Source organism: Aceticella sp. 75b-Ac (genome assembly GCF_056032965.2).
On sequence record NZ_CM190971.1, the window covers coordinates 922,501 to 1,037,843 of the forward strand.

Annotated in this window: 117 protein-coding genes, 3 tRNA genes, 2 pseudogenes and 4 riboswitches (2 of these 126 only partly in view); of the genes and pseudogenes, 11 read left to right on the plus strand and 111 right to left on the minus strand. The window is 37.3% G+C overall.

All coding sequences use genetic code 11. The features are described from left to right. From AC0LWJ_RS04905 to AC0LWJ_RS04975, 15 genes are all read right to left on the minus strand, one after another. Positions 1 to 370: the start of a heavy metal translocating P-type ATPase gene (locus AC0LWJ_RS04905; protein ID WP_474237465.1), read on the minus strand. The gene continues 1,991 nt to the left of window position 1, outside the view; the window shows 370 of its 2,361 coding nt (coding positions 1-370); its start codon is at positions 368 to 370; its stop codon lies off the left edge, out of view. Between the two features lie 13 nt (positions 371 to 383). After that, positions 384 to 758 (minus strand): ArsR/SmtB family transcription factor, encoded by a 375-nt coding sequence (locus AC0LWJ_RS04910; protein WP_005584884.1) that lies wholly within the window; start codon positions 756 to 758, stop codon positions 384 to 386. A gap of 312 nt (positions 759 to 1,070) precedes the next feature. Further along, entirely contained in the window at positions 1,071 to 2,117 is a 1,047-nt protein-coding gene (locus AC0LWJ_RS04915; RefSeq protein ID WP_474237466.1) for an IS30 family transposase, read from the minus strand. 128 nt (positions 2,118 to 2,245) lie between these two features. After that, on the minus strand, positions 2,246 to 2,392 hold the full coding sequence (locus tag AC0LWJ_RS04920) for a hypothetical protein (RefSeq protein WP_028306869.1): 147 nt from the start codon (positions 2,390 to 2,392) through the stop codon (positions 2,246 to 2,248). Positions 2,393 to 2,545: 153 nt separating this feature from the next. Then, positions 2,546 to 4,114, minus strand: a complete 1,569-nt coding sequence (locus AC0LWJ_RS04925) for a recombinase family protein (protein WP_474237467.1) — start codon at positions 4,112 to 4,114, stop codon at positions 2,546 to 2,548. After that, the gene (locus AC0LWJ_RS04930) at positions 4,077 to 4,568 is read right to left on the minus strand and encodes a recombinase family protein (protein WP_474237468.1); all 492 of its coding nucleotides are present in this window, start codon (positions 4,566 to 4,568) and stop codon (positions 4,077 to 4,079) included. The genes AC0LWJ_RS04925 and AC0LWJ_RS04930 overlap by 38 nt, the downstream gene beginning before the upstream one ends. Continuing rightward, on the minus strand, positions 4,532 to 6,100 hold the full coding sequence (locus tag AC0LWJ_RS04935) for a recombinase family protein (RefSeq protein WP_474237469.1): 1,569 nt from the start codon (positions 6,098 to 6,100) through the stop codon (positions 4,532 to 4,534). The genes AC0LWJ_RS04930 and AC0LWJ_RS04935 overlap by 37 nt, the downstream gene beginning before the upstream one ends. 61 nt (positions 6,101 to 6,161) lie before the next feature. Then, entirely contained in the window at positions 6,162 to 6,380 is a 219-nt protein-coding gene (locus tag AC0LWJ_RS04940) for an SHOCT domain-containing protein (RefSeq protein ID WP_059031384.1), read from the minus strand. Positions 6,381 to 6,433: 53 nt separating this feature from the next. Further along, complete coding sequence (locus AC0LWJ_RS04945) at positions 6,434 to 7,438, minus strand: N-acetylmuramoyl-L-alanine amidase (protein WP_474237470.1); 1,005 nt, start codon at positions 7,436 to 7,438, stop codon at positions 6,434 to 6,436. Further along, on the minus strand, positions 7,435 to 7,854 hold the full coding sequence (locus AC0LWJ_RS04950) for a phage holin family protein (protein ID WP_028306864.1): 420 nt from the start codon (positions 7,852 to 7,854) through the stop codon (positions 7,435 to 7,437). The genes AC0LWJ_RS04945 and AC0LWJ_RS04950 overlap by 4 nt, the downstream gene beginning before the upstream one ends. A gap of 87 nt (positions 7,855 to 7,941) precedes the next feature. Then, positions 7,942 to 10,410, minus strand: coding sequence for a glycosyl hydrolase family 18 protein (locus tag AC0LWJ_RS04955; protein WP_474237471.1), 2,469 nt, complete (start codon positions 10,408 to 10,410; stop codon positions 7,942 to 7,944). Then, positions 10,407 to 10,982 (minus strand): hypothetical protein, encoded by a 576-nt coding sequence (locus AC0LWJ_RS04960; RefSeq protein WP_474237472.1) that lies wholly within the window; start codon positions 10,980 to 10,982, stop codon positions 10,407 to 10,409. The genes AC0LWJ_RS04955 and AC0LWJ_RS04960 overlap by 4 nt, the downstream gene beginning before the upstream one ends. Before the next feature lie 214 nt (positions 10,983 to 11,196). Then, positions 11,197 to 13,719: a phage tail spike protein gene (locus AC0LWJ_RS04965; protein WP_474237473.1), complete on the minus strand. Its 2,523-nt coding sequence runs from the start codon at positions 13,717 to 13,719 to the stop codon at positions 11,197 to 11,199. Positions 13,720 to 13,723: 4 nt separating this feature from the next. Then, positions 13,724 to 14,497: a distal tail protein Dit gene (locus AC0LWJ_RS04970; protein WP_474237474.1), complete on the minus strand. Its 774-nt coding sequence runs from the start codon at positions 14,495 to 14,497 to the stop codon at positions 13,724 to 13,726. A 13-nt stretch (positions 14,498 to 14,510) separates the two neighbouring features. Then, positions 14,511 to 16,697 (minus strand): phage tail protein, encoded by a 2,187-nt coding sequence (locus AC0LWJ_RS04975; protein ID WP_028306859.1) that lies wholly within the window; start codon positions 16,695 to 16,697, stop codon positions 14,511 to 14,513. Positions 16,698 to 16,830: 133 nt separating this feature from the next. On the opposite strand from AC0LWJ_RS04975, the gene AC0LWJ_RS04980 reads away from it, so the two are divergent. Together AC0LWJ_RS04980 and AC0LWJ_RS04985 are read left to right on the plus strand one after the other, a co-directional pair. Then, entirely contained in the window at positions 16,831 to 17,103 is a 273-nt protein-coding gene (locus tag AC0LWJ_RS04980) for an AbrB/MazE/SpoVT family DNA-binding domain-containing protein (protein ID WP_004463997.1), read from the plus strand. Further along, positions 17,100 to 17,504: a putative toxin-antitoxin system toxin component, PIN family gene (locus AC0LWJ_RS04985; RefSeq protein ID WP_004463999.1), complete on the plus strand. Its 405-nt coding sequence runs from the start codon at positions 17,100 to 17,102 to the stop codon at positions 17,502 to 17,504. The genes AC0LWJ_RS04980 and AC0LWJ_RS04985 overlap by 4 nt, the downstream gene beginning before the upstream one ends. A 236-nt stretch (positions 17,505 to 17,740) precedes the next feature. Here AC0LWJ_RS04985 and AC0LWJ_RS04990 read toward each other — a convergent pair whose 3' ends face one another. The 32 genes from AC0LWJ_RS04990 to AC0LWJ_RS05145 form a co-directional block, all read right to left on the minus strand. Continuing rightward, the gene (locus AC0LWJ_RS04990; RefSeq protein WP_023062535.1) at positions 17,741 to 18,124 is read right to left on the minus strand and encodes a hypothetical protein; all 384 of its coding nucleotides are present in this window, start codon (positions 18,122 to 18,124) and stop codon (positions 17,741 to 17,743) included. After that, positions 18,124 to 18,723 (minus strand): major tail protein, encoded by a 600-nt coding sequence (locus AC0LWJ_RS04995; protein WP_028306857.1) that lies wholly within the window; start codon positions 18,721 to 18,723, stop codon positions 18,124 to 18,126. Before AC0LWJ_RS04995 ends, AC0LWJ_RS04990 begins: the two co-directional genes overlap by 1 nt. Positions 18,724 to 18,728: 5 nt before the next feature. Further along, the gene (locus AC0LWJ_RS05000) at positions 18,729 to 19,073 is read right to left on the minus strand and encodes a hypothetical protein (protein ID WP_003516028.1); all 345 of its coding nucleotides are present in this window, start codon (positions 19,071 to 19,073) and stop codon (positions 18,729 to 18,731) included. Beyond that, a complete protein-coding gene (locus AC0LWJ_RS05005; RefSeq protein WP_014256681.1) occupies positions 19,070 to 19,501 on the minus strand; it encodes an HK97 gp10 family phage protein in 432 nt (143 codons plus the stop codon). Before AC0LWJ_RS05005 ends, AC0LWJ_RS05000 begins: the two co-directional genes overlap by 4 nt. A 17-nt stretch (positions 19,502 to 19,518) precedes the next feature. Beyond that, complete coding sequence (locus tag AC0LWJ_RS05010; RefSeq protein ID WP_028306856.1) at positions 19,519 to 19,854, minus strand: head-tail adaptor protein; 336 nt, start codon at positions 19,852 to 19,854, stop codon at positions 19,519 to 19,521. Between the two features lie 2 nt (positions 19,855 to 19,856). Further along, positions 19,857 to 20,165 (minus strand): head-tail connector protein, encoded by a 309-nt coding sequence (locus AC0LWJ_RS05015; protein ID WP_028306855.1) that lies wholly within the window; start codon positions 20,163 to 20,165, stop codon positions 19,857 to 19,859. A gap of 21 nt (positions 20,166 to 20,186) precedes the next feature. Further along, complete coding sequence (locus AC0LWJ_RS05020; RefSeq protein ID WP_028306854.1) at positions 20,187 to 21,383, minus strand: phage major capsid protein; 1,197 nt, start codon at positions 21,381 to 21,383, stop codon at positions 20,187 to 20,189. A gap of 14 nt (positions 21,384 to 21,397) precedes the next feature. After that, positions 21,398 to 22,162, minus strand: a complete 765-nt coding sequence (locus AC0LWJ_RS05025) for a head maturation protease, ClpP-related (RefSeq protein ID WP_474237475.1) — start codon at positions 22,160 to 22,162, stop codon at positions 21,398 to 21,400. Then, positions 22,137 to 23,408, minus strand: coding sequence for a phage portal protein (locus tag AC0LWJ_RS05030; RefSeq protein ID WP_028306852.1), 1,272 nt, complete (start codon positions 23,406 to 23,408; stop codon positions 22,137 to 22,139). Before AC0LWJ_RS05030 ends, AC0LWJ_RS05025 begins: the two co-directional genes overlap by 26 nt. After that, positions 23,405 to 24,973 carry a terminase large subunit gene (locus AC0LWJ_RS05035; protein WP_277995536.1) on the minus strand — a complete coding sequence of 523 codons (1,569 nt, stop codon included), beginning with the start codon at positions 24,971 to 24,973 and terminating at the stop codon, positions 23,405 to 23,407. Before AC0LWJ_RS05035 ends, AC0LWJ_RS05030 begins: the two co-directional genes overlap by 4 nt. Before the next feature lie 112 nt (positions 24,974 to 25,085). Then, a complete protein-coding gene (locus AC0LWJ_RS05040) occupies positions 25,086 to 25,580 on the minus strand; it encodes a gamma-glutamylcyclotransferase family protein (RefSeq protein WP_028306850.1) in 495 nt (164 codons plus the stop codon). 61 nt (positions 25,581 to 25,641) lie between these two features. Next, entirely contained in the window at positions 25,642 to 26,541 is a 900-nt protein-coding gene (locus tag AC0LWJ_RS05045; protein WP_084295471.1) for an amidoligase family protein, read from the minus strand. Between the two features lie 142 nt (positions 26,542 to 26,683). Beyond that, a complete protein-coding gene (locus AC0LWJ_RS05050; protein WP_013297311.1) occupies positions 26,684 to 26,914 on the minus strand; it encodes a DUF4314 domain-containing protein in 231 nt (76 codons plus the stop codon). A 3-nt stretch (positions 26,915 to 26,917) separates the two neighbouring features. Next, positions 26,918 to 27,247, minus strand: coding sequence for a hypothetical protein (locus AC0LWJ_RS05055; RefSeq protein ID WP_028306848.1), 330 nt, complete (start codon positions 27,245 to 27,247; stop codon positions 26,918 to 26,920). After that, the gene (locus tag AC0LWJ_RS05060; protein ID WP_028306847.1) at positions 27,240 to 27,914 is read right to left on the minus strand and encodes a virulence factor; all 675 of its coding nucleotides are present in this window, start codon (positions 27,912 to 27,914) and stop codon (positions 27,240 to 27,242) included. The genes AC0LWJ_RS05055 and AC0LWJ_RS05060 overlap by 8 nt, the downstream gene beginning before the upstream one ends. 116 nt (positions 27,915 to 28,030) lie before the next feature. After that, positions 28,031 to 29,284, minus strand: a complete 1,254-nt coding sequence (locus AC0LWJ_RS05065) for a site-specific DNA-methyltransferase (protein WP_474237477.1) — start codon at positions 29,282 to 29,284, stop codon at positions 28,031 to 28,033. A 5-nt stretch (positions 29,285 to 29,289) separates the two neighbouring features. Beyond that, positions 29,290 to 30,588 (minus strand): site-specific DNA-methyltransferase, encoded by a 1,299-nt coding sequence (locus AC0LWJ_RS05070; RefSeq protein WP_474237478.1) that lies wholly within the window; start codon positions 30,586 to 30,588, stop codon positions 29,290 to 29,292. Then, the gene (locus tag AC0LWJ_RS05075) at positions 30,563 to 30,745 is read right to left on the minus strand and encodes a hypothetical protein (protein WP_474237479.1); all 183 of its coding nucleotides are present in this window, start codon (positions 30,743 to 30,745) and stop codon (positions 30,563 to 30,565) included. The genes AC0LWJ_RS05070 and AC0LWJ_RS05075 overlap by 26 nt, the downstream gene beginning before the upstream one ends. Next, entirely contained in the window at positions 30,745 to 31,296 is a 552-nt protein-coding gene (locus AC0LWJ_RS05080; RefSeq protein ID WP_003515999.1) for a P27 family phage terminase small subunit, read from the minus strand. Before AC0LWJ_RS05080 ends, AC0LWJ_RS05075 begins: the two co-directional genes overlap by 1 nt. Positions 31,297 to 31,416: 120 nt before the next feature. Beyond that, entirely contained in the window at positions 31,417 to 31,776 is a 360-nt protein-coding gene (locus AC0LWJ_RS05085) for an HNH endonuclease (protein ID WP_474237480.1), read from the minus strand. Positions 31,777 to 31,910: 134 nt separating this feature from the next. Next, positions 31,911 to 32,141 carry a hypothetical protein gene (locus tag AC0LWJ_RS05090; protein ID WP_474237481.1) on the minus strand — a complete coding sequence of 77 codons (231 nt, stop codon included), beginning with the start codon at positions 32,139 to 32,141 and terminating at the stop codon, positions 31,911 to 31,913. 125 nt (positions 32,142 to 32,266) lie between these two features. Next, positions 32,267 to 32,722: a hypothetical protein gene (locus AC0LWJ_RS05095; protein WP_004400053.1), complete on the minus strand. Its 456-nt coding sequence runs from the start codon at positions 32,720 to 32,722 to the stop codon at positions 32,267 to 32,269. A 91-nt stretch (positions 32,723 to 32,813) separates the two neighbouring features. Continuing rightward, positions 32,814 to 33,116, minus strand: coding sequence for a VRR-NUC domain-containing protein (locus tag AC0LWJ_RS05100; protein WP_503031483.1), 303 nt, complete (start codon positions 33,114 to 33,116; stop codon positions 32,814 to 32,816). A gap of 298 nt (positions 33,117 to 33,414) precedes the next feature. Then, positions 33,415 to 35,970 carry a phage NrS-1 polymerase family protein gene (locus tag AC0LWJ_RS05105; RefSeq protein ID WP_474237483.1) on the minus strand — a complete coding sequence of 852 codons (2,556 nt, stop codon included), beginning with the start codon at positions 35,968 to 35,970 and terminating at the stop codon, positions 33,415 to 33,417. After that, complete coding sequence (locus tag AC0LWJ_RS05110; protein WP_474237484.1) at positions 35,967 to 36,392, minus strand: DUF7768 domain-containing protein; 426 nt, start codon at positions 36,390 to 36,392, stop codon at positions 35,967 to 35,969. Before AC0LWJ_RS05110 ends, AC0LWJ_RS05105 begins: the two co-directional genes overlap by 4 nt. A 15-nt stretch (positions 36,393 to 36,407) precedes the next feature. Beyond that, the gene (locus AC0LWJ_RS05115) at positions 36,408 to 37,229 is read right to left on the minus strand and encodes a phage antirepressor (protein WP_474237486.1); all 822 of its coding nucleotides are present in this window, start codon (positions 37,227 to 37,229) and stop codon (positions 36,408 to 36,410) included. A 4-nt stretch (positions 37,230 to 37,233) separates the two neighbouring features. After that, complete coding sequence (locus AC0LWJ_RS05120; protein WP_474237487.1) at positions 37,234 to 39,156, minus strand: bifunctional 3'-5' exonuclease/DNA polymerase; 1,923 nt, start codon at positions 39,154 to 39,156, stop codon at positions 37,234 to 37,236. 57 nt (positions 39,157 to 39,213) lie between these two features. Continuing rightward, complete coding sequence (locus tag AC0LWJ_RS05125) at positions 39,214 to 39,966, minus strand: hypothetical protein (RefSeq protein ID WP_474237488.1); 753 nt, start codon at positions 39,964 to 39,966, stop codon at positions 39,214 to 39,216. A 108-nt stretch (positions 39,967 to 40,074) separates the two neighbouring features. Then, positions 40,075 to 40,491, minus strand: a complete 417-nt coding sequence (locus tag AC0LWJ_RS05130) for a gp33 family protein (RefSeq protein WP_474237489.1) — start codon at positions 40,489 to 40,491, stop codon at positions 40,075 to 40,077. Further along, positions 40,481 to 41,839: a DEAD/DEAH box helicase gene (locus AC0LWJ_RS05135; RefSeq protein WP_474237490.1), complete on the minus strand. Its 1,359-nt coding sequence runs from the start codon at positions 41,837 to 41,839 to the stop codon at positions 40,481 to 40,483. Before AC0LWJ_RS05135 ends, AC0LWJ_RS05130 begins: the two co-directional genes overlap by 11 nt. Further along, positions 41,806 to 41,988 (minus strand): hypothetical protein, encoded by a 183-nt coding sequence (locus AC0LWJ_RS05140; protein WP_474237491.1) that lies wholly within the window; start codon positions 41,986 to 41,988, stop codon positions 41,806 to 41,808. The genes AC0LWJ_RS05135 and AC0LWJ_RS05140 overlap by 34 nt, the downstream gene beginning before the upstream one ends. Positions 41,989 to 42,016: 28 nt before the next feature. After that, complete coding sequence (locus AC0LWJ_RS05145) at positions 42,017 to 42,466, minus strand: helix-turn-helix domain-containing protein (RefSeq protein ID WP_474237492.1); 450 nt, start codon at positions 42,464 to 42,466, stop codon at positions 42,017 to 42,019. A gap of 189 nt (positions 42,467 to 42,655) precedes the next feature. Here AC0LWJ_RS05145 and AC0LWJ_RS05150 point away from each other — a divergent pair, with 189 nt between their 5' ends. Then, a complete protein-coding gene (locus tag AC0LWJ_RS05150) occupies positions 42,656 to 43,312 on the plus strand; it encodes a helix-turn-helix domain-containing protein (RefSeq protein ID WP_474237493.1) in 657 nt (218 codons plus the stop codon). On the opposite strand, the gene AC0LWJ_RS05155 is transcribed toward AC0LWJ_RS05150, so the two are convergent. Beyond that, positions 43,299 to 43,496: a hypothetical protein gene (locus AC0LWJ_RS05155; protein ID WP_474237494.1), complete on the minus strand. Its 198-nt coding sequence runs from the start codon at positions 43,494 to 43,496 to the stop codon at positions 43,299 to 43,301. The two genes, AC0LWJ_RS05150 and AC0LWJ_RS05155, sit on opposite strands and share 14 nt — an antisense overlap. Here AC0LWJ_RS05155 and AC0LWJ_RS05160 point away from each other — a divergent pair. Then, positions 43,486 to 44,589 (plus strand): ImmA/IrrE family metallo-endopeptidase, encoded by a 1,104-nt coding sequence (locus tag AC0LWJ_RS05160; protein WP_474237496.1) that lies wholly within the window; start codon positions 43,486 to 43,488, stop codon positions 44,587 to 44,589. The two genes, AC0LWJ_RS05155 and AC0LWJ_RS05160, sit on opposite strands and share 11 nt — an antisense overlap. Before the next feature lie 11 nt (positions 44,590 to 44,600). Beyond that, complete coding sequence (locus AC0LWJ_RS05165; protein WP_474237497.1) at positions 44,601 to 47,453, plus strand: AlwI family type II restriction endonuclease; 2,853 nt, start codon at positions 44,601 to 44,603, stop codon at positions 47,451 to 47,453. Positions 47,454 to 47,498: 45 nt separating this feature from the next. Here AC0LWJ_RS05165 and AC0LWJ_RS05170 read toward each other — a convergent pair whose 3' ends face one another. The 4 genes from AC0LWJ_RS05170 to rlmD form a co-directional block, all read right to left on the minus strand. After that, entirely contained in the window at positions 47,499 to 48,836 is a 1,338-nt protein-coding gene (locus tag AC0LWJ_RS05170) for a DNA methyltransferase (protein WP_474237498.1), read from the minus strand. Between the two features lie 3 nt (positions 48,837 to 48,839). After that, a complete protein-coding gene (locus AC0LWJ_RS05175) occupies positions 48,840 to 50,708 on the minus strand; it encodes a DNA methyltransferase (RefSeq protein WP_474237499.1) in 1,869 nt (622 codons plus the stop codon). After that, positions 50,695 to 51,036 (minus strand): helix-turn-helix domain-containing protein, encoded by a 342-nt coding sequence (locus tag AC0LWJ_RS05180; protein ID WP_474237500.1) that lies wholly within the window; start codon positions 51,034 to 51,036, stop codon positions 50,695 to 50,697. The genes AC0LWJ_RS05175 and AC0LWJ_RS05180 overlap by 14 nt, the downstream gene beginning before the upstream one ends. Positions 51,037 to 51,354: 318 nt before the next feature. Beyond that, positions 51,355 to 52,710: a 23S rRNA (uracil(1939)-C(5))-methyltransferase RlmD gene (gene rlmD / locus AC0LWJ_RS05185; protein ID WP_474237501.1), complete on the minus strand. Its 1,356-nt coding sequence runs from the start codon at positions 52,708 to 52,710 to the stop codon at positions 51,355 to 51,357. Between the two features lie 181 nt (positions 52,711 to 52,891). On the opposite strand from rlmD, the gene AC0LWJ_RS05190 reads away from it, so the two are divergent. Continuing rightward, positions 52,892 to 53,455: a TMEM165/GDT1 family protein gene (locus tag AC0LWJ_RS05190; RefSeq protein WP_474237502.1), complete on the plus strand. Its 564-nt coding sequence runs from the start codon at positions 52,892 to 52,894 to the stop codon at positions 53,453 to 53,455. Between the two features lie 85 nt (positions 53,456 to 53,540). Here the strand turns inward: AC0LWJ_RS05190 and AC0LWJ_RS05195 are convergent, their stop codons facing one another. From AC0LWJ_RS05195 to AC0LWJ_RS05300, 22 genes and pseudogenes are all read right to left on the minus strand, one after another. Continuing rightward, the gene (locus tag AC0LWJ_RS05195; RefSeq protein ID WP_474237503.1) at positions 53,541 to 54,350 is read right to left on the minus strand and encodes a cell wall hydrolase; all 810 of its coding nucleotides are present in this window, start codon (positions 54,348 to 54,350) and stop codon (positions 53,541 to 53,543) included. Further along, positions 54,351 to 54,480, minus strand: a riboswitch (cyclic di-AMP (ydaO/yuaA leader). Positions 54,481 to 54,562: 82 nt separating this feature from the next. Continuing rightward, complete coding sequence (locus AC0LWJ_RS05200; RefSeq protein WP_474237504.1) at positions 54,563 to 55,927, minus strand: sensor histidine kinase; 1,365 nt, start codon at positions 55,925 to 55,927, stop codon at positions 54,563 to 54,565. Beyond that, entirely contained in the window at positions 55,917 to 56,603 is a 687-nt protein-coding gene (locus tag AC0LWJ_RS05205; protein WP_474237505.1) for a response regulator transcription factor, read from the minus strand. The genes AC0LWJ_RS05200 and AC0LWJ_RS05205 overlap by 11 nt, the downstream gene beginning before the upstream one ends. A gap of 17 nt (positions 56,604 to 56,620) precedes the next feature. Further along, on the minus strand, positions 56,621 to 57,892 hold the full coding sequence (gene aroA, locus AC0LWJ_RS05210; protein WP_474237506.1) for a 3-phosphoshikimate 1-carboxyvinyltransferase: 1,272 nt from the start codon (positions 57,890 to 57,892) through the stop codon (positions 56,621 to 56,623). A gap of 33 nt (positions 57,893 to 57,925) precedes the next feature. Further along, positions 57,926 to 58,768, minus strand: coding sequence for a prephenate dehydrogenase (locus AC0LWJ_RS05215; RefSeq protein ID WP_474237507.1), 843 nt, complete (start codon positions 58,766 to 58,768; stop codon positions 57,926 to 57,928). After that, positions 58,765 to 59,781 (minus strand): 3-deoxy-7-phosphoheptulonate synthase, encoded by a 1,017-nt coding sequence (gene aroF, locus AC0LWJ_RS05220; protein WP_284680712.1) that lies wholly within the window; start codon positions 59,779 to 59,781, stop codon positions 58,765 to 58,767. The genes AC0LWJ_RS05215 and aroF overlap by 4 nt, the downstream gene beginning before the upstream one ends. Positions 59,782 to 59,805: 24 nt before the next feature. Further along, positions 59,806 to 60,630, minus strand: coding sequence for a prephenate dehydratase (gene pheA / locus AC0LWJ_RS05225; RefSeq protein ID WP_474237508.1), 825 nt, complete (start codon positions 60,628 to 60,630; stop codon positions 59,806 to 59,808). A gap of 361 nt (positions 60,631 to 60,991) precedes the next feature. Next, entirely contained in the window at positions 60,992 to 62,731 is a 1,740-nt protein-coding gene (locus tag AC0LWJ_RS05230) for a nuclease/transposase family protein (RefSeq protein ID WP_474237509.1), read from the minus strand. Between the two features lie 137 nt (positions 62,732 to 62,868). Continuing rightward, a complete protein-coding gene (locus AC0LWJ_RS05235) occupies positions 62,869 to 63,537 on the minus strand; it encodes an ATP-binding cassette domain-containing protein (RefSeq protein ID WP_474237510.1) in 669 nt (222 codons plus the stop codon). Further along, positions 63,524 to 64,306 (minus strand): ABC transporter permease, encoded by a 783-nt coding sequence (locus tag AC0LWJ_RS05240; RefSeq protein WP_474237511.1) that lies wholly within the window; start codon positions 64,304 to 64,306, stop codon positions 63,524 to 63,526. Before AC0LWJ_RS05240 ends, AC0LWJ_RS05235 begins: the two co-directional genes overlap by 14 nt. Beyond that, the gene (gene modA / locus AC0LWJ_RS05245; protein WP_474237512.1) at positions 64,296 to 65,153 is read right to left on the minus strand and encodes a molybdate ABC transporter substrate-binding protein; all 858 of its coding nucleotides are present in this window, start codon (positions 65,151 to 65,153) and stop codon (positions 64,296 to 64,298) included. Before modA ends, AC0LWJ_RS05240 begins: the two co-directional genes overlap by 11 nt. A 196-nt stretch (positions 65,154 to 65,349) precedes the next feature. Further along, positions 65,350 to 65,472, minus strand: a riboswitch (molybdenum cofactor riboswitch). A gap of 83 nt (positions 65,473 to 65,555) precedes the next feature. Next, positions 65,556 to 66,311: a Rossmann-like domain-containing protein gene (locus tag AC0LWJ_RS05250; RefSeq protein WP_474237513.1), complete on the minus strand. Its 756-nt coding sequence runs from the start codon at positions 66,309 to 66,311 to the stop codon at positions 65,556 to 65,558. Between the two features lie 113 nt (positions 66,312 to 66,424). Beyond that, positions 66,425 to 67,579, minus strand: a complete 1,155-nt coding sequence (locus AC0LWJ_RS05255; protein WP_474237514.1) for a hypothetical protein — start codon at positions 67,577 to 67,579, stop codon at positions 66,425 to 66,427. A gap of 1 nt (position 67,580) precedes the next feature. Further along, positions 67,581 to 68,579, minus strand: a complete 999-nt coding sequence (locus AC0LWJ_RS05260) for a radical SAM protein (RefSeq protein ID WP_474237515.1) — start codon at positions 68,577 to 68,579, stop codon at positions 67,581 to 67,583. Positions 68,580 to 68,596: 17 nt separating this feature from the next. Continuing rightward, positions 68,597 to 69,385, minus strand: a complete 789-nt coding sequence (locus AC0LWJ_RS05265) for an ABC transporter ATP-binding protein (protein ID WP_474237516.1) — start codon at positions 69,383 to 69,385, stop codon at positions 68,597 to 68,599. Continuing rightward, positions 69,372 to 70,325 carry a FecCD family ABC transporter permease gene (locus AC0LWJ_RS05270; RefSeq protein WP_474237517.1) on the minus strand — a complete coding sequence of 318 codons (954 nt, stop codon included), beginning with the start codon at positions 70,323 to 70,325 and terminating at the stop codon, positions 69,372 to 69,374. The genes AC0LWJ_RS05265 and AC0LWJ_RS05270 overlap by 14 nt, the downstream gene beginning before the upstream one ends. 33 nt (positions 70,326 to 70,358) lie before the next feature. Then, on the minus strand, positions 70,359 to 71,426 hold the full coding sequence (locus AC0LWJ_RS05275; RefSeq protein WP_474237518.1) for an ABC transporter substrate-binding protein: 1,068 nt from the start codon (positions 71,424 to 71,426) through the stop codon (positions 70,359 to 70,361). A 123-nt stretch (positions 71,427 to 71,549) separates the two neighbouring features. Next, a riboswitch (molybdenum cofactor riboswitch) is annotated at positions 71,550 to 71,692 on the minus strand. A 109-nt stretch (positions 71,693 to 71,801) separates the two neighbouring features. Further along, the gene (gene aroB / locus AC0LWJ_RS05280; RefSeq protein ID WP_474237519.1) at positions 71,802 to 72,872 is read right to left on the minus strand and encodes a 3-dehydroquinate synthase; all 1,071 of its coding nucleotides are present in this window, start codon (positions 72,870 to 72,872) and stop codon (positions 71,802 to 71,804) included. 42 nt (positions 72,873 to 72,914) lie between these two features. Beyond that, positions 72,915 to 74,707: pseudogene (gene pepF, locus AC0LWJ_RS05285) on the minus strand (oligoendopeptidase F). 53 nt (positions 74,708 to 74,760) lie between these two features. After that, positions 74,761 to 74,982, minus strand: a complete 222-nt coding sequence (locus AC0LWJ_RS05290; RefSeq protein ID WP_474237520.1) for a hypothetical protein — start codon at positions 74,980 to 74,982, stop codon at positions 74,761 to 74,763. Between the two features lie 98 nt (positions 74,983 to 75,080). Further along, complete coding sequence (locus AC0LWJ_RS05295) at positions 75,081 to 76,106, minus strand: hypothetical protein (RefSeq protein ID WP_474237521.1); 1,026 nt, start codon at positions 76,104 to 76,106, stop codon at positions 75,081 to 75,083. Positions 76,107 to 76,119: 13 nt separating this feature from the next. Continuing rightward, on the minus strand, positions 76,120 to 77,082 hold the full coding sequence (locus tag AC0LWJ_RS05300; protein ID WP_474237522.1) for a phosphodiester glycosidase family protein: 963 nt from the start codon (positions 77,080 to 77,082) through the stop codon (positions 76,120 to 76,122). A gap of 120 nt (positions 77,083 to 77,202) precedes the next feature. Between AC0LWJ_RS05300 and AC0LWJ_RS05305 the strand changes: the two genes are divergently transcribed. Beyond that, positions 77,203 to 78,564: a hypothetical protein gene (locus tag AC0LWJ_RS05305; protein ID WP_474237523.1), complete on the plus strand. Its 1,362-nt coding sequence runs from the start codon at positions 77,203 to 77,205 to the stop codon at positions 78,562 to 78,564. 11 nt (positions 78,565 to 78,575) lie between these two features. Here AC0LWJ_RS05305 and AC0LWJ_RS05310 read toward each other — a convergent pair whose 3' ends face one another. The 5 genes from AC0LWJ_RS05310 to AC0LWJ_RS05330 all read right to left on the minus strand — a co-directional run bounded on the left by AC0LWJ_RS05310 (position 78,576) and on the right by AC0LWJ_RS05330 (position 87,660). Beyond that, a complete protein-coding gene (locus AC0LWJ_RS05310) occupies positions 78,576 to 80,036 on the minus strand; it encodes a glycosyltransferase (protein ID WP_474237524.1) in 1,461 nt (486 codons plus the stop codon). Positions 80,037 to 80,326: 290 nt separating this feature from the next. Next, on the minus strand, positions 80,327 to 81,100 hold the full coding sequence (locus tag AC0LWJ_RS05315) for a TRM11 family SAM-dependent methyltransferase (RefSeq protein WP_474237525.1): 774 nt from the start codon (positions 81,098 to 81,100) through the stop codon (positions 80,327 to 80,329). Beyond that, positions 81,088 to 82,011 (minus strand): type II restriction endonuclease, encoded by a 924-nt coding sequence (locus AC0LWJ_RS05320; protein ID WP_474237526.1) that lies wholly within the window; start codon positions 82,009 to 82,011, stop codon positions 81,088 to 81,090. Before AC0LWJ_RS05320 ends, AC0LWJ_RS05315 begins: the two co-directional genes overlap by 13 nt. A 14-nt stretch (positions 82,012 to 82,025) precedes the next feature. Continuing rightward, entirely contained in the window at positions 82,026 to 82,937 is a 912-nt protein-coding gene (locus AC0LWJ_RS05325) for a DNA adenine methylase (RefSeq protein ID WP_474237552.1), read from the minus strand. 298 nt (positions 82,938 to 83,235) lie between these two features. Continuing rightward, the gene (locus tag AC0LWJ_RS05330) at positions 83,236 to 87,660 is read right to left on the minus strand and encodes a glycosyltransferase (RefSeq protein ID WP_474237527.1); all 4,425 of its coding nucleotides are present in this window, start codon (positions 87,658 to 87,660) and stop codon (positions 83,236 to 83,238) included. Between the two features lie 473 nt (positions 87,661 to 88,133). On the opposite strand from AC0LWJ_RS05330, the gene AC0LWJ_RS05335 reads away from it, so the two are divergent. Further along, positions 88,134 to 88,373 (plus strand): hypothetical protein, encoded by a 240-nt coding sequence (locus AC0LWJ_RS05335; protein ID WP_474237528.1) that lies wholly within the window; start codon positions 88,134 to 88,136, stop codon positions 88,371 to 88,373. A 24-nt stretch (positions 88,374 to 88,397) separates the two neighbouring features. Here AC0LWJ_RS05335 and hag read toward each other — a convergent pair whose 3' ends face one another. The 18 genes from hag to AC0LWJ_RS05425 form a co-directional block, all read right to left on the minus strand. Next, positions 88,398 to 89,252: a flagellin Hag gene (gene hag, locus AC0LWJ_RS05340; protein WP_474237529.1), complete on the minus strand. Its 855-nt coding sequence runs from the start codon at positions 89,250 to 89,252 to the stop codon at positions 88,398 to 88,400. A gap of 121 nt (positions 89,253 to 89,373) precedes the next feature. Then, on the minus strand, positions 89,374 to 89,601 hold the full coding sequence (csrA, locus tag AC0LWJ_RS05345) for a carbon storage regulator CsrA (RefSeq protein WP_474237530.1): 228 nt from the start codon (positions 89,599 to 89,601) through the stop codon (positions 89,374 to 89,376). Continuing rightward, on the minus strand, positions 89,582 to 90,034 hold the full coding sequence (gene fliW, locus AC0LWJ_RS05350; protein WP_474237531.1) for a flagellar assembly protein FliW: 453 nt from the start codon (positions 90,032 to 90,034) through the stop codon (positions 89,582 to 89,584). The genes csrA and fliW overlap by 20 nt, the downstream gene beginning before the upstream one ends. A gap of 3 nt (positions 90,035 to 90,037) precedes the next feature. Beyond that, positions 90,038 to 90,595, minus strand: coding sequence for a DUF6470 family protein (locus AC0LWJ_RS05355; RefSeq protein ID WP_474237532.1), 558 nt, complete (start codon positions 90,593 to 90,595; stop codon positions 90,038 to 90,040). A gap of 4 nt (positions 90,596 to 90,599) precedes the next feature. After that, positions 90,600 to 91,490 (minus strand): flagellar hook-associated protein FlgL, encoded by an 891-nt coding sequence (flgL, locus tag AC0LWJ_RS05360; protein WP_474237533.1) that lies wholly within the window; start codon positions 91,488 to 91,490, stop codon positions 90,600 to 90,602. Between the two features lie 9 nt (positions 91,491 to 91,499). Beyond that, positions 91,500 to 92,936 (minus strand): flagellar hook-associated protein FlgK, encoded by a 1,437-nt coding sequence (flgK, locus tag AC0LWJ_RS05365; RefSeq protein ID WP_474237534.1) that lies wholly within the window; start codon positions 92,934 to 92,936, stop codon positions 91,500 to 91,502. A 10-nt stretch (positions 92,937 to 92,946) separates the two neighbouring features. Then, the gene (locus tag AC0LWJ_RS05370) at positions 92,947 to 93,426 is read right to left on the minus strand and encodes a flagellar protein FlgN (RefSeq protein ID WP_474237535.1); all 480 of its coding nucleotides are present in this window, start codon (positions 93,424 to 93,426) and stop codon (positions 92,947 to 92,949) included. A 10-nt stretch (positions 93,427 to 93,436) separates the two neighbouring features. Further along, complete coding sequence (flgM, locus tag AC0LWJ_RS05375; RefSeq protein ID WP_474237536.1) at positions 93,437 to 93,712, minus strand: flagellar biosynthesis anti-sigma factor FlgM; 276 nt, start codon at positions 93,710 to 93,712, stop codon at positions 93,437 to 93,439. A gap of 36 nt (positions 93,713 to 93,748) precedes the next feature. Beyond that, entirely contained in the window at positions 93,749 to 94,171 is a 423-nt protein-coding gene (locus tag AC0LWJ_RS05380) for a TIGR03826 family flagellar region protein (RefSeq protein WP_474237537.1), read from the minus strand. Positions 94,172 to 94,181: 10 nt separating this feature from the next. Then, the gene (locus tag AC0LWJ_RS05385; protein ID WP_474237538.1) at positions 94,182 to 94,874 is read right to left on the minus strand and encodes a ComF family protein; all 693 of its coding nucleotides are present in this window, start codon (positions 94,872 to 94,874) and stop codon (positions 94,182 to 94,184) included. Positions 94,875 to 94,973: 99 nt separating this feature from the next. Further along, positions 94,974 to 97,187 (minus strand): SF1B family DNA helicase RecD2, encoded by a 2,214-nt coding sequence (gene recD2 / locus AC0LWJ_RS05390; RefSeq protein WP_474237539.1) that lies wholly within the window; start codon positions 97,185 to 97,187, stop codon positions 94,974 to 94,976. Between the two features lie 94 nt (positions 97,188 to 97,281). Beyond that, a complete protein-coding gene (locus AC0LWJ_RS05395; RefSeq protein ID WP_474237540.1) occupies positions 97,282 to 97,851 on the minus strand; it encodes a hypothetical protein in 570 nt (189 codons plus the stop codon). A gap of 249 nt (positions 97,852 to 98,100) precedes the next feature. Continuing rightward, positions 98,101 to 99,291: a methionine adenosyltransferase gene (gene metK / locus AC0LWJ_RS05400; RefSeq protein WP_474237541.1), complete on the minus strand. Its 1,191-nt coding sequence runs from the start codon at positions 99,289 to 99,291 to the stop codon at positions 98,101 to 98,103. 60 nt (positions 99,292 to 99,351) lie between these two features. Further along, positions 99,352 to 99,455, minus strand: a riboswitch (SAM riboswitch). Positions 99,456 to 99,562: 107 nt separating this feature from the next. After that, positions 99,563 to 100,225, minus strand: a complete 663-nt coding sequence (locus AC0LWJ_RS05405; protein WP_474237542.1) for a peroxiredoxin — start codon at positions 100,223 to 100,225, stop codon at positions 99,563 to 99,565. Positions 100,226 to 100,266: 41 nt separating this feature from the next. Continuing rightward, the gene (locus AC0LWJ_RS05410) at positions 100,267 to 100,770 is read right to left on the minus strand and encodes a rubrerythrin family protein (protein WP_474237543.1); all 504 of its coding nucleotides are present in this window, start codon (positions 100,768 to 100,770) and stop codon (positions 100,267 to 100,269) included. Between the two features lie 237 nt (positions 100,771 to 101,007). Then, positions 101,008 to 101,092, minus strand: a tRNA-Tyr gene (locus AC0LWJ_RS05415). 26 nt (positions 101,093 to 101,118) lie between these two features. Next, positions 101,119 to 101,194, minus strand: a tRNA-Val gene (locus AC0LWJ_RS05420). A 6-nt stretch (positions 101,195 to 101,200) separates the two neighbouring features. After that, positions 101,201 to 101,276: transfer RNA gene (locus AC0LWJ_RS05425), tRNA-Pro, on the minus strand. A 287-nt stretch (positions 101,277 to 101,563) separates the two neighbouring features. Between AC0LWJ_RS05425 and AC0LWJ_RS05430 the strand changes: the two genes are divergently transcribed. Then, a complete protein-coding gene (locus AC0LWJ_RS05430; RefSeq protein WP_474237544.1) occupies positions 101,564 to 102,802 on the plus strand; it encodes a M48 family metallopeptidase in 1,239 nt (412 codons plus the stop codon). A gap of 421 nt (positions 102,803 to 103,223) precedes the next feature. Here the strand turns inward: AC0LWJ_RS05430 and AC0LWJ_RS05435 are convergent, their stop codons facing one another. From AC0LWJ_RS05435 to AC0LWJ_RS05470, 8 genes and pseudogenes are all read right to left on the minus strand, one after another. Next, entirely contained in the window at positions 103,224 to 104,012 is a 789-nt protein-coding gene (locus tag AC0LWJ_RS05435) for a DeoR/GlpR family DNA-binding transcription regulator (protein WP_474237545.1), read from the minus strand. 25 nt (positions 104,013 to 104,037) lie between these two features. Next, positions 104,038 to 105,069, minus strand: coding sequence for an ABC transporter ATP-binding protein (locus AC0LWJ_RS05440; protein ID WP_474237546.1), 1,032 nt, complete (start codon positions 105,067 to 105,069; stop codon positions 104,038 to 104,040). A gap of 11 nt (positions 105,070 to 105,080) precedes the next feature. Further along, complete coding sequence (locus tag AC0LWJ_RS05445) at positions 105,081 to 105,875, minus strand: ABC transporter permease (RefSeq protein WP_474237547.1); 795 nt, start codon at positions 105,873 to 105,875, stop codon at positions 105,081 to 105,083. Continuing rightward, complete coding sequence (locus tag AC0LWJ_RS05450) at positions 105,872 to 106,717, minus strand: ABC transporter permease (RefSeq protein ID WP_474237548.1); 846 nt, start codon at positions 106,715 to 106,717, stop codon at positions 105,872 to 105,874. The genes AC0LWJ_RS05445 and AC0LWJ_RS05450 overlap by 4 nt, the downstream gene beginning before the upstream one ends. 2 nt (positions 106,718 to 106,719) lie before the next feature. Beyond that, on the minus strand, positions 106,720 to 107,538 hold the full coding sequence (locus AC0LWJ_RS05455) for an alkaline phosphatase family protein (protein ID WP_474237549.1): 819 nt from the start codon (positions 107,536 to 107,538) through the stop codon (positions 106,720 to 106,722). Between the two features lie 8 nt (positions 107,539 to 107,546). Further along, positions 107,547 to 108,665: an ABC transporter substrate-binding protein gene (locus tag AC0LWJ_RS05460; protein WP_474237550.1), complete on the minus strand. Its 1,119-nt coding sequence runs from the start codon at positions 108,663 to 108,665 to the stop codon at positions 107,547 to 107,549. 537 nt (positions 108,666 to 109,202) lie between these two features. Continuing rightward, positions 109,203 to 109,868, minus strand: coding sequence for a peroxiredoxin (locus AC0LWJ_RS05465; protein WP_474237551.1), 666 nt, complete (start codon positions 109,866 to 109,868; stop codon positions 109,203 to 109,205). Positions 109,869 to 109,933: 65 nt separating this feature from the next. After that, positions 109,934 to 110,044 (minus strand): annotated as a pseudogene (locus tag AC0LWJ_RS05470) (sporulation membrane protein YtaF); the annotation flags it as partial. Between the two features lie 160 nt (positions 110,045 to 110,204). On the opposite strand from AC0LWJ_RS05470, the gene AC0LWJ_RS05475 reads away from it, so the two are divergent. Continuing rightward, positions 110,205 to 111,788: an IS1182 family transposase gene (locus tag AC0LWJ_RS05475; RefSeq protein ID WP_503031410.1), complete on the plus strand. Its 1,584-nt coding sequence runs from the start codon at positions 110,205 to 110,207 to the stop codon at positions 111,786 to 111,788. 192 nt (positions 111,789 to 111,980) lie between these two features. On the opposite strand, the gene AC0LWJ_RS05480 is transcribed toward AC0LWJ_RS05475, so the two are convergent. The 6 genes from AC0LWJ_RS05480 to sigY are packed head-to-tail and all read right to left on the minus strand — an operon-like array spanning position 111,981 to position 115,165. Next, positions 111,981 to 112,736, minus strand: a complete 756-nt coding sequence (locus AC0LWJ_RS05480) for an ABC transporter permease (protein ID WP_474240083.1) — start codon at positions 112,734 to 112,736, stop codon at positions 111,981 to 111,983. Continuing rightward, positions 112,723 to 113,649: an ABC transporter ATP-binding protein gene (locus tag AC0LWJ_RS05485; RefSeq protein WP_474240081.1), complete on the minus strand. Its 927-nt coding sequence runs from the start codon at positions 113,647 to 113,649 to the stop codon at positions 112,723 to 112,725. The genes AC0LWJ_RS05480 and AC0LWJ_RS05485 overlap by 14 nt, the downstream gene beginning before the upstream one ends. A 1-nt stretch (position 113,650) precedes the next feature. Next, positions 113,651 to 113,857, minus strand: coding sequence for a PLDc N-terminal domain-containing protein (locus AC0LWJ_RS05490; protein ID WP_474240079.1), 207 nt, complete (start codon positions 113,855 to 113,857; stop codon positions 113,651 to 113,653). A gap of 18 nt (positions 113,858 to 113,875) precedes the next feature. Continuing rightward, positions 113,876 to 114,217 (minus strand): zinc ribbon domain-containing protein, encoded by a 342-nt coding sequence (locus AC0LWJ_RS05495; RefSeq protein WP_474240077.1) that lies wholly within the window; start codon positions 114,215 to 114,217, stop codon positions 113,876 to 113,878. A 4-nt stretch (positions 114,218 to 114,221) separates the two neighbouring features. Next, a complete protein-coding gene (locus tag AC0LWJ_RS05500) occupies positions 114,222 to 114,638 on the minus strand; it encodes a zf-HC2 domain-containing protein (RefSeq protein WP_474240075.1) in 417 nt (138 codons plus the stop codon). Beyond that, a complete protein-coding gene (gene sigY / locus AC0LWJ_RS05505) occupies positions 114,635 to 115,165 on the minus strand; it encodes an RNA polymerase sigma factor SigY (protein ID WP_474240073.1) in 531 nt (176 codons plus the stop codon). The genes AC0LWJ_RS05500 and sigY overlap by 4 nt, the downstream gene beginning before the upstream one ends. 150 nt (positions 115,166 to 115,315) lie before the next feature. Between sigY and AC0LWJ_RS05510 the strand changes: the two genes are divergently transcribed. Then, positions 115,316 to 115,343 carry the 5' portion of a YdcF family protein gene (locus tag AC0LWJ_RS05510; RefSeq protein ID WP_474240071.1) on the plus strand. 551 nt of this gene lie beyond the right edge of the window, so 28 of the gene's 579 nt are visible here — the first part of the coding sequence; the start codon lies at positions 115,316 to 115,318; its stop codon lies off the right edge, out of view.

Sequence of the window (115,343 nt, forward strand, 5' to 3'; positions counted from 1 at the left end):
TTTCCAGTGTTAGTTTCTTCGAAACAAAATCTACTGCAGCAAATTCAACTCCTTCTAGACCGCTTATTTCTTTTTCCATTTTAGCTGCACAATTCGCGCAGCCAAGTCCTTCAAGTATTAATACTATTTTATTGCTCTTGTTAACGGATTTTTCTTTCACTACCACATCCGGTTCGTGCTTGTGCACTATGGTTTTAACTTGCTGTAATATATTCTTATACTCTTGCTCTGATTCAATTTCTAAAGTCAATGTCTTGTTCATGAAGTTCATATAGGCTTTGACTCCATTTAATTTATTAACCTCATCTTCAATTTTAGCTGCACAATTTGCGCAATCTAAACCTTCTAAAATTACTTCCTTCTTTAACATTACTGACCCTCCTTTACTTACTTTCTTCTGAAATATGAATTAATCCCTGGTCAAATATTTGCTTTACATGTTCATCTTCAAGAGAGTAGAATACAATCTTTCCTTCTCTTCTGCTCTTTACTAGTTCAGCCTGCTTTAAGACTCTTAGCTGATGTGAAATTGCTGATTGGGTCATATTTAATAAGAATGCAATATCGCAAACGCACATCTCTGATTCATCTAATGCCCAGAGTATCTTAATTCTTGTTGAATCTCCAAAAACTTTAAATAGTTCTGCTAGATCATATAGAGTTTCTTCTTGAGGCATTTTTTCTCGCACTTTATTTACAATTTCCTCATGTATTACATCACAGTCGCATCTTTCAATTGGTTGAATTTTTTTTGCCATATTTATATCACCTCCTTATCATTCAATTGAACACTTGAATAAGCTTTCATATATATTATAAACCTCAATTCTCCGTTTGTCAATAAAAACATATGAGTAATTGTTCAATCTAAATTGCAATATTAAATGCAACACCTCTAGTGAAAATCATCATGATTTTAGGTTTTAAAGGGTGAGAACAGTTTTAAGCCCCTTCTTGGCTATTTTATTGAGCGAATGCAAAGGGTTGTCAAGGGTTGCCGATAGGCAAGATGAAGTCTTTACCCTTGACAACCCTCAAATGAGCTCTATAATTCCCAAGAAGAAGGGGGCTTAAGCTATTTTATATAGCTCCTCAAGGAAACATTCTTCTGGCGTTTTATAACCTAATATTTTACGTGGAAGCTTATTTAGCCAGTTTTGTATGCGTTCTATTGTTGCTGCCGAAAGATCCTTAATGGCTTTTCCTTTAGGTATAAAACGGCGTAGAAGTCCGTTATGGCGTTCGTTAGTTCCTCTTTCCCAAGAGGAATAAGGATGGGAAAAGTAAACTTGAATTCCTAATGGTTTTAAGGTTTCGGATAGCTCACTAAATTCGGAACCGTTGTCTGCTGTAATAGAACGAAATACCTTGGCTATTTGTTCACCGTAGCGATTCTTAAGCGCTAAAAGTGCCTTATTAACAGCATTACTGTCTTTTGCATCCAAAAGAAATAACAGCTCATGACGGGTTTTTCGTTCAGTTAGGGTTAAAATAACTGCATCATTTGCTCGTTTACCTACTACAGTATCAATTTCCCAATGGCCAAAAGTTTGGCGTTGTTGTACTTCTTCTGGTCTTTGGTCAATGCTTGTTCCCATCATGCGTTTGTTTTGACGAACCCTTTTACTTTTAGGCTTTAATCTAAGTTTAAGACTTAAATCAATATTTCGGACTTTTAGCAACCCTCGGTCTATATAACTATACAAACTTTTAGTAGAGACAATGGCAGCTTCCTGCCACTTAGGATCTCTTTTGCATGAACCAACAACTGCATCTGGTGACCATTTTTCGTGCAGTATCTTATCTTCTGCAAATTTTAGAAAATCTTCAACCTGAGCCACCTTGCACTTCGCTCCACAGTTCATGCGATTTTTTTCGTAAACCGCCTGCCCGGTTTCAGGGAAATATTCTTCATAAGTTGATAAATCCGAACGCATTTGAATTGTGGTTCCTCTTTTAATTTCGCGACTAATTGTACTTGGTGAGCGTCCTAACTTGTTAGCAATATAACGTAGAGTTTTACCTTCCTTTAAGAGAGCGGCAATTTGGCCCCGTTCATAAACATTTAGGTGTTTAAAAGAACGTGCAGTTGTGGTAGACTTAGATTGAACAGCCATAGTAGAGACCTCCTGTATGTTTGGAGTTGACACCTAAATCATACATGATTTCTCACTATGGTTGTTTGTTTTTTGCTGCATTTTACCTGTTGCATTTAATTTTACAACGAACCGCGGTCAGGTTCATTTTAAATTAATACATCAATCTCTACTCCAGACTTAAACTCAACGGTCAGCTTATTATCAAATACCGTAACTTTTTCAATAAGCCGCCTTACCAGTTGCTCATCATATTCCTCCAGCTCATAGGACTGTTCATTCAAGAAGTCTGTCATTTCAGCTATTCGCTGCTTCTTCCTTCACGCTCTGCATTTTTAACCAGCGCATTTTGCTTCTGCTCCCGCAATCGGTAATCCAATTATGTCTCCTGTAGTTATTTATAATAGTATAAGTACTCTTCCCCTACTGGCGGCTATCTTAATACGAGCTTATAGGTTTACTTCTATTTCTAACCCTGACTTAAACTCTACCACTAGCCTGTCATTATATACAGTTGCCTTTTCAATTAGTTTTCTAACCAGTTTATCATCAAATTCCGTAATACCACCGGTTTGCATATTAAGGAAGTCCGTCATCTCAGCGATCCGATCCCGCTTATCTTGACGGAGAGCGTTTCTTGAAAGGGTTTCTTGCCTTAAGTCCCGTAAGCGGTAAATCTCATTGACAATATTATCATATGCTTCCTTTGAATTTGCCAATTGGATCAACTCGGCTTGAAGCTTTTCCAGCCTTTTATCAATATCTGCCGTACTCTCGTCCAAATCCTCGTTTAATACGGTTTCAATATTCTTTTTCAGTATGGCCAGGAAAGAGTTTTTCCCGCTGACGGCTATATTGATAGCTTCTACAATCTTCTCTTTGAGAGTATCTTCAAGTATAGTGGAAGCGGTACAAAACAAACCGGTGTTTTCCAATCTGCTGACGCATCTCCAAACGATGGATTTTTTCCCTCGGTTATTCCAATGAACCCTGCGGAATACTTCATGACACTTGCCGCAGAACACCATTTGGGATAAGGGATGATTATTGCTGTAGTTTCTCTTCTTTCCGTTCTTACTTATATGCACACATCTTCTGCGGACAAGCTCTTCCTGAACCTGCATATAAATTTCACGCGGGATTATGGGCTCATGGCTGTTTTCTACATAGTATTGAGGAACTATGCCGTTATTGGCCACCCTTTTCTTCGATAAAAAATCTACTGTATAGGTTTTCTGCAACAGCGCATCACCGATATATTTTTCATTCCTCAAAATCTTATTGATGGTGCTGGTATGCCATCTGTGATTGCCTGCACCTGTCAGAATTCCGTCAGCTTCCAGACCTCTTGCTATCTGTAGCATACTGGAACCTTCAAGGTATTCTCTGTAAATGCGTTTAACGATCTCTGCTTCTTCAGGTACGATAACTAAATTGCCATCCTTATCCTTTGTATAGCCAAGAAACCGGTTATGATTGATATGGATTTTTCCTTGCTGATATCGGTACTGAATACCCAGTTTTACATTCTGGCTTAACGATTGGCTTTCTTGCTGTGCCAAAGACGCCATAATGGTCAACAGGATTTCCCCTTTGGAATCCAATGTGTTTATATTTTCCTTTTCAAAGTAAACCGGAATATTTTTTTCTTTAAGCTGCCTTATGTACTTTAGGCAATCCAGGGTATTTCTGGCAAACCGGCTGATAGATTTCGTAATTATCATATCGATTTTGCCCTGCATGCATTCTTCTATCATCCGGTTAAACTCTTCACGCTTTTTTGTGTTGGTTCCGGTAATGCCTTCATCTGCAAATATGCCGGCTAACTCCCATTCGGGATTGCTTTTGATGTAGTTTGTGTAGTGCTCAATTTGCGCTTCATAACTAGTTGCCTGCTCCTCGCTGTCCGTAGAAACACGACAGTAAGCTGCTACCCGAAGCTTGGGCAATTCTTCGGCCTTTGCACTATTCCCAATTCGCTTACGGGCGGGAATTACCGTAACATTCCTGGTTGTCATCTAAAATCACCTCGCTCTTAATAAGACTATAAGCATACTCTGCCTGCTGAAATGGATCATCGTATAGATTATCTGGCATTGAAGCATGAAACCTAAAATTCATGCATTTCTTTTCATTTCCATTATGTTCATAAATCCTGCCAAGCGCCTTTGCTCGCCTGCGTCTTTCCAGTTGTGCTTTTTCGAATGTGTCCCTGCTGATAATTGGCGGATAGAATTTGTCTTCAACATACCGTTTATCTGAAAGCATTCTTACAACAGATGTGTGGTAACGCTTAATGCCCGCTTTTTGAGCCGCATCGGTTAAAGAAAGCCCGGAAAGATAAGCCTCAAATAGTTTCTCAATCTTAACTGCTTCCTCTTCATTAACGACAGCCCTGCCGTTTTGAATGGTATATCCAAAAGGTATATGGCTCATCATTTCACCAACCTTTCCCTTAAGTTCAACCCGCATTTCATTTTGAAACTTATTTCTTCTTGTGAAAACACAATGATTTCTTCAATAAAATCCTCAAATATTTTGCTATCGAATGCATCAATCTGCTTTTCAGCTTTCGTTGCAAATTTAAGAAGCTTCTCAACCTCAACAAGGATAGTCTGACTCCCATCGATTGCTCGTTTTATGGCTTCTTTTTGTTCTTTTAATATGGCTGCTTCTTTGAGCAGCTCATTTTTCTGTGTATTAAAAAGAGCGGGTTCCAGGTATCCTTTGGCCATAAGTCCCATAATCACCTGAACTCGCTCTGTATTTTCTTTGATTTTTGCTTCCATCTCCTGAATCTTTGTTATGTTATCTGAGTAATTTGTCTTCTTTAAGCTTTGCAACAATGGCCTTAGAATGAACTTATGACCGAAAATAAGCTTATTGATCATTACAACGAAGGCCTGATGGATCGCATCCTCTCTGACAAACTTCATGGAACAGCTTGATGCGTCCTTTATGTGCTTTGTGCAGCACCATGCAATATATTTACGGTCACCGCTGCCATGAATTCGACGCTTAAAATTGCTGCCACATTCTGCGCATTTGATTTTTCCTGAGAAAGGGTAGCGTTTTTGATACTTACTGCTTCCCTTAATTACACCTTTTTCTTTTCCTCTTTGCTTTAATATCTCTTGGGCGGCTTCAAATTCCTCATGGGATATAATGGCTTCATGATGATCTTTTATCATGTATTGATCTTTTTCCCCATGATTATAATGCCGCTTAAAATTCTCATCTGTATAGGTTTTTTGCAGAAGGACATCCCCAGTATATTTTTCATTGCTTAAAATGCCGCGGATAGTTGTCGCTGTCCAGTGTGAACCTCTCTTTGTTGGGATTTTATCGGAATTTAGCCCATCTGCAATTTTCTGTGTGCCTTTACCGTCCAAAGCCTCGGAAAAAATCCGCTTTATGATTTCAGCCTGTTCTTTATTGATAAATAGCTTTCCATCCACATAATCGTAACCATAGGGAGGATACGAAATTTTGTATGTTCCGTTTTGGAACCTACGTCTGATAGACCACTTACTATTTTCTGCAATGGATAATGACTCGTTTTCTGCAAGGCTGCTCAAAATTGTCAGCACCAATTCGCCTTCCATGCGCTGTGTGTTTATATTCTCTTTCTCGAAATAGATGAAAACACCGAGAACGGTAAGTTTTCGCACCATTTCAATGCAGTCGGTTGTGTTTCTGGCAAATCTGCTGACTGACTTGGTTATAATAAAGTCAATTTTTTTGTTTTCGCAATCTGCAAGCAGTCTCAAAAGTCCAGTTCGGTTTTCCTTTTTTGTGCCTGATATGCCTTCATCATAATAAATCCCTGCAAATTCCCAATCAGGATTTGCTTTTATATAGGATTCATAATGGTCCTTTTGTGCTTCCAGGCTTGCCATTTGCTCATCACTGTCTGTTGAAACCCTGCAATAAGCCGCTACCCTCACCTTTGGCTTGAAAGCTTGGAGAGCATTGTTTCCATCAATCCTTGTTACCTTTCTCACTGTTTTCACCTCCTTTGGGCATGTGACATGTTACCTCTGTGTGCCGCTAATAGCAAGCTAATTAGGCCATAAGCTGTGCATACATCGGCGAGAAAGTTTTGCGGTTCAACTTGTCGATTTTGTTGAATTCTTCTTCTGAAATCAGTCCCGCCTTAAGCATCTTTTGCAGGATTTTATATGCCCGCCAGTAATCAACCTCTCTTTGAATTTCCTCCTGTGTTATCTTTGAATAGTTCGTTTCCTGCGGGTTATATGGTAAATGATTAGCCGCCTCTATCATTCAAGCACCTCCTATAAAAACTTAGGACAGCCGCGATTGGCTGTCCTTTATCGTTATTCCGGCAATTTCAGAACTTGTCCGGGGTAAATAGTATCTGAAGTCAGACCATTGAGTTTCTTAATCTCCGGATATCTTGTTCCTCTACCGAGTTCTTTTTCCGCTATTCTCCATAAGGTATCGCCTTTTTGCACTGTATAGGTTCTATTGCACTTGTTATCAGGAATGCTGTTTACAATTACAAGGTTTTCTTTTGCTACCCAAGTGTTTATGCCTGCAATCTCTTGACCGCCGGATTTCTTAACCTTTTTGCCAAGCAATACACATTCTTTGCCGCCTTTTATGACCGGCTTGCCTTTGTATAAAGTCTGTGTGACCCTGTGGTAATAGTCATTTTTGACCCACGTTGGAACTTCCACACTGCCGGGGTAGTAATTCTTTACACTGACCTTAAACTCCACCATATCTCCAATTCCAATATCAGTATTGATATCTGTACTGTTCTCCAGCGCTTTTTTTACTGCTTTACGGAAAGTGTCCATATTCTCCCCATGCTTGGGAAACCAGTGCATCACATCAGCATGGTTGCTGGCAATACCGAGCTTATATCCTTCGGAGTGGCAGATGATGTCATTCTCATTAAGACCGTACTTCTTGCAGAGCATAACGCAGAGTTCAACAGCATTCTGCCACGCTTTACGGAAATAATCTTCCTGCTTTGCTGCATCATAACCCACCATTACCGACCCGGATTTATACGAAAACCCAGCAGGCTCACAGATTTCAAAGCCAATATGTGTATTGTTTGCTGCTCCTCCCGCATGCCACCCGCGATGATCCCAAGGCAGGTATTGCCAAACCTCTTTATCGTCTACAAAAGCGTGAACACATACCTGCCTATTTATTTCGCCGGCCTTGTAAGATTTGTTCCAACGGGAAAACCACTCAGCCGCCATTACACCCGGCACAGCCGTCGAATGTACCATGATTCCTTTAGGCGTGATTTTGCGGCCTGCTGTATAGCAATCGTTTCGCGTCATGTATTTAGTAAAAAGCTTCATTTCTTTTCATCCTCCTCATTTGAGCGATCATGCAGTTGTTCCAATGCGTTCTTCAGCTTTTCAGGAATGGGCAGTCCTATATGTGCTGCATTCTCAAGAATTGAAATTCCCTCGTTACTCAGGTAAAAGAAAATCACCGCTGTCCGGATTGCCCCGCCATTGCCGAGCACCTGGCTGTCGATGATGTGTCCTACTCCTACAAGTACAAAAATAAGCACTTTCTTAAAGATGCCCTTGGCCCCGACTTCACTCGAAAGCTTTCTGTCTACAACGGCACACATCACTCCGGTCACATAGTCAATGGCTACAAAAGCGATGAGTGCATATAAAAATCCATCCAGCCCTCCAAGAAACCAGCCAAGAAATCCACCAATAGCAGTAAAAACCGCCTGTACCCAGTTCCATACCGTTTTCATTGTCTTAACCCTCCGTTCAACTTGAATTTTGCATATAAAAAAGCGCCATGCCTTAAAGCAAAGCGCTGAATATATAAAACTTTTAACCTATATTTGCTTCGGAAGCGCCTCCCACAGCCGCATATCCTCCTGCCCAAGCGACCAGATGGCTATACCTCGCAATTTCCATCGATAAGCCGCTTCGTTTGCCCAGTAAACAAGGCTATCCACATCCTGGTAATACAGAATAGAAAAACCATCCGCATCTCCGAGAAAAAGTCGGGATATCCAGATATTGATGTCTTTTGGTATAACTTTTACTTCATAGTCATTACCGCAGGAAAGCGTCAAAAGCTGCGAGTGGAAAAAATCATAATCCATCGAAATGTCCTCATTGCGAGTTGCCGATTCCTCCACATCGCTATTTACTGAAAACACCTGAAATTCATCATCCCAAGTGACACCAGTGCGAGCAAGCCTGCCAAAGCTGGTTATATTTCCATCCGGAAGTTCCACATCAAAACGCTCGTATGGTTCATATACCCACGCATCGCCCAGCCGCAGCAGCTCGCATACCGTCCGGTTGTCCGAGCAGTACCCTGCATAACCACTACCACCGATTACATTCACTGTGAAACGCAGGGTTGAAGCTGCACCAGAATATACTCTTACCTTATTGCCGCGTTTTCGCATCTCTATAGTATACATATTCGGATTAGCACGAAGATCGGCATCTGCAGTTTTTGAGAAACTGGTGGAATAGCTACCAAGCAAGGAATTACCTTGATAAAGCTCGACTCTTTGCGTGTCATAATTTAAGCAGCAGAAAATATCCCCAAGGAACACCCCAGCCCGTCCACTGCTATTTTGAGGGAAAGCCAGCCTTGCCCGGATATGAATATCGGAAAACCCGTCGTATTTCCATGCAAGTTTGCCATATCCCTCGAGCTGGGAATATGGGCGACTTTCTGTGCTGTCTGGGTCTTGCCAAACATCCCATTCGCCGTCCAACACAGTCCAGTAATTTTCAGGCAGGATGTTCCTGTCCCGAAAATCCTCATACCAAATAAGCGCCGAGTCGGGTTTTCTTCGCAACATTTCAAATGTCAGTTTAAAACCTCGATCCGGCTCAACCATCACACCATTTACATCCTTGAACCGACGAGGAGAGAGCATAAAGCTGGCTTCACCGGCAAAGGGATACTCCGAAAATCCACTGCAAACCCTAAAACCGTAAAACTGGACTCCCGGCACACCACCGCTTATGCTGACAGCATGCGTTCCTTCTTGGAGAAATACACCTTTTGCAAGTGTCAACCAGCAAACTCTTCTCCAGTATGGCCACCATAAACGGTTCTCGCTGAAAGTCTTTGATTCACCATCAAGGGAAACGATAATCGCATTTTTGTCCCAGTAAGGAAAGCAAAGCTGTACTGCAATATCGTAATATCCCGCTTCTCTTATCTCAAAACGGTACTCTGCTGACGCCTGGTCATCTCCAAGTGAGGCCATCTCATCAGTAATAATGACATTTCCTTCGTATTCATCCGGAACTCCGTTCCTGTCAATATAAATGGTTCCGAACTCCGCTTTCTGCTCCTTGCCATAGCTTGTCAAATATCTTCGCCTGTTATAAACCCCTTTTAGCAGCGGATATTCCCAGGATATAGCATCCCACCCTTCCATATAGTCATATACATGAGGAAGAGCCCAAGGTACTTTGTTATAGTCATCCCAGTAAGCCACAATTGGAATAAACGGCTGGGGCGGTGCATCGCCTGTGAAATTGTAAACCCCAGTCATCCAGTATTTTGCCGCATAGTAGGTATTAGACACCCCTCGATAGGTTATTCCAAGGTTTTCAGGTGTATCATGAATCCTCCAGTTCCAACCATAAGCAGGCAATCCCATGAATATCTTGTCGGGTGACATAACGGAAACAGCATAATCATATATGCCCTCAAGCCAGTCACGAGGAGATACTGGGCCGGGAGCAGAGCCCGCCCATGCCATGCCATAGCTCATGATGGCGGCGGTATCGCAATAGTCGTTAAGATCGGCATAAACACACCAGTTTTCACCGCCCACCGAGCCTTGAACGCCGGTCATGCCAGGCAGGCAGATGTTGACAAGCTTTGTTGCATCATAAGACTTAACTGTATTGTATATATCCCTAAATAGTGCATTCGCCGCATCCTTGTTTTCATAACCTCCACCGCGCTCAAGGTCAATATCTACCCCAGCGCACCATGGATGCTTGTTCATTATTCGGATGATTTCAGTGAGAAACTTATCCTTTGCACCGTTTTCGTTGTTGCGAAGTGCAGTAAAAATATTGGCTATTCCATGATTCATAATTGTGAGCAGCCACTTAATATGAGGCCATTTCTGAATATACGGAAGCATGCTGCTGATGCTTGTACCGGTTTCAGTAATTGTGCCTGTTTCGTCAACCTCAAAAGTAAAAATGCCTACCGTATCAAAGCGGTCGCCGTAGTCTCTGAGCGCCTCATACATTCGGGCATTACCCATAAAACTCCACACCATGCAACGTTTGCCTTTTAAGAAATCCCTCACAACCGGTCACCGCCTTCCTGCATCTCCTGAAATTCAAAGAGCACCCGCGCCGATTTTCTCTCTTCCAGTTTCACTGTATGTTTGCTGTCCCATGCCGCAGAATATTGATAAAACCCATCCTTAGGAGTCTGACTTCCGTTTTTTAGGCATTGGCGGGTGGAAGCCTTGAGTGTCAGCTCATCGCCTGCGTTAACCGAGTCAAGAAACCTTACCTTATGCGCGCCCATACCTTGGGATATTTCAATACTTCCTGCGGCCATATCCTGTATAGGATAGATATAGCAGTCAAGACCAGCAGAAGTTTTACCCAGGTTGAATAAAATTACAGTCTCCGCTGTTCGCACCACACCGTTATAATGCCGGGGCGGAACTGGCTGCCCGTTTTCCTGCATTTTCGTTAGCATTTTGCTCGTGTGGACGGTATAGCCTGTCAACTGATCTCCATCCTGAAGCTGCAGGTCGGTGAAATAGATTATTCCGGTACAGTCGGAAATCTTGAGAATCACAGTAACGTCCACCACATGTTTATTGCTTTTTAGTTGTATGGTTTCTGTAAATCTTGAAAACTGCATCCATTTCACCTACCCGTCTAATGTCCACTGAATTTCGCATACATGCCCGATCCATCCAGTGGAAACCGAACCGCCCTGAAGCAATAAGTCTGTAAAGTACACTGTGCCGGTGCAGTCAGTGACGCACAGCCTGATGGTGATAGATTTGACTCTGCTGATACTTTTGGGAGAAATACTGTGTGCAATCTGATTGAAATATGCCATATCATCACCCTCAAATCAGGTCTATAAATCTTGTTTCTGTTGTACCGTCCTCGTATTCAATAACCACTTCAACGCCCACCTGGCCGTTTTCGCCCTTTTCAAGGTTTTCGGAAGCAATCTGCGCTGAAAATGTATAACTTTTACGTGTTGCTGGGTATACCGTCTGTGACAGACTCTTTGTCATACCAGGTACACCAACAGCCTTGAAGGAAGCAGTTCCCGAAACACCATTCTCAGTATCCACTTCAAAGCCGGAATTGACCCAGTAGGCAAAACCATCATCCGCTCTGGAATTGCGCAGATGGTTGAATGGTACCATATCTTTAATGTCCTGACGGTTTACCAACTCTGCTGAGGACAGCGCATCCGCTGCCTTGTCCCACTGTGCTGAAGAATCGCCAAGTTCCCGCAGTTTAGTTGAAAGCTCAATCACTGTTTTCCATGGTTCCTGCAAGTTATACTGCCTTCTCACAACACGAGTCTTTACCAAAAGGCCTAGTTCTTTATCGTCCACTGTAACAATATCACCCAGTTTCCATGCTTCGTGCTCATAACCGGTTAGCGCAGATAAATCCATTGCAGACAGTACATAAGAAACGCGAGGCTTCGAATATTCTGCAAGCCGCATTTTTGCATATTCCAGCATCTGATACGGATTTGTAAACGACGAACAATCAAGCGTCGACACCCTCACTTCACTGGAAAAAGTGTAATCTTCCACGTATTCCTTACCTCCATTAATTGAAGCGAAGGTCAATCCGTCCTTTCCATAAGCATAGAGCTTTGTCACTAATTCACGTGTATCGACTACCCGCTGAATACTTTTCAAATTCTTTCTATATGAAAAAAGCGCTCCGCTATCAGTACCACTAAAAGTCAAAAGGTGTACCTGGCGGTTGGCGCTGTCAAACACCAGATCGCCGCCATAAATATTCTGTACGGTGCGAAGGATGGATAAGGCATTTTTTTCTGTACACTGCCATGTCCGTTTCGTAGTGACAGTAACATTTCCTACTGTCCAGCCTGTACCCAAAAGTGCATATTGCATCGGAACATCTGCAGTATCTGCATTGAATTCTCTAGGTTCTTTTTCCGCACTGAAAGACAGATCGTAAAATACCGCTTCAGCATATACTTGCGTAATAACACGCCCATCTTCGCTTTTATTGTCCGTTAAGGTTCGGATCCGGTAAATGTCATTTACGATTTGCACTTGTTTTTCATTTTCCAGTGTGCTTCTTTTTGGATCATGGAACGGAAGCTTGAATTCCAGCGTATCCGCACCGTTCACCTCACCAGTGACAATGATATCAAAGGCATTTTCAAGAACAGCTTCCCATGCTCCGTTTTTGTCCAAAATCACAGGACGGGCAAAGCCTAATTTCTCATAGGGCGCTTTCGGTATATCATGAAGCTGTATTTCCAGAAGTTTTGGCGTCTTCAACGGATCGCTGCTGGTAAGGGTAACACGGAACCTTATATATTGCCGATTTGGCGATTGAAGTTCACCGCTGGTTCCCACAGCCTGCCATGCAGACCATTCTTCAAGATCATCGCTTGTGCTGGTCTCTACTAGAGACACTGAAGTAACACCTGCAGTATATTCGCTTGTCACAGCTACACGACCGCTGCCCGATAATGCACATGGAACCGCCCTTGTATAAAGTACGCCACTTGCAGGATACTCGCCATCTGTTGCTTTAAGGGTGACTGCGCCAGGCTCTGCCAAAGCATCTACATCCGAAGCCGCATCCCCACCGTTTGCATGTAAAGACGACTTAAAATATAACAGCAAATCATCAGCTGTAAGCTGTGAGTCCGTTTCCAGAAACCAGTCGTCGAAGCCTCCGGCATAGTAGTAGGTATTTGCATGCATCCCCATAATAATGTCTGCTATACATTCCCGATTCAGCTCTCCCGAAAAGGAACGCACAGGCGACACCCAGGTTGCCCCGTCGCTGCGATCGCATATGATGTTCTGTACCTTTTTGTTGCTTACTTCAATGATGGAGGCGATAAAGTACCAGCCGCCGTTTTTTAAGGTAATGGTAGCTGTTTCACTCTGGTCGTAGATTAGTGTGCCGGAGGAGTTATACAACATCAGCCTAAGTCTTCCTTGATAAAGTGAAACATAAAGAATTGGCTGACCAGGTCCTTGGCGGGTATTGAATATGGGTATATATGTCTGGCCGACCGAATAGGTGGTAGGATTAATCCAACCGCCTACAACAATCTTTTCGCCCAGATTGCTAAAGAAACTCCCATCATTTTCTGCTATAAGATGGGTCTTTTCAGAAGTCGGATTAACAATATTTTGCCTAAAGTATCTTCCGAATCTTCCAGCAATAAGGTTTGCTGATGTACCTGACCAGCCGGAGATGGTAAAATGTCTGCCATGTCCCGATGAATCCATAAGCTGAAGATTTTCGTCTGGTGTTTTTTCATTAAATCGCCATAAAGCAGACGTCCTTGATGTTACAGGAAACTCACCGGTAAAATCCTCTTGGCTCGTTAGAATTGATTTTATCGCCATGTTATCACCTCCATCTGCTTTTTGCCTGTATTTTTAACTCAGTAAAGGTCGCGTTTTCTGCGGCAATCTCAATATGATTAACACCTTTCCTGAGAATTGGAAAATTCAGATCCTGCAGGCTGGGAAGACCATTTCTCAAGGTTCGGCCTGTTTCATCAATAGCTTTAGCCGTTACCATGCCAGAATCGATAACAAGTGTCTCACCTTCAGATAATGAGCCAACAATTCGCAATTCCTCTCCGTTCGTAATAAGCGAAATATAGCTTGATGAGGACGTTGATATCAAACCCTTCAAGAGATAAACCGGATTGGAATCCGCATTTCCTTTAACCCTCTCCAATTCATGCAGACCTGTTTCAGAAAGAACAAATATCTCATCTTCCAACGCATAAGCATATGGGTCGGGACAAACAAACCGAAGTTCAAAGCTGCCCGCTGTCCGCAATATCCGCTCACAGTCAACCGCTTCTGATAAGCGAGCCATTAAATATCGGTCGGGCAAATCATCTAGAACAAGTTGTTTAAGACCGTTTTCCGGATTTAACCATTCAGCAACATTATCAAGAACCGATACAAGCTCAGTAAAACTGCGCTGGGGAAGCACACTACAGCTAATTATTATGTTTCGTTCTGATATGTCGCAGCCAAAATCTGCAATACCTGCTTTGCCCGGCACAGTTTCAAATGAATTGCGCAGGGCAGGGGAGACCTGCCATTTGGTAAGTCTTGCTCGTATTTTCATACTTTGCGACGATATTCCATTGTAGATAAATCCCATATGCTTCCCTCCATTACGCTGTTATAAAACGTCCCTGCGCCCTTGAACCTGTCTGCATCAGGTTATATAACTCCTGTGAAATCCTACGTATGTCTTCTTCACCACGAACAATCATCTGCTGCACCACAACAAGCGGCCCGGAAGCTAAACCGCTAAATCCACCTCTTCCACTTACATTAATATCAGGAGATATATTAAAATCTGTCGGCACTGCATTTTGCATATCGTCTGCCACTCTGGCCATAGCCTTGTCAAATCCCTCACCAATACCCAGTGCCATATTGCCGCCAATACCTTCAAAAACAGTGGACGGAGATCTGATTCCAAGAAAATTCTTTACTCCATCAACAATACCGGAAAAGAAACCGGAAACCTTATCCTTAATCCAGCTACCAAGGCTTTTAATACCTTCCCAGATGCCTTTTACAATGTTCTTACCAATCTCAACCACTGAAACAACCGCCTTGCCCAAGCCTTCTATAATAGCCGCAACAATCTGAGGTAAAGACTTTACTAGTTCTGGAATGGCTTTCACAAGCCCGGCAGCAAGCTGTACGATAAGCATAATTCCTAATTCTATGATCTTCGGCATATTGTTCGTCACAAAGTCAATGATTGCTGTAATTATCCTCGGCAGTGCTTCAATGAGTTCTGGCAATGCGTTTAAAAGTCCCTGCGCCAGTCCCTGAATCAATGTAAAAGCAGCTTCAAGGATTTTGTCCATGTTATCCAGCAGTCCTTGCACAATGGTGATTACTGCTTGAACCGATGCTGGAATTAGCTCCGGTAATGCTTCTCCAAGCCCCATTACCAACGCTGTGATTAGCTGCACAGCTGCATCAATGAGTAAAGGCAGGTTATCAATGAGTGCTCCTACAATAGTCATGACCGCATCTACTGCTGCTGGAATCAGCTCCGGCAGCAGGCTCAAGAGAGTTTGAAGCACCTGAGAGAACAATTCAGTTACAGTTTGCAACAGCATGGGAAGCAGATCTTTGACTGCTGAGATAATAGAACCAGTTGCCTCCGGCAGGGCTGCCACGATATTCTCCAAAACCGGTACAATATTTTTAACTACAGCCTGAAAGGCATCCACAAGATTTTGGGTTAGGTTCGTCATATCAGCGTTCGCATTGCCAAGTCCTGCTATAAACGAACTTAGAGAGGCTTGTAAAAGACCAATGGAACCGCTGATGGTCTGGGTAGACTCTCTTGCGAAGTTGCCAGCATACTGTTCGGTTTTTTCAAAAAACATCTGCATGGCGATCTCGGCCTTTTCGGCATTGGTTGCGCTATTCCAGGCAAAATCCAGCCCTTTTGCAAGAGCATAAGCTTCGATGGTAGTGGCGTTCATGGCGACACCCAGATTATCCATCATGGTGAAGTTACCCTTGGCTGCGCCAGCGATGGATTCCATAGCAGTCTGCATGTCAATACCCATAACCGAAGCCATATCTGCCGCTCGCTGCATGGCCTTCTCGGTAAGTTCCAGACTTTTTTGCTGATCGACACCAGCACCCTGAAACAGTGCGCCCATTTTGTTGGCGGTGGCAAGGTACTCGGATTGGGACAAGCCCAGATTCTTGTAGGCTTCTTCTCCCGTTTTTTGGATACGTGCAGCATATTCTCCAAACACAGCTTCAGAACCGCCAAGGTTCTGCTCAAGCTCACCAAACTGCTCCACGACCTCTTTTCCCAGCTTGATGGCAGCCGCGCCCGCTGCGGCTGCTGCAGCACCCATAGCCGCGCCAACACCTTTAAGAACGCTGCCCAGCTTCTCAAATTTCGAGCCGGATTTTTCGGCATTGTCTCCACTTTCCTTCAATTCGTCCCCAAGCTCGTCTGCACTTTCAGCAGACTGTTCGAGCTCGCGCTCCATTTTGTTCAGTTCGGCTTTTGCATTATTAAGCTGTATTTGCCACGACTGAGTACGTCTGTCGGTTTCTCCGAAAGATGAGGCGGCATTGGCAAGCGCTTTCTCCAAAGTAGCAATTTTTTCTTTCTGCAATTCGATCTCTTTGTTAAGCACCTTGTTTCTTGCAGTAACAGCTTCAACTGATTTATCTTGCTTATCAAACTGAGATGCAACCAGGTTCATCTCGCTGCCCAGTACCTTAAAACTTTGGTTGATCTCACGAATGGCGTTCTTAAATTCCTTTTCGCCTTCAATCCCGATCTTCAAGCCAAAATTGTCTGCCACATAACCGCCTCCTTTCGAGTAAAAATTAAAAAATTATAAAAGGCTATTGTATTTCAATGCGGTTTGGCATATACTAATAGTAGGGAAAGTAGGGAATTTCCTGCTTTTCAAATCCTAAAAAGGAGGACTTAGCATGAACGTTCCCATAGTTGATAATGCAAAGGTAATGGCAAAAGGCCAGATCACGCTGCCAAAAGATATCCGCTCCAAACTTCGCCTTTCCACCGGAGACCGCGTCACCCTCATTTGCGAGGAAGACCGGGTTATCCTTATGAACTCCGCTGTCTACGCCATGAAAATGCTACAGAAAGAAATGGAGGGCGAAGCGGAAAAAGCCGGGATCCGCAATGATGACGATGTTATGGATCTGGTGAAGGACGTCCGCGCGGAGATTGAAGGTCTATGAGAGTGTTAATTGACACCAACATCCTGATCTCCGCTTCCTTGAGCTGCGAAGGAACGCCTTATCAGGCGTACATTAAAGCTGTAACACACCCCAACCATGGTATGGTTTGCGATCAAAACATCGATGAGCTTCGCCGGGTATACAACCGGAAATTCCCCCATAAGATCCAGGCGCTTGAACGCTTTTTGGCGATTGCGCTTACTGTTCTTGAAGTTGTTCCAACTCCCGCAGTTGACGTGTCGGATGAGGCGCTTGTCCGGGACGCATCCGACAGGCCAATACTCAGGGCGGCCATTGCGGCAAAAGCTGACGTGCTTGTAACCGGAGACAGGGATTTCCTTGAATCCGGCATAACAAACCCAAAGATCGTAACAGCGGCAGAGTTTTTGCAAATGGAATAAAAGCAGCTTTTTAAAGCAGGGATTACAGCCACCCTGCTTTTTTGCTGCTTATATTCCATAAGGTATCACGTCATCAATGGTCAGCATACGCTTTGGTTTGGCCAGCCCTAAAAACTGCTTGTGGCACTCCCATAAATCAAGCAGGTATCCAACAGGCATGAGCCATACTTCTTCCTCTGAACGATTAAGCTGGACAGTGCCGTAATATAAAAGCCGAGTGAACAATTCCTCATCGCTCACTCGGCCGGTGTGTTTTTTAAATCATCCTCACTTTCAACATTTCTTTTGGTGCCTTTGAACATTGCTTCCATGATAGCGTCTTTATATGCTGCCAGTTCCAAGGGAGATGTGAGAAGTTCCACTGTCTCTTCAGTCAGGAGTTCACGTTTATCCTGATGTTTGAGATTGTGTATCAGAATGCTCTGGTTAGCCAGCAGTGTAATCAGCCATACCACTTCGTCAAGAGCCATTTCGAAGTTCTCGGTTTTCATCAGTTTTGTGCCGAGGTTTTCAAGACCGCCGTACCTTTTTGCAATCTCCTTTGTCGCTTTAGTGGTTAGTATAAGCTGATATTCTTCATCGCCGATTTTGATAATCGCGCTTCTGTCATTATCCTGCATTATTCGCTGCCTCCTCCCACAGCAAAGACCGGCTCATAAACTTCCGTATACCAATTATTAATGGTTTCAGGCAATACTCCGGGATCGTCTTCGCTGACCTCTGCCTTCCAAGGGTGCTTTCCCTGGCCATCTGGTTTGTTACGTCTCATGACTGTCCCTTCAATGGTGGGTGTCGAAAAGGTAATGCTGTCACCTTTCGTTTGCAGATTTGTCGCCGGGATGCCGAATTTCACCCTGTAAAGCCAAAAATACCTGTACTTGCCGTTAGCTTTCTTGGCTCTAAAGCCGATTGCCACAGGCGCACCTCCATCCTCGCTGGTGGAAATCAGCACCTTATTGTCATCAAGAGTGGCTCCCGTCAAAACCTCTGCAGCGGCAACTCCGATATCTGCAACACCAAGAGTCAGTGTGCCGCTTTGAAATTCCTTGACCACTTCTGCCGCCCCGTCATCGGCATAAAGTGTCGCCTCTGCCAGCTCCACAGAAAGTTCTGCCGTAATAGCCTTAGCCAGCGGAACAGGCGTGTCGTATGTCTCTTCTCCGTTTTCATTCTCAGTTATTTTGGCATAATATAACCTGTCCAGTCCGATTGTGGCCATGTTTTTCATTCCTCCTTTACTTCATACTCTTTTGCCACATCAATGGCATAGTGGTGATAGCCGGTATCGTCCTCATGGCCTATATACCGCCTGTCGGTAATGGTAAAGCCTGCTTGAAGCAATGTGTTCACTATTTCGTTTTTACGGGCAGTGTAGTTTCCCTTTATAAATAAAGACAACCTTACCTCCTGGGTTTCTACCTGAGGCCGGTTGTCTGCAAAAACTTCAAATGTATCTGTCATCGGAGTAATGACAAGGTACTCATCTGGCGGTACACCGCTAAATACCCCGGTTTCAATGGGGATACCCAAACCATCCAATAACGAGTTTAATTCTGACAATATGCTCATATACGACCCAGCTCCTGTTCCAGTCTTGACTTCATTGCTTCGATGCAGGACTTCCTTGTAGCTGATTTTGCCGGTTTCAAAAAGGGCCTTGGAGGCTGCCCGGACTTGCCATACTCAATAATATTAGCAATCTTCGCATTACTTTCCCCATCCTTCCTTGGTTCAGTAAAGCCGATTTTTATGTTGTGGTTTCCATCCCTGTCCTGTTTGGCAGGAGAGAGTCCCAAAGCATTTACCAATTCACCGGTTGCTCTGGACGGATATTTAGTGCCGCTCCCGATAACTGACTGAAGGTTGGACTTCACTTTTGAAAGTACCACTTCTCCGCCTGCTTCCAGCACCTTAGGTATGATTTCGTCTGTTCTTTCTCCAAGTCTGGATAACTTGAGCAAGAACTCTTCCGGCATTTTAACTTCCACCTTAGCCACGTTGCGGCCCCCTCCTCTTATGCTTTACTTGATTTCACCTTTTCCGCAAGCACCTCAATATACATTCCACGTCCTTTTACGTCCTCTACACTGATAATGTTGTACCTGCCATCGCTGCAAACGAGTACAAGATCTGTGGTAATTTCAAGGTTAGGGATCCTACGGAAGCGGAACAGGGCAGACGCCTGCGAAAACGCCGCCCTGTTTGCCCATTTTTCACTGCCATGCCTATCTTCCTTGTATGCCCTTACCGAAGCGAGAATGACATCACCTTTTTCAGTAAAACCCTCACTATCCTTAACCGGCTTGGTTGAAATAATATCCACAAAAGTTTTCATTTTCCCAAAGCCCATATTTACACCTTCCAATCCCGGTCAAGCCGCAGCAATAGATTAACTGTATTCCATACCTGCTGTCCTGCCTGCACACTATCCCCAAAAAAGCCAGCCGTCGAGCCATCCCTGCTTTCATAAAAATGGCTCGACAGCATAATGACAGCCTGCTCAGTAGTAGGCGGCATGGGGTTTTCGGCATAATATCCTTCCGGCTTTTTCTGGTAACTTTCCGCATAGGCCACTGCGGCTTTGATATACTCTTGTAAAAGTGCGTCATCTTCGTTGTGTTGCAATATGAGGTTTGCTTTAACCTTCTCCAAAAGTTCCATGCCGCAGCACCTCCGTTTTCATTAAGCTGATTTCTGCTGCAGTATCTTGACTGCTTCAGACAGTACCAGCTTTCCATCTACACGCTGGGTTGCCATGAATCCAACTTGTCCGGTCGCAGCATACAACTCATTAAGCCGCTTAAAAACCCTGCCTTGACGGTCTGCCACCCAGTAATAAGAAAAATCGCCGAATACAATCGTTTTTGCTCCGGCGGCAATGGCTGGCATAAATGCAGAAGTTTTAACTGGACGATTGAGGATAGTATCCGGTGTTCCAGCAGTTACAGAAGGCTGCCAGAGATACTGACCGTTATTGTCTTTAAGCTTCCTGATGGCCTTGACGGTTGAATCGTTCATTATAAACACCGCGTTTCTGCGGTAGGGAGACTTGAGGCTGTAGAACAAGTCCATGATCTCGTCAAGGGTAATGGCTGCCGCGCTTGCCGCGGTCACTCCCACCTCGCCGCCTCCGTTATTAGCCAAAATTCCGGTAGGTTTGCCGGAACCGTCCCCAATGAAGAAGGCTTCCTCCTCCTTTGCTCCGATGCGGCGGGCGAATTCCCTGGCGATATACTGCTCAAGATTGAACACGCTGTCGTTTAACAGTTCCTCGGACACCTTGATCATGGTCGCCAGCTTGTAAGCTCCGATGGAGACCTGCGCAAAGGAGTCGTCGCTTTCCGGGATCTGGCCTTCTTCGTCCACCCAGGACGCGGTGCCCTTGCTTGCCACCACCGGAATTTTTCTGTCGCCGCTGGACGTTGTAATGACATTGGCAATCTGGCGGAAGATATTCTCCTCTTCCAGCGCCTCCACAAGAGTACGCTCAAATTCGTCGGGCACAAGATACCCGCCTTCGCTTTCAGTTCCTACCTGCAAGGCGTTCTGTACGTCAAAACTGAGCTTGTTGCGCATGGCCTTCCAAAACGCGTTCCTATACTCGTCAGTTGCCCTGCCGGTTTTGGTTTCGCCTTGAGGAGCGGGTTTGTTGGTGATGGGATTGCTGACCGGCTTTGACAGTTCCAGGTCAATGGCGGCCTGGCGCTCCAGCCGTTCGATTTCCTTGCCCAGCGCAATAACGTCGGCTTCCATTCTCTCATAAGTTGCGGTGTCCTCAGGTGAAAGCAGCCCGTCGCTTCCGCGTTTGCCGTCGAGGAAAGTCTTGGCCGCTTCCCAGGCTTTCGCGCGTTTTTCGCGCAGTTCCAGTATTTTGCTCATGGTCGAATTCCTCCTTATGGTTTTAATAAATAAAGCCGCTTTTCAAGCGACTCAACCGGGGTTCCTTTTGGTTTTTCTTTATATGCAAGCTTTTGCAGGATGGAATTAGTAACAGCCTGCCGACTAAAGATCATCCCCTCAGATATTTCAAACTCGGAAGGGGACGATTCGTCCTCCATAAACAGGATGCCGTCGGCAAAGCCCAGTTCCACCGCTTTCCTTGCATTAAACCAGCTTTCGGCATCCATAAGGTGCGATATTTTCGCCCTGGATAGCCCGGTTTTCAGCTCATAGGCGTTGATGATGGATTCCTTGATCTCCTCCAGCATCGCGATGGCTTTCTCCATCTCCTCCGTATCGCCGATGGCTATGGTCATCGGGTTGTGGATCATCATCATGGATACCGGCGACATGAAGACGTCGCCTCCGGCCATGGCAATGACCGACGCGGCGCTGGCCGCAATACCGTCAATCTTTACGGTGACCTTGCCTTTGTAATCCATCAGCATGTTGTAAATCTGATTGGCCGCAAATACATCGCCGCCCGGGCTGTTGATCCAGATCGTTATGTCTCCCTCTCCGGACAACAGCTCCGATTTGAACTGCTTGGGAGTTACTTCGTCTCCAAGCCAGCTTTCCTCGGCTATGGGCCCGTCAAGGTACAGAGTCCGGCTGCCGTCATCGTTTTGCACCCAGTTCCACCAGCGTGACGCTGGACCCAATCCGCGCTCGGGGTTTTGCGGGTTTTGGGGCTTATCTGCCCGCATTTTTGCTTGCATTCTTATCTGCCTCCTTATCATAAAAATTGCCTGCTTGCGACAGCGGAAGCATATTGCCGTTGATGAGATACAGGTCGCCGCCCAGTTCCGCGGGAATGCGGTTCATGTTCTCAAGCTCACGGATATCGTTGGCCGACATCCAGCCGTTCTGGCGCGCCACGGCATAGCCGTTCATGCGGCTGGCATAATCCCCGCGCAGAAGGCCGTCCACGTTGAACTTGACAAAGTATGTCCGCTTCTCCGACGGCAAAAGCAGCGCCTTTTGGATGGCCTGCTCCCATCGCACCACCCATGGATCAAGTGTATATTTGACAAACTCCAGCGACTGCTGCTCGATGTTTGAAAAGCTCGACTTCTCAAGGTCTCCAACCATATGGGGAGGCACGCGGAATATCCGGGCAATTTCGTTTATCTGGAACTTTCTTGTCTCCAAAAACTGTGCCTGCTCCGGCGGGATGCCGATCTGCTGGAATTTCATGCCCTCTTCCAGAACGGCAATGCGGTGGGCGTTGGCACTGCCTTGATAAACAGCGTTCCAGCTTTCTCGCACCTTTGCCGGATCCTTTAATACGCCGGGATGTTCCAGAACGCCACCCGGATTTGCACCATTGGCAAAAAAGGATGCACCATACTCCTCACAGGCAATAGCCATGCCTATGGCGTTCTTGGCCATAGCAATAGGGGAGTATCCGATCAGTCCGTCAAAACCGAGTCCCGGGATGTGAAGAACCTCATCACTTCGTAGGTATATAAGGCCTGCTTTTGGATTAACCCTGCTCTCATCGCTGTCGCGCCGATAAGTGTAAAACAGTTCTCCGTTTGGAGCCCTGTCTACCGTCATTTTGTTTGGCAAAAGTGGATAAAGCGCCAGCACTCGTCCGGAACCGTCCCTAATAATTTGAGCGTAAGCATTTCCCCATAAAAGAAGATGACTCATCAGTGTTTCTCGGAACACGAATGAAGTCATCTCAGGGTTTGGTTCGTCATGGAGTAAATAATAGAGCGGGTGGGTCAGCGCTTTTTCTTTGCCACCGTCTTCTTTATAGCGGTACACATGAAGCGGAAGCCCGGCGATGGCTTCTGCAAGTATCCTTACACAGGCATACACTGCAGTTGTCTGCATAGCAGTCCGCTCATTGACAGCTTTTCCGCTGGATGTGCCGCCGAAGAAAAAGCTATATGCATTACCGAACAGGCTGTTTTTCGGCTTATCCCTTGCTTTGAACAAACGGGAAAATACACTCATATAATCAACAGCCCCCTTTCATCATAAATTGATCCGTTGCGTTCATCCCCGTCATGCCTTAACGCGCGGTCAAGCGCCATAATTAACGCTACCGCACCATCTATTCTCTCGGTGGATTTTTCTTTATCCGGCTTAATGTTTCCGGCGGGATCGGTTTTGACATAGATATTGTCCATCATCCACCGCAGTACTGGATTACCACCATGGGCGATGCGTTCTTCCAATGTCAGCTTCATCAACTCTTTTGTAGGCGGCGACATATCCTTGAAACCCTGACCGAATGGAACAACCGTAAACCCCAAAGCCTCGAGGTTTTGCGTCATCTGAATTGCGCCCCAGCGGTCAAAGGCTATTTCCTTAATGTTATATTTCATTCCGAGTTCCTCAATAAAGGTTTCGATAAAGCCATAATGCACGACGTTACCCTCAGTGGTATATAAAAAGCCTTGCCTCTCCCAGACATCATAAGGCACATGATCTCTCCGCACACGCTGATCAATATTCTCCTCCGGTATCCAGAAAAAAGGTAGAATCTGATATTTATCAGATTCATCAAGCGGTGGAAACACCAGCACAAAGGCGGTAATATCGGTAGTAGATGACAGGTCAAGTCCTCCGTAACAGGTTCTGCCGCGCAATTTTTCTGCATCAACAGGAAACGCACACTTATCCCATTTATCCATTGGCATCCAGCGCACCGATTGTTTCACCCACTGATTTAAGCGGAGCTGACGGAATAAATTTTCCTCTGCAGGATTTTGCTTGGCATTTTCACAAGCCACCCTCAATTTTTCGATGTCGACTGTAATGCCCAGTGACGGGTTAACCTTTCTCCATACCTTTTCACTTGTCCAGTCATCGGTATCGGCTGCGCTGTAGATAACAGGGTAGAAAGTCGGATCTATCTTACGCCCTTGAAGAATATCCTCAGCCTTTTGATGTACTTCCCAGCAGATGGAATTGCGGTCTGTGCCAGCAGTTGTAATCAGGAAAAACAGCGGCTGTTTTCTTGCATCGCCAGATCCGTGAAGCATTACATCATAAAGATCCCTGTTTGGCTGGGCATGAAGTTCGTCAAATACCACACCATGGACGTTTAGCCCATGTTTCGTATATGCCTCCGCTGAAAGCACCTGATAAAAACTGCCTAACGGTTTATATACCAGCCGCTTCTGCGACAGCATTGGTTTAATTCGAGACTTTAATGCCGGACACTGTTCCACCATATCTACTGCAACATCGAAAACAATGGATGCCTGCTGACGGTCAGATGCACATCCGTAAACCTCGCCGCCATGCTCGAAATCACCGCAGGTAAGGTATAAGGCGATGGCCGCCGCAAGCTCGCTCTTCCCCTGTTTTTTTGGGATTTCTATATAGGCAGTGTTGAACTGCCGGTATCCGTTCGGTTTCAAGACGCCGAATATATCCCGGACAATCTGCTCCTGCCAGTCAATAAGCTCAAAGGGCATCCCGTACCATTCGCCCTTGGTATGCTTCAGGCAGTTTATAAAGGCAACGGCGGCGTCCGCCGCTTCCTTGTCGTATCGGGAACCTTCCGCCATAAACTTGGTTGGCTTATATCGCTTTAACTTCCGCAGCTTTGCCGCCTCCCTTCCTGAAAGTGAACAAGAAAAAAGGAACCTCCTTACGAAGTTCCTCTCATCAAGTGGATTTCTATGAAATTTCTATGCCGGCGGCGTCTTTCCCTATATCTCCCGTCTCCTGCGCCGCCGAATCCCGCACCGCTTTATTGAGAACGGAAATATCAAAGCCCGCGTCCATATATCCCTGCCGGATTACCTCGTAATAGTAACGACCCGGTGCTCCCAAATGTCTACCTTCATCCATGATATACACCATTGCGGACAACCACTGTCCTTTGAAACGCACCTTAACCGTTTCTTTCCGGTATAGATGCGGATAGCCTTCATAGCGGTCCAGCGCTTCCTCGTCATAAGGCGTGATTCTCCAGAGCAGTACCGGCACGCTTCCGCCTTTTTGCCTTTCTATCGTCGCCACCGCGCCTCCATTGCCGCCCCGGAATAACAGCCGGTAGCCTGTGAGTTTTGCACTCCCCAGCACTTTTGCCGTCGGGCAGCGGTATGCCATCTGCCTTAAGTTCAGATTGCTTCCGTATGCTAAATATATGGTTCCTTTTTCTTTGCTCATCGTATCATCCTCCTTGTATTTACCAAGGCAGGGGCGGAGATCCGCCCCTGCGCTTGTCTATCTATGCCGCCCGAAACCGCCATGCCGCGTTGCCGCCCAAGTGTTTGCAAAGGTGCTCCCGACAATTTTTGAACTCATCACCAATAAGTCCTATGCGGTTGAGATATGTCCGCATGGCAAACTTCTCGTTCTCGACCTGCGGCTTTTTGCTGGAAGCGCATTTTTGCGTCAGCGCCTGATGGTTGAGCGCCAAGGCAAGGACGATGTAGCTCCTTATTATCCCGGCGTGGAGTTCGCTGTTGAAGCCGCGAAGCTCGATCGTACCGTTGCCGTTGAAAAAGCTGTGCAGATTGAGAAAATAGTACCGACTTCCATGATATCGCTGGCTGCGGCTTTCGCTGTAACCCTCATACCAGATGCTCTCAATGGCCGCCATGGTCTTCGGCTTGCGGCGGTTTATCTTCTCCACCAGCGCCGCGTCCATCTTCTTGCAAAAACGCATCCTTTCCGGCTCAATCTGCAGCGCCTTGTAGAGCAGGTCGTTCTTGCTGGCAATGATGTTGATGAAGTTGCGGATGCTTCTTGGCGTGTGGTTTGCGCTGTCAAGATGGACATGAATTCCTGCACTGCTGTTGCTGAAGCCGCCCGCCTTGCGGAACCTCCTGATCAGCTCCTGCAGGGTTTCAATGTCCTCCCGGTAGGTGAGTATGGGGCTTACCAGCTCCACGCTGTATTCCCAGCCCGCCTCCACAATCCGGCCGCGTTCCTTTTTCTGCGTCCGGATGCTCCCGTCGCTCATGAATTTCCAAACCCGTCCGTCCGGCGCGATAACTTTCTGCGTGTTGTAGTAGTCGCTGCCGCTTTCGACCCTCCCGCCCAAAAACTCCGCGGCGACCTTTGCCGCCTGCGCCCTTGTAATACCTGTAAATTCTACCTCGATCCCGAATCTCGTTTCAAGCATTGCGCCATTCTCCTCGCTTTCTCTGTGTTTTCTGCCCTTCGGCAGTGTACATTAGGCCATTGAAAACACAGGATAGCAAGGCAATTCTGCATGAGTTTCCGCAGGATTTTGAGCAATTTTTCGCGTCTTAATTTGTGTACATTTACAGCTTTCTGATCATGTCCGCGCCATAGGCCGCGCCGAGGGTTGAACCGCAGTCCCAATCCACAAAAATAGTCCCTATATCATCCACAAATGAAACAGTGCCTTGATCTCCCGGTTTCAGCGCGGCGTACGGATCATCCATGCGGATGAGCTCCACGCGCGTTCCGGGCGGATATTCCTCTCTCAGCCTTTGAACAGTTTCTTTTGAAGGAAAGCCTCCTGCGCTCATCTTTCAATCCTCTCCTCCCGGATAATATGCGGCGTATTTGGGATAATCCGTGTCGTCCGGCATCACCAGGACTCCGTCCGGCCGCCCGCGCCGCTGTACCAGCAGGCATTGCCATACCCCGTCTTCGTCAATGCGGCAGAGTTCCTTATTTTCCTCGATAAACCGGCGGCCGACGCACAGATCGGCAATAAAGTTCTCATAGTCAATCTTTGAAAGCCCGATAGTTTTCACAACCGCAAAAGGCTTTTCCTCCTTATGCGGATGCGGTTTTCTCAAATCCTCGATCGCAAACGGACGCCGCACAAAGAAGGCGGTGTTTTGAAAATCAGTCATCTCCATCCGCCGCCTTTGCTCTGCCTTTCCGGTACGCCCCGTTGCCGGACAGCCTTGAAAGCAGCACCTTGCGCTCAGTTCTGAATTCATCCCCGATAAACCCCAGCCTAAGCAGGAAGCAGCGGAAGGCATACTTTTCATTGTCCGCCGGTTTTTCGGCAGCCAGCACGCGCTTTTGTGTCCCGGCCTGTTCCGCCATCTGCCTTGCAAGCGTGATATATGTCTGCACCTCGTCGGCATTTAAAGTCGCATTCCAAAAAGGGAATGTGATTTCGCCGTTTTCAGCCGAAACTTCAATATTGCGCTTGACAGACAGCGCTTTCTTGAGCAGCGTTTCCTTGCTTGCCAGCAGGTTTTTAAGGTTTTCAAGGCTCGCCTCGCCAAAGCCGTGCAAAGCAAGCGCAATCGTCATGTTTTCCTCCGCTGACAGCCCGGCGATATTCATCGCGTCGATCACCGGCCTGACGCTTTTGATTTTGTCAAGGCCGATTTCCGGCGAATGCACCACGCTGTCCCTGTCAACCGTCCAGCCATCAGCTTCGTAGGTAAAGCCCGGCGCTCCGGCATAGCGCACCTGGCCTCCGAGGGCCTCGGCGATTATTGCGGCAATGACTTTCCTCTCCTGGCCGGCAACCTTCTGTGAAAAGCGGAAGCTGTTATTTCTCATTCCGTACACCTCCCTCCGGAAAAGCTGAAATTGCTCTGATGATCATAAAAAATCCCACCTTTCTTTATTGGCGGGGTACATTAACGCTCTGTTTTGAGGGGAAAGCAAGGACATTTTTAATCAATCTGTGTTTCCGCGTAAGGTATTTTTCTACTACCTGTTACCAAGAATACTGAATCTGCGCCAAATTGTGAAACATAGCGCTTTACAATCACATCGCAGTATTTCGAGTCAAGCTCCATCATAAAACAAACCCGCCCGGTCTGCTGCGCTGCAATCATTGTCGTACCAGAACCACCGAACAGGTCAAGAGTTAAATCTCCAATATGGGAACTATTGAGCATTGCCTTTGCTACAAGCGATACCGGCTTCATGGTAGGGTGCTCCTCCGATACTTTAGGACGGGGTATCTCCCAAACATCTGACTGTTTACGGTCTTTAAGCGGGCAAAGGCGTGTTCCTTCAAGCCAACCGTACCAGATCGGCTCGTACTGGGTATGATAGTCCTTTCTTGATAGTACCAAGCTGTCTTTTTTCCATATAATTGTGCTCGACCAGTGATACCCTGCCTCCCGCATGACGTTCATCAAACTGCCCCATTCCTGAGCACTCATTACCACATAGGTCATGCATCCGGCTTCAGAAACCTCTTTCATGCATTTAAAAGCGCGCAATAAAAAAGCGCCGAATTCTTCGGTGCTCATATTGTCATTTAGAATTTGTCTTGGCTTCCAGCTTGGATGCCTGGTATCTGAACCGTAATCAACATTCCAGGGTGGGTCAGTGAAAACAAATCTCGCCTTTTGTCCGTTCATCAGCTTTTGCACATCTGAAAGCATGGTGCTATCACCGCACATCAGACGGTGGCTGCCAAGTACCCATATGTCGCCTTTTTTGGTAACCGGAGTTTTAATCTCTGCAATTGCCTTTTCTGTATCGAAATTATCTTCTTTGACATTAGCGGTTGTTTTATCACGGAACAACTCATCAATTTCCGAAGCATCAAACCCGGTAAGAGAAACGTCAAAACCATCTTCATTTAAATCCATAAGCAGATCGGTCAAAAGCGGAATATCAAACTCGCCACTGATTTTATTCAGTGCAACATTGAGCGCCTTTTCCCGCTGTTCATCCAAATCAACTACAACACAGTCGATCTCCTTATACCCCAAAGCTGTAAGTACTTTATAACGCTGATGTCCGCCGACAATATTCCCGGTGCGTTTATTCCATATGACCGGCTCTACATATCCAAACTCTTCAATGGATCGGCGGAGTTTCTCGTATTCAGGATCGCCCGGTTTTAAGTCCTTCCGCGGGTTATATTTCGAAGGTTTTAATTTTTCTGCTGGTATTTTCAGTATATCCATAAATCTTAACCCTCCAGTTTGACGGCTTTTTCGCCGGTGAATTCCTCCCAGCGCTTAACAGCTAAATCACAGTAAACAGGGGATAACTCCATTGCGTAGCATTTACGCTCGGTCTGTTCAGCCGCAATTATAGTAGTTCCGCTACCAGAGAACGGCTCAAGCACAATACCGCCTTTGTCGCTGTGCATTTTGATGCACCGCCATGGAAGCTCCACAGGGAACATTGCAGGATGCTCCTTGTTTGCCCGTACAGTGGTCATCTCCCATATCCCAGCATAACCCCATTTCTTGCGTTCTTCCTTTGTAAGCCGTTTCACAAATTTATAACTGTGTCCCGCAAAGGCTGAAAGCCATACATATTCCTGATCGTTATATTCCTCAGCTTCTCCTTTATTGCTGAAGGCTGAAATATACTCATACTGCTGAACCGGCTTGTTTGAAACAAGATGATAGGGTCCTACGCCGAAATTTTGCCCTTGCTTCTTCCAAATGCGGATCCAGATAGGGCGGTAACCGTTGTCCAAGAACATATTCACGCTGTAAACACTGGTGGGTTCAATAAACTGAGAGCCGGTGGCATAGAGATCACCTAAGTTCCAGCAGACAATATCTGCATACCTGCACAGGTTTCTAATCACTGGGCGTACTGTCTCGAACCATGGTTCAATCCCGGCCTTTTCATATTCTTTGCCTACCCCATATGGAGGGGAAGTCACTGCCATCTGTGCGTGACACCCTTCCATCAACTTCTCAAAATCCTCATCCTTAGTAGAGTCGCCGCACATCAAGCGATGATTCCCGAGAAGCCAGATATCGCCCCGCTTCGTTACAGGCTCGCGCTGCACAATTTCCTCATGCGCTTTATCTATGTCAAAGCTGTCTTGTATCGCCTCTTTGGAGTACCATCGGTTAAGCAGTTCGTCTATTTCAGAAGCGTCAAACCCTGTAAGCGAAACATCAAATGCACCTGCGTCCAACTCAGCCATCAGTTCAGCCAGTTTATTCTCGTCCCACTCTCCCTGAATCTTATTAAGAGCAAGATTAAGCGCTTTTTCTCTCTGCGGGTCAAGATCCACTACAACGCAGTCTATCTCAGTCTGTCCCAAGTCCAGCAAAACCTTTAAGCGTTGATGCCCGCCTACCACATTACCTGTCTTTTGGTTCCAGATAACAGGCTCCACATAGCCAAATTCCTCTATTGACCGTTTTAGCTTTTCATATTCCTTATCGCCAGGTTTTAAATCCTTGCGCGGGTTGTATGCTGCTGGATTAAGTTTTTCAACAGATATTTTTTGTATGTTCATACTGCATTCTCCTGTTCAATATTTTCTTAAGACCCATTTTTGCGCCCTCACAATCTCCGTTTATTACTTGCCCCCGCAGAGTCTTAAACTGCTGCTTCGTTAAACGGTCTTTATATTTTCTTAGTTCCCTAAGAAAGATTGAATTTGTTTTATGCATCAGCCACCCCTCCTGGCTGTCAGGAGTTTTTCCATCACATCATCGTGGGGAGTAGCCCCTTTGTATTCGGTAGCACAGTTTTCCCGCACAACTTGGTAAATTTGATACCACAGGTTATTGGCCTGTTTCATGAAGCTTTGACTCATGGCCACATAAGGTGACGGGATGGCATTACCAGTCGTCGGATGCTTAGCAAGAAAGCCAAATTCAGTGATACATTCCTCGCACTGAATCCACCGCGCCACACTCTGGGCATATTGCTCTATAAGCTGCGCAGGGATAAGGTGAACACACCTGCGTTCCTTAAGCCACTGCCATGTTTTTTCGTATATTTCCACCGCCAGTGTTGTTTTTCCGTTCTTCTGCTTTGCAGCAAGATAATCCCTCGGTGGCGGCATGCTCTCTCCTTCCAGTTCTGCAGCATCCGTAAACTCCATTACCATGAGCTTTCGTCTGCCGGGATTTCCTTCCAAAATCTTATCCGCCAGAGGTTTTTTCTTCTGTCCTGCACCGATACGTGCCCCGCCGCGGTTGGTACCGTCCTTTGCCATACACATCACCTCGATTCATGTAAAAATAAACAGGGGATATACCCCGTTTGAAACTGCGATTTTTCGCGCGTGACCCCCCGCCCGTTGCACAAAACTGCTTCACCAGAGATTTTGACCCCCCTACCGTCTTGCCCATCGTTCTCCTTCGCGGGCAGTGAGCGATGAGTGACATTGTTTGCACAGGCTCATAAGGTTATTGTCTGCATTGGTTCCGCCTTTGGATAAAGGGATAATATGATGTACCTCTTCGGCTGGTGTAAGCCTTCCGTACTTTTGGCACTCCTCGCAAAGCGGGTACTCTGATATATATCTGTCCCTGATGCGTTTCCATCTCCGGTCATAGCGTTTTCTTGTTTGGGGATCTCGTTCATATTTGTTGTAATAAGCATCCATTTGCCTTTGATGCGTGTCGCAGTACCTTCCGTCCGTCAGCTCAGGACAGCCGGGAAAGGAGCAAGGCCTTTTTGGCTTTCTTGGCATCTGGCCACCTCCTTTTCGGGTATTAAAAAAGCCCTCACAGGTTCATCCCATGAAGGCTTATCCATAACTTTTCACAATACCATTATATTTGGATTTATAATGAATTTCATCTCATAAAAATCTCATCTGGAATACTAAACAGCACAATTGCTTTTCACCCATGGCATCCTGCCGTTATAATACTTATCTGAAATATATCTCTGCATATCGGGTGGTAAAGCTGCAAGCAAAAGATAAGCCTTTTTCCTATCTTCCTCTAACTCCTGGGTGCTTTTATAGAAGGAACATTTATCTTGCAAGCACTTGTGTACAGTCAGGATAATGCAGCCATTCCTTCCGTTACTGCCAAAACAATTATCGTACATCTTTCCTCACTCCTGTTTTATGGCATAAAAAAAGCCCCGAAGGGCTTATGCGTTTTAATGTCATTTTTTCATGGTATCATTATATATGGGTTATCTGTGTTTTGCATCTCATAAAAATCTCATTACTACTTCCCATATAAAAGCAGTGCCAGATGATTAAGCGCCTTGTCCTTCCTGCGGTACACCTGTGCTCTTTCAAGAAACAGCTTCTCTCCGATGTTTGCTACAGCTTCTGTCTTGCTCACATCATTAACGAAAAATTCTGTCAGTATAAACTGTTCTTCCTCCGACAGGGCTTCCCAAGCAGGCTTGAACCACTCCATATATTCTAATGCCCGCCTGTAACGTTCTTTCAACACATCAATCTCGTCAAGGCAAGCAGCAAGGCGTTCTTCACCGCTTTTGGGATTGTGTTTGCCCGGAACTCCGGTAATCTTTGCACTATGAGGGCTTGTCATACGGGTTTCAACTTCATATATATCCTCATCACTGTGCTCGATAATGTACTGCATGCTGCTGTAATCTTTCAAAGCTTCAACAGCAGCCGCTTTTTTATCTAAATACTGCCATGCAATCAGCATATCGCACCTCCAAAAAATCAAGATAAAAAACCTTGATCTTTGAAGCAGTGTGCTTTTTTGCATTGCTTTGCAGTGCTTGTTTCCTTGTTCGTTATTGCTTCGTTCCTTGCAGAAGGTCATACTTTTCCAGAATAACCTTCACCTCATCTACCGAATTGACAATCGCTGCCACCCCTCCGGCATTGAGGATTTTTTTGATGGTTGCTTCCTGCAGTTTTGTTGTCTTTCCCGATGGGGTTTTTATTTCAAAAGCTATAAACCGCCCATTTACACAGGCAATAATGTCTGGTATTCCCGCTGTCCCGTACATACCACCATGTTCCTTCCAACAGAAACACCCTGGTACTGTCTTTAAGTACCGCAGTACTTTAGTCACAATACTTTTTTCAGACATAACCGCTCATCCTCCAAAAATGTTACCTTTTTCCCTCTTATAACCTCGTAACATCCAAAAAGGGCATCTCATAAATCAGCTTCCCAAGCGCTTTTCAGGATTTTGTTACCTTGTTACCTCTTTTTGGGGTAGGTGTATACACAAATATTTTTATTTTTATATTTTTTAGTCTTAAAAAGCAATGGTACTTTCGCGCGTATATATAAAGTTGAGGTAACAAAGGTAACATCAGTAACAAGTGGCTATTCACCAGCGTTTCGGGCGTTACCTTTTTGTTACCTTGTTACCTTTTTCAATACTAAAGAGGCTCAATATCTGTGATTTCAAAGCCGCTCACATCGCATCGCTCTTTCAGTATCGAGAAATCAAGAGCCCACGCTTTTTTTGTTTCATTCCCGAAACGCATCGTTTTATTGCTCTCTATAAAAAAGTCACTTTGCCTCAATTGCTTCAGAAACTGGTTATACGGAAGACATTCACCTGTGATTGCATAATCGCGTCTGTACTTGGTATAGCGGTCATATACATCACAGAAACGAATCCCGATAACATTGCCTCCTTTATCAAAAGTGTAGTCTTGATTCGGAGCCAGTTTCATCCGGGCCATGATTTCCAGCGTCTGTTCTACAATAGTCTTGTTGTTGCTGCCGCCATCCAGCAAGTATTCCTGCACACCGTTTTGAAGATATCGAATACACGCCCCTTTGTTAATGGGAAACACTTCAGACCATGTAACATTAAGGAATTCACACAGTTTGTTTACTAGGCTCAATCCGGCATAGCAACAGGCGAGATTATTGACGATACGAGATGGAAACTCATCAGATATCTCTGACTTTGCTTCCTCATACCATTTCTCCGCATCCACGGGCGATACTCTGAGTGCTATATCCAGCAGGCTCCGACCGAAGCTGCCAAGCAGATCCGCTTTTGCACACAACTTATAAAATGCTTGCCTATGGCTGGCTGGTTTTAAGTCTTTCTTGCTGAAAAGCAATTCAATGCTTCGTTCCCTGATAGCCGCTTCATCCGGCGATTCCTCACCAGCTACAATAATAGGCGCCAACAGTTCATAAGTAACAGCACTTTGATCCGCCCTACCGCGGACACCTTCATGGCCGTCATATGCATCTCGAAGATGGTTGTATAAGGCATTTAGCCTTAACTTATCTATCTTTGAAGGCTTGAACTCATCCATCAACTGCGGTATCAGATTCGATGATGCAGATTCCTTCATCAGTGTAAATGCAGTAACCTGCGTAGCCGCGCGGATTTTGCTGCACGAAAATACCGGCAGAATAACCCGCTCCAATGTATTACTTTTTCCGCTGCCTTGTTCTCCGACAAGCAATAAATGAGGAAACTTGATGCCTGATTTTTTAAGATGCGGTTTAATGAAGCATCCGGCCACCCAGGCCATTACTGATACCGTTTTTATGGGCTCGTTATAGCTGAGGAGCCATTCACCAAGCATAATAAGCTGTTTCTTTGTCAATGGCTCAAAGGTTAGGATATCGGTTGTTATGCTTTTATACTTATCAAGCTGCACGATATCTTCAACAATGTTGCCTCCTGCTTCAATGGCACCATCCGTTGAAACATATACCATCCGCCCGCCATGCTCATAAATTCCAAGAGCCTTGACCCCTGTTTTCCGTATCCACTCCATTTCGGATATATAACCTTTCAGCAGTTCCAAATCTCCTTCTGAGCCAAAATAGCCTAAGGATATTGTCCGGCGGTTCAAGATATTTTTAAATTTTTGGATGTTATTGAAGTCGGTAGTCATAAATGTCTGGCGGTATATTTCATCACGGATTGTAATAAGGTCAGCAGTCATCTGCGTTTCATCTTCCGATACAATCATCTCCACCGGTTGAATGATAAAATTTGTTATAGGATACACACTTTCGCCTCTGGTGCGGTAATACCTGCCCTCATGTTCAAAGATAACTGACTCGCTTTCGCGGCTGTATACGTTCTCTGTAACTTCAATGGCCTTATCCAGTGTCTCCTGCCCATATGTTGCTCCACTTGCATGATGTACCGTATCCCACTTTTCCCGGAATAACCCGGAATTTCTAAACAGCCTGTCCATCTGCTCTTTGTTTTTGCCTGACCAGAAAGCCAGCATACAGCAAAGGGCAAGGTCGGCTTCGGACTGGCTCGGATACCCTGCTTCCTGCCATTTTCCTTCCCATAGCAGATCAAATTCCTTATGGTTTTCGGCTGTACGGGCTTTCTCCAGAATTTCTTCATCTGTAAGCGGCTCTAGCTTAACCACCTTACTGTCTTTCTTGCTTTTTCCTCTCCGTTTTTTACTTTTGATATAATTCTCATGTATCCAGGCCAGTGCCCCGTTATCTTCAGCAATGTAATCAGGAGTCCCTGGCAGTCGCTCGCCAGTCATTGTGAAGTATCTGCTGTGGGCATACATTTCAACGCCGGTTTTAGTGTTTTTATTGCCCTTGGCGGGCATCTCCCCTTTATAGAAAATATGAAGCCCAGTTCCTGAAGGGCTGATTTCCGTATAGGACGGAAACCGCTCAAGGATAGCCTTGGCGGTATCGTTTAATTCCCCAGTATTTTTGTCGCGGCAGTGATCGATATCAACCCCTACTAAGCCTCCACCTTTTGCGAATACAAAACCCAATCCGGTATAGAGATATTGTTCTTTTGCCGCAATCGCATCGTCAAGGGTCGACCAGTCGTTTGGATTAGTGCTTGAGGCTTTTCTGCCGGTTAAGGGGTTATAAGGAATTTTACTGTCTTTTCCGTCCTTTGTGTTTGGTTCCAGACGCCAGCAGATCCATTGCTTCCGGTCAGCCAGTTCTTTAGGGAATGAGATGCTCACTGATACTGCACCTCCTCGCATCGTTCATTAAAATACCGGATCGGAATGCTGCGCTGCTTTGCCTTTTCAATCTCAATGGACATCCCTTTAGTAATTTTTCTGCCAAATACCCACACTTCTGAGCACTTTGACATCAATACCATGCCAAAGTACAAGCCCAGATTTCGCATTTGTTCATCATCGTCGTCCATAAACTGCGGAAACAAGAGGTGCGGAGCAATAGGTATGCAATTCCTGCTCACTGCAAAGCGGCAGTACCCCTGAGCCTTACGGATATTACGTTCTATATCTCCAGCATATGGGCTGCAGATAAATACCATCGGTCTGTAAGGCGCTTTCCTGGCCTCTCGCTCAATCCTAAGCAATGCTTCATAAGGTGTGGGGTCGTAATATCCTTCCGCGTTAAACTTGCTGATACTCATGGTATTACCCCCTGCCTATGCGCTTTTTTGTTCACGTTCGATTACAGGCAATATACCTTTCTTGTTTTTAAGAAGGTCATAGATAAATAGCCTTCCTTTTTGTGTCCAATATGTGTGCATTACGCTTCTTTCTGCATCAATAGCGTGGGTCTTGGACTGCGTGTATCCTTGATCGGCGTACTCCTGATATAAAAGCCAGCAGTTTCCCATTTTGTACTGTACTCCAAGCTCATGAAGCAGCTTATTGAAAGCGCGGCCAGACATTCCGTAATCCTTGGCAATCTTGCTGATCGGCACAAGGCTTTTATTTTGCAATATGAGATCGTAATAGCTTGCCTTGGGCTTTAACTCGCTGATAATCTGTTTATTCTTTGCATTTTCTATTTCTAAAGCTTTCCGTCTGTCGCGTTCTGCCTTCAGTTCAGAGAAAATCCTTATACCATACTCTGGATTGGAAATCATCTCTTCGATAACTTTATCCGTTGCATAGACTCCATGTTTTCTGATCGTAGGAAGCACTTCATCAAATACCCATCTCTCAAAGCGTTCAGCGGCAGGAAGTTTACTGCGTATAATAAGGCGATATAGATTTCCTTCTGTAATATAAGTCCGTTCAACATGCTGTTCAGTCGAGACACCATATTGATTTTTAGTTAAGGTGACCCCGTCGTGTTTCACGACCCCGTCTGGTTTGCAATGGCGTTGTATCGCATCGCGAGGGTTACTATATCCTAGCATCCTTGCACAATCCGTTGCAGGAAAGTATTCCTTTCCATCAATAACGAGTACTTTAAGTTCTCCAAATTCTGTATTCTTAAAAACCTGTAAATTAGTCATAATATCAATCCTCCATTTCTTTCATTTCTCCAAAATTTCTTCCTACCGAAGCCTCTGCCACAATAGGTACATCAAATTCAGGGAAGGGTTGTGTTTCCATACACTCTTTTATAAAAACAACTGCTTCGTCCACCTTGTCTTCCGGTAATTCAAAAACCAGCTCGTCATGTATCTGCAGCATAGGTTTCAGCCAAAGCCTTTCGGGAAGTCCACTGATGATGCGCCCACAGGCAAGCTTTAGAATATCTGCCGCTGTACCCTGAATAGGTGTATTTAATGCGCACCGCTCGGCAAACGACTTCTTGCCCCAATCTGATGACCGAATTCCCAGCAAGTATCTTCGCCTGCCCAGCCATGTTTCTGAATAGCAGCTTACAGCAGCCCGCTTTTTTACCTCATCCTGCCATTTGGCAAGACCGGGGTATCCGGATTTCAAGTTTTGAATGATGGTCTCACATTCGGACAAAGTTGGGTTCAGCCCAGCTTTAAATTTAAGTGTTCTCTGTAAGCCAGTAGGAAACAGGCCATAGAACACACCGAAATTGCAGTTCTTTGCAATGGTCCTACGCTCTTTATAATGTGGAGCATTTTTGTCTGCTGCCTCCTCAAAAGGAATGCGGTAAATAACCGAAGTGGTCTGTGCATGGATGTCACCGCCGGCACGATAGGTTTCCAGCATCCGTTTGTCCTTGCAATAAAACGCTCCGACACGCAGTTCTATCTGCGAAAAGTCAAGGGATAAAAGAACCTTTCCGGCTGGCGCAATGATAAATTTTCGTACACCTATTGGGTCATTGTCTTTCTGCGGACAATTCTGCATGTTCGGGTTTCTTGAAGCAAACCGCCCTGTCTCCGTACCCAGCGGCATAAGGTCCGGGTGAATCCTGCCGGTGTTCTCATCAATAAATCGGAGATAACCGTCTATATAGGTGGATTTGAGTTTTCCCCACTTGCGATAATCCTGCACCAGATCAAATAAGCGTACAAGCTCGGGCCGGTTGGATTCACACCATTCTTTTAACAGAATCATGGTTTCATCGTCGGCAGCTTCCTGATGTTTTGCGGTTGTTTTCATAACCGGAAGACCGAGATCCACAAAAAGATACTTCTTAAATGCCGAAGTTGAAGCATTTGCCCCTATCTCTACGTTGCCGATAATTCCAGCAATCTCACTCCTGATACTGCCGATCTTTTCCGCAGCTTCCGCTTGTTTTTTCAGCATGGCTGACCTGTCCACCAATATGCCGTTATACTTCATTATCCCGACATACACTGATGTGGGCGATTCCACCTCTTCCACAATGGTTCTGTGTTTAGGTAAAAACCTATCAAACCACTGATTGAAAACATGGTACAGGCGAAGAGTATAATCACTGTCAGCACAAGCATAGCGGATGGTCTGCTCATCTTGGGGATTCAATTCATCGAAAAGGCGACCGTCAGTTACCGTTGAGAATTCTGTCATTTCCGCTTTACACAGCGCGGGTGCAAGTGTCTTAAGTCCGCTGTCAGCAAGACTTCTGAACTCCCACTTGCTCTTCAATGTAAGCTGTGATGCTGCAATAGTGTCATAACAAGGCTTTTGAAGGACAATACCTCTTGCGTAAAGAAACATAGACTCAAAAGCCAGGTTATGGGCAACCTTTATTACATCTTTGGATTCGAATAGTAATTTCAGATACTCCCATATTGCCGTCTGGTTCTCTGCGTTTCGCCCGTTGCGGTGTTTAAGGGGAACATATATAGCGGTTCCGTCAGATACTGAAAAACTGATCCCTGTAATATCGGCCTTATGAGCATCCAGAGCAGCACTTTTCTCGTTCCTCCATTTATCGCGGGGTGAGGTTTCAAAGTCGAAAGCAAATAAGCTAGTGTTTTTCAGATACTCCTGTATCTCAGCAAGTGTATAAACACATTTATATCCCATGCGGTTCTCCTTTCCGCCCTATCGGAGAGGAACTTCCATCTCCGATAGGGCATTTGATCACTTAAGCGGCTCTGCAATTTCGCCTGTTTCAGGGTCTACGTTTATTACGTCTTCACTGACAGGTTCAGTATCATGGCCAACGCGGGTACTGAATGCTTTGACCTGCTCTGAAAGCTTGGATATCAACGCATATTCGTCAGCGGTCAGATCCCGATCTACTGCAAACTGAGCCTGGGAATAGGTGATACCGCTTGAGTTGGTTGCCTTTTTCAAAGAAAAGCGGGTAACTACGCTGTTTGATTTTTTGCCTTTAGAAAGCAGCCTTTTGATGTAGCGGGAAAACTCCTTCAACGATCCTGTGGGCAAAGAGAGTATCAGCGGGAAAATCTCCCCTTCACGCAGGACATATATCCTGCGACGGTTCTTGCAGGCTTTGCTGCCGTTTTCCCCTGAACCGAATTGATTATATGGACACTTGGCACAGCTTCCTCCGGGGTCTCCTTCACCGGTTACACCATCAAAGCTTCCGCAATCTGGCGGGTTACTGCCTCCGGTATACTTGTCCTTGTAATATGCATAAAGTGGATGATGATAAAGGATTACCGCTGAGAATTCTTTCACAGTATCCGGTTCTCCGGGATTCTCCCCAGGCACTTCAAATACTGTGCTACCTGCAGACGGAATTTTTATGCGTTCAAAAGTCATGTCAAGACCGTCAAGTTCCGATGCCATTGCCTCATCAAGATTGAAATCAGCGAGTTGAAGAAAACCTGTATTTTCGTTGATAGTTACGAGTTTATTGTTTTTCATGCTTTTATACCTCCGTAATTATGAATTTGAAACGTAATCTATATCATTTTGTTCATTGAATCGTTATTCTTTGAGCATTGATATTGGAGCATTGCTCTTTGAACTTATTTACCTTGCTGCTTTCCGCACAGTTACTGTTGTCTTTTCGAAGACATTCACAAGGCCTTTCAACCAGTCCGGAAGCTCGTCCCCATTCTCAGCAATCTGTTCTTTAACAAATGCCGACAGGGAATTTGCATTGACTGTTTCATAGATGAGTCCTCCAAAGCCTTTACTGCGCAGGGCATCAAACAGTTCTTCCTTCATGCCAGCGGCAGCACTGGCTCTTGTTGTCGTTGAAAGGCAGAACATTGTTCCTGCTCTTGTAAAGTTTTGCGTCTCGCTGCTGATCATCAGCTCAGACAAGCGGTATTCAACATCGTCAATCTCCGCATTGATGCTTTTCAGTTCCTCTTCCGCAGCCTTCTTTGCTTCGCGCAGCTCCTTCAGGCGGTCAGCAAGTTCAAACATTGCATTATTGCTCATAGCTTTCACCTCCCTCCGGGGCAAAGGGGTTTGCTCCTTTGCGGTAGTCGTCTATCAGCATTTTTGCAAGATCTGCCTTATTGCGTAGAGCAGTCAGGATTTTTGAATCCACAGTCCCTTTGGCGATAAGGTAGATATATGTGCAGCCGTTCTTCTGCCCAACTCTATGGATGCGGGCCTTTGTCTGCTCAAAATTCGACATTGAGTAATCAAGGGAGTAAAATACCATTGTGCTTGCAGCGGTCAGCGTAATACCGAGTCCTGCAGTTGCAATCTGTCCTACGAATACCATGCAATCAGGGTCACATTGAAACCGGCTGACTTGCTCTTGGCGATCCTTAATCGCTCCATAAATACACGCATAGCCGATATTCTTTTTTCCCAGCATCCTGCATATGGCATGGATTTCAGGGATGAACCTTGCTATGACAACCAGCTTATGTCCTTCTTGAATGCTGCTTTCAAGGATATCTTCTAGAGCCTTTAGTTTAGCATCACTAACCTGTTCAATTCTTCCGCCATCATCGCTTCCGATGAAGCCACCGGTTAATTGCGAAAGACGAAGCAAGCGTGTTAGTATGTTTGTAGCTGTTACTTCCCCTGCTGACAGCTCAGTATAGCTTTGTTTGACAAGTTCCTTATATTTCTTCAAAGTTACAGGCTCAAGCTCAATGTAGCGAATAATATCGGTAGTTTCCGGCAAATCCAAACACTCCGCTTTGGTCGCCCGGAACGCAATGCTGTGGATCCTTTTCATCAAATCCTGTTCCATTGATTTTTTCAGGACTGGCGTATGGTTGCCATAGCCGACCATGTTGAAATACCGGTTTCTGAAGGCATAGAAGCTGTTACCAAAAATACGTGGATCGAGAAATTTATATTGGCTGAATACATCTATGGCTTTGTTGGTTATAACCGTTCCTGTCAGTAAGAGCCGATACCGGGCAAGTGAGCCTAACCGGTGCATTGCCTTTGAAACTGCTGTATTATAAGTTTTAATTTTATGTCCTTCATCGGCAATGATAAGGTCAGGATGCCAGTTTGCCAGTTCCTTTTCCATTCTCCATGCAGATTCGTAGTTGACTACCACCACATGGACACCCTCGCCAGTTAGAAATCTAAGCTGTTGAATTTTCTTTGATATCGTGCCATTAAGGACTATAAGCTGATATGGAAAATCTGCGAACCGTTTAAACTCATCTTGCCACACTCCAAGTATGGATAGCGGTGCAACTATCAGCACACGTTTTATTCTTCCTGCAGCAAGCAATGCTCCTATAATGGCGATTGAGACAAGCGTTTTCCCGGTGCTGGTCAGCCCATTTCCATCAGGAGCGCTGCACCCCATCCGGAAATGGTAGGAAAACCACCACCCTTCAAAAGTCCAAATAGACTACAGATGAAATTGAAAGCATGGACCTGATGCTTGTATGGTCTGCCCTTTATGGGCATTGAAATTATTGGCTGCGTTTTTGCATTGTTCATAGAGTCTTGCATTACCTACACCTTCCTTAGATTTAGTTCATCATTTAACGTTTATAAACAAATTCTTCCAATCTTCTTCTGGGAAGGCTTTTAGTAAGCCTCCAATGACTTTTTTTCCTCCTTTTCTTGCACCTCTAAGAACCCTATTTGCTTCAGTAATTGAAACACCCATATGCCTAGCAAGGTCACTCCCTGACCATCCTTTTTTTACCATCAATGATTTGATATAATTTAAGTTTGGAACTAAACCAACATCTTTAGGCTTTATTGAACTTTTTAGTTCGGTAATGGGTAAAATAAAAAGCTTATCTATATCCGCAGTTGGAAAAGCTCTCATTAAGCCGGTCATTACTTTTATTCCACCTTTTCGTTCACCATTTAAAACTCTGTTTGCTTCAGAAATAGAAACACCCATTTTTCGTGCTAATTGAGCTCCAGACAGGTTTTCTTTTAACGCTAAGGTTCGAACATAATTAGTATTAATAATCATATTTCCTCCTTATGAACTTTTAGGTTCGGTTTGCTTCAATAAAAAAACCGTTTAACCGGTCTTTGATGTACTTCCAATATTACTCTACTAAAAACCGAACCTTTTGTCAATCTATAAAAATTAATTTTGAATAAAGTATTGCGTTTTGGTTCGGTTTGTGCTACACTTTGTTTACAGGAGGTGAATTTTATGGCCGAAACGGCTATTGGTAAATTTCTTAAAGCCGCAAGAGAAGCTGCAGGAATGAAAAAATGGGCTTTAGCAGAAAAATCTGGTGTGAGTCACACAGAAATTCATAGAATTGAAAACGGTGATAGGAAAAATCCTTCTATTAAAAACATTAAAGCCATATGTAAAGTTTTGAATATTCCAATTGAAGAAGCTTTAAAGGCGGGTGGATATATAAGTAACGCTACAGATTATGATTCATATATGAAAGAATTGTATCTTGATTCCGATCCTCATATTATAGGTGAAAAAATAAAAAAAGTTCGAGAAAGTAAAGGGATCAATTTATCGGATTTAGCTTCAAATTTACACATTCCTATTCAAACATTAGTATCGTTAGAAAATGGTGAAACCTTATGTGAATATGAAGTGTTTAGTAGGATTTCCTATGAACTAGGTGTTCCTGTTATTAAACTTGTTTCAGAATCGGAATCTGCAGACGAACTTGTTCGTTCCACCAAAAGTAAAGGCGATGAGCTTTTAGAGAGTTTATCAAAATCGGAAGAATTGGTTAAAACTTTATTTCGAGCTAAGGATGTTTCAAAAGAAACAATGGATCAAATGGCAACTTATATTAAATTCCTTTTAGAACAGCAAGGAATTTCTACTGATGATTAGAAATTAAGGAGGGGTCTCCCATCGCAAGTTTCATACCTAAACAACCAAGAAGAAGCCATGTTAAACGTACCGCCAGAAAAGTATTACTTTCCAGCGGTGCTTCTTCTCTTCCTATAGATGTAGACAATATATACAAAACAAATGGAATATTAAGCTTTTCCGAAGAAGAGGTGGTGTTAACCACAAGTATACCTCTTCCAAATAGTTTTGTTTCAGACAACAATATTAGTGCGATAACTCAATATGAGATAATAAAGGGCCAGAGAATATATATTACTATTTATAAAACTCAAAATCGCAACATTGGACATATTCGTTTTACGAAAGCACATGAACTTGGCCATATTTTTCTAAGACATTTTGAAGATTTCGACATACCTTCAACATTTAATATTCAAAATAACCATGATTATTGGGTATTAGAAAGAGAAGCAGAAATGTTTGCTGCTGAACTTTTAGCTCCAACAGCTATATTAAGGGCATGTGACTGTTTAGATAAAGCTAAGATCCAATCCTTATGTAACCTTTCGGAAGAAGCTTCTGAGTATGTAATAAGTGATATACATAGAGATTACCACCTTATGGAGAGTGATAAAGCTGCATTAGAACAACAATTCTATGATTTTATTAAAAATAAAGAATACCTCCAATTTATTAGTAAATCTGCTTGTGAAGTTTGCGGAAATCCGATAGTAAGTGATGATTCTTATTGTAGGATTTGTGGAAACAATCTCAAATTACAAAAAGCAAGCGAAAACCCTAATATTTATAAATCAACAATTACATTAAAGCCCACAGGACGTGTCTATTATTGTCAAAAATGCGGTAATTTTCAAATACCTGCCGGTTTGAGAGAATGCAATATTTGCAAAGCCCCACTGTATAATATTTGCGAAATCTGCAATACAAAAATGTCTTCTGAAAGTAGATACTGTCCGAACTGTGGAGCAAAACTACCTTTTTATATCGCCGGATTACTACCTGATTGGAGAACACCTTCTATTAAAGACAAACTACCTGATAATATTAATGGATTTAGGCGAATAAAAGAATGGGAATTTATTTTAGATAAGCTATTAGTACAGGAAAAATATACTTTGCATCATTGTCTGAAAGATTCTCTGGCTTTTGAGTATTCAGGTAAAATTGTTATTTACGTAATAAATAATTTATCAGCAGAATTGATAAATACAATCGATGTATTAGAAGAGATAAACGCAATAACATTGCCATATTTTGACGTAACATATGATGAAATCGATATAAATAAAGTATAGGGGGTCATTGTATGATATTTCATAGTGTTTTTTCAAAAAAATACTCATCTTGGGATGAATTGGAGTCCGCAATTGAATCTATTGAAAATGTTAAAGAAAAAGGTACTGCTTTCGAGCAATTCGTCTTCGCTTATTTTACTTTTTTCAAAAACATGTATATGATATCCGAATTATATATGGAAAGCGATATACCAGCGGAGTTACGGCAAAAAATTAAATTAGAAAAGCGCGACAGTGGCGTAGATGGTTTGTTAATAAAAGAAGACGGTACTTCTGTAGCTTATCAAGCAAAATTTAGGAGCGGTCAAGAAGCCCCTTCATATGAGGAGTTAACGTCATTTTGGGCAGAATCAGAGCACGCAGATGAAAGATGTATCTTTGCAAATTGTTATGAACTTCCACAACAAGCATATAAAAAGAAAAATCAGTTTATGATTCTTCGTGACGAATTAACTAGCCTCAAACCTGATTTCTTTGAATGGTTATATGTTTATGCCACAACTGGTACTTTAACTAGTACAACAGAAAAATTCACTCCCAAACCACATCAAATTAAAATGATTTCAGAAGTATTGGATGGTTTTGCAACTGAATCGCGTGGTAAAATGCTTGCAGCTTGCGGTACCGGTAAAACCTTAACAGCTTTGTGGATAAAAGAAAAATTAAATGCAAAATACGTTCTTTTTGTTGCTCCTAATCTTGCTCTCATTAAGCAAACACTCGAGGCCTGGATGCCTCAAGCCAGTACTCCTTTCACATATCTTTGTGTATGCAGTGATAATACTGTTGCTCAAGGTGCTCGTAAAGCTGAGTACGATGAATTTGAGATAGATGCAACTTATATTGGGGTTCCTGTAACCACAGATCCGGAAAAAATTGCTGAATTTATTTTATTCGATACCCCTAAAGATAAAGTAATTTTTTCAACTTATCAGTCACTAGATTCGATTGTGAGTGCACTGCAGAAGATAGAAGATTTTTATTTTGATATTGCTTTCTTCGATGAAGCTCATAGAACAGCTGGTAATAAAGATAGCAAAATGTTTGTTTTAGGTATGCATGACACTTTTATTCCTGCAAAAAAGCGCCTTTTTATGACAGCTACAGAACGATTTGTTAATCCACGTATTATAAACCGTGCTTATGAATATAATTACGAAATTTTTTCTATGGATAATTATGAACAATATGGGCCTACCTTTACATCGCTACCTTTTAGAAGTGCTATAGAACAAGGTATAATAAGCGATTATAAAATTGTCCTTTGTTGTATGAAAGAAGGAGAACTAAAAAACATAATTGAAAATAACTTAATTTTGAATATTGGTGACAGAGAAGTAGATGCGCAAAACCTGTTTAAACAAGTACTTTTAGCCAAGACTATGAATGACATTGGAATAAGCAAAGTAATCTCTTATCATAGAGATATTGAATCTGCTAAATTATTCATTACATCTACTGATGGTACAAGCCTTAATGAAGTAATTGCAGGTGTTTCTGAAAATATAAGTATTTCGGACATCTATTGTGATCATATAAATGGCACTATGAGTGCAGGCACACGCAAGGAAATATTTGATGAGTTCGTATCATCACCGTATGGGGTTATATCCAATGCAAGATGTTTAACCGAGGGCGTTGACGTTCCTATTATTGATGCTGTTTATTTTGCAGATCCCAAAAATTCAATAATTGATATAATACAAGCTGTTGGTCGTTCGTTAAGAAAAGTAGAAAGTAATCCAGACAAAATATCTTATATTATTATTCCTATCATTATTGCTGATGAAGTAACGAACTTTGAAGATATTGATCCTGAAAAATTTAGTACACTTCATACAGTTATTCAAGCATTAAGAGATCAAGATCGTATACTTGCTGACTATATAGATAAACTTAACTTAAAGTTAGCAACTGGCCAAAAAATAACCGATGGTGGTGATGGAGAAGCTCCAATTATTATTGAAGCCACAGAGCAACTCGGAATTGATGATATTGCTGATAAGATCTTATTACGTGTAGCTGAAGTTAACCGAGACCCAGCAAATATTTCACGTGAATTCATATTTGAACCAAAAGCTCGTACTGCAGGTGTAGAACGTGGTCACTTTACTACTATTGGGGACTATAGCCTTGAATCATATTTGAATTCATGCGTTATGCCCACTTTACGAAAATATGATTCTTTTAGTATTGGCCTCCCTCGTAAATCTATTGCTATTGACCACAATAATGTTTCGCATGCAGTAAAAATAGGTGCAATTATTGAAAGGGAACGTAAATTTTATGTTACTGAGATTGGACGCAAATTTTTTGATTGCACTTCCTTTGAAGATGCTATTCCAATCTTTCAGGAGCAGCTTTTAAAGTTTTATAAACTTGCACCTATAACACGCATTCCACATTTCCCATATCGTTTTGCCCTGAAAGTATTATCGCAAGTTAAAAAGATATCAAAATTCGAGTTTGCGTATGCTTTGTTTATTGCTAAAGATTTAGGCGATCGAGGTGTTAGTGAAGCTGTTGAAAGAATCTCATATCTTCGGGAAACATATCCTCGCATCGAAACACTAAATGAAGCAAATAAAGATATTGTCTTAGCTGCACTCAATGAAAAATTTGATACAACGCTTAAAATAATAGATATTTGGTCATCAAAAACGACTTTATATAATCAATTTGTTTATTTGAAAAATCACCTTCTCATATGGCCTGGTATAATAACTCCTGGCACAAAAGACATAATTTTGCAGCCTGGAGGAGAAAAAATTATAAGTGAAATTTTAGAAAGCACTAAAGAGATCGAAACATGTCCAAATGATCAATTGCTTAATAATTTTATAACATATAAAAATTGGTTATAAAATCATGCTGCCACAGATAAATTCTCTGTGGCAGCTTTTCAACTCTTATTTTTTTATTAATTCAACTATACTCTCTCGTAAAACATTTTTTAAGTACGGGTATTTCTTTAATTGCTGTGTAGATGTTCTAGCTTTTCTACATTCGGTTATACTTACAACATTAAACCCAACACTTTCCGATATATAAGCTAATAATAAATCTGTTGGTATAATTACTCCAACATAAGCTGATTGGTCGATTACTATGTATACTTTTTTGTCTTTTTCTAAACATAAGCCACATTGTCGTATTACTTCTCTCATATCAGCAAAATATCCTTTTATCATGTTGGGCACTTTGCGCGTTCTAGAATCTTTTTTCCCTGTTTCAGATTCCTTTAATGGTATAGCTTTTTCAATCTCATCCGCAAATAAATCTATATAATAATCACATGTTTCCTGTGCCTTAACTCCAACAAATGATCGTACAGCTTGTTCTCTAAAAGTTTTTATTCCACTAATATCTTTTGAAAAGCCACCAAACACCAATTCAAGCTTATATGATTCAAAATAATCAAATGAATTTGGATAAGGCGGGGAAAAAATTATAGTGCCTACTTTCTTATTAGTTTCACCATACTCACGCATAAAAATGTCATGTAAATTTATAGCAGAGCCAGTAATACATAGGCCTTGTCCTAAATTCCCCTTTGAGCTTTCCTCCAAATCTTTTACGATATCCATTAATTTCTTATAGAAGAATTCTTTTACATCATTAATTTTTGTTTTTACAGTTTTCAGTCCATTTCCGTCACGTCGTCTATTTGAAGATGACTCAATAATGCATAAAAAAGCAGTCAGGAATATGTCTCTTATTCTTGGGTTAGATATAGTATCAATGTATTCACGTAAACTACACAGATCAGAATAATTTTTTTCAGTAAAATATTTCCGAATATCATCGAATCTGTTCGTGCATTGAGATGGTAAGTTCAGTATATCTTTAGCCATATTCCTACATACGCAAAGCTCATCGCGTGAATATTTACTCATTTTCACATTTGCAATAAAAGTTGACAGGGGATTTACATCAATACCTAGGCCATTATATCCGTTTAATACAGCAACCACTGGCGTGGTACCTGAACCACTAAATGGATCTAATATGATTTCATCCTTTTTGGCCCCGGAATCTTTAATAAGTTCTTTAATTAATTTACCTGAAAATCCTTCTCTATATCTAAACCAATTAAGAAAAGGTGTATCAGCATTTTCCGAAAAATTTACTAGGTTATGATATCTATTCGTAAGGTCGCGAAATTTATATTTGCATTCCAAACCATAAACAAATTCCTGTAGTTCGTTATTATAGTAAATTTTTTGCTGTTCAAGTAATTTCTTCACAAATTACTGCTCCTTTCGGATCCATTTTCCATCTTTATAGTCCAAATATTTTTTAAGGACGGTATCTACATAGTCGTCAGAATATTGCTCAACCCTTAGCATTTCATCTTCATTATCAAGATGCTCGGTAATATAAGCCATCAAAACTCCCACCAATTTTGAAAAAATCTTTTGGTAAAGTTCTGTCGTTTTATACTGTTTCTTTCTTTTATATATGTTTTTTATAGTTTGCTCGACAGTTATCTCAATAATCTGTTGTAGATTATAGCCATTTAAATCTGCTTTTGCTGGGTTTTCTCCTTTCCTAAATGAATATATAAAATCTCCATGGATATTACCTGCATATCTTAGGTGCGCTGTGTTTTTATATGACTCAATGAAATCTTGAAATAGGACCCCATCTTCAGGTAAGTAAAACCCGGCTCTAGCAACTGCTCTCATCATGGTAATCCAAACTTTAATATTTTTGTTGTTGAAAGTGAATACTAAATAACCACTTGGTTTCAATACTCTGTAACATTCAGTGAAAATTCTATACAACAACTCCTCATAATCTAACTCTGTTTTTGCACCTTTAACTTTAATTTTTCTATTCATTACAGCTTCTTCATCTCTAAAAATGTAGCCATTTAACCCGCTAAACAAACTATACCATGCATTCCAAACTGCAGATAATTCTGCGTATTGAACATTACTCCCATAGGGTGGGTCAGTTATTATTGTATCTACAGAACAGTCCGGAATTGGTAAATCGGTTGAACTTCTATTCATGACAAGATAACTACCTTCTTGTTGCAACTCTTGAAAGTCTTTTGCCTCTTTACATATTAAAGGTAGCATTTTTTTCGAGTACTTAACTCCACTCAAAATACTTTTTGCGCGTTTCTCAATAATATCTATTACGTTAGTTTCAACATATTGATTTGGTAGCCAATAGGCATGCTTGTCCATAGCCGTTGGCTTACCACCTTCCCAATTATCCGTAACTCTAGTCATTTTATTTGTATATCGAAGCGATGAACTAAAAAGGAAATAAAGCATTTCATAAATATCATATGGCAACTCATTCTTCATACTAACGATATCGTTGAAAATACAACAATTTATAGCATAATTTCTATCTGTAAAAAGATCTTTATATTCAATAATCCCACGTTCTTTTAGTTTATCTTCATGTTGCCTATCCCAATCCATTGGAATAATAAAATTCGGTACATGCTTTAATTGTCTAATTATAGCATCATAATCACGATTATCACATAGTTGTTCAAAAGAAGTTATTTCACGTACGATAAATTCTTTTTTCTTTTTTGAAAAATATCTTGCTCTTATAGGTTTACTACCAGCAGGATAACATTCTATACGCTTAAGTCCATCATGTCCTTCACATTTTTCATTTATACATGAAAACAAACCATTACGAATCTTTCTATCCTCTGTTAAGGCAAATACACTACTACATTTGGGGCACATTACTTGATATACCCACTCTATCCATTCACATACACCTTCATCATCGCCAAAGTTAATATAGTACCAATTATTGTATTTCTTTTTCTCCTGTTTAATAAAATCTGAATACACTTCTTTTAGTAAATCTATGTCTCCATTAAACATTTGCATTCTTGTAATAAATGTAGCTAAAGGATTAATGTCTACCCCAATCACTTTTCTTTCCAATGCGGCTGCTTCAAAAACGGTTACTCCTCCACCGCAAAAACAATCAAGTATAATATCACCTTTGTTAGTATAATGCTTAATTAAGTTTTGAAAGACATTATATGGTCTTCGTGCAAAGTATTTGTGCATTCTGTATTGTGCAGTGTGTCTTTTAGCCACAACTGCCTTTTTAATAGGTTTAACGTTTTTCATATTTATCTCCAATCTTTTCTGCAGTTTGCTTTTCTCGTATCTCAGATATTAAATCATCATTATCAAGTAAATAATCATAAACATCAACAGGTAATTCTCCCCGTTCAGATGCGGCCAAATTGAAAAACATAACTCTATCTTCATATGAAAGATTTAGCGCATCGGCTAGTGCATATTGTGTTTTTTTATCTGGCGGTATTTTCTTTCCATTAATTATTTCACCAAGATATACTGCCGAAATGTTAGCATTACGCGCCAGTTTTGTGTTAGATAACCTAGCTTCTTCTTTTTTTCTTAATAGAAAACTTGCAAAAGTTTCATCGGCCACATTATCACCTCCAAATTAAACTTAAAGCGTAATGTTTTAAGCAGTTAGTTTATAGCTTACAGTTTATATCATACCATTAAGACTGCTACAAATCAACAATAATAATAATCAATTACATCTATCCTATTTCCTCAACCCCCCGCAAAAATGGAGGTTATCTAATTTGTTAACTCAACTACAAAATTTCAGGGTAGTTGATATGTTCCCGAAATCAATAAAAACGAGGGTTTCCTGACATTGCCACATCCGGCATGGCAGCCTGTAGAAAAGCTAAATGTCAGGAAACCCTTTATTTACAAGCTTTTCAGTTCTTTATTTCTAAACTCTTGACATCAATGTTACGCACTCCACATGATATGTATGCGGGAACATGTCTACACATTTTACCTTTTCCACCTTGTACTGCCTTCCACAAAGCATTTTTAAATCTCTTGCAAGGGATTCAGGATTGCATGATACATAAATAATTGTTTCAGGATTAAATTTTATGATATCCATAATAGCTTTTGGATTGACACCTGCTCTTGGCGGATCTAAAATAACAACATCAGGCTTTTCGTTTATTTCTTTTAGCTTTTGTGCAACATCTCCAGCGATAAAAGTGCAGTTTTTAAGCCCGTTAAGTTCAGCATTTTCTTTCGCCGCTTCAACCGCTTCACTCACAAGTTCTATGCCAATTACCCTTTTAGCAAGCGGTGCCATTATGATACTGATGGTCCCTGTCCCACAATAAAGGTCAAAAAAAACTTTATCGGAAATGTCTCCGGCAAATTCCCTCGCTGTACTGTAAAGCCTTTCTGCTCCATATGGATTTGTCTGAAAAAATGAAAAAGCGCTTATTCTAAATTTCAGTTCAAGTAATTCTTCAATAAAATAATCCCTGCCATAAAGTATTTCGAGTTTATCACATACCACCGCATCTGAAAGACTATCATTTAAGGTGTGCAATATACCGACAAGTTTACCTTCATAATCTAAATTCTTGAGTATTTCCGTAAGAGGGGTAAAATCATGCAATATTTCTGTTGTTGTAACAATGTTTACTAAAATCTCGCCTGATTTTAATGCCTTTCTTATAACCAAATGTCTTAAATACCCTTCATGTTTTTTCCCTTCATAAACAGGCAATTTATTTTCAATGGCATAGTTTAATACTGATTTAAGCAATTTTATAAAATCTCTATCAACAATTAAGCAGTTTTCTGTTGTTATAATTTCATTAAACCTGCCCCTTTTATGAAGTCCCAGTGCTAATTCCCCATTTTTTCCTTTCCCAAAGGTGTATTCCATTTTATTTCTGTAGGCAAATTCCTTCGGACTTCCTTCAATACCCATATACTCATAGCCCTCAATTCCGGCATTATCAAGAAGTTTTTTTACAATGTTTTCTTTCATTTTAAGCTGGTCTTTATAATACATGTTTAAATATGTGCAACCGCCGCATTCACCAAAATATTGGCAGACATTTTCATGCTCTAAGGGTGATTTCTCAATGATATCAAGCAAATCTGCTTCAATTACACAACCTTTTATTCTTTTAATCCGTGCCATGACTTTTTGCCCTGTTATTGAGCAACCCTTTACTTTAACTTTTTTGTCATCAATATAAGAAATACCGTATCCGTTAAACTCCATATCAGTTATATCAATTATCAATTCTTCGTTTTTTTTCACAATATATCACCTATATACCCTTTAAAATTCACTGCCCTAAGAAATTTTATTCTTTGAAAGATTATAACTACAAAATGTATTTTATCATATTATTGTGCTTTTTAATACATATAATCTTTTATGATATATTTTTAAATTAAGTTTATTTTAGGTATAATAAGGTATAAGGAGGAAGGCTGAAATGGATGCATTAATATCATCTTTTATACTTGTTTTTACTTCAGAAATGGGTGATAAATCACAGCTAATGTCAATAGCATTTGCCACTTTTATAAAGGTAAGGACCGTACTTTTAAGTATTTTTATCGCAGCGGTAATAAATAACGGTATCGCTGTCTCATTTGGTACATATTTAACTGAATACATACCCATAAAATACATAAGAATCCTTGCTGCGATTTCCTTTCTTGTATTTGGTTTGCTTGCATTAAAAAATGATCAAACAGAAGATAAAAAAATAATAAAATCAAAATACGGCTCTGCTGCAACTATAATAAGTACATACTTTTTTTCTGAATTTGGTGATAAAACTCAGCTTGCAGCTATAGCATTAACAGCAGCATATAAAAATCCAATAAATGTATTGGTAGGAACAACCCTTGGCATTTTTACTGCCGATGTTATAGGAATTTTAATTGGGGTATATCTTAACAAAAAAATCCCTTCAAAGATTTTACATTATATTTCAGCAGGGATGTTTATAATATTTGGCTTTATAACTTTGTATAAATCCAGATTCATGTGAAATAACACTGCTTACCATAGCAAAGGAGATACCCCCTTCTAAGTATCCCCTTTGCTGATTCTTTGCCTCTCATATTTGCATTATTTTACCTTGCGTAAGAAAACACCATATTGTCTATCCTTGCTGCAACAGGTAATGACCAGAGCCAACCGTTTGTTGCACTGTCATCAAAATAGTAAAGTGAACCATTTGTGGGATCAGTACCGCTTAATGCTTCCCTTGCCGCACTAATAGAATCTGCCGTTGCTGGTTTATTTATCCATCCATTTTCAACAGGTGTAAATTGATAATATCCATTGCTGTCAACCTGATATATTACATCTTTGATTGAAGCAGGAAACTTACCGCTTTTTACCCTGTTTACAATTACAGCCCCTACTGCAATTTTAGCTTTATAGGATACACCGCCTGCTTCAGCAGTTATAAGTCTTGCAAGAAGGTCTAAATCATCATTTGTGTATGAAATTACGCCTCTATTTATTGCCCCTCTGTTAACGATCGGGGTACTTCTTTTAGCTGTTTGATCTGTATCGTTTGGTATTGTTAATACCTGTCCCGGATATATAATATCATTGTAATATCCATTTGCAGCTTTAAGTGAATCTACAGTAATACCATATTTTACAGCTATTAAGTATAAACTGTCACCCTTTTGTACTGTGTATGTGTTGTCGTTACCCGGTACTTGAAGAACCTGTCCCGGATAAATAAGAACATCATTAAGACCGTTTAATGACATTATTTGATTATATGATGTGCCGAATTTCTGGCTGATTTTCCAAAGGCTATCCCCTGGAAGTACAGTATATGTTGCAGCAAAAACAGACTGTGTTAAAAATAATCCTGCTATTACAGATGCAATGAGAGGCTTAATCTTAATACGTAAATTTGACATTAATTTTCCCCCTTTTGCCTCCGAGGTTAGTTGACGGGTTCGGGTAAAGGGTCACCCTACCATAATAATGGATTCACCCCATAAAAATTCCCCCGTACCCCTTTTTCTGGGGATTCGGCATATTTCAATTACACATTATAAACGTATTATACCTGTATGTCTATATTAAATTGGTGGTAATGGAGGTATATAGTGGGATTCTCAAAGGATTATCAGAATGGAAATATAATAGTGAATTCTGTGCCCTTGTGTATTTTACTATCAACAATAATACTGCCCTTATGTGCTTCTACAATGATTTTTGCAATCGAAAGCCCAAGCCCCGCACCACCTGTTTCTTTTGCTCTTGCTTTATCAACCCGGTAAAACCTGTCAAAAATATATGGTATTTCATCGGATGGGATACCTATCCCATCATCTTTCACCTTGATAACAGTATTTTGTCCTTCTCTCTTACAAAGCACCTCTATTTTACCGTCTGTTTCCGTATATTTAACCGCATTATCAAGAAGTATTCTCAAAAGTTCTTTAATCAAGCTTTTATCCGCAAAGATATCAATTTCATCATCCATATTTAAAACTATATTTCTATTCCTATTTAACATTGATGTTTCTTTTATAACCTCATTGAGAATATCATTTAATATGAAGGTTTCTTTGTTAAGTTTTAAGTTTCTGCTGTCTCCCCTTGCTATTAGCAAAAGACGCTCTATAAGCTTTTCCATTTCTGCCTCTTCTTTTTTTAATGCCTCAATCCCTTCCTGTAATACATTTTTATCATATTTCCCCCATCTATCAAGTATATCAACATATCCTTTTATAATGGAAAGAGGCGTCCTTAATTCATGTGAAGCATCTGATATAAATGTATTCTGTCTTCTAAATGAATCCTCCAGTCTGTCCAGCATGCTGTTAAAGGTAACGGCAAGTCTTGTAAATTCATCTTTATTCCCATATACTTTTAACCTTTTGTTAAGCTTTCTCGCATCTATGTCATTAACTTCTTTGACCATATAATCAACAGGTTTTATAGCCTGCCTTGTTACAAAATAGCCTGCTATCAAGGATATCAAAATTCCCACCGCATCAGCAAAAGCCATTAACACAAAAAGCAATTTTAAAAACAAATATTGGCTTTCCATGTTTTTTATAATCTGTATATAAAATATCTTACCGTCTCTGTTATAAATTTCATTTATGTATGTAAGATGCATACCATCTTTTTCAATTTTTACCGGTATGTTTATATCTGATTTGTAAGGTATATTAATATTCTCCGTTTCCCTTGATTTATAAACTACTTTGCCATTTTTATCAATTACTTTTAAATATGTATTTTCAGGTATCGAAAATACTAAATTTTCATTGGAGAAATCAATATCACCCTTGACAACCGACAATTTGTTTAATATTGTTTCGGCTTGATTTGAAATATCTGCAAAAGATTGATATATTAAATAATATTTTAAGCCATAAAGTACAGAAGCATTTAAAACAATTAATATAATTGAGAATATCAAAGAATATAATAAGGCAATCCTAATTTTTATAGAAGGTAACATAAATCTAAGTTTCATTATTTTCATCCCTCAAAGTGTATCCGACACCTCTTACGGTTTGTATAAGCTTCTTATCAAAAGGGTCATCTATTTTGCTTCTTAAATATCTGATGTATACATCTACAACATTTGTTTCACCAAAATAGTTATATCCCCAAACATTTTCAAGTATCTGTTCTCTTGAAAGAACAATATTCTTATTTAGAATAAGGTATTTCAATAAGTCAAATTCTTTTTTAGTAAGTTCAATAACCTTTCCATCTCTTTTTATCTCATATTTTAATAAATCCATAACAATATCATTGTATTGTAAAATATCCGAATTTATTTTTCCTTTTTTTCTGAGGGCTGCCCTTACCCTTGCAAATAATTCCTCAATTGAAAAAGGCTTTGTCAAATAATCATCGGCACCTGTATCAAGACCTGTAACCTTATCCTTCACTTCATCTTTTGCGGTTAGCATAATAACAGGCATGTCCGATGTTTCTCTTATCTTTTTCAAAACCTCTATGCCGTTTAATCCAGGAAGCATTATATCAAGTATTATTAAATCATAATTATTTTCCAAGGCATTCTTCAGTCCTGAATGTCCATTGTATTCAATAGCTACAATATAACCTTCATGCTCAAACTCCAATTGTAAAAAACGGGCTATCTGCTTTTCATCTTCGATAATCAATACTTTTTTCTTCATTAATAACCCACCTATATTTATAGCTTATTAAGTGTATCATAAAATCCGGGATAAGAAATATCCACACATTCTGCATTTTTAATTATTGTTTTACCTTCAGCCATAATTCCAGCAATAGATAAAGACATGGCAACCCTATGGTCATTATAGCTTTCAACTTCAGCACCGCTTAAACAATGGGTACCGTTAATAATCATACCATCTTCTGTTTCTATAATATCAGCACCCATCTTTTTCAGTTCCCGAGTCATTGTCTTTATACGATTGCTCTCTTTTACCTTCAGTTCTTCAGCATTTTTTATTACGGTTGTGCCATCAGCAAATACTGCCGCAACCGCAATAATAGGAATTTCATCTATCAGGCGTGGTATTATTTCACCGGAAATTTCAATTCCCTTTAATGATGAGGTTTTCACAGTAATATCTGCAACAGGCTCATTATTTATAATTTTTCGATTTGATATTTCAATATTCCCGCCCATTTTTTGAATTACATCTATTATGCCTGTTCTTGTCGGATTGATATTTACACCCGTAATTGTTACATCAGACCCCGGCGCAATGCTTGAAGCGACTATAAAATATGCAGCAGAGGATATATCTCCGGGAACTGATATCTTTTGTCCGTAAAGTTTTGAAACAGGGTAACAGCTGATGATATTTTTGTCCACCCTGATATCGGCTCCAAAACAATTAAGCATTAATTCACTGTGATTCCGAGATGGATAGGGCTCTTCTATTAAGGTTTTTTTATCAGCATAAAGACTTGCAAGCATAATGCATGACTTAACCTGTGCACTTGCTATGGGCATTTTATAATTTATGCCTTTTAATTTTCCTCCCCTTATTCTTATAGGAGCAAAGTTGTTTTCTCGACTCTTGATATCTGCTCCCATCATGCTTAAAGGCTTTATTATCCTTCCCATAGGTCTTTTTTTTATGGATTCATCACCGGTCAATGTGGTTTCAAAATTTTGTCCAGCTAATATGCCCATTATAAGTCTTAGGGTTGTACCGGAATTACCAACATCGAGAATAGAATTGCTTTCTTTTAAATATAAACCCTTTCCTTTAATTTTAACCAGCTTTTCATTTAAATCAATATCCACACCAAGTTTCCGCATACATTCAATTGTTGAAAGGCAATCCTGCCCCCTCAAGAAGCCTTCTATTTCCGTTATGCCTTCAGCAATTGAGCCAATCATTATCGCTCTATGTGATATAGATTTGTCACCAGGCACCTTAATTAAACCCATAAGGGATTTTTTAGCATTTATTTCAATCTCCATATTTACCTCCATAAATCTACCTTTAAATATCCTTTACTCTATGCTGCTGCGATACCTTCTTGCATCATCAAAAAATTTTTCTATTGATTTTATATCCTCTTTATCAAGGTATGATATAAATTCGGCAAGAATTTCACTGTATTTTAGAAGTAATTCTTTTATTGTTTCTTTATTACTTATCACTATATCCTTCCACATCTCTGTCTGCGACATGGCAATTCTTGTTGTATCTTTAAAACCGCCTGCAGCATACTGTATCGCATCAGGACCTTCGCTACAGGCAAAATTAGAAAGTGCCGCAGATACTATATGTGGTATATGGCTTATTATAGCAGCAAATCTATCATGTAAATTATAATCTATAATCACAGGTTTTGCCCCTATTTTTATTATTATTTCATCTACAAATAATTTTACTATATCATTTGGGACATTCTTGATGGGCATTATAAAATAGCTTGTATCTTTAAAAAGGTTCGAAACACTTGCTGTAAAGCCGGATTTCTCCGTTCCTGCCATCGGATGTCCCCCAATAAAATACATATCATCTGGTAATATCTTTTCAATTTTCTCCATAATCAATCTTTTTGTACTGCCAATATCTGTAATAATACAGCCTTTTTTTAGATATGGTATAATCTCATAAATACAATCTATTATCTTTCCTACAGGTGTACATATAAACACCACATCTGCATCAATATTACAATCTACTTGCTTAATTCCCTTTGAAATAATACCTTCTTCCAATGCCTTATTTAAATATTCTTCATTTATATCAAGAGCAGTTATCTTTATCCCTGTATATTTCTTGATTGACTTTGCAAGGGATCCTCCCATGAAGCCAAGACCTACTATTAAAACGTGTTTTATCAATCAAAATCACGTCCTATGATGCGTGAAATAGCTTTAATTTCATCTGTAAGCATTTTAAACGCCTCTGGTGTTAGAGATTGTACGCCATCAGAAAGTGCATTTTTAGGATCAGGATGTACCTCTATCATAAGACCATCAGCACCAGCCGCTATGGCTGCTTTTGACATTGGAGCTACAAGCTCGGATTTCCCTGTCCCATGACTTGGATCAACTATAATAGGGAGGTGGCTTAATTTTTTTATAATAGGAACAGCACTTAAATCAAGTGTATTTCTTGTATATGTTTCAAATGTCCTGATTCCTCTTTCACAAAAAATAACATTTTTATTGCCCTCGCTCAAAATATATTCTGCCGCATTCAGCCATTCATCTATTGTCGCAGCAATCCCCCTTTTTAGTAGTACCGGCTTTTGTATTTTCCCGATTTCTTTCAGTAAGGAAAAATTCTGCATATTTCTTGCGCCAATCTGTAGCACATCTGCATATTCAGAAACTAAATCAATTGAATGTATATCCATTACCTCCGTAACTATTTTCAACCCTGTAAGTTCCCTTGCTTCACGGAGCATCTTCAAACCTTCTTCTTCAAGCCCCTGAAAAGAATATGGAGATGTCCTCGGCTTAAATGCGCCACCGCGTAAAAACCTTGCACCGGCTTTTTTAACTGCTTCAGCACTTTCAAAAAGCTGCTCCCTGCTTTCAACCGCACATGGACCTGCCATAATGATAATATCTTTACCGCCTATTTCTACACCATCTACATTTATAATGGTAGACTCCGGTTTGAAGGTCCTGCTGACCATTTTATAACTTTCTACTATCGGAACAACTTTTTCAACACCCTCCATCAATTCAAGGGGTTTATCCTTCAGCTTTTTTTTATCACCAATTATACCTATAACAGTACGTTCTTCACCACGGGAAATATGAACTTTAAGTTCGAGTGATGTTAAAAAATCCAACATTTCAGAAATTTGCTTATCTGTAGCATCTGCTTTCATTACAATTACCATTTCAAATTCCTCCATTCTACCGTTTTACTTAAATTTAGGGTAAGAACCTAAAATTTTAAGAAAATCCGTTTTACCATTTAACTTGTTTAATACTGTAATAATATGATTATCGCATCTATGACCTTCTATGTCAACCCAGAATACATATTCACCAAATTTTCTTCTTGAGGGTCTTGACTCTATTTTTGTCATGTTTATATTTTCATCCGCAAATACACCAAGTACCTTGTATAGGCTTCCCGGTGTGTTGCTAACCGAAAATACAATGGATGTTTTGTCATTCCCCGTGATTTCACTATCCTTATGTGAAAGGACTATAAATCTTGTATAATTTTCTTTAACATCCTGTATATCTCTTGCTAGTATCTTCATCCCATAAATTTCAGCCGACCTTTCATTTCCGATTGCCGCAGCAGCACCTTTATATTTTGCTTCAAGAACAGCTTTAGCAGTACTTTCAGCTGTGATAAGCCGTGCCTGAGGTATATTTTCTTTTATGAATTGTCGGCACTGTGCCAATGCTTGAGGATGGGATATAATATACCGGATATTATTTAAATCGATTAAATCACAAGCTATCAGGCAATGGGATATTGGTATAATTATTTCACCTTTAATCATCAAATCTTCCGCATCATTTATCAGCATATCCAATGTCACATTAACAGAACCTTCAATTGAATTCTCTATCGGTACAATTGCCTCATCACAAGCATTGCTGCTTAAACGGGAAATTATATCGGGTATTGAAGATACCTCTTCTATATCACATTTTTTAATATCTTTAGTATATATTAATAAAGCCTTTTCAGAAAATGTACCCTGTGGACCAAGATAGCATATCCGCATATTATACCCCCTTACAACAATGTTAGTGATATTTTAATACATAGAAATGATAAAAGCAAGAAAAAATATAATCCTTTCTACAAAGAAGGATTATTAAAGAACAAAGAAATATATGCAAAACTTTTATAATATCACAATGTTCTGACTTCACCACGGGGCAAGCCCCATGGGTTCTGATTTGAGTGTTTTATATGGTTTCTCCTAATTCGTACACCTGAAGGCTTTGGAATTAAGCACTCGCCACAGGGGAAACACTCGACGGACAAGCGACCCTCCAGCCACATTAGAATCCGTCTTCTCTCCTTACAGAGAAAGAGGTGAAGTCAAACCCCTCGTAAAAATGTATACTTGTGAAATATGCTTATGAAATTTCTTTAACTTTCTTATTTTTATCAAATTTAATCCCGCTGTTCATGACTATCCTCTTCTTGGTTTTTATTTCCTCTATGCGACGATTGTGCAATTCCAGAAATTGTCCAAAGAAAGCATCGCACAGTGTTTTGTCTGGATTCTGTAGGCTTTTGTCGGAACAATATAGAAGAAAGGCGGAATATAAGTCACGCTGGATTTTTGTCCCGTCAGGCAGTTCATGCCACCGCATCGACAGTTTTTTTTTGTTCGTATCGTCAAGGATATGGTCGTACTGGCTTGCTTTGAATGTCCAAGTGTTAACTTCCTTTACGATGCCTCCTGATGCCATAAACCGATATTTTGCCTGCTTGATGAAGTAACCGGGACTGCGTTTGAGAATGCTTTTACCGAACCTCTTCCGGCGGTTGAATTTGCCCGTTTTCTGGTTAATTGTTACTTCCTTGGCTTTCTTTTGTAATCCCTTAATATCCATGTACTCGATAATTAACTCGTCACCTATCGCACGTAAGCGGTTGATATCTTCATTATGGGCATACCTCCTGTTCGCCGCTGCCTTGCGGTGAAGCTCTTTAATCTTGGCGCGTTCTTTCTGGTATCGCTTGGAATATACCCAAGTTTTTTTACCTTTCTTTATACAGCCTTTTTCGTCATAGTTCTGAGGGTTGGTTGCCCGACGGGAACGGTCCAGGTAACGTTGCAAGAGGTAAATCTTATGCTCGCGGGAAAGGGTGTTTTCCGAACGCTCCGCCAGGTTTTTAAGGATTACATTTTCGTTACTGACTACAGCAAGAGATTGTGTTCCCACGTCACCTCCCATTCGACCAACTCCGTAAATATGGCGAAAAGAGCCATCTTTTTTGCGTCGTGGAACAGGTCTTCCTTCTAAAACAATCTGGATGTAGTATCTGATCCTGCCTCGTATTAACTTGCGGACAATGCGGTTATTGCAAACCCGATAGGTAGAGATTAAAGGCAGACCCATGTTATACAATTCTACGTTTTGACGGTCTATTTCATCTCCGTGCTCCATGTAGTGAGCGATATTTTCCAGCGTTTCCTTAACATACAGGTCACCTTTTTTGACAATAAGCGGGAATTCCATCCTACTAAAGCTTGCACAAAACGTACCGTCGGGATTGTGCTTTAAAATGATACACCTCTCGGACTGTTTCCCCTGAAAGGATATTAAATCATCTTTTTTGTAAAAATAAACTCTTTTCGCGTTTCGGAAAAGCAACCCCTCTATGGAATGCCATGCCATTTCGCAAACTGACCATACAGTTACGGCATCAGGCAGGATATATTTGGTGTTATGAAGGTACTCTCCATACTTACGGGCATATTCAAAGGTAACATTGTATTGGTTGCGCAGTGCTTCAAATTTTTTATTCAATTCCTTATTTTTTTTCTCAAGCTTTTGAAACTCAATAGTATCTTTCGTTTTTTCCATGAGGTCGCATAGTGAACGGTATTTCTTCGATGTCCGCTTGTATTCTTTCGTGCGAACCATCTGTTCATAATTTTTTAGCAACTGGCTCAAGACCGTATTGCGGACCACCCTGAGATGTTCTCCTATGCGCCGCATCTTCCAGTCCTGATAATCTAAAACCGCTAACTCAATTTCCACCACGTGGACGGGCATTGCGTTCCGCACTTTTTTCAACTGCTTTTCGTAATCAGTCTTCTGCTTTCGTTTTCGGCGGGTTTTCACCGGTTTAATGCTATGCATAAGAACACCCCTAATATTTATCCTTTTTATTTGATTATAGCACAAAACATATGTTTTGGGAATATTAAATTCGTTGTAAACATCAAAAAAGGCCATTCATCCTGAGGGCAAGCCCTCAGGTTTTCTGACCTAATTTCCTATAACCTATTTTTAATAAAATCAAAGGCTCTTGAAGCTGAATCAATGTCAATGAGTTTTCCATCAATCATGACAGCAAATGTATCTCCTATCGCTTCTGCTTCATGTACATCATGTGTAACATATAACACAGGTATATCAATATTTTTAAATACAAAATGAAACTCCGGCAAAAGTTTTTCCTTCGTTGCGGCATCAATGTCACTCAGAGGTTCATCTAAAAGCATGACTTGTGGAGCAGATACTAAAGCCCTTGCCATTGATACCCTGCTCTTATATCCACCGCTTAATCCATGAGGTTTGCAATTTAGATAATCTTTTAAGCCCAGCATATCAATCGTTTTTTCCACTGTTTCCATAGAACCCCGTCTGTTTTTAAAGGAATAAGTTATATTTTCCTTTATTGTCAAGTGATTGAAAAGGGCTGTATGTTGTGGAACATAACCGATTTTTCGATCTTCCGGCGGTAGTAATGTTACATCTCTTTCTCCTATGATTACCCTACCTTCATCAGCTCTTATTATACCGGCAACAATTTTAAGCAATGTAGATTTCCCGCTTCCATTTAATCCTATAATAACCTTTGTCTCAGATTTCACTTCTGTTGTTACATCTTTCAAAACCTTACGATTTTCAAAGCATTTACTTATATTATTAATCTTTAGCATTTTTGTTTCTCCTCGCATTTATTAAACTTAATAGTCCAACGATTGTCAAAGATAATAAGACACAAAAGGCACTGGCTACAACCGCTACATCAATTTCACCTTCTTCTACTTTAGTAAAGACATAAGATGCTAAAACTTGAGTAACACCCGGAACATTTCCTCCAAACATTATAATGGCAGCAAATTCACTTATGGATCGAGCGAAGGTTAATACAAGACCTGAGAATATAGGCTCTCCCAAAGAAGGAACCACAACCCGCAGATATGCTTTACTGGGAGTATCTCCCAGTGTGCGGGCCACATCAATTATCTCCGGTTCTATTTGATCTACACCGGCAGATATAGCCCTTGCTGCCAGAGGATATGAAACAAAAAACATGGCTAATACAACAGAAATCATCATAAACGCTAATCCCGTATTGCCAACGAAGCCAAAGGCATTACGTCCAAAGGCTAAAAGCAGGGCAAGTCCGGCTACGGTATGCGGTAAAGCAACCGGTAAGTCATTCATAAAATTAGCAATTTTGTATAAATATGAGTTTCTGGCAAAAAGATGGTAATAACCAAACCCTAAAGCTGTTATGAGAGCTACTATAGAGGCTGCAAATGCAGCCTCTATAGTATTTTTTACACTTTGCCAAAATAGTATATCGTGAAAGGTTTTAATAATACCTATACTATTAACATGCCCTAATAACGCGGCAATAGGATAAATTACCAATAGAAAAAACAATGGAATAAAAATAACACTTATAATATTATTTCTCATTCTTTATGACCTTCCAGCCGTACTTTGTAAATTTATCGGTATTTTTATTAACAGTATTCATAAATTCTTCTGCCAGCTTTTCATTTCCACCTTTGATAATAGCTGCCCCTTCGATAATTTCACCCGTATATTCCTGAGGTATTACCTCAACATATTCCAAATCAAACGCTCTAGCTACACTGCTGTAAATTAAACCTGCATCAAGCTCATTTTTCTGAAGCATAATAGCAAGCTGATTTACCGTTGCAGGACGGGCTTTGAGATTGCCTGAAGAAACCAACTTATCCCAAATATTCATCTTTTTTAGAGCTCTTTCAGTATAAACACCTACTGGTGCTTTAGTGTCAGACACCCCTACTATTACCCCCGGTTTTATCAAATCTGTTACACTTTTAACTTTATTTTTACCTGTTTGTGACACTGCAAGCACCAAATTGTCTTGCAAGAATTTTTGCCCTTCAGCCAGTTTCCCATCAGCCTTAAGCTTGTCTACATAAAGCCAGTCTGCCGAAAAATAGAGGTCGCAAGGCTGCCCCTCTTTGATTTGTGTGTAAAGTCCACCGGAAGCCCCATAACTTGGTACTACCTTTGCACCGGTTTCTTTTTCAAAGATTGCGATAACCTCATCCATAGGTTTTTTAAGCCCTGCTGCTACATAAAGATTAAGTTTTTGACCTTTAAATGAAGCTGTTGTTTCCTGTTTATTGTTCTTAAGTGTATTTGTTGTATTTTTATCAGTTTTCGAACTACACCCACCAAATACAATCATTGCAGTCACTAAAAAAATAAGTAAAAGGTTTTTAACATTAAACATCTTTTTCCCTGTTGCTTTGTCAAATTTTAACATTTTTTTTATTGTCCCCCTCTTTCTAAAAATTCTTTACAAAATACATTAAATTTTTTACAAACCTCTGCAATAATCATCACCTCCTTTCAGTCAATTTTTCCGTTTTCGTTGTTTAGAATCATATCTATAAGTTATTTATAGATTAAAAAAACACCTTCCGAAGAAGGCGCAAAAAACATCATTTTAAATGTTGTGCAAACACTAAAATCCTTCTCCTTTCCAAACGGGAGGCATTAACGTTTCCATTAATACCCTAAGACGGTCTTTATCTCATAAGATAATCCCCCACAGACATAAAGACTCGGAGATTTATATTTTCAATTTTTGATTTTTCTCTAAGCTTATTGATAATAGTATATCAACTAATCATATTTGTCAAGGATGTTTTACAATTTATAACAGTTATTTCCCCTTTACTTTTACAGATATATTTTTTATGGCATCCTTCAACATCATAGTCCCTCCCCCTTGACTGACTACCTCAAGAGCCTTTTTGGGCTCAACAACTAAACTTCCGGCAAGTTTCGTAACATTATATCCTTCAAATGCTTCATAAGACATGGTGGTTGACGGACCGACTATATAAACCTCCCTTGCATTTTTACACATTTCCAAAATATGATCGATTGTCTTATTTATTATTGCAGTACCTGTAATTATAACCACATCACATTGTGGCAGGTACATTTCAATTGCCCAATCAGGAACCGTAGTTCCTTCATATTTCCCTGAACGTTCAAATACATAAGTTTTTGCTCCTGTCTGCTTTACAACATTTATTATAGGTCGGAAATAACCTACCATACCAAATGTATCATAAGAATTTAAATTTTTTACCTCGTTGATAATATTACCCGTTTCATATTCTTGAATGTCACTGTGAATTACAGCATTTATTGCTGCTACTCCAATTGTAGATTTTAATATATTATCCTTCTTTCCCCAGCAGATTACCGAATTGCAATCCCGTCCAATCATGCTTCCCACTTCTTCCAACTGTCCACAGCAAGGTCCAAGTTCATTAATGAAAGTATATGCCAAACCCGAACTTCCATCGTCCAACATAACACAGGTATAACCTACACCTATTCGAATATCCTTAATCTTTCTCCCATTTGACCTTTCATTGGCAATATCAATTAATTTATCAATTATCATTAAATCTGCACCTCTTTACCTTGGATTTTTAAAAATATCTTATTTCTAATTTATGTTTAAGCTTTTCTTTTAAAAAATATTTATATCTTAGAGAAAAATGAATTATTTAATAATTAAAGGATTTCCTGTTGATAAACCATATCTTTTATAATCGCCATTGTCCCATAATTATAAAGCATTCTGCATAAACATTCAATACTGATGTCGGCTCCACTTGCAACATGTGTTATAATGCTTCTGCTGCCAACCGCAGCACTTTTTATTTTATTCATCTGCCCGATGGTATTTTCCGGTATTTCCATAAAAGGTCCTTCATAAGGATATGGCTTATTTTCATCGTCCTCTATATAATATTTATAACCGGGTGGATAACCATTATATTGAAGATGTTTGCCTGTGGTTATTGCGAGATATTGATTAGCATCCTGCTCATACGTATACCATTTTATGCTGTTTTTGCACAAGGTATATTGCCATTTAAAATCCTTTTCCCCTATCCCCTCTAAAAGAATAAGAGCAATTTTTCGATTATCCAGATTTTCTTCAATGACTTTTTTAACATCAATAATAGAATCAATACCATCTAAAGGTGTATATAATGGTATCGTCGTATTTTTTGCAGGAACTTTATAAATTGTCCTTGCTAAGCTTCCACATGCCTTAAATGTATATCCTTCTTTAGCTATAAGCAAATAATCCGGAAATCTTTTAATAAAATCTTCTCTTCCACCAAATTCATCCATAAACTTTTTTTTGCTTATTATTTTTTCTATTTCCGGAATACCAGCTAAATAATCAAGGTCTTTTGACGTTGCATCAAATAATCCGCCATAGCAAGAGGACATTCCGCCGCAAAAAGCAATTCCGTCAATATTTGATAAATCTATAAAACCCCTTAACGGCACTAAATCACCAAGTCCAATTATTACCGGAACAAAATCAGTATTTTTTAAAAAATTCTCAACGCTTTTAAAAAGATAATTTATTATTCCTATCATTTCATAGTTGAAAATCTCTTTGAATCGAGAGATAAAATAAGGCTGTGCATAACTTAACAACATAAAATCAGGCTCATATATCTCATTTATCCTCATTGCCATATTACTTACCCAATCAATGCTCCTTAATTCAAAGTCTCCGGGATAATAATCCTGTGCAATGATTTTTTTTATTTTATCAATAGATTTTAAATCAATATCAATTTTATCACCGGTTTTTAAATCAACCATAGTTTGCCATTCCCTGACATCAATAATCCCAATCGCCATTTTATCCTTCCTCCCTCGAATTCCATTTTATATATTCCCCATACAGGGGTATTGTCTTGCCGCATACCGGACATTTACCATTATTAAGAGCATATTCCGTTAATTTTGCGCCACATCCCCCCAAAGCGATTCTCTTTATTATCTTCCCGCCACATTCCGGACAAAAGGTACTTACCCAATCAGAACCTGCAAAATTGCTAAAATATATATAAGGTAAAACCTTTCTTGCCTCCTGCAAGGCATTGCTGACCTCATAGATATTTGGATATTGTAAATTCTGCATCTTGTATTCCGGTAAAAGCCTAAATACATGCCATGGTGTTTCAGGATTTATGCTGCTTATAAATTCGGCAATAAGCGGGATTTCTTTATCATTTATGCCTGAAACTATAGGTGTGGTAATTTCTATATGACATTTTTTTGATAGCTCTCTTATATTACGCAATATAGGCGACAAATCATCTATACCTACATACCTCTTATAAAAACCTGAACTGAATGACTTTAAACTGACATTAATAAATTGAAAGGTTCCCTTGAAAATCTCAACTACTTCTTCTGTGATGTATCCATTTGTAAGACATCCCATTGGTATACCCTCTTTTTTTGCCAGTTTTCCTACTTCTATGGCAGACGGCAAAGAAACTGTTACCTCATTAACACCAAATACGATATTATGGCATCCTGTTTTTTTAGCTATATCAATAATTTTCTCAGGCTCTAATCTAAATACAAAAACATCATTTGGATCACTTTTTGCAATATATGAATTGATGCAGTAATGACAGTCCAAATTACATCCGATTCCGCCTATCAATAAAGAACAGCTTCCCGGATATGCATGAAAAAAAGGTATTGATTCAATATGCACAGCCGCATATGTTGAATAACAATGTGGAAACTTTTCCACTATATCACCTTTATATTGGGTATACATACCGCATATTCCTACCTGACCTTCTGAAATATTGCATCTATGCTCACAGTATAAACACTTCATAACACCAATCCTTTCTGTTAAAATAAGGATTCTAAAAACTCCTTATCAGGAAATATAAACTTATTTTTATTATCTATATTAATAAGGTCTATTTTCAAATTATACAGTTGCATTATGTTTTCCTTTGTAATTATTTCTTCCTTACCGCCTTTTTTGATTATTTTTCCATCTTTCATTAAAAATATTTCATCACAGAACATCAGGGCAAGATTAGGGTCATGTAAAGACAGTAAAACAGATTTGTTTAAACTTTTAGCAATTTTCTCAATTACTGTAAGAACCAAAAGCTGGTTTCTAAAGTCTAAGGATGCGGTTGGTTCATCTAATATCATTACTTCACCTTCCTGTGCCAATCCCCTTGCTATCAATACCATTTTCTTCTGTCCGCCGCTTAAATGTGTAAATGGCTTGTCTTTTAAATGCTCAATTTTTAAAAGCTTAAGATAGCTCAATACAATTTTTTCATCTTCTTTTTTAGGTCCTTCAATAAAATTCACATGGGGATTTCTTCCCATTAAAACAACATCAAAAACCTCATATGGAAAGTTTATTGAAAATTCCTGAGGAACATATGACAAAATTTTGCTTCGCTCCTTTAGAGATTGATTTGATATATTTAGACCGTTTAATTCAACTAAACCTTCCTTAGGTTCCAAAATGCCCATAGCTATTTTAAGCAGCGTTGATTTTCCTGATCCGTTAGGACCCAAGAAGCATCCTATTTTATTATCCGTTAAAGTAAAATCAATGCCTTTTAAAATCTCTTTATCACCATATGAAAAATGAATATTGTCAATCTTTAACATAATACATTTTTCTCCTCTTGACCAGAATAAAAAATAATATCGGTGCTCCAATAAAATCTGTCATAATACTTAAAGGAAGTTCGGAAGCCACCAAACATCTTGCCAAGTCATCACATATCAACAACAAAACTGCACCAACAACAGCAGAAGCAGGAACTAATTTCTTATTATTTACACCTACTATTAAGCGTGCAATATGGGGACTGACAACCCCAATCCATGCAATCATTCCTGCAAGTGCTGTTGTAGCAGATGAAGATAAGGTTGCCAAAATAATGGCTGTTATTTTCCACCTGTTTACATTGACTCCCAGTGCTTTTGCCTCTTCATCCCCTAAGGAAAGTATATTGAATATCCATCCCATCGAAAGAAGACCTACAATACCAATAATCATCGGAAAAGCAGCAATACTTAGATCTTTCCATCTAACCCCTGAAAAGCTTCCCAGAAGCCAAAATACAATAGTAGGAAGCTTATTGTAAGGATCGGCAATATATTTAAAAAGTCCTACAAAACCTGCAAAAATCGCTGAAACGACCATACCTGCCAGAATTAAGCTTAACAAGCTTTTCCCAATTAAACTTCCCAATTTATAAACTAATATTACCGCAATTATTCCAAATATAAATGATGAACCTTGTATTATATATGGATTAAACGGAAAAAATAATATTGCAAGTACCGCTCCAAAGGCAGACCCAGTTGTTACACCAAGAATATCAGGACCTGCAAGATAGTTTCTAAACAAGCTTTGAAATGCAACCCCTGCTAATCCTAAAGATGCTCCTGCCAAAGAAACTGCTATTATTCTTGGAAATCTAACATCAAAGAGGATAATTTTGCTGAATCCATTTAAAGAAGAAAATGGAGAAAACCACAATCTTCCTAAAAACAAAGAAAGAAAAATAACTAAGCAGCAAAAAATAATTATTTTTTTCACTATGATTTCCTCCCAAGATATAAATCCTTCATTTTATTCGTTCGTGATTAAATTACCATTAATTTGAACTTTATCAATATTCAAACCAAAAAAGGTTTTATAAAAATCTTTTGCCTTATCTTTGATGTTTATATCCTTAAATTCATTTGGATGCAAAACCTTTGCCGCCCAATATAAACCCAATGGCCACTTAGGACATGGATCTATCCAGTTGTCCCCATCATTCGGAACAAGAAAAACCTTTCCGTCTTTAACTGCATTTATCTTGCCCCATGCAGGGTCTTTCAATATTTCATCTTTTGTTTGCGCAGCCGATTTATCATATTGTATTATCATGATCATATCAGGATTCCATTTGACTGACTGTTCAACATCTATACTTTTTTTACCAGATAAATTTTGTGAAACAGAAGTACCTCCGGCTATTTCAACAAGCCTGCTTTGAAACATATCACCACCCATAGTCATATATGAATGGTCTTTTCCACTATAATACATGATCAAAACCTTTGGCTTCGTTGTTCTTTGAATTTTATCCTTTACATTTTGTTCAGCTTTCTTGTAATAGTCTACAATGTTTTGAGCCTGTTTTTCCTTTTGAAAAACCTTTCCCAACATTGATACCGTATTATTTATGTCCTCAATGCTTTCTACTTTTGTGCAAATTACCGGTATATTGAGACTTTCTAGCTGTTTTACATCCTTATTATTTGCCTGCCAATAACTACAAAGCACAACATTTGGTTTTTCTTTTGCGATTTCTTCGACATTTGCTGTTTTTCCCCTACTTGCTTTTGTCATCACATCAGGGTCTACAAGCTTATAAAAATCTGTACCCCAAAAACCTCCAGCGTAAAATTTATCACCTTCACCAAGAAGATATACAAATTGTGGAATCATTCCATATATACTTACTATTTTCTTGACAGACTCCTGAATTTTTACTGTTCTTCCAACAGCATCCTTAACTTCAACATATGACACCTTTGTTTCCTGCGGAGCTTTAGTTCCAGAACATCCTGTTGCAGCAAAAACAATTAAAAATATAAGCAATCCAACTAGACTCGTTAATTTCAATCTTCTTTTTTTTAATTCTTTCATTCATATTTCCCTCCATATTTTTAATCAGTAGCAATTTATCAATTATTACTGCAATCTTTTATAATAAGAAAATTAAAACTCCACTAAAAAAGTGGAGCACAACAAAACCTGCTTGATTTAATCAGGTTGCATACACCACCTCCTTGTAAAATATGTGACAGTAAGGCATACTCGTTTCCAAGGATACCCCGTGAGCGTAAAACTCAGGCCAATCACCATAGATTATTTTCTCCTTAGGTTGAATTGGCTCGGAGATGTCGATATTATTTTTTTAACACGATAAACTAATAAAATTGCAGTAATTGCTACTTATTAAGAAAATAACATAGTTTAATTATTAAGTCAAATTATTTTTATCAATACCATACAGTTTAACTAATCAAGAATCGATAATATTTCATCTTTATTTATCTCAAAGATATCTACTTTTCCGTATCCAACCGGAAGTACAAATCTAATCTTATCATTTTTATTCTTTTTGTCATGCCTTATAAGTTCTACAATGTCTTCTTTATGGAGTTCGCCATATTCAACGGGTAAACCGGACTTCTTTATCAAAGCACAAATTCTATCAAAATATTCTTTATCTATCAGACTCTTTTTAAGGGACAGTTTAGCTGCATATACCATTCCAATTGCAACAGCTTCACCATGAATATATTTTTCATATCCTGTTAATGCTTCTATAGCATGTCCTACTGTATGTCCGTAATTTAAGATTTGTCTTAATTTTTGTTCTTTTTCATCCAATGAAACAACCTTCCCCTTGATTCCGCATGATTTTTTTATAATATGTGTAATCATATCATCGTTTAAATTAAGTATCTCATCCATATTGCATTCCAGATATTCAAATAATTCCTTGTCCCATATTACACCGTATTTTATTATTTCTGCTAATCCCCCAAGTATTTCCCTTTTATTTAAGGTTCTCAAATTGCTTGTATCTATATAAACCATCTTTGGCTGATGGAAAGCGCCGACGATATTCTTACCACCCCTTAAATTAACACCAACTTTTCCTCCTACACTGCTATCTACCTGTGCAAGAAGGGTGGTGGGTATCTGAATAAAATCTACACCCCTCATATATGTAGCTGCTGCAAAGCCGGCTATATCCCCCACTACTCCTCCGCCAAGGGCAATTATCGAACCATCTCTTAAAAGCCCGCTTTTATAGATGTCTTCTAAAATATTTTTTAACATATCAAGATTTTTGCTGCTTTCACCTGCAGGTATTACAAATTTTGATACATCAAACCCAGCATTATTTAAAATGGCTTTTACTTTCTCATAATATAATGGGTATACGTTGGTATCTGTTACAAGGAAAATCCTTTTGCTTTTGGTATGTCTGCATACCACCTTACCTATGTCATCAAGCATGTTATTACATATATATATCGGATATGAACGGTCTTTTAAATCTATATTGATAACCTCCAAAATATCTTCCCCTTTTTATTAAAATATACTTTAATCTATAGTTTATATTTCCTTTTCCATTTCTTCAAGCAATTTTTCAAATACATCCAATGCATCAAGCACCGGTTTTGGCGATGTAAGGTCTACACCTGCTTTTTTCAGAAGATTTAATGGATAATCGGAACTGCCTCCTTTTAAAAATTCCTTATATCTATCTACGGCTGGTTTACCTTCTTTTAAGATCATCTGTGAAAGTGCTGTTGCCGAAGAAAATCCCGTTGCATATTTATATACGTAAAATCCCATATAAAAATGGGGGATTCTTGCCCATTCATAATTAATACCTTCATCAACCACGATATCATTGCCGTAGTAAAATTTATTTAATTCATGGTATTTTTTACACAATAATTCGGGTGTAAGGGATTCACCCTTTTCATCTGTTTCGTGAGTAAATTTCTCAAATTCTGCAAACATAACCTGTCTAAATATCGTCCCTTTGAATTCTTCAAGGTAATGATTTAAAAGGTATAATCTCTCATTTCTCTCTTTAGCCTTCTCAAGGAGGTAATTCATAAGCAAAGCTTCATTACATGTTGAGGCTACTTCTGCATCAAATATTTTGTATTCTGAATATATAAACGGCTGGCAAGACATGGAATAGTGTGTATGAAGCGAATGCCCCATCTCATGTGCTATTGTAAATACATCATTTAAATTCCCTTGATATTTAAAAGCACATAGGGATGTACGCCATATGCACCCCATGAATAAGCACCGGAGGTTTTGCCTCGATTTTCAAACACATCAATCCATTTTGAATCAAAACCGCTTTTTAATATATCCACATAGTCGTTTCCAAGAGGCTTTAAACCCTCCAATACGATATTGACCGCCTCTTCATATTTATAATGTTTGTCATATTCTTTTATCAGAGGCACATAAAGGTCATACATATGGAGTTCCTCTAATTTTAAGAATTTTTTCCTTAGCTTAACATACCTGTGGAGTAAATCAATTTTGTCATGTATTGTATTGATTAAATTATTGTATACTTCAACAGGAACATTATCATCAAATAAAGACGCTTCCAAAGAAGACTTATGATTTCTCATTTTAGAATAAAAAATATCTTTTTTTACATTTGAATCAGTCATTGAGGAATATGTATTTATAAAATTTTTATATGTATTATACATACCGTTGAAAGCATTGTACCTTACATCCCTGTTCCTGCTTTCCATAAACTTTATAAAATTCCCATGTGTCAGTTCAACATCATTACCATCATCATCCTTAATAACCGGGAATTTGATATCGGCATTGTTCAACATCTTAAAAATATTACCGGGAGCCTGTGCAATTATACCTGTTTCAGCCAATAATCTTTCTTCTTTATCAGAAAGTACATGTGGTTTATATCTCAGTATATCATCAAGAAAATGTTTATATACTCCAAGTTCTGTATTTTTATCAAGATAATCTTTTATTGCTGTTTCATCTATTGACAAGACCTCGGGAATGATAAATGAAGTAGCACTTAATACTTGGATATTCAAGCTCATTGCCTTATCAGCCAAAGCCTGATATTTCCCGTTGGTATTATCTTCATCTTTTCTCATTTTGGCATAAGCAATTAATTTATTTGTCAATATGCTAACATCATCATTTAATTTTAAAACCTCTAATAAGGATTTATCATTATTTATTTTCCCCTTGTATTTCAGAATTTCGTTTAAAATGACTTTAACCCTGTTAAAGTCATCTTCCCATAATTCTTCATTTTCATAAATATCCTCAAGCCTCCATTTATATCTATCATCAATTTCTTTCCTGTCATGCAATCTTTTTACCATAATATATATCCCCTTTTATATTTTTTTTATTTTCCCCAGTAAGTTATAATGGATTATATCATTATTTTTAGTTTCTTTAGTTTATCTTCTTTCATCAATGTTTTCTTAAAAGATTCGTCTATCTTATCGCCATTTTTAAAATTCTGATAAACATTACAAAAAAAATCACGACCATATTTTTCAAAAAGCAAATCAATAATTTCATCGACATTCTCTTCATCAAAATTTGTAGTACCAATAATAAGGTTTCCGATCTTTTTTATATTTAGCTTCATTTCAAATAACTTCCTTTTAAATTACAAAAAATCATCATAGCCTATCTTCCCCCTTCCCTTATTTATGATATTTTTATTATACTACTTTTTAACAAATTTTAATATTTTTTTAATATTACATAATCACCTCTTTTATATGCAATATAATTTCCATTTATACCAATAAAATCTCCCTGCCCATATATAATATTATTATCTCTTACATCATGCAAATCCTTTCCGTTTACAATCTCATACAACTTATTATTTTTAGGAGCTAATATTAAATTGTTCGGTTTAACAGGACTTTTTAAATTTATTTTATCCCATTTTTTAAGCGGCTCATCGACAGTACCATAATACACCTCTTGAATAAAATTATTTTTAAGACTTCCAACATATATATTGTCATTACTGTCAATCCCAATTAATGAATATTTTTCACTGCTTATATAATTATCTTTTTTGCCTTCTTTTATTATATGAACAATATTGTTTGATGATTCATAGACAAGGTTGTCTGCCTTTTGCGTTTCATACATTTTAATAATTTTATTTACAGGCAATTGAATCCTTTTAATTTCACCCATAATATCTATCTGGTAAAGCCTGTCTTTTTCTAAATTGTTTTTACTTGAAACATTTATATATATTACATTGGTTAAGGGCGATAAGGTTATATCTGATACATAGCCTTTATACTGATAATATATAGTCTTGTTTACAGTATTCTGCTGCTCATTATCAACATCATATGCTTCAATATTTAGTTCTTCTCCTCTTTTCGTTTCTTCTTTATTTAAATAAAGAATCCTGTTTCTGTCGTTAAGCCATTTATAAGAATCTATATTTTTGCCGTCAATATAGATTGATTTTACAGTTTTTGAAGTTTTAGTATTAACTATTATTAAATTATTATTTAGAATATATGACAAGTATTTTCCGTCGAAGGATGGCATAATATCATTTGCATTTGGGGGGACTTTTACTTTAATATTATCAACCATCTCATCTGTTATTAATATTTTTTTCGATTGAATCATAGCAGAATCTGTTAAAAAATAATTATTTATATAAAATAAAATTATAAATTGTAAAACAAAAGAAAATAATATCCAAAGCGAAATCTTTTTTAATGTTTTCATAAATTCCTCCTGACTATTTTACTATAAAGGTTGTTGGCACAGACCTCTCCCCTAATGCATCAGACGGATTATTGATAACCCTGTCCTTATAAAACATCGTTGTCGATGAACCTCCGTCAAGATTTGCCGCATTAAATGCACCATAATCAAGCATAATATCCTGAACATCTTTCAATGTCGCTCCTATGCTTTTAATTGATCTGCCATCAATAGTAAGAAATATAACTGTTCCATCTTCTCTTTGTCCTATTGCAGTACGTGGTGCAATTCCCCATCCGCCGTCGCCTTTTTTAATCATAGGTTCTCCATCTATGATAAGTGCCGGTCCAAAACTAACTGCTTCTTTAATTGAAAGCGTAGATAAGTTCTTATATTTATATTTACCCACAAGCATCTTGCCATTTGTAGTAAAACCAATTAAATCAACCATATCATTAGGGTCTCCAATTTCAGTGTAAAGAATCTTTCCCTCATGTATTACAAAGCCCTGCGGCGCACCTCCAATACCTTTCATGCCACTATCACCAAATCCGCCTGCATTAATAGCCCCGATAGCATTATTGTTTTTTGCAATCTGACTGGTTGTTTCTCCCTCCTTAGGAAATTTACTTGACAAACCGACTTGTACCCTTGTCGGGTCATGTATTAACATTATCTTACCTTCAAAACGCTTACCAGATATATCAAAAAGTTCTATGGTTCTATCATGGTTATTGTTAAAATTTATTTTATTTTCATCACTATTACCAAATGATATTTGCTGCATCTGTTTCATGATTTTTTCAGTAATACTTTTGGGCAAAAACATTGATGCTAAATACTGATGTTTAAAAGTTGTCATGGCAGTCGTTACAATAGTATTCCTTATATTGCTGAAGGGTCCGTAGAAGACTATTATAGGCATTGTAAGAGCTGTAAATGCAATCTCAAAAATAAAAAATATCAATACTTGTTTAAATGCTGCCTTTCTTTGCATAATTCACCTCACAAAAATTTATATATCTTTATAATATTATACCTGATATTTATTAAATTTCAATTAATGAATAAAAAATTCTATATATGCAGAATCTAAAAAAAACAGCGAGGTGTAAATATGGTTCAAATTACTACTACACATTTGGTTTATTTGTTTATGATATTCATAATTTTAGTACTTATGCTAATTCGTAAGGATATTATATTGTCATGTATAATTGGTATATTTGCTGTTGGATTATCACAATCAAATAATATTCTAAAATCTATCCAAATTTTGTATACCGCTATTTTTATATCCGGTAAAGAATTATGGCAGGTTATTTTAATAATATCTTTGATTATCTCAATGGCAAGGGCACTTGATGACATAGGAGCAGATATTATCATAACCAAACCATTTTTACGTTTTTTCAAAAGTCCTGCTATAACCTTCTGGATAATAGGATTTATCATGATGACCTTATCTTTTTTCTTATGGCCGGCGCCCGCTGTAGGACTTATAGGTGCTGTATTGATTTTGCCCGCTTTAAAGTCCGGAATGGATAAATTAAGCCTTGCATCATTACTTTCAGTATTTGGTTTTGGTGCAGCCTTATCAGGAGATTTTTTTATACAAGGTGCCCCATCTATTACAGCTAAAACAGCAGGCATATCTTCATCATTATTAATTGTAAAATGTATTCCTATATGGTTAACAGTAGCTTCTGTCAGTTTCATTTTATTATATATCGTAACAATGAAAAATCTATCAAATAAAAAAGAACCTTTAAAAGAAGATATGAAGGAAAACAAACATATAAATAAAAAAATGTATAAGGAAAGTTGTTTTATATCAATAATAACGGTTCTGTTTTTTTTGGTGGATACATTTCTAATGTATCTATTTAAGATTAAAGGGAATGCTGCAACCGCATTAATCGGCGGCACTTCAATCCTTATTCTTATTGGAGCATCAATTATTCAAAAAGATTCTCTAAATTTAATAAGAGAATATCTGAAAAATGGATTCTTAACAGGCATAAGAACCTTTACACCTATCATATTAATAAGTGCATTTTTCTTTTTGGGTGAATTGAATACAGCAAAGCAGATTATTGGTTCGGAAGCAAAGGGTTATCTCATGGATTGGGGGCTATTCCTTTCAAAGCATATGCCGCTTAATAAATACACGGTTACTTTATTACAAATGGTTGTTGGAGGTTTAACAGGATTATCAGGTTCCGGTTTTTCCGGATTACCGCTGGTTGGTGCACTTGCAAAAACTTTCTCACATACCCTTAATCTCAATACCGCAATTCTTGCATCAATTGGACAGATTTCTACGATTTGGGTCGGTGGCGGCACTATAATACCATGGAGCATAGTATCTGTAACGGCAATAATCAAAGTTAATCCTGAGGATATTGCCAAGAGAAATTTATTGCCCGTCATTATAGGGCTTATATTCGGTTATATCGTAACCGTCATGTTATTATGAATATCAAATAATTATGTCTTTGATACTGTTTTTGAACGGTCAATGTTTTTTTCCTCGTCTTTAGTCAGGAGGCAGAGGGAGAAAGTAGAATTTACTAATAAATTACGCTTCTTAGCAGTTATTATATATTGATAAACAATACCTTCTTGATTATAATTGTCCGAAATTTTTAGCTTTTTTGCTATATCCGAAAAAATATTTAATATATTATTATAATATTCGTTATATAAAGCAATCCCCTCCATATTTAGAATACTTAACCCGCTTCTCTCAAACATTTTTAATATTGTATTTTTTGTAAAAAATCTTAAATGTGTTTTATCTAAAAGACCTGCATCTTCATAATTAAAATCCCCAGTTAATAATTTTAATATTATTGAAATATGGTTAATATTTGGAATACTTGCTATAATAAGTCCATTTTCATTTAAATATTTTTTTAGTTTTTCTAATAACAGCCACGGTTCTTTTAAATGTTCAAGAACATCTCCTAATATAATAACATCAAAATAGCATTCGGGATATTCTAAATCTAAATTTTCAACATCTGTAGTTATTACTTTGTCTAAATTCTTTTCTGCAATTTTTGATATATCTTTATTAATTTCAATTCCTACAACTTCTGTATTTCGCCTGTTTTTTAATTCCAATCCTAATGCTCCTGCACCACATCCAACATCCAATACATGTTTCGCTTCAAGGGGTACTTTAGTTAAAATTTCAGGTCTTTCAAAAAAATAATATGTTGGACTGTAACCCCATTTGTGTTTAAAATAATTTTCATTCTTCCTCATTATTTCAGCATAATCAATATTCATATTTTTAAAAGTTATACTGCCAAAATGATGTATAAATGTTGTGGTACTAATGTACAAATTATAACCTCTTAATAATGCACGAAGGCATAAATCATCATCTTCAAAATTTCCAATACCATAATTTTCGTCAAATAATCCTATTTCATCAAATAAGCTTTTTCTTGCTAACATGCAAAATCCAACTAACCTAAGGGCTTTCTTCCATATCTGCTTTTGATTATTAATGTTTTTAGCAAACTCGTGCATATCATTAATATCCATGTACTCAGCCGCTATCTTTTGCTTACCTGAAATATTATTAGTTACAGGACCTACAATAGCAGCATCATCTGCATTATGTAGGCAATATAATAAGTTATTCAACCAGTTTTCTGTAACTATTGTATCATTATTTAGTAAGACAATATATTCTCCTTCCGCAATAGATATACCTTGATTACAACCGGCAGCAAATCCGAGATTTTCTTTATTTTTTATTAATTTTATGTCATCCTGTGTCTCTAAATACTCAACAGTTCCGTCATTTGAAGCATTATCAACTATAATTATTTCATATGGAACTGCTGTATATTTTCTAATGCTCTCAATACATAGTTTTGTATATTCTAATTGATTATGTGTGAGTATTACAATACTAGATAAATTTTTAGACATTTATTCACCCCTTTATCATTTTAAGAATGCCTTAAGCTTAACGGGCAACTTCAAAATCGCTACTCTGCTTTAATAAATCATTATATTGTATTAAGATTAAAAAACATTTAGACCAATACATAAAAGTTGTGTTATAAAGTGAAAAGTCACTAAAGCTGCTGGCTCTGAAAAGAAAAAAGAAGCTATTATAAAACCGATGGGATTTATAAATAACCAGTTAATAGCAAAAAAAAGAAAGGATAAACCCACTCTTTCAGAAGCACTATATGCCAAGAAAAACGGTAATGGGATTATCCTGTACTGTATCTTATTTTGCTTAAATCTTCACCTTTTTTAGGTTTCCTGAATATAAATAAATGTTCATGCATTATCAAATAAAAATTGTATTTTTCAACCTGCTTTTCCCAATATGGAGTCGACTTGCAATTGTGCTGAACTTTTATTATATCTTCCTTTAATACAAATCCATTTTTCAAAAAAAGCTCCATAACATAATAAGCAAGCGGCACATAATGACCGCTTTTCCTTGTATCACCCATTAAAATCGCACAATATTTGTTTTCCTTCAATACTCTATAAAGCTCGATAACGCCTTTATCTAATTCGTCGCAAAACTTCTTAACACCGGATATATTCGAAAGATCTCCTTCTATCTGTCCTTTTGAATATTTTATAATGTTTAAATATGGCGGGTGTGTTATGATTAAATCAATGCTATTGTTATCGATTTCTTTTAAATTTCTTACATCGCCGACTTTTACAACCTGCTCATATTTATAATCACCGTCAAAATATAGATTCTTTTTTGCTATTTCAACCGTATCGGGATTAATATCAAATCCTATCCCGCGTCTATTTAAAATTTTTGTCTCAATCAATGTTGTACCGCTGCCAACCATAGGATCGAGAATTATGTCGCCTTCATTTGAATACCTTAATATGACGTTTCTCGGTATCTGTGGCGCAAAATTACCTCTATAATTTGCATTATGTGTTTTCCATTTTCCCCTTTCCGGAAATGACCATACTGTTGTAATTTCTTTTTTAAAATCTATATCCTGCATAATATTTCCTCCAGTAATCCTTGACGTGCAAAGTGAAGATTCAATAAATAATTTACTTTTTCAAATCCCTTATGTATTTGATTTTTTTGTCCTCTCCACCCTTCTCCATCAGTTATCCATATAAATTCAAATCCATTTTCCTTTAGTTCATTTTGCCTTTCTATATATGAATCAACAATTTCTTGAGGTTTTGAACCTGTTCCTGAATAAAAATTAACTTCAATATTGATAACTTTATTTTTATCTTTGATAATGATAAAATCAGCTTTTCTGTTTTTAATTGAAGAATTTACCTTAAAATTAAAGTTTTTCTCCAGATACTGAAACTTTTTCTGAAATAACATTTTAAAAGAAGAATTTTTTCTTGATATTATTTCTTCAACAATCGGCCTTAATGTTAACTCCATTGCATTTCCACTTCTATTTTTCCGTGCATGGGTATCCATACCAACTTCTACACCTGTCACATAATCCTGGATACTTTTTGAAGATAGTTCAAGAAAGAATTTCTTTAAACCAGTTTTCTCAAAAAATTCTATAATCTTATAAACATTTTCTCTTGTTAATTCTTTTATATTAAAATCATAGTTTACTATATCAGAATCTTTATCCAGAAAATCTTTAATTACTTTAAATTTTTGATCTCTTATGGCCAATAAAATAGGTATAGTAGGAAGGACTTTTGGGTAATTTACCAGTATATTTTCTAAATCATCTTCAAATTGTTTGCTGCCGATTAAAGTATTTAATATGTTAAACTCAATTTTATATTTTCCTACATGCATTTTTACTTTATCCCAATCAACAAAAAATTTATAGCCTCTATTTGTGTCAACTAAAGTATCATGAAATTTTTCAATCACATCATCAATATTATTAAGCCCAAAAAAATCAGTATAAATTGAGTCCATGATGTCCCCCCCTTTTATTTATAGTTTCTAATAATCAATTCACTTATATTTCCACGTTTATTGCCATTACAGTTTATATATCTCTTTGCATTTACTCTTTCTATAGTAAAATCAGAATACAGTTCATCAAAAAAATTATCTTTTTCATCTTCATTTTTAGGATCCGAATTGCTGAGTATCAAAAATGCACCTTTTTTATCCATTTCTCTAAAAAATTCAGCTAATCTTATCTGATCATCATCATTAAATCCATCCTCATTATAACCTGTAAAATTAGAAGTTGCATTTAACGGTCGATATGGAGGATCAAGATAAACCAGTGTGTCTTTGTGGATGTAATTTTTACTTTCTTCAAAATCTGCGCAAATAATCTCTGTATCCTTTAATGCTTTTTGAACTTCAAATAAATTTTCTTCATCACAAATATTAGGATTTTTGTATTTTCCAAACGGCACATTGAATTCACCTTTTTTATTTAGCCTGTATAATCCATTGAAACAGGTTTTATTTAAAAAAATCAAATATGCCGCCCTTTTTATCCAGTCTGAATTATAATTTGCATAATCAAATGTATCTTTTTGCCTGTTGTAATCATCTCTGATTTTGTAATAAAGATCTTTTCTTCGCTCCTCTCTTAATTTTAAATATTTCTCTTCAACTGCATTTAATTCAAATACTAAATCATCTACATTATTTTGTATAACTTTATAACCTATGATTAGTTCTTTATTTACATCAAATAAAAATGATTCCTTAATCTTATAATTTTTCTTTAAAAAAAAGAAAAGTGCGCCGCCGCCGACAAACGGCTCGACATATCTTTCTATCTCTCTATTTTGCACCAATGATAATGGCAACCTCCTATTCAAATCATTCAATAATTGAGTCTTACCGCCGGCCCATTTTAAAAATGGTCTTGCATTTATTGCATTATTTTTTTCTTTATTTTTAAATGTCTCTGTCGAACTTAGAACCTGCACTTTATCATCACTTCCTTTAAGCTTGTACAATCTCTTAAAATAATTATATCATCAAATTCGCTTATTAAAAATGTTTTATCTTAAAAATGAAGCCGTTGCGCTATCATAAAAGATACTGAGAAAATCCTAAAGTTAAATTATGGCTACATAAAATACATTTTTGTCTATTTAAGCGCAGTAAGAATCTCTGTCAAGATTTTATTCCTAAAAAAAGAGAGGAAAATCCTCTCTTATAAATTTATACTTATATAACGGTTAATTCTCTTAAGTCTATCTCAGGATATATTTCTCTTATCATCACATTAACTTCCTCTGCTTCATCGTCTTGTCCCATTGTTCTGTATATTTTATAAATCAGCGCATAATTATCCACATCATTTTTTTCTAAATTAAAGGCATTTGCTGCTAAAGACAATGCTTCATCATACATATTTTGCTTTAGAGCTTTCTCTGAAAGGTATCTGTAAACCTCCGGATTCTGGCTATTCAGGTCTGCTGCTTTTATATACGCTTCAACCGCCAGCTCATCAAGTCCATTGTTTATCATCATCTGTCCATATCTTTCATAATCCTCTCTCGCAAATCTGCCTACATACAAACTTAGAAGATTATTATATAAATCAAATTCCTTTAATTTAATTAAGAGGTCAAGCAAATTGAAATAGCTATCTTTGACTTCATCGAATTTTGCGTTCATTTCGCCAACTATATTCATATACAACTTTTTATCAGATGAATCAGATATCTTCCATAGCAACTCCTTTGCCTTATCTATATCATTCAATATTATATAACATAAAACTTCTCTATAATTGGCTTCTTCTTTTGCTTTGCCATATTCCATCTCAAAATGCTTTATAGCATTTTCATAGTCTTTCAATCCCATATATATGATACCTCTTAAACTATTTAAACCTTCAATATCAATATTAACATTATCAAGATATTGCTTTGCAACATCAAATCTCCCTGTATTTATATAAAGCCTTGCCAATATTATTTCATTAATGTATGAAGCAGTATCCACATACTTGTCAAAAAACCGGTGTATATCTTCTGGCTTTTCATTCTTAATGAGGATATCAAACAGTCTTATAAAGGCATCCTGAAATGTACTATTAGACCTTAAAGCTCCTATATAATTTGAAACAGCGTCATTTAACATATTTAACTTTTCATTGCACAAACCAATCATGAATTGAGCTTTATAACTTCCTGTTCCACCCATCGAAACTAATATTCCATTGTATTCGCCTATCTCTAAACATTGCTTAAATATTTCCACAGCTTTCTGATACCTTTTCTGCTGAAAATATATCATAGCCTCAAGATACGGAAAATCTGCCATAGTGTTATAATATGGCTTTGCATCATATATTATTTTAAGGGCTGTATCATAATCCTTTAATGCCGTATAAGTAAGAATTAAATAACGGATAATTCTTGTAGCACCAAATGTGTTAAGGTTTATATTTTTCGAAGCTAACAATAAATGTTTAAGTGCTTTTTCGTATTGACCAGCGTTGTAATACTCCACAGCAAGGTTTGAATGTTGAAACTGGTCATCAGGATGTTTCAGAAGATAATTTAATATTAACCTTATATATCTTTCTGTTTTATTCTTTTCTGTCCTTACCTCACTTAAATAACCATAATGAAGTATCTTAATATCACTCACTTTATATAAAGGCACTCTATTCTCTATGACATTCCTTAAATTTTCATGTACAGGATATATATATTTTATCTTTCCATTATTCCTGAAAAGTCTGAAATTATGATGAACCTCTGAAGTAGCATTCCCTATTGTATTTCCACCATAATTTATAAATTTTAAAAGATATGCTTCAATACTATCATCATTAAGCAATGGCTTTATCTTATCTACATCCTCTTTTGCAATTTCCTCATCAGCATCAAGGAATAGAATCCAGTCAGATGCAGCATTTTCAATCGCAATATTTCTTGCCTTACTAAAATCATCCTCCCATTTTGCATGTATAACTTTAGCACCAAAGCTTTCGGCGATCTCCACCGTCTTATCTTTTGAACCTGTATCAACAACCACTATCTCATCAACTATATCTTTGACACTGTTTATGCACCTGGCAATGTTTTTCTCTTCATCCTTGGTGATAAGGCAGAGAGAAAGGGTGGAATTATTATATAAATTGTTATATTTTCTTGCTGTTATTATATATTGATACGCAATTCCTTCTTCCTCGTAATTAGTTGAAATATTCATCTGTTTTGCAATGTCAGAAAATATGCGTGCAATATTATTAAAATAGTCATTATTTAATACGACACTTTCAATGTTTAAAATTTCAAGATTGCTTTCTCTAAATGCTTGCAATATTGTATTTTTAGTAAAAAATCTTAAATGAGTTTTATCTAACAAGCCCGCATCCTCATATTCAAAATTGCCACCTAATAATTTTAATATAATTGAAACATGATTAATATTTGGTATACTAACTATTAAGATACCATCATCTTTAAGATACCTTTTCATTTTTGTTAAGGTTGACCAAGGATCTCTTAAATGCTCAAGTACATCTGCCAATATTATAGTATCAAAGTATTTTTCAGGAAAATCTAATGCCAAACTCTCAATATCACCAACTATAACATCATCTAAAACATTTTTAGCTATTTTTGCAATATCACTATTTAGTTCAATGCCAACAACTTTTACGTATTTCCTATTTTTTAGTTCTAAACCTAAAGCACCTGCTCCGCAACCAACATCTAATATATTTCTTGCTTTCAATGGAATCTTATTTAAAATTTCTTGTCGCTTAAAGAAATAATATGAATGGTTATACCCCCATTTTTGTTTAAAATAAATTTCATTTTTTTTCATAAGTTCAGCGTAATTAATATCCATGTTTTTAAATGTAACACTTCCAAAATGATGAATAAAAGTTGTATCATTAATATATAAATTATAACCTTTTAAAAGCGCTCTCAAACATAAATCATCATCCTCAAAATTGCCAATACCATAATTTTCATCTAACAGTCCAATTTCTCTAAACAGTTCTTTTCTCATAACCATGCAATAGCCAACTAATCTTAAACTTTTTCTCCACTTTTGATTTTGTCCATTAAATTTTTCAGCAAATTCATGCATATCATTAATATTTTTATAATATGTAATAATTTTTTGATCACCAGAAATATTATTAGTTACAGGTCCCACAATACCCGCATTTTCTGCATTATTTAAACAATACAATAAATTATTTAACCAATTTTCAGTAACTACTGTATCATTATTGAGTAAAACAATATATTCGCCTTCTGCAATTGATATTCCTTGATTACAACCGGCAGCAAATCCACGATTTTCTTTGTTTTTTATTAATTCAATGTCATTTTGCGATTCTAAATACTCAATTGTTCTATCAGTTGAACCATTATCTACAACTATAATCTCATATGGCGTTTTAGTGTATTTTCTTATACTTTCAATGCACATCTTTGTGTAATCTATTTGGTTATATGTCAATATTATTATACTTGATAATCCATTAATATTAAATCCTTGTTTTATTTCTATATTTGTGCATTCATTATTTGTGCATTCATTCATTAAAAATTTATTTATTTGCCCACATATATTCACCCAATTAAAATTATTATATGCATAATTTTGAATATTTTTATAATTATTTTTAAATATAGTATCATTAGAACAATTTTTTATTAATATACTTGTCAAAGCTTTTACATCATCTATATTGAACAAACTTCCATATTTCCCATTGTCAGTTATGTCGTATGCAGGTGGAATATTTGTAGAAATAATATAACAACCATTTTTTGCTGCCTCTATAAATACTAGAGGAAATCCTTCTACTCTCGATGGCAAGCAAAATATTTTTGCTTCTATATATAGTGCTTCTAACAATTTTCGGTCAGTAATTTCTCCTGTAAAAATTACTTTGTCAATTAAAGTTGGATTTTTGGAAAAATACTCTTTTAAATAACCACGAAAATTATCTTCAGTAGTGCCTACAAGTTTTAATTTCCAATTTGAAATATATGGAAAAGCTAATTTATAAGCTTCTAACAAAATTTCAGTTGCCTTTTGATATGTTCCAAGACGCCCAACTGTAAGAATAATATTCTTTTTATCATTGTAATCAATTTCTCTTATTATATCATAATCATAGAAGCCATTTGGCAAGTATTGTATTCCTATAGGCCAATTATTCTTTATATATTCATACAAAGATTTTGTCTCAACACTTACTATATTACATTCATTTAATATAGCTATTAATTTATTACTCAATTTAACATTTTTTATATTTTCATTTACATCTAATTTTAAAAATATTTTTCCATTTGGATTCAGATATTTATAAGTGATAATCCACATAATTGTTCTATCAATTAAATGATATACATTTAATACATCTATATTTTTTGCATTCTTAACTAAATATTGATACCCATCATAAGAGACATCACCAGTATTTTCAATAAATTCAATTTTTAACCCTTTAACTTCATTATTTAAATAAGGGTAATCTCCGTTATTATAACATACAATCTTAGAATTATAACAAAACTTCTTATGTAATATAAATGGTATCATGCCAAAATCTTTTACTAAATGGACATTTTCCGACTCAGGAAATAATGTGACAAAATTCAAAAAAATCATCCCCTATTTAAAGTGTAATACGTTAAATTTACATAATATTTCATTGAATATCAAATATTTGTTCTGGTGTCAAAAGTTAAAAATAAAAATATTTCATGCAAAATATTGTGATCAATAATAAATCTCTACAATATTTTGTACGATAACTTTTAACAAAGCAGTTTTGACACTTAAATCAATAATTTAAATTAAATTTAATTTTAAAGCACTCTTATAAACCATAATTTAAAGCAAAAATCTTTACTTTAACATAAACACATATTGGTTTTCACTGCCTTACCATATATTTATGCATTTATTGAATTTATAGACATTTACATGAAGATTTCGCATTCCTATATATTTATTATTTCAAACATCACCAATTATATCGGCATAATAATCTTTTACTTTAGCAATAAAAAATAAAAAGAGAAGCAAATCCAATCCATATTGTAAGACCATATGTTAGTTAAATAGCAAGTATGAATTATAAATGGGATATAGAAAAAAGGATTGACGATGAGTGCAAAAAGGATAACCGAATAAACATAAGAGATTTTTACAATAGGAAGTTTTTGTCGTACACTGATGAAGATATTGATAAAATTATCGATATGAAGCAAAATGGCTATAAAGACAGGGATATTGCTAATAAGTTAAATAGATCATATTGGGGTATCGTATGGAAAATAAAAGATCTAAGATCTAAAAATATGATTTAAGGGAGGCTTTGCCTCCCTTTATTGTTATCTTAATAACTGTAAAACTGTCTGTGGTTGTTGATTTGCCTGAGCAAGCATTGCTGTTGCTGCCTGGTTTAGTATGTTGTCCTTTGTGAATTCCATCATTTCTTTTGCCATATCAACGTCTCTTATACGTGATTCAGCTGCAGTTAAGTTTTCTGATGCTGTTCCAAGATTATTTATTGTATGCTCTAAACGATTCTGTAAAGCACCAAGATTGCCTCTTTGTGCTGAAACGCTCTGTATTGCAGCATCAAGAACACTTAGGTCATTTGATATATCTGCAACTGCATAACAAGATGATACATTTAAAACTGTTCCCGTTCCTACACTTGTCACTGAACCGCCGGTTATGCCTGAAATACTCATATTACCAATTGTAAGAGATACAACCTGACTCCCATTTGCTCCTATCTGGAAATTCAGTGCAGTAGTACTTAAAGTGCCATCCAATAAAGCCTTTGTATTAAATTGCGTCTGACCAGAAATTCTGTTTATTTCTGCTCCCAATTGATTCAATTCTGTTTGAATGTTTTGTCGATCTGTTGTTGTATTTGTGTCATTACCTGCCTGTACTACTAGTTCTCTCATTCTTTGCAGTATTGAATGTGTCTCATTTAATGCACCTTCGGCTGTCTGAATAAGTGATATGCCGTCCTGTGCATTTCTTGTAGCTTGATTTAAACCGTTAATCTGACCCCTCATTTTTTCTGATATTGCAAGACCTGCCGCATCATCGCCGGCTCTGTTGATTCTGTAGCCTGATGAGAGTTTTTCAAGAGATTTTTGTGTGTTTGTGTTGTTGATTGAAAGTTGTCTCCATGCATTTAAGGCACTTAGATTGTGATTGATTATCATTTTTTCTTCCTCCTTGAATTTTTATTTGGCATCCATGCCTATGTTTTTATTTTGGATTTACAGTTGGCCAACTGCTTATCTTTTGTTTACATAATATATATCGATATGTTTTTATATTTCTTTAGCGATTTTTAATAATATTTTCTATTTTATTTAATGTATCTTTGTTTATAACAGCCGCTTTTTTGTTTTCATCTTTGACGTCAAGAAGTTCTTTTCTTATTATAGATAAACTTTTGGGGGCAGTTATTCCTAAACTGATATTTTCACCATCGATACCGAGTATTTTTATTTCTATGTCTTCCCCTATAATTACAGATTGTCCTATCTTACGCGTGAGTATGAGCATTTTTAAGTTCCTCCAATATAGGATGTTTTATTAAATACTTTTCATTTTCAAGTATTACTTGAACTGCTTTATTATTTTCCGCATTTATGATTATAGGGGCTTTTAAGTTTGCAGTCATTTTTTCTATTTCATCAGGGATTACAACGATGACATATATAAGCAGATGGTTTATGTCTTCTATTTTAAGGGCTTCTATTATATCTTCACTAATATCTGGAGAATAATCAGGCTTAAATATTCTCGGGTCAATAATTGCAAAGGCAATATCAGTATCATCGATAGCCTGCAACCATTTAAAGGGAGTATCATCACCGCTCATCCCCAGTAATAAAAATGAATGCAGTCCCTCGAAACCCGGTATTCCGTCTTCAAAGTTAATTATATCTTCAGGGTTGTATTCTACAATACCAAAGTTTTTTGTGGTTATTTGCATCTCCTATACCCTCCTATCCATGCTGTTTCCAACATAGTCAATTTTTATTGACGGATATTCCCGCATGTATATGTTTATGTTTCCCGGTGTTGCAGATATTTCAGGTTTATGGGTGGTTACATTTATATCTGTACCGCCATGGTTCCAATTAATATTTATATATCCGTCAAACCATATCTTTGGCCTCGATTTTGGCATAAGGTCAACATTGAAGTTGGCATCCTCAGTGCCGGTCTTAACTGCCAGCAGTTGAATCACATTCTGATGATTTTCTATTGCCGCAAGTCTGTCGCCATCATCAACAATTTTCCCTATCGCTTCAAGACCTATCTCTCTTCTTCTTGCTGCTTCATCATGGACAAGGTCAAAAATATTTTTAAGCCCCGATTCGTAAAAGCATTGATATTGGTCTATATGAACCTGAGGAAGCTTTTGATTTATTTCCATCTTTGCAGGAGTTTGTTTTATTTTAAGGTCTGCCTCAGGGCTTTTTATAGAAATTTGGGCAGGAATAGTATCAATACCTATCCTGCCGTATGTCTGATGTATTGTTATATTCATTTTATCACCTTAAAAAGTCGATAAGACTCGGCTGTATAATTTTAGCGCCTGCTGCCAAAGACGCCCTATACACGTTCTCATCCATCTGAAGATTTGTTATAACATGTGCCATATCCGCATCTTCATTTTTTGAAAGAAGTGTCGTAAAATTATAGTTATCACTTTGAAGCCTGTTTTTCGTAAGGTCTATCCTGTTTGATTTTGCTCCGGCGTCTGCTCTTATGGCAAGTACATTTTCCATTTCTTTGTCTATGTTGGAAATCATATTGCTTATAGCTTGATGATCTCCTGCTGTCAATGCTGTTTTAAGATTATCCATCATATCAAGGAGCTGTGAAGAACCGCCTGATACGTCAAAAACCTTATCTCCTGTTACATTTACAGCTATTTTGCTGCCGCCTGCGCCAACCTCAAATTGTATTGCACTGCTATCGCCGCTATAGCTGTTTGATGTGTCTGTAAAAGGCTGTGTAGTTGTCTTAAATCCCGCAAATATATACCTTCCGTTATACTGCGTATTGCCTACCTGTATCATCTGTGATTTCAACTGTCCAATTTCTTCAGCTATATTTTGCATGTCAGCCTGTGTCAATGTTCCATTTGAACCCTGAACCGCAAGTTCTTTTGTTCTTTGAATCAAATCCCCCATCTGTCCCAATGCCGAATCTGTAAGGTCAAGCCATGACTTTGCATCATCAACGTTTTTCGTATATGCGTCATTTCTCGCCATATCCATTCTGATCCGCAGGCTATTTGCAACCGCAACAGGGTCATCGGAGGGTTTGTTTATCCTCTTGCCTGTTGACAGCATATTTTGGTCCTTTTGCATTGTTTCAAGGTTGTTATTATAATCGTTCATGAAATTCATTATAAGCATATTATTTGTAACTCTCATTTTTTACACCTACCTTCCAACAACTCCCATTCTGTTTATAAGGGTATCAAGCAGTTCATCCATAGCGGTAATCATCCTTGCAGATGCAGCATATGATTTTTGGTATTTTACCATATTCGTCATCTCTTCATCAAGTGAAACACCTGATACCGATTGCCTGTTTAAATCAACCTGTTTAACCATCGTATCCTGATTTCTTTGCATCATATTCGCCTGCTGTGCATCTACGCCAAGGTTTGATATAAGAGAGCGTGTAAAATCATCAAATGTTGCACCATCAAGCCCTGTATTGCCATGATCTCTTAACGCGATAAGATTTAAAGCATTTGTATTATCACCAGGCAATGCAGAAACTCCTGCGGCAGCTATTCTTTGAAGCCCATCATCAGCAAGGATATCATCGCTTACCTTTATTTGCTGTGCATACTGTACTGTGGAATCATACGCTGTAAAATCGGTAAAAAAGTTAATACCGGTAGAATTATCAAGTCCATACCCTGCCTTGTGCTGTGTATTAAACTGCGTGGCAATATTGTATGCCAGCTTATTCCATTGTTCCTTGTAGTATGGTATTCCCTTTATACCATTTGTGCCATCTCCATTGCGCATATCAAGGAGACCTTTCAGCGTACCGCTTGAAGGATTAACAGGAGTACCCGCTAAGTCCCATTTTACCGTTCCTGTATTATCAACACTCATTGTAAAAGCATTTTGCCCACCAACAAGAGCCTGTCCCCCAATATCTATCCTGAAATTTTTATTTGTATCCTCATATGTCGTAATATTAACAAGCTTCGAAAGCTGATCAACAAGCAAATTTCTTTGATCTCTTAAATCATTAGCAGGTTGACCCGATAATTCAAACCTGTATATTTCATTATTGAGTTTGCTTATCCTGTCTGAATATGAATTAATTTCAGAAACACGGCTTTCAATTGTACTATCCAGTTCCTTCTCTTTGTCATCAAGGTGCTGATAGACTGTGTTCATCGTATCTGCAAGAGCAATGCCTCTTTCCCTTACCTCGGACCTTACAGTAAGGCTTTCCGGATTTTTGGAAAGTTCCTGCAGAGAATTAAAAAAGTCATCAATCGCTGTGACAATTCCACTGTCTGAGGGTTCATTGAATATAGCCTCAACAGCCAATAAGGTTTCGGATTTTGTTTCCCATTCCCCAAGAGATTTGTTTTCACGCCTGTACTGCATATCTAAGAATTGATTTCTTATCTGTCTGTAACCATCTACGTTAACACCTTCGCCAATTGCCTTGCCCCATTTGTCATACATTCCAAAGGTTGTAGGAGGTGCTATTGAAGATAAATCTATTACTTGCCTTGTATATCCCGGTGTGTTGGCATTTGCAATGTTGTGACCGGTAAGGTCTAAAGCCTGCTGGCTCGCGTAAAGCCCTGTCTTGACTATTTCAAATCCTTGAAATGTTGACATGTTAATCCTCCTATACTTTTTTGTCTATTAAACTGGAAGGAGTCGTGCGAAACGTCCCCGTGGCTTCATACATTCCGTTATCCTGTTCCAATGAGCTTGATATAAAACCAATCATGGAATTTATATATTCAAGGGACTGATTTATCAAAGATTTATTAAGGCTGTTTCTCTGTTCTAACTTATTCAGCACATCTTTTAAATTTTTCTGTAATTTTTTCATTTTTCCGCTTTCGTCCGGTAATATCTTGCATAATTCTGTTATTGTAATTTCTTCTTCCTTACTGAAATTTCTTAAAGATGATTCCCTTTTGTCTTCAAGATTTGCAAGCTGTAATATGATATTGCCTTCTATTTTGGTTATTTCATCAAGTTCATTAATTTTGCCCTGAATGATTATATCGGTTTTCTTAACGGCTATATCTAACAAATCCTTATATAAGAGCAATTCCCCATTTAATATTTCTACAAGACTTTCGATATTCTGCATCATATCAGCCCCTCTATATTTTTTTATTCAATAAAACACCCTTTAATATGGCATCTGCCACATCTTCTGATTTTACAGCATATGTTCCATTATCAATCATTTCTTTTAGTTTCATAATTTTCTCTTCTCTTGACCTTTCATGTTCCTCTAAATATTTCTTTAAATCAAGTGCTTCTTTTGATATTTCCACTTTATCAGTGATATTTGTTTTTTTGACATTAGGTTTATTTATATTTGTTCCTTTATATGATTCCATGATATTATTTATATTATTGTTATAAATTTTCATACATGACACCCCTTATCCTCCATAAAATAATATCGACTATTTTTTAAATTTGTTTAATCCTTTGCTGTCCCGTATATAAAGTTTCTGCCTTTCATCTTGTGTATCTGTATTAATATTATTTAAAGAATGACCCTTAGCTAAAATTTCTTCTATATCTTTTGAACATTCATTACAATATCTTCCGGATGATATTGGTTTGCCACATCTTTCGCATTTTAAAATTATATTTGTATATCGTGGGCTTAAAACAAGCCTTTCTTCTCTCAGAAATTCCATTATCTTTTTTATTTCAACACCTGTATTTCTTGAAACCTCCAACATCGTATCCGATGGATGTGTTTCAAGATAATTCCTTATCTTTAAGAAATCTTCTTCATCTTGTCTATAACATTCCGGACACATATCGATTCCATTGTATGTGTATAATTTCCCACACCGTTTGCAATTCCTTAAATTCAACAAACTCACCTCACATATTTCTTCCTGTTGCAATTGTTGCTGTATATACCTTTGTTGCGCCGGCATCTTTTAATACTTTTGCACATTCGTCAAGTGTCGCACCTGTTGTCAATATATCATCAATAAGAAGGATATTTTTACCTTTGATTGCATCAATATATAAAGCCATAAAAGCATCTTTTACGTTATTTGCTCTGTGTTCTCGATTTAGTACCGTCTGTGTGTGAGTATCCCTTAGCCGCTTCAATGCTTTTGCCATCACAACATTGATCTTATGGGAAACACATCTTGCAACAAGTTCAGACTGATTAAACCCTCTTTCGTTCAGCTTTGATTTATGCAATGGCACAGGAATAACAACATCAATCTTCCAATCCCTTTTTTTAATGGATTCTGCCATATAATGTGAAAAAAAATCGCTTAACTGCCTTTCGTTATAATATTTGAACCGTGCAATCAACTCCTTCATTTTTTCATCATATTCAAAAGCACTTACATTACAGTCGAATATATGTCTATTGTTTTCACAATCAGGACATATACCATATTGGTCCAATGGCTTGCCGCAAATCTTGCATGCCCTCTCATCAATAAATTTTAATTTTTTTTCACAGTTTTTGCATATCATGAATTGTTCTTTTATTATCTCTCCACATAAGAGGCATGTCATCTTAGGAGGAAAAAACAGGTCTAAAAATATCATCTTTACATCCTTCTTAAATTTAATCTATTTATATTTTATATCGGCAATTAAGAAACAAAATTTAGCGCTTTTGACTTTATAGCTGTAAAAATGTGCGGACTACTGCTGCCCCATAAACATAAGTGCTTTTTTAAGTTTTTGTAAAAGACCGGAAAAGCGTTCTGATATAAGATTATTATCTATCATATATTTTAAATATTTTTCCTGCCCGACTATAACAACAAGTTTTTTTGCCCTTGTAACAGCAGTATACAGAAGATTCCTCGTTAAAAGCATTGGAGGTCCAAAACTCATAGGCATGATCACAGCAGGAAATTCGCTTCCCTGGCTTTTATGAACTGTTACACAATATGACAAATTTAACTCATCAAGGTCGGAAAAATCATATTCAACAAACTTATCATCATCAAAATACACTGAAATTTTCTGTTCCTCCTTGTCAATTCTCTTTATTACTCCCATATCTCCGTTAAATACGCCTTCCCCTTTTTCATCACCTTTTAGCCATTTCATCTTATAATTATTTTTTACCTGCATCACCCTGTCTCCCACACGAAAGATAAAATCCTTCATCTGTTTTTCTTCAATACCTTTTCTTTTTGGATTTAAGCATTTTTGAAGCTCGTTATTAAGGTTAATTACCCCTATAAGCCCCTTCCTCATGGGACTCAAAATCTGTATATCAGACATCGGGTTAAAACCATACGCATCAGGAAGTCTTCTTTTTGATAAGTCAAGAATTGTTTTTAGTATTTCTTCCTGTGTATCCTGCGGAATAAAGAAAAAATCACTGTTTTTATCGTTATACGAAGGATATTCTCCCTTATTTATCATATGTGCATTTATTATGATAAGGCTTTCTTTACCTTGGCGAAAAATCTCCTTAAGCCTTATAACCTTTACCATGCCGCTGTCGATAATATCGCGAAGAACATTCCCGGCACCGACTGATGGAAGCTGGTCTATGTCGCCAACAAGTATAAGCCTTGTACTTAGGGGAATCGCTTTTAAAAGGGCATTCATAAGAAGAATATCCATCATAGAGGCTTCATCCACAATTATGACATCCTGTGTCAACGGATTTTTTTCATCCTTGGCAAAACCTCTTCCTTCTTCATCCGAATAGGAATACTCCAAAAGCCTGTGAATTGTCTTCGCTTCTTTTCCGGTTGCTTCTGTCATTCTTTTAGCAGCCCTTCCGGTAGGTGCTGCAAGTATGACGGATTTACCATATTTTTCGAAAAGCCTTATAATAAAATTTATTATGGTGGTTTTTCCTGTCCCCGGACCCCCTGTAATTATAAGTATTGAATTTTTAACCGCTTCTTCTACTGCGATTTTCTGGTTTTCAGCAAGGACAATACGCATTTCCTTTTCTATTTTTTCTATCTCCTGCTTTATATTAAGGTCAACAGGTTGTACCTCTGTCAGAACCATATTTATAATCTTTTGAGCTGTATTGACTTCTGCAACATGATATGGAACATAATAGACACCAATCATCCCGTCTTCAAATGTTTCAAAACGCACCTTATCACCCTGTACAAGCAGCACCAATGAATCCTCAACCTCTTCTTCTTCAACATTTAAAAGCTTTGCAGTTTCTTCTATCAAGATGTCTTTTGGAACATATGTATTTCCGTTTGCCGCATACTGCATAAGGACATATTTTGTGCCTGATGAAATCCTGTAAGATGAATGTGCGTCTATACCCATACTAAAAGCTATCTTGTCAGCCGTCCTAAAACCTATGCCATATATCTCATCTGCAAGCCTGTATGGATTTTGCTTAATAAGTGCAATGGCATCCTGTCCATATTGTTTGTATATTTTTATGGCATTTGTCGTTGATATGCCGTAACCCTGGAAAAAAATCATTATTTCTCTTAAACCCTTTTGCTTTTCATATGACTCAAATATCTTTTTTACCCTTTCTTCACCGATGCCGGGTATTTCTTTAAGCATTTCAGGCTTTGTTTCAATAATGTTTAAGGAATCTAAGCCAAATTTATTGACAATCTTTTTTGCCATAACGGGTCCTATTCCGGTTATAAGACCTGATGCTAAGAATCTTTCCATACCATTTAAGGTTGCGGGTGTGATAGTTTCATACCTTTCAACTTTAATCTGATTTCCATAATCCGGATGCGATGTCCATTCTCCTTCTATTTTCAGGGTTTCTCCAATGGTTACATATGGCATATATCCAACCGCTGTAACGGCTCCATCCTTTATGGCTAATTCCAGAACCGTATAGCCATTTTGCTCATTTTTGAATATTATTTCCTCAACGATACCTTCTATTTCTATCATTATATTTTACTCCTATGTTATTTGTACGGGGTCAAATCCCTATCTTATTACCTATTATTTTACCTTAAATCAACGTATAGTTAAAGAAATACTTTTACATTTGTTCAATTTTAAATTTTATCTTGATAATTTCTTCATATATCAATGCTATATCACCTTTTGTTGCAGGCATCTCATATACTTTATTATCTATTGCTGGGACATATTTGAAATTTCTGAAAAATGTTTTCATCATTGAGGCATTCCTCATATGTTTGTCAACAGATGCTTTCTTTTGAAGTATTTTTATTTTATAATTCCCGAGGTCTAACGTGCAGCCGATACCATTATCAAAAACCTCTTTGATTTTTTCATAATATATATATCCATACGCCGAATCTTTTAAAACCATCGGTTTCCTTGTTTTTAGCGGTATAAGGGTAAAGTCCCGTGTAAGAGGTAATGGTATGGCGTTTTTAATCCCGAGGCTTTTGGCATATTTATTTTTTAATGCATTTATATCTATCGCATATTCTCTTAATATCTTTTTCAATATAGATTTTACCGCATTTTTTATTATCACACTTTCTCCTTTTATATCTATTAATTCGGTGCCACTTCCATATCCATCAATATATACAGGTAAGATAGCAAGAAATACAATAGGTATATTTTTATCTATCATCTTCGTTTCTCCTCCATTTATCAAACGTATGTTCTTATAATAATATAATATAGAAAATATTAACGGAGGTCAAGCAAATTTTTTTGCAAAAATACTTTTATTTAAAATATTTTTGTATTATAATATTTATAGCGAAGCGTTAATATATTTTCTGACCTGTTCAAAAAATATATTTCAAATAAGAACAGGTCTTAAAACGGCATAAAGAAATAAAATAAAATGCCGTAAAGCCCGGGGTTAACCCGGGCTTTAAAATTGACCTGCAAGTTTCTTTAATATTTCCACTTTATCTGTTTTTTCCCATGGAACATCGCCAACTACATTTCCAAAATGTCCATATGCTGCAACCTGTCTGTATATAGGTCTTCTTAGATTCAAATCCCTTATTATTGCGGCAGCTCTCAAATCAAATACCTTCTTAACGATGTCTGAAATTTCTTCGTCAGTTATCTTGCCTGTTCCGAATGTGTCAATGTTTACCTCAAGGGGTGTTGCAACACCTATTGCATATGCCAACTGTACTTCGCATTTATCCGCAAGTCCTGCCGCAACTATATTCTTTGCAACATATCTTGCGGCGTATGTGGCAGACCTGTCAACCTTTGTCGGGTCCTTTCCTGAAAAAGCCCCGCCACCATGTCTTGCATATCCGCCATATGTGTCTACAATTATTTTTCTTCCCGTAAGTCCGCTATCACCTTGTGGACCGCCAATAACAAACCTTCCTGTCGGATTTACAAATATTTTTGTTTTATTATCCATTATTTTTTCTGGAATCACGGGCTTTATTACATGTTCCATAATATCTCTTTCAATTTTATCATGGTCAATATCCGGTGAATGTTGTGTTGATACAACAACGGAATCAACCCTGATTGGCATGTCATCTTTATATTCTATGGTAACCTGTGTTTTACCATCAGGTCTCAAATATTTCAACGTACCATTTTTCCTCACCTCTGCAAGTCTTCTTGCAAGCTTGTGTGCAAGGGATATTGGAAGTGGCATAAGTTCAGGTGTTTCATTGCAAGCATAACCAAACATCATTCCCTGGTCTCCTGCCCCTATTTCTTCTATATTACTATTTGTATATTCACCTTTTTTGGCTTCTAATGCCTTATCAACACCAAGGGCTATATCCGGCGATTGTTCCTTAATAGATGTCAGCACAGCACATGTTTCGGCATCAAAGCCGTATTTCGCCCTTGTATATCCAATATCTCCTATTACTTTTCTGGCTATTTTGGGTATGTCCACATAGCATTTTGCTGATATTTCCCCAATAATCAGCACCATTCCTGTTGTAATAGCTGTTTCACAAGCTATCCTTGCATATGGATCCTCTTTTAGAATTTCATCTACTATTGCATCGGATATCTGATCACATATCTTATCGGGATGTCCTTCTGTAACTGATTCAGATGTAAAAAACTTGTGCATTTCTTAATATTTCCTCCTTTAAAACAAAATAAAACCTCTTCCAAAAGAAGAGGATCACTTCCCTCATCTTCCAGAAGCATGCTTCTGAGAGAATTAGCACCTTGTCAGTATTGACAGGTTGCTGGGCTTCATAGGGCTCTTCCCTCCACCTCTCTTGATAAGAGCTTTTTATTAAATTCTTATAATTAATATAGCATAGTATATTTAAGATGTCAAATTTTTTTAAAAATAGAACATGTGTAAAATTAAATTCACACATGTTCTATTTAGCTTAGTTCAGGCTTTTGTATGCAAACCACCAATCAAATGCTTCTACTTCTTTATTCTTAATCTTTTCATTTATCAATTTTACATTTTCCTCGGTATTTGCAGGGGGTATAATTACCTTGTCCTTTATCAAATAATTATTGGGCCACTTTTCCGGCATTGCAACATTATTTTCATCTGCAACCTGAAGTGCTTTTATAACCCTTAATATTTCGTCAACATTTCTGCCGGTTTCCTGCGGATAATACATGATAAGCCTTATCACTGCATTATTATCTACTATAAAAACTGCTCTTACTGTATTTGTACCTTTTCCGGGATGAATCATCCCGAGCTGATTTGATGTTCTCCCCAATTCATCAGCTATAACAGGGAAAGGTATTACAACATTTAATTTTTCTTTTATCCATTCTACCCATTTTATATGAGCAAATACCTGGTCTACAGATAATCCTATTAATTCTGTATTCAAAGCTTTAAATTCTTCGGCTTTTCTTGCAAATTCAACAAACTCTGTTGTGCAGACCGGTGTAAAATCTCCCGGATGACTGAATAAAACAAACCATTTGCCTGCATAATCTTCCGGAATACGCTTTTTGCCATGTGTTGTCATAACCTCAATTGACGGGAACTTTTCTCCTAATAGCCTCATTTTTGCCTCTTCCATTTACATTTCCTCCTTTTATTGTTTTATTTATGTAAAATAATTTAGAATGCAACAAACTTATTTCCTGGAACGCCGCATATCGGACATTTATCAGGAAGTACATCAATAGTAGTATACCCACATACAGGACAAATATAAACCTTAGAAAGCTTTATGTCTTCATCCTTCAAAACAGCATTTCTAGCATCATCGTACATTTTAATATGTAGCTTTTCTGCTTCGATTGCATAATAAATACTTCTTTTGGCACCCTTTTCTCTTTGAAGTTCTGCAACTGCATTATATGCAGGATACATTTCTTCAACTTCAAATGTTTCACCTGCGACTGCTTTCTCAAGATTTTCTGCAGTATTGCCAACCTCTCCAAGTTCTTTTAAATGATTTGTTGCATGTACTCTTTCGGCATATGAAATAGCCCTGAAAAGTTTTGCTATATTGGGTTTATTTTCTTTTTCTGCAACATCTGCAAATATTTGATACTTCATATGTGCTTGGCTTTCACCTGCATATGCATCACTTAAATTCTTTTTTGTCATTTCCTTCATTTTAAATCTTCCTCCTTTTTTATTTCATGTGTCAAATATTAGAGTAAACACATGTAATTACTTTGTTATTTTTAAACATAATCAAAGAAATCAAATAAAAATAAATTTGTTTTATGTTTTATTATATAATAATTATCTTTACTTAATAATAATTATACCTCATGAATTTTCTTTGTCAATAGTTTTATTGAATTTTTACAATAATATAACAAAAAAAGACCTACATGGTCTTACATATGGTGGAGGGAGATGGATTCGAACCATCGAAGGCTGCGCCAACAGATTTACAGTCTGCCCCCTTTAGCCCCTTGGGTATCCCTCCATATGATTTATATTTATTTATAAAAATGGTGGTCGCAATAGGGCTCGAACCTATGACCCCCTGCTTGTAAGGCAGGTGCTCTCCCAGCTGAGCTATACGACCACATCATGGTCGGGGTGGAGGGATTTGAACCCCCGGCCCCATGCTCCCAAAGCACGTGCGCTACCATCTGCGCTACACCCCGTCGAATACGGTACTTTAAATTATAATAGAAAAGAAGATGATTTACAATATTAATTTTGTGCTATTTTTAGCCGTATAATAAGATTATCTCTGTTTTTAAGCAATTATTTAAATTATGCTTGATTATACTTAATATTACTTCTTTCTTTAGAAATCAACATAAATTCTTTATATGGATTTCTATTTAGCCGACTTTTTTCATAAACTATATAGTATAATATAGAAAAGAGCTTATACCTTTTCAACAAAAAAATTAATTTAAGCAAATATGAAAGGATAAGATGCCTTATGATTTCAATAAGATTCAATAAATATTGGCTAATTTTAGTAAGTATCGCTTTTCTATTTTCTATTTTATATATTTTATCTGTAATATTTCCAGGAAATATTTCTAAAGAAGTATATAAGTATTTTTCTAATATTGATATTGAAAAATCAAAAGAATATAACAAAACAATCAGCTTGCTGTTTATTTCATCTTTTCTTTCAAAATTAATTTTTCTATTAATATTTACTTTTGGAGACGCTTCAAAAAAATTATCAAACCTTACAGCAAAATTATCCTTTAGAATGTATTATTTACATATATTACTGTTTTTTATCTGTTTGTGGCTTATTTTAAAAATAATATCCTTACCTTTTAGTTTGTATTATTACAATTTCCAGGTTGAGTGGGGTTTCTCAACACAGAGCATATCCTCATGGTGGATAGATTATCTTAAAAATTCTTTATTAGATTTTATAATATCAGGTATATGTATATTTCTTTTCGCTTATGCCGTAAATAAATGGCATAAAAACTGGTGGTTTATGGCGTCCATATTTTTAACATTTATGCTTTTTTTACAAAACTTTATTTGGCCATCCTTCATCGCGCCCATGTTTAACAGGTTTATTCCTATTAAAGACCCTGTTGTTTTAAATATGGTTCAAGATATATCCAAAAACGCAGGTATAAATATAAACAAGGTAGAAGAAATGGATGCAAGCAGAAGAACAAAACTTGCAAATGCATATTTTTATGGCTTTGGTAAAACAAGTAAAATTGTTTTGTATGACACCCTTTTAGGAAATTATCCAAAAAATGAAATTAAAGCTGTAATTGCCCATGAAGCCGCCCACTGGAAGGAAAATCATGTGCTAAAAGGCTTGGTTATAGGCTCTATTGGATTATTTGCTATGTTTTTTTTATTCAGCCTTATATTAAATAAAACAATTATAAATCCATATAATAAAGCCATTACTCCATCAGCATTGGCAGTATTATATCTTTTTATAATATTAATCAACTTTGACACAAACCCTATACAAAATTACATTTCACGGCAAATGGAAAGGCAAGCAGACCTATTGTCAGTGCAATATTTACATAATAAAGAAATTGTTATTGAACTTCAGGTTGACCTTGCTAAAAAAAGCCTTTCAGACCCTGAACCACCGGCATTTATAGAATGGTTTTCATATTCACATCCAAGTGCAATGCATAGAATTAAAGCTGTAGAAGCTTGTATATCAAATACACCTTGAACAGTTTTAACGAATCTCTGTCAAAACAAGTGAAATTCATATTGAATAAGTATGAATGAAAAATTTGTTTTAATACTATATCCCAGTTTTTATATCACTTTTTATATTGAAATAATTTTCTACTGAAAGAAAATTTTTTTCTCCTCTTTCATGATAAACCCTTTTTTTTCTTTAACAAATGAAATTCCTGAATTTTTTATTTGATTTTCAAGGTTTTTTTGAGCTATACTATTCATGCTAAAATAAACCTCCTATAATTATTTTTTTGACAATTAGTTTTCTTACAAAAATATTATATATCATCCATGTCATTTCATTTTCATAGTACTATTATTGCATATTACTCTTTTATATATTTAAAAAAACAATAACATATAACCTATTAAATGTAGATAATATATTAATATTTATCTTTTTATATTTAATTTTTTGCAGTTACCCAATTAATATCTTTATTCTTCAATTCATCTACCCATTCAATCGGCGGTTCTTTATCACTAATTATAATATTTATTAAATCAATATCAGCAATTTTATAAAAATTTCTAACACCAATTTTCGAATGATCAGCAACAACGATAGCTTCCTTTGAATTATCAATTATCATCCTTGAAAAAGTACCCTCATTAATATCAAAACTCGTTATTCCATATTTTATTGATAAACCATCAGTTGCTATAAAAGCTTTATCAATATAGAAATACTTTAATAATTTATTAGATATTGGGCCATATGAAGACATCTGATGTGTATTTATTTCCCCACCTAAAAAGATTACTTTACCTTCTATGAGATTTTTATTAATAAAATCAATCAATAGTGTAAGTGCAGGAACAGAATTAACTAATATTGTTAAATTATGCTTGCCTATTAAATTAGGAATAACTTGTAAGGTAGTAGTTCCAACATCTATCGCAATAACGTCATTATCATTAACAAAACTTGCTGCAACCATTCCTATCGCCTTTTTTTCACTTTTATACAAATTCATTCTATTATTGTATGGTGGTTCTACCCCATCAAATGATATTTTTATTGCACCACCAAAAACTTTTTTCAGTTTGGCAAGTTTTTCTAAGTCTTCAAGGTCACGTCTTATTGTTTCTGTTGTTACACCAAATCTCTCGGCAAGTGACCTTACTGTCACTTTACCCTCAACATCTAAAATATCCATAATGATCTTCTTTCGTTCATCTGCCAACAAACACAAAGCGTTCATCCTCCTCTCTATATTGTTATGCTAATTTCTTTAGTTCTTCCTTTGGTATAAATAATTTAACTGTCTGATCTATATTAAATATATCTACATTTTTCCTATTTAATATATCTACATTGATCGTAAATTTATCTAATTTTATAATATATCTTATCAAATTGCCTAATATAATCCTATCTAAAATTATACCTGACGTAACAATACCGCCATCCGCATTTTTAGTCTGTTCCAATTCAACTATATGAATTGCTTCTGCTCTTAAAGCAAATATTTTACCCTCGATTTCTGCATGATTATCATTTTTTAATAATTCCAACAATTTCTCTTTATCAATTATATTATAATTTCCTATGAAACCTGCTGTAAACTCATTTTTCGGATTTAAATAGATATTTTCTGGTGTACCTTCCTGAACGATAGAGCCACCATGAATTAACAAAATTCTGTCCGATATCATCGGTGCCTCTTCTTGGTCATGAGTAACAAAAATTGTCGTAATTTTCAATTGTTTTTGTATTTTTCTTATCTGCAGTCTTAAATTCTTCCTTGTTTTCGCATCAAGTGCACTTAGTGGTTCATCCAATAACAGTAATTTGGGTTCTATAACAAGCGCTCTTGCTAAGGCAACTCTCTGCTGTTGTCCACCTGAAAGTTGATCGGGGTAGTGGTCTTCATATCCATTTAAATCTACCAGATTTATTGCTACCTCCACTCTTTTCTTCATTTCACTTTTAGGCACCTTTTTCATTTTTAAACCAAATTCAATATTTTCTTTTGCAGTCATATTTGGAAATAATGCATATGATTGAAATACCATACTTATATCTCTCTTATTTGGTTTTAATTTATTAATTAACTTCCCATCAATATAAATTTCACCCTCATCGATATCGGTTAATCCGGCAATGCATTTTAGCAAGGTACTTTTTCCGCACCCAGATGGTCCAAGTAATGTTACAAACTCTCCTTTATTAATTTCGATATTGATATTATTTAAAACACTGCATCCATTATAGCTTTTTTTAAGACCCTTTATATTTAAAAAATTCATTCTTACACCACCTATTCCTTTGAGTTATTGATTGATTTACTATATTTGATAATTATAACAGATAATATCAAAATAATAATAAAATACGAAATAACAATGGCACTTGTAAAATGACCGCTTTCCCCTTGTTTACTAAAAAGATATACCTGGACTGTTTCATAATTTCCACCCGCCAAAATATTAGCAAGAACAAATTCACCAAAAAGAATTGAAAATGATAATAACGCAGATACAATTATTCCTTTTTTCATATTCGGTAAAATAACATAAAAAAATGATTTAACTCCATTTGCACCTAAAAGATTGGCTGCATCTATTAAAATGTTAGCATTCATTCCTTTTAAGCCATTATAAATGCTTTGATACAAGAACGGTAATGAAACAATGAAATATGCACCTAAAAGAATCCACATTGTACCAGCAATTGGTAAGGGTCCATTTGAATACAATTTAATTAGTCCAACAGCTGATATAACACCAGGTATTGCAAATGGAATTATCGTAAATATCTTAAGCACTTTTTCGAGTTTCGGGAAGTAAACAGTTATAATAAAAATGGTTGGAATTAATACTAAAAGGCTTATTATCAGTGTCAATGAAGATACAATAAGTGACCTTTCAAGTGCTTTTAAAAATCTCATATCACTGAATAATTTTATATACCATGCAAATGTAAATCCTTTTGGTAGTACTGTCGTATCCCATTGTGTTGCAATAGAATATAAAAATGTTGCTAATAACGGAAGAAACAGAAATATTAATATAAATACAATTATCACATAATGAATATAGTTATTTTTCTTCATCTGACATTATTCCCTTTCTTTAGCATCATTTCATTCAGTAAAGTAAAAGAAATTAAAATCAAACCTAAAATAACTGCCATAGCACTTGCTAAATTCGGATCTAATGTTATATCTCCAGATATCAATGAACCAATTCGGATTGTCATTAAATTAAAATTACCTACCAAAGCATATGCGGTTGCATATGCACCTAAGGCATTTGCAAAAAGTATGCCGAATGTTCCCAATAAACCTGGTAATATAACAGGAAGACCAATATATCTCCAAAAATTTGCATTTGATGCGCCAAGCATAACAGCGGCATCGATCCACTCTTTTTTTATGTTATCAAAAATGGGATACAGTAGCAATATTCCTAATGGTATCTGGAAATATATATAAACAACAATGAGCCCCATCTCTGAATATAAATTAAATCCTTGAAATAACTTAATCCCTAAATTTTTAGCAATAACTGTGAAAACACCGTTTATACCAATTAAAATCATAAATGCAAAAGCTAATGGAACACCTGCAAAATTTGATGTCATATTAGAAAACATCAAAACATAATCTCTTACTTTAGCAGGTAATTTTGTTATTGAATAAGAACCTATTAAAGCAACTAATAGTCCAATAATACTGGATATAAGAGATATTACCACGCTATTTTCTATACTTTGAAGATAAAATTTATTATTAAAAATCAATTCATATTGTTTTAAAGTATAGCATATACCGTCTGATTGCAAAAAACTGCTATTAATAATAGTTATAACAGGAAGTATTTCAAATGCCAATATCAATAGAATAAATGGTATTAACCATATTAACAATAAAAGATTATCCTTTCTCTTACGCATTCCTATAACCTCAATCCTGGAAAAATAAAGTTTATCATTTTCTCCGATTTTTTAAGACCAAGCATTTTGCATATAGTTGGTGCTATACCTAGTTGTGGTATTTCTATATTTTGTATCGTATCAACATTTTCACCAATAATCCATAGTGGGACAGCCCTTTCATCATCATCAGTTCCACCGTGATTGCCATTTTCTGTCATGCCGTGATCTGCTGTTACAATTATTTTATAACCATCTTTGAGCCACGTATCTATAAACATGGAAAGGATGTTATCAATCTCATTTGCTTTTAACTTATATTCTTTTGAATTGCCCCCAAATTTATGTCCCATATTGTCTATACCCATAGGATGTATGAGAAGGAAGTCAGGATTAAACTTCCTTCTTAATATTTCTCCATCGATAAACAAATGGCTATCAGGATAAGAATCATCAAAATAGTATTTCCCATACTGTATATTCATGTCTTTATTATATATTTCTCTGTCATTTACACAATCAAATGGTGCTTTATTATATAGTTCACTAAACCAATAGTAAGCCGCTGCTGCTGTCTTTAACCCATTTTCTCGAGCGATTTCAAAAATACTTTTCTCATGTGAACATCTTACAATCATATTGTTCACTATGCCGTTAATGTATGATGGGGTACCCGTCATAATAACTTCATAAAGTGGTCTCGAAAGTGTTGGCAATTCGGTTTTTACTAAATAAAGCCATGCCAATTTATTTTCCACTAAATGCATCATATATCCCATTCTCGATATAGAAACAGAATAACTAAGTCCATCTACCATTACAAGAATAACTTTGTTGTTCATTTAAACACCTATTTCATAAAGATTTGTACTTTTTCCTGCCAGAGTTGTGGTAACTGCTTTTCTGTATTTGTCCATGCTTTATAATCTTTTATAGGTTTTGCGTTAGTATACTCAGAATCAGGCAAAAGTTTTGCTTTAATATCCTCTGGTATATTTACATTAGACCTTATTGGACGGGCATAACCTTTTGCTAAGTTGATTTGCCCTTCATCGCTTAATATAAACTCTCTTGTAAGCATAGCCGCATATGGATGTGGAGCATATTTGTTGATAATTTCTGCATATCCGCTTATAACCGAACCATCTGACGGTATTGTTACATCGAAGTTATTTTTATCGATTATTTGATCTCTATAATTAAGTCCATTAAAATCCCAAACTATACCTACTCCAATTTCTCCCTTTTCAAGATTCGCTACTGATGGATCTGTCATTGATAAGCGTCCCTGCTTGGCCAATTTTGAAAAGAAATCAAGTGCAGGACCAATATTTGATTCATTTCCGCCTAAAGCAATTGCTGCTGCTAAAACACCATTGTCAGCTTGTGCTGCCTTGCCAACACTTCCTATATTTACTTTATAATCACCAGATAATACATCCGACCAGCTTTTCGGAGGATTCTTAACCAATTTTTTATTTGTGACAAATGCGATAGTTCCTGTATAACCTACTATCCAGTTACCATCTTTATCTTTGGCCCAATCCGGTATCTGATCCCAGTAAGTAGTTTTGTATGGTAAGGTAACACCTTTTTCAACAGCAATTGGTGCAAATGTTATTCCAACATCACCAATATCTGCCGTTGGTTTATTTTTTTCTGCCTCAAATTTTGCAATTTCTTCTGCACTTGACATGTCTGTATCAGTATGGCTTATACCATATTTTTTTGATATGTCATTCCAAGTGTCTTTCCAATTAGCCCATGTGTCAGGCATCCCTACACTCACGACTTTTCCCTCTTGTTTTGCTTTTGAAATTATGTCATCAAGCTTTAAATTTGTTGATATGTTTGAGTTATCATTTGTCGGTTTCACTGCAGTTGCACCACATCCAACTAATGCCAAAGTTAATAATAAAATAGATGTCGATAATGCAATAATTTTTTTTGCATTCTTTCTGTTTACCATTAATATAACCTCCTTGATTTAATTCTTTTTAATTTTACTATATCAATGTTAAGATTATATTAATTATTTGTTATTTATATGTTAATATTTATTGTTTTGTATTGTTTTATATTGTTATTAATTTAAAAAAAACAGATAGCTTAACTAATTTATATGTTTATAGTATATAATTACTAATAGTTGATTTAAAATTCCACCCATTAGTATTACACCAAAAATATCAATAAAAACAATTCATAGCTCTATTTGAATTATTATTACTTATAGACATATTTTGTATATTCGAAGAAATCAAAAACAAAAGAAACAAAGGAAACAAAGGGGACGGTTCCTTTTATCCGTTTTTTCAAACGAAAGGAACCGTCCCCTTTGTTTTTCCTCCCACGCAATCATCCAATAAAGCCTTATATACTGACTATTCTTGCAAATAATGTAGATGGCTCTGATAATTCCTATGCTTATACTATCATAAGGCAAATTTCAAAAATGGTGTATGACTTCCAGAACAAGTAAAAAAGTTTAAGCCGGATTTCCGGCTTAAACTTTTTTATAGCACAAGTACCAGTCTGTGCAGTTATAGCCTTCTACATTTTTGAGCCTCTGTTTAAGTTCTGGGTAAGTTTTTGGGGGAGGTACAATCACAGGCATTCCCGGATACCAGTTAGCAGGAGCTAAGACCTTGTATTTATCAACAGTTTGGAGAGCATCTATTATTCTTATTATTTCCTGTATATTTCTTCCTATTTCTAGCGGATAGTAGAGGATGAGGCGTAGTATTTGCTTATCATCTATTATGAATACGGCTCTAACGGCGCTTGTAGAAGTTTCTGCAGGAGATATCATTCCGTATAGTTTTGCGATTCTCATGTCTTTGTCTTCAATTATAGGAAAGGGAATTTCTACACCTGTGGTTTTATATATATTTTCAACCCAAGCAAGATGAGAAGGATTGCTGTCCACGCTCAACCCTATTAACTGTACGTTTCTTTCTACAAAACTGGTGTATACTTGGGTGAAAGCTATAAATTCAGTGGTACACACGGGTGTAAAATCCCCCGGATGAGAAAATAAAACCACCCATTTTCCACGGTAATCGGAAAGCTTAATAGGTCCAAATGTGCTGTTAGCTTTAAAATCGGGAGCCGGAGCGCCAATTTGAGGTAGACATACTCTTGGTATATTTTCCAATGCTTCTGTATCCATACGATCACCTCTTAGCTTTTACTTGACTACTACATTATATTCGCAAATCAAAAGATATGTTATTGCTAAAACAGCGCTTTATAGGCTATGACAAGTAGAATTATTCCGCTTATCACAGTGCCAAATTGTCCTATTGTAAAAGACCCAATCTTTATGTTGGCAACTTTTGAACCTAGGAGTCCACTCGAAATCATCAATCACAAATTAACAAATATGTTATTGAAAACCATATAATTTACAATAAAAAATACTCCTGAACACATATGAAATAAGCACTTAAGAGCTATTTTTATGATATAATATAAATAATATAATAAGAAAAATGTGGTGATAAAAATGTTAGGAAAAGCAGACAGACAAATGTCATTTTCAGATTATTGGTTACTTGGAAAAATTTCTGAAGATAGTTATTATCATAGATTAAGAACATGGGTATTTAATAATCTTAATGAAGAAATGTTTCAGCCACTTTTCTCATACTATGGCAGAGAATCCATATCTCCGGTATATACATTTACAGCGATGCTGATACAATTTGAAAAAGGATATTCTGATCGTGAAATGGAAGAAGAATCACGATTCGATGACAGAATTAAATATGCATTAACCGCACCACGGGATTTTGATGGAATAGATGCAGTAACATTATGTGATCATAGAAAAAGACTGTTTAACAGCGAAATAGGAAAAGAAATATTCATTAAAACAATTAGTCAGGCAAAAGAAGTAGGACTGTTTGATAAAGACAACTTACACATAATAGATTCATTCATGATTTGGGGTTCCTGTGCCAGACAAGATACTTACACTATGATATACCAAGGGATAAAGATGGTTCTCCGTTTCATGAAGTTTTACGAAATGGAAGATGAATCGAAAAAAATACTGAAAAGAACAGATTATAAAGAAAATATCAAAAAACCCAAAATAGCATGGGAAAACGAAAAAGAAAAAGCAAAATTACTCGAAGAACTTGTTAAAGATGCACTATCACTCGTAGAAAATATAAAAACAAAAAAAGATATAAAAGATGATTTAAAAAAAGCAATTGAATTATTAGAAAGAGTAGCATTACAAGATGTTGAAATAACAAACGACGGGCATGTAAAAATGATAAAAGGAACAGCAAAAGACAGAATAATATCAGTAGTAGATGATGAAATGCGCCATGGAAGAAAGACCTCATCGAAATTATCAGATGGATACAAAGCTGAAATTATAACAGGAGGAGAAAAAGGCTCAGTAGTAGTAGGAATAGAAGTTGATGGAGCAAATATAGCAGATGGAGAACATATGAGTGATCTTATAGAACAAAGCCGAAGAAACGGCGTTGATATAGATAAACTGTATGGAGATTGTGCATATAGTGACTTTGAAGAAATAGAAAAAAGGAAAGAAGAAGGAACAGATTTTTGCATTAGAGTGCCGGAAGCAACAAATCCAAGTGGAGGATTTTCAAAAGAAGAATTCAAAATTGATTTAGAAAAAGGAACAGTAGAATGTCCCAATGGACATATAAAACAATTTGATACTGAAAAAACACAAAAACATGAGCAAGTTACAGTGAAATTTAGAGCAGAAGAGTGTAATGATTGTCCGCTAAAAGACCAATGTACAAAATCAAAAAAAGGGAGAACAATAAATATACATCCGTATGAAAAAGAAATACAAGAACAAAGGGAATATCAAAAAACAGATGAATTTAAAGAAGACTATGCAAAAAGACCGAATGTAGAAAGAAACATATCAGAACTTACCAGGCATGGCGGACGTAAAGGAAGGTATAGAGGAAAATTAAAAATAAGATGGCAAATGATAATGGTAGCAATAAACAATAATATCAAAATAATAACGAAACATATTTCTAAAATTTGTAATAGACAAATTAAGAAGGTGGAAGTCTGCCCAAAAACGGCTTAAAGAATGGTTAAGGATATTAAAAATAGCAATAACAGGTCAATAAAGCCATAATATACATATTAAAATCAATAACAAAATCATATATATTTCTTTGAATAGAGATTATTCTGATAATTTATGCGATGATAAAAATTCTTAACCGGCAGATAAGTTATTTTCGAGTGGACTCCTAGAAGGAAAAGGGGTGAATCTTTAAGCAAAAGTGTTGTTTTTATAATTTTTAATTGTCAGTAAAGAAAGGATTATACAATATAGCAACACAGAAAAAATTGTGGTTAATATATTTTCTGTAGTAAAAGAATTTGCAAGTGATAGAAGGTTATAAGGAATGAACTTGGCTATTTTATCAATATTTACTAATAACGCCGATATTACGTGAAGCATTAATACCAGTAATACGGCTATTATGCCCTTTTTGAAAATGCTGCTTAAAAACATGAGTAATATTATAACGAAAAAGTAAAAAATTGAAATTAATGCGGCTGATATCAATACATTTTTAAAAGCTATGATGTTTTCACTAAAAAGTTTAACTGCATAATAATAATTTATGATAAAACCGAATATTATAAAAATTGATATTGTAACTGCGTAATGGAGTATTTTCGCAATTACTATAGAAGATAAGTTGGCGCCTTTAGAATAAGGCAATACCAATTTTTGTGAAGACATTTCATCACTTACAGTTCCCATGAGTGTTAAAAGCACTATTAACAATGATATTTGGTTTAAGTCTTTCATGTAATTTTGTACAGCAGATTTCATGTCGATTTGTGTTAGAGAAGCCAAGTCACCGTTTATTTTACTTTTAAGTATTTCTGGAAGCAATTTAAGGAGTATGGGGTCGAGTATGGCAAAGAGAATAACTCCAATAAAAAGTAGTAGATACTTGTACTGTCTCCACGATTCTAGCATTTCTTTTTTTAAATACGCTTTAAATGTATTCATTTTGCTTCACCATCCTTATAAATATATCTTCAAGTGTATTTTCTCTTTGCTGTAGTGAAATAACAGGTATATCAAGCTTTGTTAGTTCACTAAGGATATTCTTTTTTGCTAATTCAATGTCATTTATGTAAATACTTACAGCATCATTTTTTATTTTAATGTCAGCAATCCATTTTACATTATTAAATTTTTCTTTGATGTTATGAGGCAAATTTTCGAAGACAATATCGTATATGGGTAGAGCATATTTTTGTTTTAATTCTTTCATTTTTCCTGAAAAAATAATTTTACCTTTATCGAGTATACCGATATAATCACAGACTCTTTCTGCATCGCTCAGTATATGAGTGGATAATAAAATCGTCTTTCCATTTTTCTTCATTTCCAAAATTTGATTAAATATATCATATCTGCTTTCGGGATCTAAAGCGGATGTTGGTTCGTCTAAAAAAATTATTTCAGGATTATCTAAAAGAGCTACTGCAAGTCCTAATTTTTGTTTCATTCCTCTTGAATAAGTTTGTATTTTTTTATTAGCGGCTTCTTTTAACTTAACTATATCAAGGAGTTTATCTATTTCTTTTTTAGCTTTTTTGTAAGGAATACCTCTTATTTTACTTATAAAGAGAAGATATTCGCTTCCAGTCATATAGGTATAAAAGGTAGGGCTTTCAGGCAAATAACCTATTTCTTCAAGTGGTTTTCTTCTATTTTTGTCTAATATTTTGCCATTGATGTATATCTCGCCCCTATTATAATCAATGAGTCCTGTTAAAATATTCATTGTGGTAGTTTTGCCAGCGCCATTACGCCCTAATAAGCCGTATATGGTTCCTTTTTCAATTTCAAAACTTATTCCCTTTAAAACTTCATAATTTCCATATTTTTTTGTTAGATTAAAAACTTTTATCATGCTATTCTCTCTCCCTCCCTATAGTTAAAAATATAATGCAACCTAGTATCTCTCCAAAGATTATAATTAAAAGCCACGCCCATTTTGGGATATATTTAACTTTGTCTTTTGAAAGTCTGTAAATTGAAAATACCGTAAGTCCCAATTGGATTATAAATAAAGGAAGAATGAGTTTTATTAATTCAGGATTGCTTAATTTATTTAACATGATTTTGCCCTCCTCAAATTATTTTAATTTTGTTGAGCATTCGGGACAGTATGTCCAATCCTCTTTTATTTCGGTTCCACATTTCGGGCATGTTTTCTTTAAAGAAGCACCGCAATAAGGGCAGAATTTGTAATCATTTTTTACTGTTTTTCCATAATTAGGGCATTTGAAATGTCCATACCTCGTTACAAAAAGGTATATGATTAAAGAGGAAGGTATATTTAGAAGTCCGAAAAGTCCCCATGCCCAGTAGTATTTTTCACCACGTTTTTTTGCATCCATAAAAATCCATAAAGCTTGAAGAAATAATAAGGGTATTACAATTATTAAAAAAATTAATGTGTTTTTGGATATTGACATTTTATCATCTCCTTGGAGTTTTTAATTTGTAAAAAGGTATTAAGATTAATGGCAAATTAAGGTATAGGAATATTTGTAGATAAAAGTATATCCGTATATCCAAGTTTGTTATAAACAAGACTGATGATATTAAAAAGACTATTGATGCAGCAATGAAAATAAGGAGTTCGAATTTTTCTTTTCTTTTATTTTCTATTTGATAAGCTTTTTCTATAATTTTTGTAATGTCTATTTCTAAGGCTGAGGTGTCAACTTGTGTATCTAAAATTTTCATATAATCTAATGCCAGCTCTAATTTTTCTTTGAATCTATTGCAATCATTGCAATTTTCAATATGTGAAATAATTTCTATATTTTCGTCAATTTCACCGTAATGCATATCGATTATTTTGTTTTGTATTTCTTTACACTTTTTTTTCACAGCAAATCCCTTCTTTCCATTTCCTTCATTATCTCTTTTATAGCATTGTGTAAACGCGAACGCACCGTTCCTACAGGACAATCTAGTATTTGTGCAATTTCTTCGTATTTGTAACCATAATAGTGTTTTAAAATAAAAGTTGCTCTTTTCTCATAAGGAAGTTTCATTAAAATGTTCATTAGTTCCTTATATTGAAGGTTTGTGATAGAGGTTTCTTCTATGTTTTCCGTATTATTTGTAGATATTTCTTCAACAAGTTCAACATTTTTATGTTTTCTTAAATAATCTTTAAATGTATTAGTGGCAATTTTTAAAAGCCATGTAGAGAATTTAGCTTCAGGGGCAAATTTTTTAATATTTAAAATAGCTTTAAGCATTGTATCCTGTGCAATATCTTGGGCAAGTGTGAGATTGCCTGTCATTTTAATGCAATATCCCAGTAAAGCATTATAGTTTTGTAAGAAGAGTTCATTTAGAGCGTGTTTATTGCCATTTTTGGCTTTATATATCAATTCTTTCTCTTCCATCACCTGCCCACCTTTCCTTAAATTAAACGCTAAAAAAAGAAAAAAGTTCACGGATTTATTCTATCAAAAATAAATCCTTGGAAATTAATTTTTATAGTGTATAATTGTATTAGGTTTTCATTGTTGTGCAAAGTCTTGGAGGTATTTTAAATGAGTCGATTTCTAAAATTGGTTGTTG

What these genes read in the sequence shown, in the direction of transcription:
- AC0LWJ_RS04910 (WP_005584884.1), bottom strand. Translation starts at nt 758, where the DNA reads ATGGCAAAAAAAATTCAACCAATTGAAAGATGCGACTGTGATGTAATA.
- AC0LWJ_RS04915 (WP_474237466.1), bottom strand. Translation starts at nt 2,117, where the DNA reads ATGGCTGTTCAATCTAAGTCTACCACAACTGCACGTTCTTTTAAACAC.
- AC0LWJ_RS04920 (WP_028306869.1), bottom strand. Translation starts at nt 2,392, where the DNA reads ATGACAGACTTCTTGAATGAACAGTCCTATGAGCTGGAGGAATATGAT.
- AC0LWJ_RS04925 (WP_474237467.1), bottom strand. Translation starts at nt 4,114, where the DNA reads ATGACAACCAGGAATGTTACGGTAATTCCCGCCCGTAAGCGAATTGGG.
- AC0LWJ_RS04930 (WP_474237468.1), bottom strand. Translation starts at nt 4,568, where the DNA reads ATGCGGGTTGAACTTAAGGGAAAGGTTGGTGAAATGATGAGCCATATA.
- AC0LWJ_RS04940 (WP_059031384.1), bottom strand. Translation starts at nt 6,380, where the DNA reads ATGATAGAGGCGGCTAATCATTTACCATATAACCCGCAGGAAACGAAC.
- AC0LWJ_RS04945 (WP_474237470.1), bottom strand. Translation starts at nt 7,438, where the DNA reads ATGAAGCTTTTTACTAAATACATGACGCGAAACGATTGCTATACAGCA.
- AC0LWJ_RS04950 (WP_028306864.1), bottom strand. Translation starts at nt 7,854, where the DNA reads ATGAAAACGGTATGGAACTGGGTACAGGCGGTTTTTACTGCTATTGGT.
- AC0LWJ_RS04960 (WP_474237472.1), bottom strand. Translation starts at nt 10,982, where the DNA reads ATGCAGTTTTCAAGATTTACAGAAACCATACAACTAAAAAGCAATAAA.
- AC0LWJ_RS04965 (WP_474237473.1), bottom strand. Translation starts at nt 13,719, where the DNA reads ATGGCGATAAAATCAATTCTAACGAGCCAAGAGGATTTTACCGGTGAG.
- AC0LWJ_RS04970 (WP_474237474.1), bottom strand. Translation starts at nt 14,497, where the DNA reads ATGGGATTTATCTACAATGGAATATCGTCGCAAAGTATGAAAATACGA.
- AC0LWJ_RS04980 (WP_004463997.1), top strand. Translation starts at nt 16,831, where the DNA reads ATGAACGTTCCCATAGTTGATAATGCAAAGGTAATGGCAAAAGGCCAG.
- AC0LWJ_RS04985 (WP_004463999.1), top strand. Translation starts at nt 17,100, where the DNA reads ATGAGAGTGTTAATTGACACCAACATCCTGATCTCCGCTTCCTTGAGC.
- AC0LWJ_RS04990 (WP_023062535.1), bottom strand. Translation starts at nt 18,124, where the DNA reads ATGCAGGATAATGACAGAAGCGCGATTATCAAAATCGGCGATGAAGAA.
- AC0LWJ_RS04995 (WP_028306857.1), bottom strand. Translation starts at nt 18,723, where the DNA reads ATGGCCACAATCGGACTGGACAGGTTATATTATGCCAAAATAACTGAG.
- AC0LWJ_RS05000 (WP_003516028.1), bottom strand. Translation starts at nt 19,073, where the DNA reads ATGAGCATATTGTCAGAATTAAACTCGTTATTGGATGGTTTGGGTATC.
- AC0LWJ_RS05010 (WP_028306856.1), bottom strand. Translation starts at nt 19,854, where the DNA reads ATGGGCTTTGGGAAAATGAAAACTTTTGTGGATATTATTTCAACCAAG.
- AC0LWJ_RS05015 (WP_028306855.1), bottom strand. Translation starts at nt 20,165, where the DNA reads ATGGAACTTTTGGAGAAGGTTAAAGCAAACCTCATATTGCAACACAAC.
- AC0LWJ_RS05020 (WP_028306854.1), bottom strand. Translation starts at nt 21,383, where the DNA reads ATGAGCAAAATACTGGAACTGCGCGAAAAACGCGCGAAAGCCTGGGAA.
- AC0LWJ_RS05025 (WP_474237475.1), bottom strand. Translation starts at nt 22,162, where the DNA reads ATGCAAGCAAAAATGCGGGCAGATAAGCCCCAAAACCCGCAAAACCCC.
- AC0LWJ_RS05030 (WP_028306852.1), bottom strand. Translation starts at nt 23,408, where the DNA reads ATGAGTGTATTTTCCCGTTTGTTCAAAGCAAGGGATAAGCCGAAAAAC.
- AC0LWJ_RS05035 (WP_277995536.1), bottom strand. Translation starts at nt 24,973, where the DNA reads ATGGCGGAAGGTTCCCGATACGACAAGGAAGCGGCGGACGCCGCCGTT.
- AC0LWJ_RS05040 (WP_028306850.1), bottom strand. Translation starts at nt 25,580, where the DNA reads ATGAGCAAAGAAAAAGGAACCATATATTTAGCATACGGAAGCAATCTG.
- AC0LWJ_RS05045 (WP_084295471.1), bottom strand. Translation starts at nt 26,541, where the DNA reads ATGCTTGAAACGAGATTCGGGATCGAGGTAGAATTTACAGGTATTACA.
- AC0LWJ_RS05050 (WP_013297311.1), bottom strand. Translation starts at nt 26,914, where the DNA reads ATGAGCGCAGGAGGCTTTCCTTCAAAAGAAACTGTTCAAAGGCTGAGA.
- AC0LWJ_RS05055 (WP_028306848.1), bottom strand. Translation starts at nt 27,247, where the DNA reads ATGACTGATTTTCAAAACACCGCCTTCTTTGTGCGGCGTCCGTTTGCG.
- AC0LWJ_RS05060 (WP_028306847.1), bottom strand. Translation starts at nt 27,914, where the DNA reads ATGAGAAATAACAGCTTCCGCTTTTCACAGAAGGTTGCCGGCCAGGAG.
- AC0LWJ_RS05065 (WP_474237477.1), bottom strand. Translation starts at nt 29,284, where the DNA reads ATGGATATACTGAAAATACCAGCAGAAAAATTAAAACCTTCGAAATAT.
- AC0LWJ_RS05070 (WP_474237478.1), bottom strand. Translation starts at nt 30,588, where the DNA reads ATGAACATACAAAAAATATCTGTTGAAAAACTTAATCCAGCAGCATAC.
- AC0LWJ_RS05075 (WP_474237479.1), bottom strand. Translation starts at nt 30,745, where the DNA reads ATGCATAAAACAAATTCAATCTTTCTTAGGGAACTAAGAAAATATAAA.
- AC0LWJ_RS05080 (WP_003515999.1), bottom strand. Translation starts at nt 31,296, where the DNA reads ATGGCAAAGGACGGTACCAACCGCGGCGGGGCACGTATCGGTGCAGGA.
- AC0LWJ_RS05085 (WP_474237480.1), bottom strand. Translation starts at nt 31,776, where the DNA reads ATGCCAAGAAAGCCAAAAAGGCCTTGCTCCTTTCCCGGCTGTCCTGAG.
- AC0LWJ_RS05090 (WP_474237481.1), bottom strand. Translation starts at nt 32,141, where the DNA reads ATGTACGATAATTGTTTTGGCAGTAACGGAAGGAATGGCTGCATTATC.
- AC0LWJ_RS05095 (WP_004400053.1), bottom strand. Translation starts at nt 32,722, where the DNA reads ATGCTGATTGCATGGCAGTATTTAGATAAAAAAGCGGCTGCTGTTGAA.
- AC0LWJ_RS05100 (WP_503031483.1), bottom strand. Translation starts at nt 33,116, where the DNA reads ATGTCTGAAAAAAGTATTGTGACTAAAGTACTGCGGTACTTAAAGACA.
- AC0LWJ_RS05110 (WP_474237484.1), bottom strand. Translation starts at nt 36,392, where the DNA reads ATGAGTATCAGCAAGTTTAACGCGGAAGGATATTACGACCCCACACCT.
- AC0LWJ_RS05115 (WP_474237486.1), bottom strand. Translation starts at nt 37,229, where the DNA reads ATGACTAATTTACAGGTTTTTAAGAATACAGAATTTGGAGAACTTAAA.
- AC0LWJ_RS05120 (WP_474237487.1), bottom strand. Translation starts at nt 39,156, where the DNA reads ATGGGATATAAATGTGTTTATACACTTGCTGAGATACAGGAGTATCTG.
- AC0LWJ_RS05125 (WP_474237488.1), bottom strand. Translation starts at nt 39,966, where the DNA reads ATGAAAAACAATAAACTCGTAACTATCAACGAAAATACAGGTTTTCTT.
- AC0LWJ_RS05130 (WP_474237489.1), bottom strand. Translation starts at nt 40,491, where the DNA reads ATGAGCAATAATGCAATGTTTGAACTTGCTGACCGCCTGAAGGAGCTG.
- AC0LWJ_RS05135 (WP_474237490.1), bottom strand. Translation starts at nt 41,839, where the DNA reads ATGGGGTGCAGCGCTCCTGATGGAAATGGGCTGACCAGCACCGGGAAA.
- AC0LWJ_RS05140 (WP_474237491.1), bottom strand. Translation starts at nt 41,988, where the DNA reads ATGCAAGACTCTATGAACAATGCAAAAACGCAGCCAATAATTTCAATG.
- AC0LWJ_RS05145 (WP_474237492.1), bottom strand. Translation starts at nt 42,466, where the DNA reads ATGATTATTAATACTAATTATGTTCGAACCTTAGCGTTAAAAGAAAAC.
- AC0LWJ_RS05150 (WP_474237493.1), top strand. Translation starts at nt 42,656, where the DNA reads ATGGCCGAAACGGCTATTGGTAAATTTCTTAAAGCCGCAAGAGAAGCT.
- AC0LWJ_RS05165 (WP_474237497.1), top strand. Translation starts at nt 44,601, where the DNA reads ATGATATTTCATAGTGTTTTTTCAAAAAAATACTCATCTTGGGATGAA.
- AC0LWJ_RS05175 (WP_474237499.1), bottom strand. Translation starts at nt 50,708, where the DNA reads ATGAAAAACGTTAAACCTATTAAAAAGGCAGTTGTGGCTAAAAGACAC.
- AC0LWJ_RS05190 (WP_474237502.1), top strand. Translation starts at nt 52,892, where the DNA reads ATGGATGCATTAATATCATCTTTTATACTTGTTTTTACTTCAGAAATG.
- AC0LWJ_RS05195 (WP_474237503.1), bottom strand. Translation starts at nt 54,350, where the DNA reads ATGTCAAATTTACGTATTAAGATTAAGCCTCTCATTGCATCTGTAATA.
- AC0LWJ_RS05200 (WP_474237504.1), bottom strand. Translation starts at nt 55,927, where the DNA reads ATGAAACTTAGATTTATGTTACCTTCTATAAAAATTAGGATTGCCTTA.
- AC0LWJ_RS05205 (WP_474237505.1), bottom strand. Translation starts at nt 56,603, where the DNA reads ATGAAGAAAAAAGTATTGATTATCGAAGATGAAAAGCAGATAGCCCGT.
- aroA (WP_474237506.1), bottom strand. Translation starts at nt 57,892, where the DNA reads ATGGAGATTGAAATAAATGCTAAAAAATCCCTTATGGGTTTAATTAAG.
- aroF (WP_284680712.1), bottom strand. Translation starts at nt 59,781, where the DNA reads ATGGTAATTGTAATGAAAGCAGATGCTACAGATAAGCAAATTTCTGAA.
- pheA (WP_474237508.1), bottom strand. Translation starts at nt 60,630, where the DNA reads ATGCGGATATGCTATCTTGGTCCACAGGGTACATTTTCTGAAAAGGCT.
- AC0LWJ_RS05230 (WP_474237509.1), bottom strand. Translation starts at nt 62,731, where the DNA reads ATGCATAGCATTAAACCGGTGAAAACCCGCCGAAAACGAAAGCAGAAG.
- AC0LWJ_RS05235 (WP_474237510.1), bottom strand. Translation starts at nt 63,537, where the DNA reads ATGCTAAAGATTAATAATATAAGTAAATGCTTTGAAAATCGTAAGGTT.
- AC0LWJ_RS05240 (WP_474237511.1), bottom strand. Translation starts at nt 64,306, where the DNA reads ATGAGAAATAATATTATAAGTGTTATTTTTATTCCATTGTTTTTTCTA.
- modA (WP_474237512.1), bottom strand. Translation starts at nt 65,153, where the DNA reads ATGTTAAAATTTGACAAAGCAACAGGGAAAAAGATGTTTAATGTTAAA.
- AC0LWJ_RS05250 (WP_474237513.1), bottom strand. Translation starts at nt 66,311, where the DNA reads ATGATAATTGATAAATTAATTGATATTGCCAATGAAAGGTCAAATGGG.
- AC0LWJ_RS05255 (WP_474237514.1), bottom strand. Translation starts at nt 67,579, where the DNA reads ATGGCGATTGGGATTATTGATGTCAGGGAATGGCAAACTATGGTTGAT.
- AC0LWJ_RS05260 (WP_474237515.1), bottom strand. Translation starts at nt 68,579, where the DNA reads ATGAAGTGTTTATACTGTGAGCATAGATGCAATATTTCAGAAGGTCAG.
- AC0LWJ_RS05265 (WP_474237516.1), bottom strand. Translation starts at nt 69,385, where the DNA reads ATGTTAAAGATTGACAATATTCATTTTTCATATGGTGATAAAGAGATT.
- AC0LWJ_RS05275 (WP_474237518.1), bottom strand. Translation starts at nt 71,426, where the DNA reads ATGAAAGAATTAAAAAAAAGAAGATTGAAATTAACGAGTCTAGTTGGA.
- AC0LWJ_RS05290 (WP_474237520.1), bottom strand. Translation starts at nt 74,982, where the DNA reads ATGAAGCTAAATATAAAAAAGATCGGAAACCTTATTATTGGTACTACA.
- AC0LWJ_RS05295 (WP_474237521.1), bottom strand. Translation starts at nt 76,106, where the DNA reads ATGAAAACATTAAAAAAGATTTCGCTTTGGATATTATTTTCTTTTGTT.
- AC0LWJ_RS05300 (WP_474237522.1), bottom strand. Translation starts at nt 77,082, where the DNA reads ATGCAAAGAAAGGCAGCATTTAAACAAGTATTGATATTTTTTATTTTT.
- AC0LWJ_RS05305 (WP_474237523.1), top strand. Translation starts at nt 77,203, where the DNA reads ATGGTTCAAATTACTACTACACATTTGGTTTATTTGTTTATGATATTC.
- AC0LWJ_RS05310 (WP_474237524.1), bottom strand. Translation starts at nt 80,036, where the DNA reads ATGTCTAAAAATTTATCTAGTATTGTAATACTCACACATAATCAATTA.
- AC0LWJ_RS05315 (WP_474237525.1), bottom strand. Translation starts at nt 81,100, where the DNA reads ATGCAGGATATAGATTTTAAAAAAGAAATTACAACAGTATGGTCATTT.
- AC0LWJ_RS05320 (WP_474237526.1), bottom strand. Translation starts at nt 82,011, where the DNA reads ATGGACTCAATTTATACTGATTTTTTTGGGCTTAATAATATTGATGAT.
- AC0LWJ_RS05335 (WP_474237528.1), top strand. Translation starts at nt 88,134, where the DNA reads ATGAATTATAAATGGGATATAGAAAAAAGGATTGACGATGAGTGCAAA.
- hag (WP_474237529.1), bottom strand. Translation starts at nt 89,252, where the DNA reads ATGATAATCAATCACAATCTAAGTGCCTTAAATGCATGGAGACAACTT.
- csrA (WP_474237530.1), bottom strand. Translation starts at nt 89,601, where the DNA reads ATGCTCATACTCACGCGTAAGATAGGACAATCTGTAATTATAGGGGAA.
- fliW (WP_474237531.1), bottom strand. Translation starts at nt 90,034, where the DNA reads ATGCAAATAACCACAAAAAACTTTGGTATTGTAGAATACAACCCTGAA.
- AC0LWJ_RS05355 (WP_474237532.1), bottom strand. Translation starts at nt 90,595, where the DNA reads ATGAATATAACAATACATCAGACATACGGCAGGATAGGTATTGATACT.
- flgL (WP_474237533.1), bottom strand. Translation starts at nt 91,490, where the DNA reads ATGAGAGTTACAAATAATATGCTTATAATGAATTTCATGAACGATTAT.
- flgK (WP_474237534.1), bottom strand. Translation starts at nt 92,936, where the DNA reads ATGTCAACATTTCAAGGATTTGAAATAGTCAAGACAGGGCTTTACGCG.
- AC0LWJ_RS05370 (WP_474237535.1), bottom strand. Translation starts at nt 93,426, where the DNA reads ATGATGCAGAATATCGAAAGTCTTGTAGAAATATTAAATGGGGAATTG.
- flgM (WP_474237536.1), bottom strand. Translation starts at nt 93,712, where the DNA reads ATGAAAATTTATAACAATAATATAAATAATATCATGGAATCATATAAA.
- AC0LWJ_RS05385 (WP_474237538.1), bottom strand. Translation starts at nt 94,874, where the DNA reads ATGATATTTTTAGACCTGTTTTTTCCTCCTAAGATGACATGCCTCTTA.
- recD2 (WP_474237539.1), bottom strand. Translation starts at nt 97,187, where the DNA reads ATGATAGAAATAGAAGGTATCGTTGAGGAAATAATATTCAAAAATGAG.
- AC0LWJ_RS05395 (WP_474237540.1), bottom strand. Translation starts at nt 97,851, where the DNA reads ATGATAGATAAAAATATACCTATTGTATTTCTTGCTATCTTACCTGTA.
- metK (WP_474237541.1), bottom strand. Translation starts at nt 99,291, where the DNA reads ATGCACAAGTTTTTTACATCTGAATCAGTTACAGAAGGACATCCCGAT.
- AC0LWJ_RS05405 (WP_474237542.1), bottom strand. Translation starts at nt 100,225, where the DNA reads ATGGAAGAGGCAAAAATGAGGCTATTAGGAGAAAAGTTCCCGTCAATT.
- AC0LWJ_RS05410 (WP_474237543.1), bottom strand. Translation starts at nt 100,770, where the DNA reads ATGAAGGAAATGACAAAAAAGAATTTAAGTGATGCATATGCAGGTGAA.
- AC0LWJ_RS05430 (WP_474237544.1), top strand. Translation starts at nt 101,564, where the DNA reads ATGATTTCAATAAGATTCAATAAATATTGGCTAATTTTAGTAAGTATC.
- AC0LWJ_RS05440 (WP_474237546.1), bottom strand. Translation starts at nt 105,069, where the DNA reads ATGAATTTTTTAAATATAAAGGGTCTTAAAAAAAGCTATAATGGATGC.
- AC0LWJ_RS05445 (WP_474237547.1), bottom strand. Translation starts at nt 105,875, where the DNA reads ATGAAGAAAAATAACTATATTCATTATGTGATAATTGTATTTATATTA.
- AC0LWJ_RS05450 (WP_474237548.1), bottom strand. Translation starts at nt 106,717, where the DNA reads ATGCGTAAGAGAAAGGATAATCTTTTATTGTTAATATGGTTAATACCA.
- AC0LWJ_RS05455 (WP_474237549.1), bottom strand. Translation starts at nt 107,538, where the DNA reads ATGAACAACAAAGTTATTCTTGTAATGGTAGATGGACTTAGTTATTCT.
- AC0LWJ_RS05460 (WP_474237550.1), bottom strand. Translation starts at nt 108,665, where the DNA reads ATGGTAAACAGAAAGAATGCAAAAAAAATTATTGCATTATCGACATCT.
- AC0LWJ_RS05465 (WP_474237551.1), bottom strand. Translation starts at nt 109,868, where the DNA reads ATGGATACAGAAGCATTGGAAAATATACCAAGAGTATGTCTACCTCAA.
- AC0LWJ_RS05475 (WP_503031410.1), top strand. Translation starts at nt 110,205, where the DNA reads ATGTTAGGAAAAGCAGACAGACAAATGTCATTTTCAGATTATTGGTTA.
- AC0LWJ_RS05480 (WP_474240083.1), bottom strand. Translation starts at nt 112,736, where the DNA reads ATGAATACATTTAAAGCGTATTTAAAAAAAGAAATGCTAGAATCGTGG.
- AC0LWJ_RS05485 (WP_474240081.1), bottom strand. Translation starts at nt 113,649, where the DNA reads ATGATAAAAGTTTTTAATCTAACAAAAAAATATGGAAATTATGAAGTT.
- AC0LWJ_RS05490 (WP_474240079.1), bottom strand. Translation starts at nt 113,857, where the DNA reads ATGTTAAATAAATTAAGCAATCCTGAATTAATAAAACTCATTCTTCCT.
- AC0LWJ_RS05495 (WP_474240077.1), bottom strand. Translation starts at nt 114,217, where the DNA reads ATGTCAATATCCAAAAACACATTAATTTTTTTAATAATTGTAATACCC.
- sigY (WP_474240073.1), bottom strand. Translation starts at nt 115,165, where the DNA reads ATGGAAGAGAAAGAATTGATATATAAAGCCAAAAATGGCAATAAACAC.